The 108,670-nt window shown below is 65.8% G+C and carries 114 protein-coding genes, 1 other RNA gene and 1 riboswitch (2 of these 116 cut by a window edge); of the genes, 56 read left to right on the top strand and 59 right to left on the bottom strand.

Going from position 1 to position 108,670, the window contains the following annotated elements; all coding sequences use genetic code 11:
• The 3 genes from ATO9_RS02765 to ATO9_RS02755 all read left to right on the top strand — a co-directional run.
• Positions 1-888: the 3' portion of a threonine-phosphate decarboxylase gene (locus ATO9_RS02765; protein WP_202902090.1), read on the top strand. It extends 81 nt beyond the left edge of the window; the window shows 888 of its 969 coding nt (coding positions 82-969); its start codon lies off the left edge, out of view; its stop codon occupies positions 886-888.
• Positions 885-1,784, top strand: a complete 900-nt coding sequence (gene cbiB, locus ATO9_RS02760) for an adenosylcobinamide-phosphate synthase CbiB (protein ID WP_043744682.1) — start codon at positions 885-887, stop codon at positions 1,782-1,784. Before ATO9_RS02765 ends, cbiB begins: the two co-directional genes overlap by 4 nt.
• Before the next feature lie 64 nt (positions 1,785-1,848).
• Positions 1,849-3,042, top strand: a complete 1,194-nt coding sequence (locus ATO9_RS02755; RefSeq protein ID WP_043744680.1) for a lytic murein transglycosylase — start codon at positions 1,849-1,851, stop codon at positions 3,040-3,042.
• A gap of 328 nt (positions 3,043-3,370) precedes the next feature.
• Here ATO9_RS02755 and smc read toward each other — a convergent pair whose 3' ends face one another.
• A complete protein-coding gene (gene smc, locus ATO9_RS02750; protein WP_043744676.1) occupies positions 3,371-6,826 on the bottom strand; it encodes a chromosome segregation protein SMC in 3,456 nt (1,151 codons plus the stop codon).
• A 209-nt stretch (positions 6,827-7,035) separates the two neighbouring features.
• Positions 7,036-7,247, top strand: a riboswitch (cobalamin riboswitch).
• Positions 7,248-7,282: 35 nt separating this feature from the next.
• On the opposite strand from smc, the gene ATO9_RS23805 reads away from it, so the two are divergent.
• Genes ATO9_RS23805 through ATO9_RS02740 form a run of 3 tightly spaced genes read left to right on the top strand, consistent with a single transcriptional unit; the run spans position 7,283 to position 8,628 of the window.
• Complete coding sequence (locus tag ATO9_RS23805; RefSeq protein WP_081979418.1) at positions 7,283-7,453, top strand: CbtB domain-containing protein; 171 nt, start codon at positions 7,283-7,285, stop codon at positions 7,451-7,453.
• 21 nt (positions 7,454-7,474) lie between these two features.
• Positions 7,475-8,152 carry a CbtA family protein gene (locus tag ATO9_RS02745; RefSeq protein WP_043744674.1) on the top strand — a complete coding sequence of 226 codons (678 nt, stop codon included), beginning with the start codon at positions 7,475-7,477 and terminating at the stop codon, positions 8,150-8,152.
• Positions 8,149-8,628, top strand: coding sequence for a hypothetical protein (locus ATO9_RS02740; protein WP_043744671.1), 480 nt, complete (start codon positions 8,149-8,151; stop codon positions 8,626-8,628). Before ATO9_RS02745 ends, ATO9_RS02740 begins: the two co-directional genes overlap by 4 nt.
• Positions 8,629-8,644: 16 nt before the next feature.
• Here the strand turns inward: ATO9_RS02740 and ATO9_RS02735 are convergent, their stop codons facing one another.
• Positions 8,645-8,944, bottom strand: a complete 300-nt coding sequence (locus tag ATO9_RS02735; protein WP_052418050.1) for a DUF1636 family protein — start codon at positions 8,942-8,944, stop codon at positions 8,645-8,647.
• Between the two features lie 76 nt (positions 8,945-9,020).
• Between ATO9_RS02735 and cobW the strand changes: the two genes are divergently transcribed.
• The 4 genes from cobW (at position 9,021) to ATO9_RS02715 (ending at position 15,007) form a co-directional block, all read left to right on the top strand.
• Positions 9,021-10,091 (top strand): cobalamin biosynthesis protein CobW, encoded by a 1,071-nt coding sequence (gene cobW, locus ATO9_RS02730; protein WP_043744668.1) that lies wholly within the window; start codon positions 9,021-9,023, stop codon positions 10,089-10,091.
• 21 nt (positions 10,092-10,112) lie between these two features.
• Positions 10,113-10,589 (top strand): GNAT family N-acetyltransferase, encoded by a 477-nt coding sequence (locus ATO9_RS02725; RefSeq protein WP_043744664.1) that lies wholly within the window; start codon positions 10,113-10,115, stop codon positions 10,587-10,589.
• Between the two features lie 64 nt (positions 10,590-10,653).
• On the top strand, positions 10,654-14,460 hold the full coding sequence (gene cobN / locus ATO9_RS02720) for a cobaltochelatase subunit CobN (protein ID WP_043744661.1): 3,807 nt from the start codon (positions 10,654-10,656) through the stop codon (positions 14,458-14,460).
• A gap of 34 nt (positions 14,461-14,494) precedes the next feature.
• Positions 14,495-15,007, top strand: coding sequence for a GNAT family N-acetyltransferase (locus ATO9_RS02715; protein ID WP_043744658.1), 513 nt, complete (start codon positions 14,495-14,497; stop codon positions 15,005-15,007).
• On the opposite strand, the gene ATO9_RS02710 is transcribed toward ATO9_RS02715, so the two are convergent.
• Complete coding sequence (locus tag ATO9_RS02710) at positions 14,991-15,362, bottom strand: hypothetical protein (RefSeq protein ID WP_052418049.1); 372 nt, start codon at positions 15,360-15,362, stop codon at positions 14,991-14,993. The genes ATO9_RS02715 and ATO9_RS02710 overlap by 17 nt on opposite strands.
• Positions 15,363-15,366: 4 nt before the next feature.
• Complete coding sequence (locus tag ATO9_RS02705) at positions 15,367-15,786, bottom strand: hypothetical protein (RefSeq protein ID WP_156127750.1); 420 nt, start codon at positions 15,784-15,786, stop codon at positions 15,367-15,369.
• A 192-nt stretch (positions 15,787-15,978) separates the two neighbouring features.
• Here ATO9_RS02705 and ATO9_RS02700 point away from each other — a divergent pair, with 192 nt between their 5' ends.
• A complete protein-coding gene (locus ATO9_RS02700) occupies positions 15,979-17,190 on the top strand; it encodes a TsoY family (seleno)protein (RefSeq protein WP_043744653.1) in 1,212 nt (403 codons plus the stop codon).
• 140 nt (positions 17,191-17,330) lie between these two features.
• Here the strand turns inward: ATO9_RS02700 and ATO9_RS02695 are convergent, their stop codons facing one another.
• Entirely contained in the window at positions 17,331-17,555 is a 225-nt protein-coding gene (locus ATO9_RS02695) for a DUF2798 domain-containing protein (RefSeq protein WP_043744650.1), read from the bottom strand.
• Positions 17,556-17,968: 413 nt separating this feature from the next.
• Here ATO9_RS02695 and cobO point away from each other — a divergent pair, with 413 nt between their 5' ends.
• Positions 17,969-18,577 carry a cob(I)yrinic acid a,c-diamide adenosyltransferase gene (gene cobO / locus ATO9_RS02690; RefSeq protein WP_043744646.1) on the top strand — a complete coding sequence of 203 codons (609 nt, stop codon included), beginning with the start codon at positions 17,969-17,971 and terminating at the stop codon, positions 18,575-18,577.
• A gap of 142 nt (positions 18,578-18,719) precedes the next feature.
• Positions 18,720-19,859, top strand: a complete 1,140-nt coding sequence (locus ATO9_RS02685; RefSeq protein WP_043744643.1) for a 2OG-Fe(II) oxygenase — start codon at positions 18,720-18,722, stop codon at positions 19,857-19,859.
• A gap of 84 nt (positions 19,860-19,943) precedes the next feature.
• Here the strand turns inward: ATO9_RS02685 and ATO9_RS02680 are convergent, their stop codons facing one another.
• The 5 genes from ATO9_RS02680 to ATO9_RS02660 form a co-directional block, all read right to left on the bottom strand.
• Positions 19,944-20,501 (bottom strand): F0F1 ATP synthase subunit B, encoded by a 558-nt coding sequence (locus ATO9_RS02680; protein WP_043744641.1) that lies wholly within the window; start codon positions 20,499-20,501, stop codon positions 19,944-19,946.
• A 3-nt stretch (positions 20,502-20,504) separates the two neighbouring features.
• Complete coding sequence (locus tag ATO9_RS02675) at positions 20,505-21,062, bottom strand: F0F1 ATP synthase subunit B' (protein ID WP_043744638.1); 558 nt, start codon at positions 21,060-21,062, stop codon at positions 20,505-20,507.
• 146 nt (positions 21,063-21,208) lie between these two features.
• Entirely contained in the window at positions 21,209-21,433 is a 225-nt protein-coding gene (locus ATO9_RS02670) for a F0F1 ATP synthase subunit C (protein ID WP_043744635.1), read from the bottom strand.
• A gap of 49 nt (positions 21,434-21,482) precedes the next feature.
• Positions 21,483-22,247 carry a F0F1 ATP synthase subunit A gene (locus ATO9_RS02665; protein WP_043744633.1) on the bottom strand — a complete coding sequence of 255 codons (765 nt, stop codon included), beginning with the start codon at positions 22,245-22,247 and terminating at the stop codon, positions 21,483-21,485.
• 1 nt (position 22,248) lies between these two features.
• A complete protein-coding gene (locus ATO9_RS02660; protein WP_043744630.1) occupies positions 22,249-22,584 on the bottom strand; it encodes an AtpZ/AtpI family protein in 336 nt (111 codons plus the stop codon).
• Positions 22,585-22,855: 271 nt separating this feature from the next.
• Between ATO9_RS02660 and ATO9_RS02655 the strand changes: the two genes are divergently transcribed.
• Entirely contained in the window at positions 22,856-23,191 is a 336-nt protein-coding gene (locus tag ATO9_RS02655; protein WP_043744627.1) for an ArsR/SmtB family transcription factor, read from the top strand.
• Here the strand turns inward: ATO9_RS02655 and ATO9_RS02650 are convergent.
• The 3 genes from ATO9_RS02650 to ATO9_RS02640 form a co-directional block, all read right to left on the bottom strand.
• The gene (locus tag ATO9_RS02650) at positions 23,188-24,072 is read right to left on the bottom strand and encodes a DMT family transporter (protein ID WP_043744624.1); all 885 of its coding nucleotides are present in this window, start codon (positions 24,070-24,072) and stop codon (positions 23,188-23,190) included. The genes ATO9_RS02655 and ATO9_RS02650 overlap by 4 nt on opposite strands.
• Complete coding sequence (locus tag ATO9_RS02645; protein ID WP_043744621.1) at positions 24,069-24,956, bottom strand: LysR family transcriptional regulator; 888 nt, start codon at positions 24,954-24,956, stop codon at positions 24,069-24,071. Before ATO9_RS02645 ends, ATO9_RS02650 begins: the two co-directional genes overlap by 4 nt.
• A gap of 85 nt (positions 24,957-25,041) precedes the next feature.
• Entirely contained in the window at positions 25,042-25,491 is a 450-nt protein-coding gene (locus tag ATO9_RS02640) for an NUDIX domain-containing protein (protein ID WP_052418048.1), read from the bottom strand.
• Between the two features lie 53 nt (positions 25,492-25,544).
• Between ATO9_RS02640 and ATO9_RS02635 the strand changes: the two genes are divergently transcribed.
• Positions 25,545-26,810, top strand: a complete 1,266-nt coding sequence (locus ATO9_RS02635; RefSeq protein ID WP_043744617.1) for a DNA polymerase IV — start codon at positions 25,545-25,547, stop codon at positions 26,808-26,810.
• On the opposite strand, the gene ATO9_RS24905 is transcribed toward ATO9_RS02635, so the two are convergent.
• Positions 26,807-26,938, bottom strand: coding sequence for a hypothetical protein (locus ATO9_RS24905; RefSeq protein ID WP_272945747.1), 132 nt, complete (start codon positions 26,936-26,938; stop codon positions 26,807-26,809). The two genes, ATO9_RS02635 and ATO9_RS24905, sit on opposite strands and share 4 nt — an antisense overlap.
• A 100-nt stretch (positions 26,939-27,038) precedes the next feature.
• On the opposite strand from ATO9_RS24905, the gene ATO9_RS02630 reads away from it, so the two are divergent.
• From ATO9_RS02630 to ccoS, 5 genes are all read left to right on the top strand, one after another.
• Positions 27,039-27,923 carry a LysR family transcriptional regulator gene (locus ATO9_RS02630; protein ID WP_043744614.1) on the top strand — a complete coding sequence of 295 codons (885 nt, stop codon included), beginning with the start codon at positions 27,039-27,041 and terminating at the stop codon, positions 27,921-27,923.
• 129 nt (positions 27,924-28,052) lie between these two features.
• Positions 28,053-29,609 carry a cytochrome c oxidase accessory protein CcoG gene (gene ccoG, locus ATO9_RS02625; RefSeq protein WP_043744612.1) on the top strand — a complete coding sequence of 519 codons (1,557 nt, stop codon included), beginning with the start codon at positions 28,053-28,055 and terminating at the stop codon, positions 29,607-29,609.
• Positions 29,609-30,079 (top strand): FixH family protein, encoded by a 471-nt coding sequence (locus tag ATO9_RS02620; protein WP_043744610.1) that lies wholly within the window; start codon positions 29,609-29,611, stop codon positions 30,077-30,079. Before ccoG ends, ATO9_RS02620 begins: the two co-directional genes overlap by 1 nt.
• Before the next feature lies 1 nt (position 30,080).
• Positions 30,081-32,258, top strand: a complete 2,178-nt coding sequence (locus tag ATO9_RS02615; protein ID WP_043744608.1) for a heavy metal translocating P-type ATPase — start codon at positions 30,081-30,083, stop codon at positions 32,256-32,258.
• An 11-nt stretch (positions 32,259-32,269) separates the two neighbouring features.
• Positions 32,270-32,428, top strand: a complete 159-nt coding sequence (gene ccoS, locus ATO9_RS02610) for a cbb3-type cytochrome oxidase assembly protein CcoS (RefSeq protein WP_043744607.1) — start codon at positions 32,270-32,272, stop codon at positions 32,426-32,428.
• Between the two features lie 105 nt (positions 32,429-32,533).
• Here ccoS and ATO9_RS02605 read toward each other — a convergent pair whose 3' ends face one another.
• Positions 32,534-33,982, bottom strand: coding sequence for a D-alanyl-D-alanine carboxypeptidase family protein (locus ATO9_RS02605; protein ID WP_081979416.1), 1,449 nt, complete (start codon positions 33,980-33,982; stop codon positions 32,534-32,536).
• A 264-nt stretch (positions 33,983-34,246) separates the two neighbouring features.
• Positions 34,247-34,945 (bottom strand): HAD family hydrolase, encoded by a 699-nt coding sequence (locus tag ATO9_RS02600; protein WP_043744605.1) that lies wholly within the window; start codon positions 34,943-34,945, stop codon positions 34,247-34,249.
• 176 nt (positions 34,946-35,121) lie between these two features.
• Here ATO9_RS02600 and clpS point away from each other — a divergent pair, with 176 nt between their 5' ends.
• From clpS to hemF, 4 genes are all read left to right on the top strand, one after another.
• Entirely contained in the window at positions 35,122-35,442 is a 321-nt protein-coding gene (gene clpS, locus ATO9_RS02595; protein ID WP_043745558.1) for an ATP-dependent Clp protease adapter ClpS, read from the top strand.
• Positions 35,443-35,449: 7 nt separating this feature from the next.
• The gene (locus ATO9_RS02590) at positions 35,450-36,448 is read left to right on the top strand and encodes a class I SAM-dependent methyltransferase (RefSeq protein WP_043744603.1); all 999 of its coding nucleotides are present in this window, start codon (positions 35,450-35,452) and stop codon (positions 36,446-36,448) included.
• A gap of 32 nt (positions 36,449-36,480) precedes the next feature.
• Positions 36,481-37,281: an SDR family NAD(P)-dependent oxidoreductase gene (locus ATO9_RS02585; protein WP_043744601.1), complete on the top strand. Its 801-nt coding sequence runs from the start codon at positions 36,481-36,483 to the stop codon at positions 37,279-37,281.
• A gap of 92 nt (positions 37,282-37,373) precedes the next feature.
• The gene (gene hemF, locus ATO9_RS02580; RefSeq protein WP_156127791.1) at positions 37,374-38,255 is read left to right on the top strand and encodes an oxygen-dependent coproporphyrinogen oxidase; all 882 of its coding nucleotides are present in this window, start codon (positions 37,374-37,376) and stop codon (positions 38,253-38,255) included.
• A gap of 28 nt (positions 38,256-38,283) precedes the next feature.
• On the opposite strand, the gene ATO9_RS02575 is transcribed toward hemF, so the two are convergent.
• The 3 genes from ATO9_RS02575 to ATO9_RS02565 are packed head-to-tail and all read right to left on the bottom strand — an operon-like array spanning position 38,284 to position 40,722.
• Positions 38,284-39,960, bottom strand: a complete 1,677-nt coding sequence (locus ATO9_RS02575) for a sensor histidine kinase (RefSeq protein ID WP_052418044.1) — start codon at positions 39,958-39,960, stop codon at positions 38,284-38,286.
• Between the two features lie 55 nt (positions 39,961-40,015).
• On the bottom strand, positions 40,016-40,570 hold the full coding sequence (locus tag ATO9_RS02570; protein ID WP_043744600.1) for an RNA polymerase sigma factor: 555 nt from the start codon (positions 40,568-40,570) through the stop codon (positions 40,016-40,018).
• On the bottom strand, positions 40,567-40,722 hold the full coding sequence (locus ATO9_RS02565; RefSeq protein WP_043744598.1) for a NepR family anti-sigma factor: 156 nt from the start codon (positions 40,720-40,722) through the stop codon (positions 40,567-40,569). Before ATO9_RS02565 ends, ATO9_RS02570 begins: the two co-directional genes overlap by 4 nt.
• Positions 40,723-40,825: 103 nt before the next feature.
• Here ATO9_RS02565 and ATO9_RS02560 point away from each other — a divergent pair, with 103 nt between their 5' ends.
• The gene (locus ATO9_RS02560) at positions 40,826-41,638 is read left to right on the top strand and encodes a response regulator (protein ID WP_043744593.1); all 813 of its coding nucleotides are present in this window, start codon (positions 40,826-40,828) and stop codon (positions 41,636-41,638) included.
• Positions 41,639-41,714: 76 nt separating this feature from the next.
• Here ATO9_RS02560 and ATO9_RS23800 read toward each other — a convergent pair whose 3' ends face one another.
• A complete protein-coding gene (locus ATO9_RS23800) occupies positions 41,715-41,885 on the bottom strand; it encodes a DUF1328 domain-containing protein (RefSeq protein ID WP_043744591.1) in 171 nt (56 codons plus the stop codon).
• Positions 41,886-42,185: 300 nt separating this feature from the next.
• On the opposite strand from ATO9_RS23800, the gene ATO9_RS02550 reads away from it, so the two are divergent.
• Positions 42,186-42,377, top strand: a complete 192-nt coding sequence (locus ATO9_RS02550; protein ID WP_043744589.1) for a PLDc N-terminal domain-containing protein — start codon at positions 42,186-42,188, stop codon at positions 42,375-42,377.
• A 148-nt stretch (positions 42,378-42,525) separates the two neighbouring features.
• Positions 42,526-43,371 (top strand): YihY/virulence factor BrkB family protein, encoded by an 846-nt coding sequence (locus ATO9_RS02545; RefSeq protein ID WP_052418043.1) that lies wholly within the window; start codon positions 42,526-42,528, stop codon positions 43,369-43,371.
• A gap of 4 nt (positions 43,372-43,375) precedes the next feature.
• Here the strand turns inward: ATO9_RS02545 and hemE are convergent, their stop codons facing one another.
• Positions 43,376-44,407: a uroporphyrinogen decarboxylase gene (gene hemE, locus ATO9_RS02540; protein ID WP_043744586.1), complete on the bottom strand. Its 1,032-nt coding sequence runs from the start codon at positions 44,405-44,407 to the stop codon at positions 43,376-43,378.
• A 95-nt stretch (positions 44,408-44,502) separates the two neighbouring features.
• Between hemE and hemC the strand changes: the two genes are divergently transcribed.
• A complete protein-coding gene (gene hemC / locus ATO9_RS02535; protein ID WP_043744585.1) occupies positions 44,503-45,450 on the top strand; it encodes a hydroxymethylbilane synthase in 948 nt (315 codons plus the stop codon).
• 6 nt (positions 45,451-45,456) lie between these two features.
• On the opposite strand, the gene ATO9_RS02530 is transcribed toward hemC, so the two are convergent.
• From ATO9_RS02530 to ATO9_RS02520, 3 genes are all read right to left on the bottom strand, one after another.
• On the bottom strand, positions 45,457-45,942 hold the full coding sequence (locus ATO9_RS02530) for a hypothetical protein (protein ID WP_043744584.1): 486 nt from the start codon (positions 45,940-45,942) through the stop codon (positions 45,457-45,459).
• On the bottom strand, positions 45,939-46,421 hold the full coding sequence (locus ATO9_RS02525; protein ID WP_043744582.1) for an RNA pyrophosphohydrolase: 483 nt from the start codon (positions 46,419-46,421) through the stop codon (positions 45,939-45,941). The genes ATO9_RS02530 and ATO9_RS02525 overlap by 4 nt, the downstream gene beginning before the upstream one ends.
• Positions 46,422-46,665: 244 nt before the next feature.
• Positions 46,666-47,562: a LysR substrate-binding domain-containing protein gene (locus ATO9_RS02520; protein WP_043744580.1), complete on the bottom strand. Its 897-nt coding sequence runs from the start codon at positions 47,560-47,562 to the stop codon at positions 46,666-46,668.
• 104 nt (positions 47,563-47,666) lie between these two features.
• On the opposite strand from ATO9_RS02520, the gene ATO9_RS02515 reads away from it, so the two are divergent.
• Together ATO9_RS02515 and ATO9_RS02510 are read left to right on the top strand one after the other, a co-directional pair.
• Complete coding sequence (locus tag ATO9_RS02515) at positions 47,667-48,893, top strand: acyl-CoA dehydrogenase (RefSeq protein ID WP_043744578.1); 1,227 nt, start codon at positions 47,667-47,669, stop codon at positions 48,891-48,893.
• 110 nt (positions 48,894-49,003) lie between these two features.
• Complete coding sequence (locus tag ATO9_RS02510) at positions 49,004-49,393, top strand: VOC family protein (protein WP_043744576.1); 390 nt, start codon at positions 49,004-49,006, stop codon at positions 49,391-49,393.
• 218 nt (positions 49,394-49,611) lie between these two features.
• On the opposite strand, the gene ATO9_RS02505 is transcribed toward ATO9_RS02510, so the two are convergent.
• Genes ATO9_RS02505 through ATO9_RS02490 form a run of 4 tightly spaced genes read right to left on the bottom strand, consistent with a single transcriptional unit; the run spans position 49,612 to position 55,529 of the window.
• Entirely contained in the window at positions 49,612-51,207 is a 1,596-nt protein-coding gene (locus ATO9_RS02505; protein ID WP_052418042.1) for an ABC transporter ATP-binding protein, read from the bottom strand.
• Positions 51,204-52,430: an ABC transporter permease gene (locus ATO9_RS02500; protein ID WP_052418103.1), complete on the bottom strand. Its 1,227-nt coding sequence runs from the start codon at positions 52,428-52,430 to the stop codon at positions 51,204-51,206. Before ATO9_RS02500 ends, ATO9_RS02505 begins: the two co-directional genes overlap by 4 nt.
• A 39-nt stretch (positions 52,431-52,469) precedes the next feature.
• Positions 52,470-53,561, bottom strand: a complete 1,092-nt coding sequence (locus tag ATO9_RS02495) for a microcin C ABC transporter permease YejB (RefSeq protein ID WP_043744573.1) — start codon at positions 53,559-53,561, stop codon at positions 52,470-52,472.
• Positions 53,562-53,570: 9 nt separating this feature from the next.
• Complete coding sequence (locus ATO9_RS02490) at positions 53,571-55,529, bottom strand: extracellular solute-binding protein (protein ID WP_043744571.1); 1,959 nt, start codon at positions 55,527-55,529, stop codon at positions 53,571-53,573.
• Positions 55,530-55,667: 138 nt separating this feature from the next.
• Here ATO9_RS02490 and ATO9_RS02485 point away from each other — a divergent pair, with 138 nt between their 5' ends.
• The gene (locus ATO9_RS02485) at positions 55,668-56,927 is read left to right on the top strand and encodes an MFS transporter (RefSeq protein WP_052418102.1); all 1,260 of its coding nucleotides are present in this window, start codon (positions 55,668-55,670) and stop codon (positions 56,925-56,927) included.
• Positions 56,928-57,011: 84 nt separating this feature from the next.
• On the opposite strand, the gene ATO9_RS02480 is transcribed toward ATO9_RS02485, so the two are convergent.
• Entirely contained in the window at positions 57,012-57,527 is a 516-nt protein-coding gene (locus ATO9_RS02480; RefSeq protein ID WP_043744567.1) for a c-type cytochrome, read from the bottom strand.
• 125 nt (positions 57,528-57,652) lie between these two features.
• Here ATO9_RS02480 and ATO9_RS02475 point away from each other — a divergent pair, with 125 nt between their 5' ends.
• On the top strand, positions 57,653-58,489 hold the full coding sequence (locus ATO9_RS02475) for a prephenate dehydratase (RefSeq protein WP_043744564.1): 837 nt from the start codon (positions 57,653-57,655) through the stop codon (positions 58,487-58,489).
• 42 nt (positions 58,490-58,531) lie between these two features.
• Here ATO9_RS02475 and ATO9_RS02470 read toward each other — a convergent pair whose 3' ends face one another.
• The 3 genes from ATO9_RS02470 to nudC all read right to left on the bottom strand — a co-directional run bounded on the left by ATO9_RS02470 (position 58,532) and on the right by nudC (position 60,542).
• Positions 58,532-58,948 (bottom strand): VOC family protein, encoded by a 417-nt coding sequence (locus tag ATO9_RS02470; RefSeq protein WP_043744561.1) that lies wholly within the window; start codon positions 58,946-58,948, stop codon positions 58,532-58,534.
• A gap of 70 nt (positions 58,949-59,018) precedes the next feature.
• Positions 59,019-59,492: an SRPBCC family protein gene (locus tag ATO9_RS02465; protein WP_043744558.1), complete on the bottom strand. Its 474-nt coding sequence runs from the start codon at positions 59,490-59,492 to the stop codon at positions 59,019-59,021.
• 87 nt (positions 59,493-59,579) lie between these two features.
• Complete coding sequence (gene nudC / locus ATO9_RS02460; RefSeq protein ID WP_043744555.1) at positions 59,580-60,542, bottom strand: NAD(+) diphosphatase; 963 nt, start codon at positions 60,540-60,542, stop codon at positions 59,580-59,582.
• 216 nt (positions 60,543-60,758) lie between these two features.
• On the opposite strand from nudC, the gene ATO9_RS02455 reads away from it, so the two are divergent.
• Both ATO9_RS02455 and ATO9_RS02450 read left to right on the top strand, forming a co-directional pair.
• Positions 60,759-62,738 carry a bifunctional 2',3'-cyclic-nucleotide 2'-phosphodiesterase/3'-nucleotidase gene (locus ATO9_RS02455; protein ID WP_043744552.1) on the top strand — a complete coding sequence of 660 codons (1,980 nt, stop codon included), beginning with the start codon at positions 60,759-60,761 and terminating at the stop codon, positions 62,736-62,738.
• A 208-nt stretch (positions 62,739-62,946) separates the two neighbouring features.
• Entirely contained in the window at positions 62,947-63,387 is a 441-nt protein-coding gene (locus ATO9_RS02450; protein ID WP_043744550.1) for a YtoQ family protein, read from the top strand.
• Positions 63,388-63,439: 52 nt separating this feature from the next.
• Here the strand turns inward: ATO9_RS02450 and ATO9_RS02445 are convergent, their stop codons facing one another.
• The gene (locus ATO9_RS02445) at positions 63,440-64,135 is read right to left on the bottom strand and encodes a glutathione S-transferase family protein (protein ID WP_043744547.1); all 696 of its coding nucleotides are present in this window, start codon (positions 64,133-64,135) and stop codon (positions 63,440-63,442) included.
• Between the two features lie 133 nt (positions 64,136-64,268).
• On the opposite strand from ATO9_RS02445, the gene mscL reads away from it, so the two are divergent.
• From mscL to ATO9_RS02425, 4 genes are all read left to right on the top strand, one after another.
• Positions 64,269-64,703 (top strand): large conductance mechanosensitive channel protein MscL, encoded by a 435-nt coding sequence (gene mscL / locus ATO9_RS02440; RefSeq protein WP_043744544.1) that lies wholly within the window; start codon positions 64,269-64,271, stop codon positions 64,701-64,703.
• Positions 64,704-64,813: 110 nt separating this feature from the next.
• Entirely contained in the window at positions 64,814-65,272 is a 459-nt protein-coding gene (locus ATO9_RS02435; RefSeq protein ID WP_043744541.1) for an Lrp/AsnC family transcriptional regulator, read from the top strand.
• 87 nt (positions 65,273-65,359) lie between these two features.
• A complete protein-coding gene (locus ATO9_RS02430) occupies positions 65,360-67,006 on the top strand; it encodes a GMC family oxidoreductase (RefSeq protein WP_052418041.1) in 1,647 nt (548 codons plus the stop codon).
• A 436-nt stretch (positions 67,007-67,442) separates the two neighbouring features.
• Entirely contained in the window at positions 67,443-67,916 is a 474-nt protein-coding gene (locus ATO9_RS02425; RefSeq protein ID WP_043744539.1) for an SPOR domain-containing protein, read from the top strand.
• Between the two features lie 103 nt (positions 67,917-68,019).
• Here ATO9_RS02425 and ATO9_RS02420 read toward each other — a convergent pair whose 3' ends face one another.
• A complete protein-coding gene (locus ATO9_RS02420; protein WP_043744536.1) occupies positions 68,020-68,529 on the bottom strand; it encodes a GNAT family N-acetyltransferase in 510 nt (169 codons plus the stop codon).
• 88 nt (positions 68,530-68,617) lie between these two features.
• Positions 68,618-68,824, bottom strand: a complete 207-nt coding sequence (rpsU, locus tag ATO9_RS02415; RefSeq protein ID WP_043744533.1) for a 30S ribosomal protein S21 — start codon at positions 68,822-68,824, stop codon at positions 68,618-68,620.
• A gap of 104 nt (positions 68,825-68,928) precedes the next feature.
• Between rpsU and ATO9_RS02410 the strand changes: the two genes are divergently transcribed.
• Together ATO9_RS02410 and ATO9_RS02405 are read left to right on the top strand one after the other, a co-directional pair.
• On the top strand, positions 68,929-69,594 hold the full coding sequence (locus ATO9_RS02410; RefSeq protein WP_043744531.1) for a COQ9 family protein: 666 nt from the start codon (positions 68,929-68,931) through the stop codon (positions 69,592-69,594).
• 136 nt (positions 69,595-69,730) lie between these two features.
• Positions 69,731-70,708, top strand: a complete 978-nt coding sequence (locus ATO9_RS02405; RefSeq protein WP_043744528.1) for an NAD(P)H-quinone oxidoreductase — start codon at positions 69,731-69,733, stop codon at positions 70,706-70,708.
• A 55-nt stretch (positions 70,709-70,763) separates the two neighbouring features.
• On the opposite strand, the gene ATO9_RS02400 is transcribed toward ATO9_RS02405, so the two are convergent.
• Positions 70,764-71,900 carry an NAD(P)/FAD-dependent oxidoreductase gene (locus ATO9_RS02400; protein ID WP_043744525.1) on the bottom strand — a complete coding sequence of 379 codons (1,137 nt, stop codon included), beginning with the start codon at positions 71,898-71,900 and terminating at the stop codon, positions 70,764-70,766.
• A gap of 192 nt (positions 71,901-72,092) precedes the next feature.
• Between ATO9_RS02400 and ATO9_RS02395 the strand changes: the two genes are divergently transcribed.
• The gene (locus ATO9_RS02395; RefSeq protein WP_043744522.1) at positions 72,093-73,070 is read left to right on the top strand and encodes an NADPH:quinone oxidoreductase family protein; all 978 of its coding nucleotides are present in this window, start codon (positions 72,093-72,095) and stop codon (positions 73,068-73,070) included.
• A 101-nt stretch (positions 73,071-73,171) separates the two neighbouring features.
• On the opposite strand, the gene ATO9_RS02390 is transcribed toward ATO9_RS02395, so the two are convergent.
• Positions 73,172-73,930 (bottom strand): DUF1013 domain-containing protein, encoded by a 759-nt coding sequence (locus ATO9_RS02390; RefSeq protein WP_043744520.1) that lies wholly within the window; start codon positions 73,928-73,930, stop codon positions 73,172-73,174.
• A 146-nt stretch (positions 73,931-74,076) separates the two neighbouring features.
• Here ATO9_RS02390 and ATO9_RS02385 point away from each other — a divergent pair, with 146 nt between their 5' ends.
• A complete protein-coding gene (locus tag ATO9_RS02385) occupies positions 74,077-74,754 on the top strand; it encodes a ribonuclease T2 family protein (protein WP_238318655.1) in 678 nt (225 codons plus the stop codon).
• A 294-nt stretch (positions 74,755-75,048) separates the two neighbouring features.
• On the opposite strand, the gene recR is transcribed toward ATO9_RS02385, so the two are convergent.
• The 3 genes from recR to ATO9_RS02370 form a co-directional block, all read right to left on the bottom strand.
• Entirely contained in the window at positions 75,049-75,642 is a 594-nt protein-coding gene (gene recR / locus ATO9_RS02380) for a recombination mediator RecR (RefSeq protein WP_043744517.1), read from the bottom strand.
• 16 nt (positions 75,643-75,658) lie between these two features.
• Positions 75,659-76,003: a YbaB/EbfC family nucleoid-associated protein gene (locus ATO9_RS02375; protein ID WP_043744514.1), complete on the bottom strand. Its 345-nt coding sequence runs from the start codon at positions 76,001-76,003 to the stop codon at positions 75,659-75,661.
• 78 nt (positions 76,004-76,081) lie between these two features.
• Positions 76,082-77,830 carry a DNA polymerase III subunit gamma/tau gene (locus ATO9_RS02370; RefSeq protein ID WP_043744511.1) on the bottom strand — a complete coding sequence of 583 codons (1,749 nt, stop codon included), beginning with the start codon at positions 77,828-77,830 and terminating at the stop codon, positions 76,082-76,084.
• 421 nt (positions 77,831-78,251) lie between these two features.
• On the opposite strand from ATO9_RS02370, the gene ypfJ reads away from it, so the two are divergent.
• Both ypfJ and ATO9_RS02360 read left to right on the top strand, forming a co-directional pair.
• Positions 78,252-79,097: a KPN_02809 family neutral zinc metallopeptidase gene (ypfJ, locus tag ATO9_RS02365; RefSeq protein WP_043744508.1), complete on the top strand. Its 846-nt coding sequence runs from the start codon at positions 78,252-78,254 to the stop codon at positions 79,095-79,097.
• A gap of 16 nt (positions 79,098-79,113) precedes the next feature.
• Entirely contained in the window at positions 79,114-79,476 is a 363-nt protein-coding gene (locus ATO9_RS02360; RefSeq protein ID WP_156127746.1) for a hypothetical protein, read from the top strand.
• A 53-nt stretch (positions 79,477-79,529) separates the two neighbouring features.
• Here ATO9_RS02360 and rsgA read toward each other — a convergent pair whose 3' ends face one another.
• The 11 genes from rsgA to pyk form a co-directional block, all read right to left on the bottom strand.
• Positions 79,530-80,543 carry a ribosome small subunit-dependent GTPase A gene (gene rsgA, locus ATO9_RS02355; protein WP_043744503.1) on the bottom strand — a complete coding sequence of 338 codons (1,014 nt, stop codon included), beginning with the start codon at positions 80,541-80,543 and terminating at the stop codon, positions 79,530-79,532.
• 142 nt (positions 80,544-80,685) lie between these two features.
• Positions 80,686-80,782, bottom strand: an RNA gene (gene ffs / locus ATO9_RS23795) — signal recognition particle sRNA small type.
• Positions 80,783-80,836: 54 nt separating this feature from the next.
• Positions 80,837-81,811, bottom strand: a complete 975-nt coding sequence (locus ATO9_RS02350; RefSeq protein ID WP_043744501.1) for a hypothetical protein — start codon at positions 81,809-81,811, stop codon at positions 80,837-80,839.
• Between the two features lie 390 nt (positions 81,812-82,201).
• On the bottom strand, positions 82,202-84,601 hold the full coding sequence (pheT, locus tag ATO9_RS02345) for a phenylalanine--tRNA ligase subunit beta (RefSeq protein WP_043744497.1): 2,400 nt from the start codon (positions 84,599-84,601) through the stop codon (positions 82,202-82,204).
• A 4-nt stretch (positions 84,602-84,605) separates the two neighbouring features.
• Positions 84,606-84,887 (bottom strand): YrhK family protein, encoded by a 282-nt coding sequence (locus tag ATO9_RS02340; protein WP_043744494.1) that lies wholly within the window; start codon positions 84,885-84,887, stop codon positions 84,606-84,608.
• Positions 84,884-85,279 (bottom strand): ASCH domain-containing protein, encoded by a 396-nt coding sequence (locus ATO9_RS02335; RefSeq protein ID WP_043744489.1) that lies wholly within the window; start codon positions 85,277-85,279, stop codon positions 84,884-84,886. The genes ATO9_RS02340 and ATO9_RS02335 overlap by 4 nt, the downstream gene beginning before the upstream one ends.
• Before the next feature lie 114 nt (positions 85,280-85,393).
• A complete protein-coding gene (gene pheS, locus ATO9_RS02330; RefSeq protein WP_043744487.1) occupies positions 85,394-86,458 on the bottom strand; it encodes a phenylalanine--tRNA ligase subunit alpha in 1,065 nt (354 codons plus the stop codon).
• A gap of 119 nt (positions 86,459-86,577) precedes the next feature.
• Positions 86,578-86,940, bottom strand: a complete 363-nt coding sequence (rplT, locus tag ATO9_RS02325) for a 50S ribosomal protein L20 (RefSeq protein WP_043744484.1) — start codon at positions 86,938-86,940, stop codon at positions 86,578-86,580.
• 14 nt (positions 86,941-86,954) lie between these two features.
• Positions 86,955-87,155, bottom strand: a complete 201-nt coding sequence (gene rpmI, locus ATO9_RS02320) for a 50S ribosomal protein L35 (RefSeq protein WP_043744480.1) — start codon at positions 87,153-87,155, stop codon at positions 86,955-86,957.
• A gap of 154 nt (positions 87,156-87,309) precedes the next feature.
• The gene (locus ATO9_RS02315) at positions 87,310-87,534 is read right to left on the bottom strand and encodes a hypothetical protein (protein ID WP_043744477.1); all 225 of its coding nucleotides are present in this window, start codon (positions 87,532-87,534) and stop codon (positions 87,310-87,312) included.
• 25 nt (positions 87,535-87,559) lie between these two features.
• On the bottom strand, positions 87,560-89,005 hold the full coding sequence (gene pyk, locus ATO9_RS02310; protein WP_043744475.1) for a pyruvate kinase: 1,446 nt from the start codon (positions 89,003-89,005) through the stop codon (positions 87,560-87,562).
• Between the two features lie 212 nt (positions 89,006-89,217).
• Here pyk and ATO9_RS02305 point away from each other — a divergent pair, with 212 nt between their 5' ends.
• Complete coding sequence (locus tag ATO9_RS02305) at positions 89,218-89,532, top strand: DUF1244 domain-containing protein (RefSeq protein ID WP_043744472.1); 315 nt, start codon at positions 89,218-89,220, stop codon at positions 89,530-89,532.
• A 307-nt stretch (positions 89,533-89,839) separates the two neighbouring features.
• Here ATO9_RS02305 and ATO9_RS02300 read toward each other — a convergent pair whose 3' ends face one another.
• Both ATO9_RS02300 and ATO9_RS02295 read right to left on the bottom strand, forming a co-directional pair.
• Positions 89,840-91,177 carry an ammonium transporter gene (locus ATO9_RS02300; RefSeq protein ID WP_043744469.1) on the bottom strand — a complete coding sequence of 446 codons (1,338 nt, stop codon included), beginning with the start codon at positions 91,175-91,177 and terminating at the stop codon, positions 89,840-89,842.
• 28 nt (positions 91,178-91,205) lie between these two features.
• Positions 91,206-91,544: a P-II family nitrogen regulator gene (locus ATO9_RS02295; RefSeq protein WP_043744466.1), complete on the bottom strand. Its 339-nt coding sequence runs from the start codon at positions 91,542-91,544 to the stop codon at positions 91,206-91,208.
• 258 nt (positions 91,545-91,802) lie between these two features.
• On the opposite strand from ATO9_RS02295, the gene ATO9_RS02290 reads away from it, so the two are divergent.
• Entirely contained in the window at positions 91,803-94,028 is a 2,226-nt protein-coding gene (locus ATO9_RS02290; protein ID WP_043744463.1) for a transglycosylase domain-containing protein, read from the top strand.
• 175 nt (positions 94,029-94,203) lie between these two features.
• On the opposite strand, the gene ATO9_RS02285 is transcribed toward ATO9_RS02290, so the two are convergent.
• Both ATO9_RS02285 and ATO9_RS02280 read right to left on the bottom strand, forming a co-directional pair.
• A complete protein-coding gene (locus ATO9_RS02285) occupies positions 94,204-94,818 on the bottom strand; it encodes an MlaC/ttg2D family ABC transporter substrate-binding protein (RefSeq protein WP_043744461.1) in 615 nt (204 codons plus the stop codon).
• Complete coding sequence (locus ATO9_RS02280) at positions 94,796-95,647, bottom strand: MlaA family lipoprotein (RefSeq protein ID WP_043744458.1); 852 nt, start codon at positions 95,645-95,647, stop codon at positions 94,796-94,798. Before ATO9_RS02280 ends, ATO9_RS02285 begins: the two co-directional genes overlap by 23 nt.
• Positions 95,648-95,814: 167 nt before the next feature.
• Between ATO9_RS02280 and ATO9_RS02275 the strand changes: the two genes are divergently transcribed.
• The 7 genes from ATO9_RS02275 to ATO9_RS02245 all read left to right on the top strand — a co-directional run bounded on the left by ATO9_RS02275 (position 95,815) and on the right by ATO9_RS02245 (position 102,590).
• Positions 95,815-97,554: a type I secretion system permease/ATPase gene (locus tag ATO9_RS02275; RefSeq protein ID WP_043744456.1), complete on the top strand. Its 1,740-nt coding sequence runs from the start codon at positions 95,815-95,817 to the stop codon at positions 97,552-97,554.
• The gene (locus ATO9_RS02270; protein WP_081979415.1) at positions 97,551-98,912 is read left to right on the top strand and encodes an HlyD family type I secretion periplasmic adaptor subunit; all 1,362 of its coding nucleotides are present in this window, start codon (positions 97,551-97,553) and stop codon (positions 98,910-98,912) included. Before ATO9_RS02275 ends, ATO9_RS02270 begins: the two co-directional genes overlap by 4 nt.
• Positions 98,913-98,976: 64 nt before the next feature.
• Entirely contained in the window at positions 98,977-99,441 is a 465-nt protein-coding gene (locus tag ATO9_RS02265; RefSeq protein WP_043744454.1) for a RidA family protein, read from the top strand.
• Positions 99,442-99,444: 3 nt separating this feature from the next.
• The gene (locus ATO9_RS02260; RefSeq protein ID WP_043744452.1) at positions 99,445-100,206 is read left to right on the top strand and encodes a glycerophosphodiester phosphodiesterase family protein; all 762 of its coding nucleotides are present in this window, start codon (positions 99,445-99,447) and stop codon (positions 100,204-100,206) included.
• Positions 100,207-100,237: 31 nt separating this feature from the next.
• Positions 100,238-101,440 (top strand): GNAT family N-acetyltransferase, encoded by a 1,203-nt coding sequence (locus ATO9_RS02255; protein ID WP_043744449.1) that lies wholly within the window; start codon positions 100,238-100,240, stop codon positions 101,438-101,440.
• Positions 101,437-101,730 (top strand): 4a-hydroxytetrahydrobiopterin dehydratase, encoded by a 294-nt coding sequence (locus ATO9_RS02250; protein ID WP_043744446.1) that lies wholly within the window; start codon positions 101,437-101,439, stop codon positions 101,728-101,730. Before ATO9_RS02255 ends, ATO9_RS02250 begins: the two co-directional genes overlap by 4 nt.
• A complete protein-coding gene (locus tag ATO9_RS02245) occupies positions 101,730-102,590 on the top strand; it encodes a mechanosensitive ion channel family protein (protein ID WP_043744442.1) in 861 nt (286 codons plus the stop codon). Before ATO9_RS02250 ends, ATO9_RS02245 begins: the two co-directional genes overlap by 1 nt.
• A 3-nt stretch (positions 102,591-102,593) precedes the next feature.
• Here the strand turns inward: ATO9_RS02245 and ATO9_RS23340 are convergent, their stop codons facing one another.
• Positions 102,594-103,205, bottom strand: coding sequence for a GntR family transcriptional regulator (locus ATO9_RS23340; RefSeq protein WP_081979414.1), 612 nt, complete (start codon positions 103,203-103,205; stop codon positions 102,594-102,596).
• A gap of 212 nt (positions 103,206-103,417) precedes the next feature.
• On the opposite strand from ATO9_RS23340, the gene ATO9_RS23335 reads away from it, so the two are divergent.
• Entirely contained in the window at positions 103,418-103,894 is a 477-nt protein-coding gene (locus ATO9_RS23335) for a protein-tyrosine phosphatase family protein (RefSeq protein WP_162183051.1), read from the top strand.
• Positions 103,895-104,157: 263 nt separating this feature from the next.
• On the opposite strand, the gene ATO9_RS02230 is transcribed toward ATO9_RS23335, so the two are convergent.
• Complete coding sequence (locus ATO9_RS02230) at positions 104,158-104,646, bottom strand: peroxiredoxin (protein WP_043744439.1); 489 nt, start codon at positions 104,644-104,646, stop codon at positions 104,158-104,160.
• Between the two features lie 86 nt (positions 104,647-104,732).
• Between ATO9_RS02230 and ATO9_RS02225 the strand changes: the two genes are divergently transcribed.
• Together ATO9_RS02225 and rsmD are read left to right on the top strand one after the other, a co-directional pair.
• The gene (locus ATO9_RS02225; RefSeq protein ID WP_043744437.1) at positions 104,733-105,935 is read left to right on the top strand and encodes an NAD(P)/FAD-dependent oxidoreductase; all 1,203 of its coding nucleotides are present in this window, start codon (positions 104,733-104,735) and stop codon (positions 105,933-105,935) included.
• Entirely contained in the window at positions 105,936-106,490 is a 555-nt protein-coding gene (gene rsmD / locus ATO9_RS02220) for a 16S rRNA (guanine(966)-N(2))-methyltransferase RsmD (protein ID WP_043744434.1), read from the top strand.
• Between the two features lie 44 nt (positions 106,491-106,534).
• Here rsmD and ATO9_RS02215 read toward each other — a convergent pair whose 3' ends face one another.
• Positions 106,535-108,229 (bottom strand): Y-family DNA polymerase, encoded by a 1,695-nt coding sequence (locus ATO9_RS02215; protein ID WP_043744431.1) that lies wholly within the window; start codon positions 108,227-108,229, stop codon positions 106,535-106,537.
• A gap of 220 nt (positions 108,230-108,449) precedes the next feature.
• Positions 108,450-108,670 carry the 3' portion of an I78 family peptidase inhibitor gene (locus ATO9_RS02210; protein WP_238318653.1) on the bottom strand. Its footprint extends 67 nt past the window's final position, so the window shows 221 of its 288 coding nt (coding positions 68-288); its start codon lies off the right edge, out of view; its stop codon occupies positions 108,450-108,452.

The raw sequence follows: 108,670 nt of genomic DNA, 5'->3' as shown, positions 1-108,670 counted from the left end.
CGCGCGGACTGGATCGACCTTTCGACCGGCATCAACCCGGTGCCGTACCAGCCCGGCCCGCTGCCCGCTGACGCCTGGACCGCCCTGCCCGACCGCGCCGCCGCCGATGCGCTGTGCCTGGCCGCGCGCCGCTTCTGGTCTGTACCCGATGGCGCCGCGCTGCTGGCCATCCCCGGTGCCTCTGCCGCCATCGCGATGATCCCGACGCTGCGCCCCGCCGGCCAGGTGCATATCCCCGGCCCCACCTACAACGAACACGCCGCCGCCTTCCGCCTCGCGGGCTGGCAGGTCGAGGACGGCCCCTGCGCCGCCCCCGACGCCCGCGTCGTCGTGCATCCCAACAACCCCGACGGGCGCTGGCACGATCCGGCCGCCGCCCCTCTCACGGTGATCGACGAAAGCTTCTGCGACATCGCGCCGGAGCGCAGCCTGATCGCCCGCGCCACCGATCCCGGCACGCTGGTTCTGAAAAGCTTCGGCAAGTTCTGGGGCCTCGCCGGGCTGCGACTGGGCTTCGCCATCGGCGACCCGGCCCTGATCGCGACGCTTGCGGACCGGCTGGGCCCCTGGCCGGTTTCCGGCCCTGCGCTGTCGATCGGTTGCCAGGCGCTGTCCGATCCCGCCTGGGCCGAGGCGACGCGCACCCGGCTGCGCGACGATGCAGATCGGCTCGACCAATTGATCCTGCCCCGCGGCGCCACGCTGACCGGGGGCACACCGCTCTTCCGGCTCTATGACCACCCGCGCGCCGAGGCCCTGCATGACCACCTGGCCCGCCACCATATCTGGACCCGCCGTTTCCCCTGGTCGGCCACGGCGCTGCGGCTCGGCCTGCCCGGCCCGGAGGGCTGGACGCGCCTGGAAAACGCGTTGGAGCGCTTTGAATGACCCTCGTCCTGGCCCTTCTCCTTGATGCTGCATTCGGTGAACCCGATTGGCTCTGGTCCCGCGTCACCCACCCCGCCGTCGCCATCGGGCGCGGCATCGGTTGGGCCGACCGTCGGTTCAACCATGGCAGCTTTCGCAAGGCCAAGGGGGTGATCCTGACGCTGTGCCTGCTGCTGGGCGGGTTGCTGGCGGGGCTGGTCATCGCCCAGTTCGGCTGGGTGGTCGAAGCGGTCGTCGCCGCGATCCTGCTGGCCCAACGCTCGCTGGCCGATCACGTGTCCGACGTGGCCCGCGCCCTGCGCCTGTCGGTCGCCGCGGGCCGGGTCAGCGTGTCTCGGATCGTCGGGCGCGACACCGCCCAGATGGACGAACCCGCCATCGTGCGCGGCGCCATCGAAAGCGGTGCCGAAAACCTCTCCGACGCGGTGCTCGCGCCGGTCTTCTGGTTCCTGATCCTCGGACTGCCGGGCCTGCTGGCCTACAAGGCGATCAACACCGCCGACAGCATGATCGGCTACCTCACGCCACGTCATCGCGACTTCGGCTGGGCCGCCGCACGGCTGGACGATCTGTTGAACTGGGCGCCCGCCCGGCTGTCGGCCCTGCTGATCCCGCTGTCGCTGGGCCGCCTGCCCGACTGGCCCGCCATCGCCCGCGACGCCCGCCTGCACCGCTCGCCCAATGCCGGCTGGCCCGAAGCGGCCATGGCCCAGGCGCTCGACGTCGCGCTATCCGGCCCCCGCGCCTATGACGGAGAGATGCGGGATTTCGCCTGGGTCCACGGCTCCGGCGACAGGTTTCCCACCTTCGAGGCCGTCGACCGCTGCGCCGCGATGCTCTGGCGCAGCTGGGGGCTGCTGCTGGCGCTGGCCTGCGTGAAGGCGCTGCTCACCTGATCGCCCCATTGCCCTGACCGGCGATCCTGATAGGCTGCCTCGGATTTCATCCAAGAGGTTTGCGATGCTCCGAATTCTTCCTTCCACCAAGGTCTTGGTCACGGCTCTGGTCACTGGCCTCACCCTCGGCGCCGCACCGGCGCTGGCGCAATGCGGCGGCTCCTTCAGCAGCTTCGTCGGCGGATTGAAGGAAGAGGCCAGGCAACGCGGCCATGACGCGGCCACCGTCGACCGGTTCTTCGCCTCCGTCCGGCAGGATCAGAAAACCCTGAACGCCGACCGTCGCCAAGGCGTGTTCCAGCTGGATTTCACCACCTTCGCACGGCGCCTGATCTCCCAGAACCGGATCAATGCGGGCGTCGCCAACGGCAAGCGTTATGACAGCGTCTTTGACCGGATCGAGGCGCAATACGGCGTCGACCGCGGCGTCCTGCTGGCCTTCTGGGCCTTCGAAACCGATTACGGCGCCTTCCAGGGCGATTTCAACACGCTGAACTCGCTGGTCACGCTGTCCCACGATTGCCGCCGGCCAGAACTGTTCCGGCCGCAGGTTTTCTCCGCGCTCGAACTGTACGAGATGGGCGATTTCGACCCCGCCCGCACCACCGGTGCCTGGGCTGGCGAGATCGGCATGGTCCAGATGCTACCCGGCGACATCATCGAAAACGGCGTGGATGGCGACGGCGACGGCCATGTCAGCCTCAAGACCTCCGCCCCCGATGCGCTGATGTCCGGGGCCAAGATGCTGCAGCACCTCGGCTGGCGTGCGAACGAACCGTGGATCCAGGAAATCGACGTGCCCGCCGAAATGGACTGGTCCAAGACCGGGCTGCGCACCACCATGTCGCCGGCCGAATGGGAACGGATGGGCGTGCGCCCGCGCGCCGGCCAGTGGTTCGCCAACCTGCCCGCCTCGGTCATCATCCCGCAGGGGCGCAAGGGGCCGGCCTTCCTCGCCTACCCGAACTTCAACGTCTACTTCGAATGGAACCAGAGCTTTACCTACGTCCTGACAGCCGCCTATTTCGCCACCCGACTGCAGGGCGCCCCTGTCTTCGACGCGGGCAACCCAGACCCGGGCCTCTCGGGCGAGCAGATGAAGACCCTGCAACGCCGCCTCGTGGCGCGCGGCTATGACGTGGGCGATGTGGACGGCATCTTGGGCGCGAAATCGCGCGAGGCCGTGCAGGCCGTCCAGCAGGAACTCGGCCTGCCCGCCGATGCCTGGCCCACGGCGGCCCTGCTGAACCGGCTCTGAAGCGGCGCGGCTTTACCGGATCTTAGGGGATGTGGTACAAGCTGAGCATTCGATAGGAACGTTTCGTTCAGAACGTCACCTTCTAAAAGGCCCGGCAGAGCTGCTACTCTGCCGGGCCACTCTTTTTCAGCCTATCGGCTGATCCAGAGCCGGAGAGCCGCCAGGACCACTGTCGCGATCCCGATGGCGACCATCCATCTTCGATAGTTGCTCTCGCTCATGCTAACGATCTCCTCGCGCCGCTGTTGTTCGCAACGCGAAGAACGTAGCAGCCGCAGAGCCGAAAAGGTAAAGTAACTTCGATAGTATGTAGCGGCTCGGCCTCCGCTCACGCCACCAACTGCTCCGCCCGTTTCAGATCAACGGAGACAAGCTGCGACACGCCCTGTTCCTGCATCGTCACACCGAACAGCCGGTCCATCCGCGCCATCGTCACCGCGTGGTGGGTGATGATCAGGAACCGCGTATCGGCGCGGTTCACCATCTCGTCCAGCAGGTCGCAGAACCGGGTCACGTTGGCGTCGTCCAAAGGCGCGTCGACCTCGTCCAGCACGCAGATCGGGGCCGGGTTCACCAGGAAGACCGCAAAGATCAGCGCCAGCGCGGTCAGGGTCTGCTCCCCGCCCGACAGCAGCGACAGAACCGACAGTTTCTTGCCCGGCGGCTGGCACATGATCTCCAGCCCCGCCTCCAGCGGGTCCTCGGATTCCACCAGCACCAGGTTCGCCTCGCCGCCGCCAAAGAGGTGGCGGAACAGCATGCCGAAATTCCGGTTCACCTGGCTGAAGGCCTGCAACAGCCGGTCCCGGCCCTCGCGGTTCAGCCCGGCAATGCCGCCGCGCAGGGTGGCGATCGCCTCGGTCAGGTCGTTCTTCTCGTTGACCAGTTCGTCATGTTCGGCGGACACTTCCCTGGCGTCCTCTTCGGCCCGCAGGTTCACCGCACCAAGCGCATCGCGCTGGCGGCGCAGGCGGTTCAGGTCGTTCTCGATCTCTTCCGAGGACGGCATCTTTTCGACATCGACGTCGAGACTGTCGAGCAATTGCTTGGGCGACAGCTCCATCTCGTCGGCGATGCGTTCGGCGGCGGCGCTGACGGCCTCCTGCGCGGCGTCGGACCGGGCTTCGGCCCGGGCGCGCGCCTCGCGGGCCTCGGAGGCGGTCCGTTCCGCATCGCGTTCTCCGGCGACAGCTTCGCGCAGGGCGGCTTCGGCCTTGGACAGCGCATCGGCGGCTTCGGCCCGGCGCGCTTCGGCCTTGGCGATATCCGCGTTCAGCGCCTCGCGCTTTTCGGCCAGTTCACCGGGCTGGGCCGCGGCGGTTTCCAGCTCGGCCTCGCTTTCGGCCTTGCGGGTGTCGATCTCTCCGATCCGCTTGCCGGCGGTATCCAGTCGCAGCCGCCAGCCCGACAGCTCCTTCGTCACTTCCTGCGACCGCTTGACCCGCGCCTCGCCTTCCCGGCGCAGCTCGTCATGGGCGGCCCGGCGCGACATCATCGCCATCCGCGCGGCCTCCACGGTCATCTTCAGATCCTCGACGGCAGATCGCGCGCCATCGAGATCGGGCAATTCCCGCACGGCTTTCTCGGCGGCCTTCACCTGGGTCGAGGCCTCCAGCGCCTCTTCCTCATAACGGCTGACCGACAGGCCAAGGCTTTCCAGCTTGCTTTCGGCCATCGAATGATCCGCCTCGGCGCGGCTCAGCTTGCGCGCGGCCTGCGACACCAGACCATCGGCATCCTTGCGGGCCTGGCGGGCGGCGCGGTCGGCCTCCGTCAGGTCGGCAAGACGCTTGGACAGGCTCTCATGCGCGGCCTTGGCCCCTTCGGCCTGCGCGGTGGCGCGGGCCAGTTCCTGCTTCAGCTCTTCCAGCCGGTTCATCTGCTGCAGACGCAGCGCCGCGGCCGAGGGCGCATCCTCTGCCCAGGCGCGATATCCGTCCCACCGCCACAAATCCCCCTCGGCCGAAACCAGCCGCTGGCCCGGCAACAGAAGAGCCTGCAATTTCGGGGCTTCCTCGGCCTCGATCACCCCGATCTGGCCGATCCGGCGCAACAGGACGTCCGGCACCTCGACCACGTCCGACAACTGCTGCACCCCGGCAGGCAGGGCCGGCGCGTCGTCATATTCCGGCAGGTTCACCCAGCCCGACGGGCCATCGCCCGACACGACGGGCGCGCGCAGATCGTCCGCCAGCGCCGCGCCAAGCGCCTTTTCGAACCCCGGACGCACCCGCAGCTCGTCCATCACCTGGCCGCCCTCGGCGGTGTCGCGCTGCACCAGCCGGGCCAGCGCCGAAACCTCGGCCTGCAAGGCGTTCACCTCGCCCTCGGCCGAGGATCGCGCAGCGCGGGCATCGGCCTCGCGTGTTTGCGTATCGGCGCGGGCGGCTTCGGCCTCCACCAGGGTTTCCTCGGCCCGCTGGGCGGTGGCCTGGGCCTGGCTCAGCTCCGCCTCCGCGGCCTGCCGGTCCTCGGCGGCCTTTGCCAGCGCGGCCCGCGCCTCCGTCACGGCGGCCCGGGCCTTTTCGGCCTCGGCCTCGCTGCGGGTCAGGGTCTTGCGGCTGTCATCCAGCACGCGATGCGCGGATTGGTGGCGCGCGGCCAGGCGGGCCACGTCCTCGGTCAGTTCCGACAGGTCGCTCTCGCGCTGGCTGAGGACCGCACCGGCCTCGCGCGCGGCCTCGGCCGCCGTGGCCAACGCCGTGTCGTGTCCCTCACCGGCCTTGGTCAGTTCGCGTGCTTCCCATTCCAGCCGCTCGATCGTCTCGCCGGCATCGCGGTTCAGACCCTGTTCCCGCTCGCGGTCGCGGATCAGCTGGGCGATCCGGCCCTTCAGCCGTTCGATCAGCTCGACCGCGCGTTCCTCTTCCTCGACCATGGCGTCGCGCTGCACGCTCAGCCGTTGCAGGATAGCCCCCGCCACGGCCTCTTCCTCGCGCTTCGGCGGCAGCACGTCCTCGGCGGCGGCGCGCGCCTTTCCGGCGTCCTGCGCAGCGCGTTCGGCCTGGGCCGCACCGGTGACCTTTTCCTTCAGAGCAGCAAGCGCCGCGGCCCGCGCTTCCTCTGCCTCTTTCCAGCGGCGATACAGCAGCATCCCCTCGGCCTTGCGCAGATCGGTGCCAATGGCCCGATACCGCTGCGCCTGCCGGGCCTGCCGCTCCAGCGTGGCCAATTGCTGGGCCAGCGTCTCGATCACGTCATCGACGCGGCTCAGGTTCTGCTCCGCCCCTTTCAGCTTCAGCTCGGCCTCGTGGCGCCGCTGATAGAGGCCGGAGATCCCCGCCGCTTCCTCGAGGATCCGGCGCCGCGCCTTGGGCTTGGCGTTGATCAGTTCCGAGATCTGGCCCTGCCGCACCAGCGCCGGCGAATGCGAGCCCGTAGAGGCATCGGCGAACAGCATCTGCACGTCCCGCGCCCGCACGTCCTTGCCGTTGGCCTTGTAGGCCGATCCGACATCGCGGGTGATCCGGCGGACAATCTCGATCCCGTCCTGGTCATTGAATCCGGCCGGGGCCAGGCGTTCAGAATTGTCGATATGCAGCGACACTTCGGCAAAGTTGCGCGCCGGGCGGCTGGCAGCCCCGGCAAAGATCACGTCCTCCATCCCGCCGCCGCGCATCGCCGTGGGGCGGTTTTCGCCCATCACCCATCTCAGCGCTTCCAGCAGGTTCGACTTGCCACAGCCGTTCGGCCCCACGACACCGGTCAACCCGTCATGAATCAACAGGTCAGTCGGGTCGACGAAGCTCTTGAAGCCGGTGAGTCTGATTTTGGAAAAGCGCAAGTTGCAGGCCTGATCGTGATTCCGGTATCGCCTCAGCATGAAGGGGCCAAAGCCAACGAGTCAACGCTCACACGCTGGATATGGGGCCGTCAGACGACTTATCCCCAAGATATTGCGCCTTTCCGCCGCATACTTTCCGCCACAGCCAGCCGCAAATCGGATCCCGCGCGCCGCATTGGGCCTTGACCCTGTGGCCCTCTGCACGGCAGAACGAAACGGCATGGTTCCTCGCAAGGGCGCAAAGCGTCCGAGGATGAATTGGGAATGCGGAACGGGACGACCCATATCGGGGCCCTAGCCGCAGCCGCCCCCGCGACTGTAAGCGGAGAGCGCAGTGCCATACGCCACTGGGACACCGGGAAGGCGGCACAAGGCGCGATGACCCGCAAGCCAGGAGACCAGCCGTGCGTAACATGGTAACCAGCCGTCGGGGATGACGGCCAAGGAGATACAGATATGACGACCCAGACGCTCAGCCTTTCCGGCCTCCGTTCCGATATCCTGGCGCTCGCCGCCGTTGGCCTGATCGGCCTCGGGATCGTATTCGTGGCGGGCCACGCCCAGGCCGGCGCCCTGCACGATGCCGCACATGACGTGCGCCACGCCACCGGCTTCCCCTGCCACTGATCGTCTGACCCACACAGTCCGATGTTCCAGAAATTGCTGACCAGCGCGTTGTTCGCTGGATTTGCAGCGGGTCTGATCGCAGCCCTGCTGCAACTGGCATTCGTACAGCCCTCGCTCCTGCGGGCCGAGCTGTTCGAATCCGGCACGCTTACCCATTTCGGCTCCGGCCCCACGCCGGTCCCGGAAATCCCCTTTGCCATCGATCCGGTGCGCGATGCGCTGTCGGTGCTGTTCTCGGCACTGATCTACACCGGCTACGCGATGCTTCTTGTCGTCGCCATGTCCGTCGCCGAAAACCGCGGCGCGCGGATCGACGCCCGCACCGGCCTGATCTGGGGCGTGGCGGGCTTCGTCGCGGTCCAGCTGGCCCCGGCCTTTTCGCTGCCACCCGAATTGCCCGGCTCCGCCGCGGCAGAGGTCGGCGCGCGGCAGGTCTGGTGGTTCGTGACCATCGCCGCGACCGGTGCAGGGCTCGCCCTGATCGCCTTCGGCCGTAGCCTCTGGCCTGCACTGGCGGGCGCGGTGCTGATCCTGCTGCCTCATCTCGTCGGCGCGCCGCATCACGCCAGCTATGCCGGGCCGGTGCCGCCGGAACTCGCCGGGCTGTTCGCATCCCGCGCGCTTGGCGTCGGGCTGATGGCCTGGGCGATCCTCGGCACGATCGCCGGCTATGTCTGGTCACGGGGAGAGGCGCAATGAAGGCGAACCTCCTGCTTCTCGTGATCGGCCTCTTCTTCGGCACCGGCGCGGGGTTCCTGCTCGGCCAGACCGTCGAAGGGCCCGAAGGCCACGACCACGCAGCCCATGGCGAACCCCATGACGATGACGGGCCAATCGCGACGCATGACCATTCCGCCCTGATCGAGACCGATGCGGCCTCGGTCCGGGTCGCGGTCACGCCCGACGGGCCCGGCGCGCTGAACGTGCATATCATGCCCGACGGCATGAGCTTCGCCCCCGAGGCGGTGAATGCCACGCACGAGGATGGACAGGGCCACGCCCATGTCTACGTCAACGGCGTGAAAGAGGCGCGGGTCTACGGCCCCTGGATCCATCTCGACGGTCTGCCCTCCGGCCCCGCCACGCTGCGGGTGACGCTGAACGCCAACAGCCACGAACAGCTGGCCCATGACGGCACCCCGATCGAAACCACGACCGAGGTGACGATCCCATGACCCCGACCGCGCCCCGTCAGAGGTCCGGAATCCGCCCGATCAGGCAATGCCGCAGCACCGGCAGACCCGTCGCATCGGCGATCCGGCCCCGGGGCGCGGCACGGTACAACGACAGGAAGGCGCCGGTCTCCGCCGCCGCCTCCGTGCTGACGGGACCGAAAAGGTATGCCTCCCGTCCCGGCTCCCGCACCGCCATCACGGGGGCCTGCGCGCAGGCATTCATGCAGCCGACGCGCCGCACCTCTTCGCCGCTGGCCTCGGCCGCCCGGTCGGCCAGCTCGGCCCCGCCCTCGCAATTGGCGCAGACAAAGATCATGCCGCCGCCCCTTTTCCAGATGTTCCCACGCTGATAGGCCCTATCCAGCCGTCATCGCAACCCGTAGAGGCCCCCTATGCCCGCCAAGATCCCCGCCACCGTCGTCACCGGTTTCCTCGGCGCCGGCAAGACCACCCTGATCCGCCACATGCTGGCCAATGCCAATGGCAAGCGGATCGCGCTCATCATCAATGAATTCGGCGACCTTGGCGTCGATGGCGACATCCTGCGCGGCTGCGGCGACGAAACCTGCCGCGACGAGGACATCATGGAGCTGTCCAACGGCTGCATCTGTTGCACCGTGGCCGAGGATTTCATCCCCACCATGGAAAAGCTGCTGGACCGCGAGGATCGCCCCGACCACATCGTGATCGAAACCTCGGGCCTGGCCCTGCCGCAGCCGCTGGTCCGCGCCTTCAATTGGCCCGCGATCTCGACCCGCGTGACCGTGGATGGCGTGGTCACCGTTGTCGACGGCCCGGCGCATCACGCAGGCACCTTCGCCCATGACGTGGCCGCCGTGGATGCACAGCGCGCGCTGGACGAGAACCTCGACCACGAAACGCCCCTGTCCGAACTTTTCGAGGATCAGCTGGCCTGCGCCGACATGATCGTCGTGAACAAGTCCGACCTGATGGACAGCACCGCGCTGACCACCACCACCCAGGCGCTGACCGACGGGTCGCGCCCCGGTGTCCGCGTGGTCCAGGCCGCCATGGGCGCGCTCCCGACCGAGGTGCTGCTGGGTCTGGAAACCGCGGCCGAAGCCGACATGGAGGCCCGCCACGAGGTGCATCACCATCATCACCACGACGATGACGAGGATGACGACCATCACCACGATCACGAACATGAACACGGCCATGACGAGTTCGAAAGCTTCGTCGTGACCCGTGGCGAGATCGCCGACCCCAAGGCCTTTGCCGAACAGGTGGCCGACACGATCCGCGCCCATGGCATCCTGCGCCTCAAGGGGTTCGCCGCCGTGGAATCGAAGCCGATGCGCCTGACGCTTCAGGCCGTCGGCCCCCGGATCGACACCTATTACGACCAGCCCTTCGGCGCCGCGCCCCGTGAAACCCGCCTCGTCGTGATCGGCCAGACCGGGCTGAACCGCGCGGCCATCGAACAGGCCCTGACCGCCTGAACCCCCAGCCCTGAGCCGCCCATGCTGATCATCGCCCCCGGCAACCCGACCGAACCGCCCGCCTCCGACCTGCTGGATGCCAGCCAGGCCCTGATGCGGCGCCTCTTCAACCCCGAGGAAAACCATTTCCTCAGCCACGCGGCGCTGGCCCAGCCCGACGTCCGGTTCTTCGTGGCGCGCGACGGGGCGGAAACGCTCGGTACTGCTGCGCTGAAGATCTGCGACGGCTACGGAGAGGTCAAAAGCTTCTTCGTGACCGAGGCCGCCCGCGGTCGCGGTGTCGGCGCCGCCCTGCTGCGCCAGATCGAGGACCAGGCCCGCGCCGAGGGCCTGACCGAGCTCAAGCTGGAAACCGCGGACAAGCTCGACGCCGCCTGCCGCCTCTACGAACGCCACGGCTTCACCCGTCGCGGCCCCTTCGGCGCCTACGAGGCGAACGGGACCTCGGTCTTCATGGAAAAGACGCTGGCCGCAGAGGACAGCTCGCCCGCCGCGTGACCACCGGCCCGCCGCGATGCGGGCCGCGGGGCATCCCTGTCCCGCCCAGACCTCAAGGATCGCCATGCACCTTCTCGCCGCCACCCCCGGACGTGTCGATGACGGCCAGGAACCGGTCGATCTGAACCAGTCGCCCGCCGACCTGGTGGTGATCTCGGCCGCCGACACCGAACTGGCCGCGCTGGCCCATGCCCGCCAGGCCATGACCGACCCGCCCGCCCTGCGGCTGGCGCAGCTGTCGAACCTGCAACACCCGATGTCGGTGGACCTGCACGTCGACAACACGGCAACGAAATCGCGGCTGGTCGTGGCGCGTATCCTGGGGGGCGCGGCGTACTGGAAATACGGGTTCGAACAATATGCCGCCCGCCTGCGCGAGGCCGGGGTGCCCTTCGCCGCCCTGCCCGGCGACGACAAGCCCGATGCCGACCTGCGCCGGTTCTCCACGGTGTCCGAGGAGGATTACACCGCGCTCTGGCAGGCGCTGGTTGAGGGCGGACCAGACAATGCGCAGACCTTCCTCGCCCATGCCAAGGCAATGCTCGACGACACCGACCGCCCGGCCCCGGCGCGACCGCTGCTGAAATCGGGCCTCTACTGGCCCGGCGCGACGGACCCGGACCTCGACACGCTGCGCGGGATGTGGACCCCCGGCGCTCCGGTCGTGCCCATCGTGTTCTACCGCGCCCTGCTGCAATCGGCCGACCTCGGCCCGGTGAACCGGCTGACCCGGCAATTGCTGCGCGCCGGCCTGAACCCGATGCCCGTCTACGTGGCCTCGCTGAAGGACCCGGTCTCGGCGGCAACGCTGGATCACCTCTTCACCGAAACGGGGCCCGAGGTCATCCTGAACTTCACCGCCTTCGCCGTCGGCTCTCCGCATGGCGACGACAGCGCCGCCAACCCGCTCACCGCGTCCTCGGCCAACAACAGCCCGGTCTTCCAGGTCGTGCTCGCCGCCACCTCCGAAGAGGTGTGGGAGGAGACCCTGACCGGCCTCTCGGCCCGCGACATCGCGATGAACGTGGCCCTGCCGGAGGTCGATGGCCGCATCCTGTCCCGCGCCGTGGCGTTCAAGGGCGAAAGCTTCTACGACGAGGCGACGGAATGCCCGATCGCCGGCTGGCAGACCCGGGGCGACCGGATCGACTTCGTCACCCGCCTCGCCGCCAACTGGACCGCCCTGCGCCGCACCGCCCCCGCCGACCGCCGCGCGGCGATCATCCTGGCGAATTACCCGAACAAGGACGGACGGCTGGCCAATGGCGTCGGCCTCGACACGCCCGCCGCCACGGTGCACGCGCTGAACCTGCTCGCGCAATCGGGCTATTCGGTCGACAGGACCCCAGCCGACAGCGATGCGCTGATGACCGACATCCTGGCCGGGCCGACCAATTACCTGACCGACCGCGCCGAACGGTCCGGCGGCCAGTTCCTGCCGCTCGATACCTACCTCGAACATTTCAACGCCCTGCCCTGGGACGTGAAGCAGCAGATCAACGACCGCTGGGGCGCGCCCGAGGACGACCCGTTCCTGCACGCGCTGACAGCCGACGACCTCGCCTCCCCCAGCTTCATCTTGCAAGAAATACTCCCGCCGGAGGCATCCGAAAGCGCGCCCCCCGCGAAGGCCCCGACCGAAGGCACCAAGGGGTTCAAACTCTCCCTCCACCCCCATGGCAATGTCATGGTCGGCGTCCAGCCCGCGCGCGGCTACAATATCGACCCAGAGGAAACCTACCACGCCCCCGACCTGCCCCCGCCACACAATTACCTGGCCTTCTACATCTGGATCCGCGAGGTCTGGGGCGCCCAGGCGCTGATCCATATGGGCAAGCACGGCAACCTGGAATGGCTGCCCGGCAAGGCCATCGCCCTGTCGGAAACCTGCCTGCCCGAGGCGGTGATGGGGCCGATGCCCCATATCTACCCGTTCATCGTCAACGACCCGGGCGAAGGCACCCAGGCCAAGCGCCGGGCGCAGGCGGTGATCGTCGATCACCTGACCCCGCCGCTGACCCGCGCCGAAAGCTACGGACCGCTGCGCGACCTCGAGGCTCTGGTCGATGAATATTACGAGGCCGCCGGCGTCGATCCCCGCCGCATCGACCACCTGAGGAAGGAAATCCTGTCGCTGACCTCGGTGTCGGGCGTGGACAAGGATGCGGGCTTTACCGGCGACCAGGAAACGGACCTGGCCAAGCTCGACGCATGGCTCTGCGATCTGAAAGAGGCGCAGATCCGCGACGGGCTGCACGTCTTCGGCCAATCGCCCGAGGGGCGGCTCTACCGCGACCTGCTGATCGCCTTGACCCGCATCCCGCGCGGTGATGGCAGCGGGCGCGACGCCTCCCTGCCGCGCGCGCTGGCCGCGGATCTGGGGCTGGACTTCGACCCGCTCGATTGCGACATGTCCGCGCCCTGGACCGGGCCACAGCCCGAGGCCCTCAAGACGGTGTCCCCGGACAGGTGGCGCAGCCAGGGCGATACGGTGGAACGGCTGGAATTGCTGGCGATCGAGCTGGTCGATGCCATCCTGGCGGATGACACGCCGGAGGCGACATCCCGGATCGGCCCCGCCTCTGCCGCCGTGCTCGACGAGATCCGCGACCGGATCGCGCCGACCCTCGCAGCCTGTGGCGAGATGGAGGGCTCGGGCCTCCTCACCGCCCTTTCAGGGCATTTCGTCGCCCCGGCGCCATCCGGCGCGCCGACAAGAGGACGGCTGGACACGCTGCCCACAGGGCGCAACTTCTTCTCCGTCGACAGCCGCGCCGTGCCCACCCCGACCGCGTGGAAACTCGGCTGGAAATCCGCCAACCTGCTGATCGAACGTCACCTTCAGGATCATGGCGATTACCCCCGCACCCTGCTGGTCACCGCCTGGGGCACGGCCAACATGCGCACGGGCGGCGACGACATCGCCCAGGCGCTGGCCCTGATGGGGGTGAAGCCGCAATGGGACGCCGCCAATCGCCGCGTCACCGGGTTCGAGGTGCTGCCCGCCTCCGTCCTCGGCCGACCCCGGGTCGACGTGACGTTGCGGATCTCGGGGTTCTTCCGCGACGCCTTCCCGCAGCTCATCGCGCTCTTCGACAGCGCCGCCCGCGCGGTACAGCAGATGGACGAGGCCGAGGACCAGAACCCCGCCGCCGCGCGCACCCGCGCGGGCGAGGCCGCGCACCGCATCTACGGCTCCAAGCCCGGCGCCTATGGCGCGGGCCTGCAGGCGATGATCGACGAAAAGCTGTGGAACGACACGGCGGACCTGGCCGAGGCCTACCTGACCTGGGGCGCCTATGCCTACGGCGCCAAGACCGAGGGCGAAGCCGACCGCGCCGGACTGGAACAGCGGCTGGGCCAGGCCGAGGCGATCGTTCAGAATCAGGACAACCGCGAACACGACCTGCTGGATTCGGACGATTACTACCAGTTCGAGGGCGGCGCCTCTGCCGCGATCCAGCACCTGCAGGGCGCGGCGCGGCCGGTCTATCACAACGACCATTCCCGCCCCGAACGCCCGGTCATCCGCACCCTCGACGAAGAGATCTCGCGCGTGCTGCGCTCCCGCGTGGTGAACCCGAAATGGATCGACGGGGTGAAACGGCACGGCTACAAGGGCGCCTTCGAGATTGCCGCGACGGTGGATTACCTTTTCGCCTTCGCGGCCACGACCGGTGCGGTGAAGAACCACCATTTCGACCTTGTCGAACAGGCCTTCCTCGAGGACGAGGAAACGCGCCAGTTCATCGCCGATCACAACCCCGCCGCGCTGCGTGAGATCGCCGAACGCCTGCAGGAGGCGATCGACCGCAACATGTGGGTGCCGCGCAGCAACTCCGCCCGCGCGCGGATCGAGGGGGCGCTGTGACGCGCCGGGCCAGGCCACGGCCCGGGCACGCGGGATGACACCGCTGCGCCTCTTCCCAGGGGACGACATGGGCCCGGTCCATGCCCTGCTGACCGCGGCCTTCGCCTATATGGAGGGGCGGATCGACCCGCCTTCCTCCCTGTCGCGCATGACGCCCGACACCCTGTCGGAAGAGGCCGCACGGAAAGAGCTCTGGGTGATCCCCGACCCTGCTGCCCCGCACGCATCCCCCACCCCGCAGGCCTGCGTGATCCTGACACCGCAACCGGATCACCTCTATTTCGGCAAGCTCGCCGTGGCGGAGCAAGCGCGCGGCAAGGGGCTGGCCCGGCAGCTGATCGAACTGGCCGAAACCCGCGCCCGGACGCTTGGCCTCCCGCGTCTCAGGCTGCAGACCCGGGTGGAGTTGGTCGAGAACCACGCCACCTTCACCCGGATGGGCTTCGTCCAGACCGGATTGACGGCGCATGAGGGCTATGACCGCCCCACCAGCCTCACCTTCGACCGCATGGTCCCAGATCAGGGCGGCATCAGCAGCGGCGCGTGACGTCCAGGCGATAACCCCGCCGCCCCTTCAGCACCGCATCGACCTCGCAGGGGGGGTGGCCCGTGGCAGTGGTGGCAGGGCAGGACAGCTCTCCGACAAGGATCGCGGCATCTCCGGCCATATACTTGACCCGACAGCCCGTGACCTGCTGCATCGCCACCGCCGCGCGCCCGGCCAGCGGGCCGATCCGGGGGGCATATTGCACGTTGGTCCGCACCGATTGCGCCTGATCCCCCTTGCGGTAGATCATGAACTCCGACCCGTCGACGCTTGCCCTTGCCCCCGGCACGCCGCGAAACTCGTCCACCGGCGCGGCACAGCCGGCCAGCAGGGCGACGATGAACAGCCTCCGCATCGGCTCAGCCCTCCGCAGGGGTGTAGAGGAACCGGCTGCCATCGCCCAAGACGACGTAACAGCTCTGCCCGTTGATACTCATGCGGCGGGCGCGATCCTGACGGGCCCGGGCCTGGGCCAGGGCGGCGCGCCCGTCCGGCCCCTCGCAGACCGGGATCGCAACCTTGGAATAGCCCTTGTCGCGCAGACACAGCTCGTGATGCTTCTGGCGCAGCGTTGAATTGGTATCGACGGAATACAGCCCCACATAAGGCGCCCAGCCGACCTGCGTGTTGGTCGGCACCTTCTGGGTCGAGGTCGTGGCGCAGCCCACCACGTCCCGCTCGTACCGGTCATAGGTGACACCGGGCTTCACCATCATCTCGGTCGTGATACAGCCCCCGGTCAGCGTCAGCGCGGCCAGCGCCATGGTCCAATCTCTCATCTGTCCCCCTCCTGGTCCTTGCCCCGGACGGGCAGTCGCCCGGATGCGGGTCAAGCAGGCCATGGCCGGGTTAAGATGCCGTTAACCACGGCACAGCCCGGATCGGACCCTGCGACACCCTGTCCACTCACATTCCAGTTTTCGCATATTATATACATTCCATAATATGAATGCGAAAAGGGATACGCAGCCATGTCACTCCAAACGCGTCCGGCGGATCGCTACAACCCGCTCTACTTCCTTGCCTCTGTCGGGGCTGGCGGTCTGGCCGTCACCTTCTTCATGTACCTGTTCTTCTGGGTGCCGCATCCCGGTCAGCCCGTCCCCGTCTTCGAAGACATCATGGCCGCCTGGGCCAAGGGCAACCTGCCCCAGCAGATCGCCATCGTGATCGCCATGGCCGGCATCGCCACCTTTGCGGTCCTCAACATCAAGGCGCTGATTTGGAACCTGTCGGCCTTTGCCAAATGGTCCCGGACCGAGGCCTATACCAACCTGCGCCAGACCAATGCCGAGGCCACGCTGCTGGCCCGCCCGCTGGCGCTTGCCATGTCGGTGAACGCGATGTTCATCGTCGGCATGGTCTTCGTGCCCAACCTGTGGAGCGTGGTCGAATACCTCTTCCCCGCCGCCATGGTCGCCTTCGTTTTGGTCGCCGGCATGGCCCTGCGTGACATCGGCCGCTACCTGGGCCGGATCCTGTCGACCGGCGGCGCCTTCGACATGAGCCAGCACAACAGCTTCGGTCAGCTTCTGCCCGCCTTCGCCCTTGCCATGGCCGGTGTCGGCCTCGCCGCCCCTGCCGCGATGTCGCACACCACCACCACCGTGGGTGTCGCCATGGTCCTGTCGACCTTCCTGGGCACCGCCGCACTGGTCTATGCGGTGATCGCACTGATGACGGCCATGTCCTCGATGCTGCACCACGGCACCGCGAAAGAGGCCGCGCCGACGCTGATGATCGTGGTTCCGCTGATGACCATCCTCGGCATCCTGCTGATGCGCCAGGATCACGCCCTGCACGTCACCTTCGGCGCCCATTCCACGGATGGCGAGACCATGGTCTTCCTCGCCCGGTTCGTGTCGGTCCAGGTGCTGTTCCTGCTGCTTGGCCTGACCGTGATGATCCGCCAGGGCTATTTCCGGGACTTCGTCTTCGGCACCAAGACCTCTCCGGGATCCTATGCGCTGGTCTGCCCCGGCGTGGCCTTCCAGGTGATGATGTTCTTCTTCATCCACAAGGGTCTGGTCGCCGCCGATGTGCTGACCAAGTTCTCCCCCGCCTACTGGGCCCTGATCGCGGTCGCCCTGGCCTCCCAGGCCGCCATGATCGCGCTGGTCCTGCGGCTGAACCGTCAGCACTTCGCCCGCGCCGCTCAGGCCCCTGCGGTTCCGGCAGAATGATGTCGGGTTGAACAGGCCGGTCCCGTCCCTGGTCGGGCTGGCCCCAAGCCGGCCCGATCTCCGGCCTGAGTAACGAGTAGACCGGTATCACGGCCGGGTCCCCACCCTGGACCCGGCCGTTTTCTTTTGCGCCCCCCCGGTCAGTACCGCGCGGGCGCCAGGCGCCGCGCGATGGCAAAGGCCAGCGGGGTCGTCACCTGCGTGAACAGGAAAGCGATCGGCCAGGCGATCAGCGCCTGACGCGGCCAGGCCGCCAGCCATTGCGACGTCGGGCCCAGCACGATCAGCGACATGGTCCCGGACATGAGGGTGGCCATCATGAATGTGATGAGGACCTGCGCGAGGATGATGGATGTCTTGGTCATTTCCGTCTTCTCCGGATTGCGGTCGGACGGGGAGGTCGCACCATCCCCGGCACCGACCAGGTTTGGGTCGATGCCGTGGGTTCGCAGACAGGTGCGACTGGATCTCTGTGGGGCAGAGGGCCGGAGTAACCAACCGGCCTCGAAATCTTCTCGGCCCGTCGGGGATACGGCCGGGGACCCTTGCCCGCAAGTCCAATCCGCCGGAACGTTGCGGCGCGGGGTCGGGATCACCGCAATCACCCTGCGCGCTGCCACTTGTTGCGGCAATCGGCCCGGCCCCCGGCACCGTTTTCGCACCGACGCAAAACCGACCGGATACCGACGTAATACCGACGTGCCGTTCGGTGGGGTAACCCGGGCTTGTCATCCCCCGTCCGCTCCCCCAGAGTCGCCACCCAGAACGGAGATCCCAGATGACCCAAGACCCCGACCGCCACGCCCAGAAGATGGCCAAGAAGAAGGCCGCTCGCGACCGGATCATGGCCACCAAGACCGACCAGAAAGGCCTGGTCATCGTGCATACCGGCAAGGGCAAGGGCAAAAGCTCTGCCGCCTTCGGGATGATCTTCCGATGTATCGCCCATGACATGCAATGCGCCGTGGTCCAGTTCATCAAGGGCGGCATGTCCACCGGGGAGCGCGACCTGATTATGTCCCGCTTTTCAGACATTTGCTCGTTCCACACGATGGGCGAGGGCTTCACCTGGGAAACCCAGGACCGCACCCGCGACACCGAAATGGCCCAGGCCGCCTGGGAAAAGGCGAAAGAGCTGATCCGCGATCCCTCCAACAAGATGGTGCTTCTGGACGAGGTCAATATCGCCCTGCGCTACGACTACCTCGACATCAACGAGGTCGTGGAATTCCTGACCACCGAAAAGCCCGAGATGACCCATGTCGTCCTGACCGGTCGCAACGCCAAGGACGAGCTGATCGAGATCGCGGACCTCGTCACCGAGATGGAGCTGGTCAAGCACCCCTTCCGCTCCGGCATCAAGGCCCAGATTGGCGTGGAATTCTAGTGCGTTAACCTGTTTCGGCGCGTTCCGGACCGCGCCGAAATCCCCCCCTTCTCCGCCCCTTTGAGATAAATTTTCAGAGGGGCGGATAAATCCCGGTTCCGGCCGCGTCCACAGGGTAGTCCATCTGCAAGGAACGCCCTCGATGCCCGACCCCCAGCCCGCCAAGTCCCGGCTTCTGCCGGGGGACGAAGCCCCCCTGTTCAGCCAGGCGACCCTCAACACCAAGCGCTATGCCTTCGGGTCTGCCGCCGGGCGCTACCTGGTCCTCTGCTTCTACGGCTCCGCCGCAGACCCGCATTCCGTCGCGGCCCTACAAGAGGTCATGCGTCGGTCGGATCTGTTCGACGATGCCTTCGCCAGCTTCTTCGGCGTGACCCAGGACACCGCGGACGCGGACAACCCCGAGGTCGTGACCCGCATTCCAGGCATCCGCAACGTGCTCGATTTCGACTATAGCGTCGCGCAACTCTACGGGGTTCTCGACGGGAAGCCACGGGTCGGAATCGACAAACTTACCATGCTGCGTCAATGGGTTGTCATCGACCCGAGCCTGCGGATCATCCGTGTCATCCCCTTTGCAAAGGACCGGTCGGACATCGCGCAGGTGATGGCCTGCCTCGACGCACTGCCCGCACCCGACATGCATACGGGCATCGCCCTTCAGGCGCCGATCCTTTACCTGCCAAACGTGTTCGAACCGACCCTCTGCCAGCACCTGATCGACCTCTACGAGGCCGATGGCGGCGAGGAGAGCGGCTTCATGCGAGAGGTCAATGGCCGCACAGTCGGCGTGAGCGACCATAGCTTCAAGAGCCGCCGGGACTTCAACCTCGAAGACAAGGCGCTGATCAACCTGATCCACAATCGCATCCGTCGCCGGGTCATCCCCCAGGTTCACAAGGCCCACCAATTCACCGTCACCCGGATGGAGCGCAACATCGTCGCCTGCTATTCCGCCGCCGATGGCGGCCACTTCGCGCCGCACCGCGACAACACGACCAAGGGCACCGCGCATCGCCGCTTTGCCGTGTCGATCAACCTGAACGACGATTTCGAAGGCGGCGAGGTCAGCTTTCCCGAATACGGCACGCGCGGCTACAAGGCGCCCCAGGGCGGCGCCGTGGTCTTCTCGTGCTCGATGCTCCACAAGGTCAGCCGCGTCACGCAGGGCAAGCGCTATGCCTTCCTGCCGTTCCTCTACGACGAGGCCGCGGCGCGTATTCGCGATGCGAACCGGGGGTTTATCGACGAAGGTGTGAGCCGGGAACCGCAGGCCGGATGACCCGCAAGCCGCGCTGAAAATGAAAAGGACCCGGAGGCTATCCTCCGGGTCCATCTTGTTCGTCCGTCCGGTGTCTTGACCGGATCAGTGAAGCTTGGCTTCGACCGTGTCGATCGAGTCGTCGATCATCTTGTTGGCATCCGCGGCCTTGATCTGGCTGGTGATGACGTCACGGGCAGCGGCCACGGCAACGGCCACGGCGCGGTCCTTGACCTGCTTGACCGCCGATGCTTCGGCAGAGGCGATCTGATCTTCGGCGGCGGCCAGGCGGCGCTTGATCGACAGGTCCAGGTCCTTCTTGGCCTGTTCGGCCGCGTCGGCGGCTTCGGCCTTGGCGGTGGCGACGATACGGTCGGCCTGTTCCTGAACGTCTTTCTGCTTGCGCTCGTAGGAGGCCAGCAACGCCTGTGCTTCTTCACGCAGGGACTTGGCTTCGTCCAGTTCGGACTTGATGCCTTCGGCCCGCTTGTCCAGCATTCCGCCGATCATGCCCGGAACCTTGAAGTAGAACAGGACCGCGATGAACAGCAGGAAGGCCAGCAGGACGATGAAGTCCGTGTTGCCGAGCGAGAAGAACGGGCCCGATGCGGCAAAGGCCGGCTGGGCTGCGACGATGGCGGCGAGGGTGGCGAGGTAACGCATGGGTCAGCCTTTCATCCGGTCTGCAACGGCCTTGTCGACATCCTTGGCATCGGCAGAAAAGCCCAGCCCGGCAACGACGGCAGCTGCGGTGTCCTTGGCGACGGCTTCGACGCTTTCCATCGCGTTGGCGCGAATTTCAGCGATGGCCTTTTCGCCCTCGGCGGTCTTGGCGGCGATCTCGGCATCCGCCTTGGCGGTGGCCTCGTCAAGTTCGGCCTGAATTTCGGCGCGGGTCTTGGCGATGATCTCGTTGGCCTCGACACGAGCGTCGGCCAGCGCCTTTTCATAGGCGGCCTCGGCCTCGACGGCCTTCTGTTTCAGATCTTCGGCGGCGGCGATATCATTGGTGATGGTGCCGGCACGTTCAGCCAGAACCGCCCCGATACGCGGCAGGGCCACGCGGGACAGGATGAAGTAGATCACCACCAGGGTGACGATCAGCCAGAAGATCTGATTGCCCCAGTGATCGAAGTTCAGCTGCGGCATGCCGGGTGCAGAGCCCGCGGCGTGCTCGGCGACGCCGGTTGCGTCCGCAAGACCGTCTCCGTGTTCCGTAGCCATGGCATTGTCCTCCGTAGGAGCGTTCGAATATCGGTCGGTCTTTCCCGATGGTCAGGGCCTTTCGGCCCGGTGGCACCTTGGGTGCCTCGCAACGGGCGGAACCGTGAACGGCCCCGCCCCTGCGTAAGGATAATGTCGTCCGTGACTTAGACGGCGAACATCAGCAGCAGAGCCACGAGGAAGGCGAAGATGCCCAGGGCTTCTGCGAATGCGATGCCGATGAAGAGGGTCGCGGTCTGGCCGGCTGCTGCCGACGGGTTGCGCAGTGCGCCGGACAGGAAGTTGCCTGCCACGTTGCCCACACCGATTGCGGCTGCGCCGGAACCGATTGCTGCGAGGCCTGCGCCGATGTGTGCGAGATCGCCTTCCATGATGTGTCTCCTTACGATGATATTGGAAGTTTCGATGAAAGTCCGAACCTTAGTGGCCGGGATGCAGGGCATCCTTGAGGTACACGCAGGTCAGAATGGTGAACACGTAAGCCTGGATGAAGGCCACGAGAACTTCGAGCCCGTACATCGCGGTGATCGCGACAACGGAAACCGGGGAAATCACGGCGATGGCGGCAAAGCCCGCGAACACCTTGATCACCGCGTGGCCCGCCATGACGTTGCCGGCCAGACGAATGGAGTGGCTGACAGGGCGGACGAAGTAGGAAATCAGCTCGATCACGGCGAGGATCGGGCGCAGCGGCAGCGGCGCCGAGGACACCCAGAAGAGGCCCAGGAACTTGGCGCCGTTCTTCATGAAGCCGTAGATCGTCACCGTCAGGAAGACCGCCAGGGCCAGCACCACGGTCACCGCGAAGTGGGACGTCGTGGTAAAGGACATCGGGATCAGGCCAAGGAAGTTGGCGAAGACGATGAACATGAAGAGGGTCATGACATAGGGGAAGAAGCCGACGGCATCCTTGCCCGCCACGTCTTCGACCATCTTGTAGACGAAGCCGTAGGCCATTTCCGCGATGGACTGGCCCTTGGAGGGAATCGTTGCGCGACGCGAGGTCATCAGGACCATCAGAATCGTCATGGCGACAACCGCCAGGAACATCCAGAGCGTCGCGTTGGTGATCGTGTACCAGTGCACTTCGCCATCGCCGAAAAGCGGCTTGACGATGAACTGGTCCATCGGGTGGAAAACCAGCCCGCCTTCTTCGCCGTGTGCTTCCGCTGCTTCGGTCGCCATGTCAGTCCCTCTCGTCCTGCCCGGCCGGATCGCTCTCGGCCGTCTTGTCCCCCTGGAACTCCGCCGCGGTGCGCATCATCGTCTTGATGCCGGCCGCGAGGCCCAGAAATGTAAATATCACCATCAGGAACGGCAGAGTGCCGAACAGTGCGTCCAGCCCGTACCCGATGCCAAAGCCGATCCCCAGACCGGCCACGAGTTCGATCACCATCCTCCAGGCGAGGTTCGCCGCGGAATAATGTTCGTCCCCGCGGGGTTTCGGTGCCTGCGCGCCCTTGGCCGCTGCAATCCGTTCCTCAAGCGCGGCCAACTGCCGGGATTGGTCGGGATCGGACACTTTTGCCCCCTTGGTAAAGTTGCTGCTTTGCTATGGCGGGAGGGGGCATGAGTCAAGCGGCCTCAGGCCCGCAATGCGGACGCGGCAAGCCCTTGTTATTAATACGTTTTCAATCGCATTGCGGCAGGTGGGTCAGCACGCCGCGCCGCCCTGCGGCCGGAAATCCGCGCCCGGGGCATATTCAACTGCAAGGTTGAGAATGGAAAATCACGCCATTTCAAAAGCTCAACCCGGTGGTTGACCATCGGGGCCGTCCGGGGGCAGATGGATCATGTCCGATCCGCTCGACACCGTATTCGCCGCCCTGGCCGACCCGACCCGCCGCCGCATCCTGTCGATGCTGCTGGAGGACGACATGGCCGTGACCGACGTGGCCGATCCGTTCGACATGTCGCTGGCCGCGATCTCGAAGCACCTGGGCATTCTGACCCGCGCCGGCTTGATCTCTCAGGAGAAGCGGGGCCGGGTCAAGTGGTGCAAGCTGGAGCCCGACGCCCTGCGAGAGGCCAGCGTCTGGATGCAGGGCTTCGGCCAGTTCGAGCCGGTGAACCTGGACGCCTTCGAACGGTTCCTGGAAACGGAATTGCGCAGCGAGCCCGACGACTAGGCCTGCTCGTTCTTCAGCAGCATCAGCAGCGACACCATCGTCAGCGCGACACCGCCCAGGATCGCCAGCGGCGGCAGGTCGCCATGCATCGCGATCTCCCACAGGATGACCCAGGAGGGCACGAGGTAGGTGTAGGCCATGACCTTGGCCGAGGGCAGACGAAGGGAGGCATATTGCATCAGCACGAAGGTCACCGCCGAGGCAAAGACCGCGACATAGAGGATCGTGACCCAGACGATCGGCGGAAGCGCGGCCCAATCCGTCGCCACGATGTCGTTGAAGCCGTAGATCGTCACCGTCAGGCAGGCCGCGCAAAGCATCCCGAAGGAAAACACCACCGCCGGTTCGCCCCGGTTCAGGCGCGGCACCATCGGGGTATAGAGCGCATGGGCCACGCAGCCCCAGAAATAGACCCATTCGCCGCGCCCGATCTCGAACCGCAGCAGGGCGGCAAGATCGGCCCGGAAGATCACCCAGACCGCGCCGACCGCACCGATGGACAGGGCCAGCGCCATCCGCCGGGTCGTGATCTGGCGCAGCAGCAGCCAGCCAAACCCCGCCGACATGACAGGAACGAGGGTAAAGACCGCCGCCGCCGACACCGGATGCGCGGTCTTGAGCCCTTCGAACATCAGGACGAAATAGCTGGCAAAGACGCCGCCCATCAGCAGGTAGCGCCACGGCGCGCGGAAGGCAGAGCGGGGAATGCCGGTCGTCGCCCAGGCGGCAGCCCCGACCATCAGCGCCGCCAGGAAGAACCGCAGCGCGTTCAGCGCGGCCGGCGCGATATGCGGGGCGGCCAGAACGCCCAGCGAAAACGACCCCGCCACCAGCGACGAGAAACACAGCATCGCCAGGTGGCCGCGCAGGCTGTCGCTCATTCCTCGTCGGTCCGCATGTGGGCGGTGTGTTTCTTGAGGTATTTCAGGAAGGTCTGCACCTTGTTCGTCCGGTGCAGATCCATGTGGGTGACCAACCACAGCCGGCTTTCCCATTCATCCAGCGGCGGATGCACCTCGATCAGGTCATCGTTCTGCTCGCACTCGAAGGTGCGCAGGAACCCAAGACCGACGCCCTGCAGCACGGCCTGCCGGGTCGCCACGTCATCGCCCGAGCGGAAGACGATCTGCCGTTCGGGGATATTCTCGCGCATCCACCGCGCAAAGGGTGCGCGGCTGGACGGGTCGTCGGCCCCGACAAAGCGGTGGCCATCCATGTTGCCCGGAATCTCGGGCATGCCGAACCGGTCGATATAGTCGCGCGAGCCGTAGATGCCGAAGCGCAGCTTGAGCAACGGCTGCACCACGTTGTCGGGCTGGCTGGGCGGGCTGCCGGCGCGGATGGCCACATGCGCCTCGCCATATTCCAGGCGGAACAGACGCGCGGAGGTCAGGTAACGCAGGATCACGTCGGGATAATCGCTCTGGAACCGCGACAGGACGGGAACCAGGAAATCCGACAACCCCGTCAGCGTCGTCACGACCAACTCGCCCGACACGTCGTTGCCCCGCCCCTTGATCCGGCCCGAGAGCTGGCTGAACTGATCGTCGGTGGCCTGGGCCACGCGCAGCAGGTCCTGCCCCGCCTCTGTCGGGGTGTAGCCGCGGGCATGGCGCTGGAACAGCTTAACCCCCAACCGCCCTTCAAGCGCGTCGATATGGCGGATCACGGTGGCATGGTGCACGCCCAGAACGTCGGCCGCCCCCGATACCGTGCCGAGGCGCGCCACCTGGTAAGCCGTGCGGATTTCATCCCAATTGTCCATGGTGGGGTCTTTTCTGTGCGATCAGGAACTAACGCACGCAACAAACCGTGTTTTGTGCGCAGAAGCAAGGGGAGCCCGCGCGCGATCACGCTGCGCTATCGAGGAAATCCTGCAAGCGATCCGCGAAATGCGGGATGGCGGAGGGGTGGTCGCGATAGGCGTGCGGTGGCATCAGGAACCAGCCCTGCCCCTCGTCGCCAAAGACGATGTCATCGGCGCGATGTTCCTCGAGGCGGGCGGCGAAATACCAGACAGGGCCATGCGGACGCTCCGCCCACATGCGCCAGGCGACGTCGTCGCGGACCAGATGCAGGCCGATCTCTTCCTCGGTTTCGCGCAGGGCGCAATCCAGCGGGGTTTCCGCGCCCTCGCGACCGCCGCCGGGGAAATCCAGCCTGCCGGGCCAGGGGATGGCCGGGTCATTGTCGCGGCGGATCACCAGAAGGTGGGGACCGATCAGCAGGATCAGCTTTGCCCCCGCAAAGTCCCGCTCGGCCCGCTGCTCTCCGGCATCTGTGCTGTGGTGCGCCTGCATGATGCGTCTTATATAGGGTGATATTCCCCGTTCAACGAGGTTGGCCCCCGCCGATGGACGCACTTTGCCGCGACTGCCTTGAGATGTTCACCGCCCAAGCGAGCGGATTCCTGCGCTGTCCGGCCTGCCGCAGCCCGCGGGTCATCGCCCATGCGGAGCTCAACACCCTGTCCATCGCGCACATGGATTGCGACGCCTTCTACGCCTCGGTCGAGAAACGGGACAATCCCGCGCTGGCCTCCAAACCCGTGATCATCGGCGGCGGGCGGCGCGGCGTCGTGTCGACGGCCTGCTATGTCGCACGCATCCGGGGCGTGCGGTCGGCCATGCCGATGTTCCAGGCGCTGAAGCTCTGCCCCGACGCCGTCATCATCAAGCCGCGCATGCAGGCCTATGTGGAGGTCTCGCGCGAGATCCGCGCGATGATGGAGGAAATGACGCCCTCAATCGAACCGCTGTCGCTGGACGAAGCGTTCATCGACCTGACCGGCACTGCCCGGCTGCACGGACACCCGCCCGCCTACATGCTGGCCCGGCTGATCAAGCGGATGCGGGACGAGCTGGGGCTGACCGGCTCCATCGGGCTGTCGCATAACAAGTTTTTGGCCAAGGTCGCCTCCGACCTCGACAAGCCGCACGGCTTTTCCGTGATCGGAGAGGCGGAGACCGCGGATTTCCTGCGCGACAAACCGGTGCGGATGATCTGGGGGGTTGGCGCGGCGGCGCAGGCGTCTTTGGAGAAATCCGGCATCCGCACCTTCACCGACCTGCTGAGATGGGAGCGTGAAGACCTGATCGCACGCTTCGGGTCGATGGGCGACCGGCTGTGGCACCTGGCGCGCGGCCAGGACAAGCGGCGCGTTTCGGCCCATGCCCCGATGAAGTCGATCTCGAACGAAACGACCTTTCACGAGGATACCGGCGATCCCGACCTGCTGGACGGTCACCTGTGGCGGATGGCGGAAAAGGTCGCGGACCGGGCCAAGGCCAAGGGGCTGGCGGGCCGCGTGGTCACGCTGAAACTGAAACGGGCGGATCATTCCAGCCTCTCGCGCCGGGTGTCGCTGCGCGAACCGGCGCAGCTGGCCGATACGATCTATCGCACCGCAAGGGGGCTGTTCGACGGCGTGGGGCCCGAAGGCCCCTATCGCCTGATCGGGGTTGGCATCGCAGACCTCTCGGCCGAGGACAACGGGGGCGCCTCGGGCGACCTGCTCGATCCGGATGCCAGGCGCCGGGGGGAAGCCGAACGCGCCACGGATGCGATCCGCAAACGCTTCGGCCCCGACGCGATCCTGAAAGGGCGTGCCCTTCGTTAGAATTCCTTCGGCGGATCGATCCAGTGGCCGGCCGGGCTCCACCGGCGGGGCTTTTTCTCGATCGGGCGCACTTTGGTGTCGTTGATCCGCGTCGCGGTCATGAAAGAATTTGCGTAGATACCAAGCATCGAAACCTCCTGCCTTGGCGTTTCCTGATGCGTCATAGATGGACCTATTCCCAATAAAACGCTAATCAGGAATAGAAGGCATATGTAAGCTGAGGTTACATTGGACTGGACCGCCCTGCCCCCGTTGACCGCGCTGCGTGCGCTGGCCGCCTATGCCGATACCGGCTCCATGGCCGAGGCCGGGGCGCGGCTGAACGTGAGCCATGCGGCGATCAGCCAGCAAATCCGGGCGCTTGAGGAGAACCTGGGCGTTGCGCTGCTGGACCGCCAGGCCCGCAGCGGCGCCCTGACCCCAGAGGGCCGCGCCCTGGCCGAGGCCGCCCTGACGGGCTTTGCGGACATGGCCAGCCTTGCGGCCGAATTGTCCGGCCGGGACGAGGAACGGCCGATCCAGATTTCCACCACGCCCAGCTTTGCCTCCTACTGGCTGATGCCGCGCCTGGCCGAGTTCCGCGAAAAGAACCCCGGTTATTCGCTGATGATCGACCCCTCGCCTGATTTGCGGGCTTTGCAACCCGGCGGCCTGGACATGGCCGTCCGCTACGGCAGCGGCACCTGGCCGGGGCTGGACGCCGAACTGCTGATCCATACCCCAATCGCCATCGTTGCCGCCCCCGCCCTGGTCGGCGATCGCGACTTCGCCAATCCGACCGAACTGACGCAGTTTCACTGGCTGCAGGAGCTGGGAACCAACGAAGCCTCTGATTACCTGGAATATTTCGGCACCGTGCTGGACAAGAGCCGGGGCCTGACCTCGCTGCCCGGCAACCTGATGGTCGAGGCCGCCCGCGCCGGACAGGGTGTCGCGGTCACGGCCCGCGCCTTCATCGAACCGGATCTCGCCGCAGGTCGGCTGAGGCTGCTCTTCGAGGATTCGCGCAAGAAGGGGTACTACCTGGTAAGCCGTCCCGGCGTCATGCGCCCTTCGGCCCGGGCGCTCTATCGCTGGATTCGAAGCCAGGCGAAGATGGACACGCCAACGTGATCGCCTGACTGGCCTGCAGGTCGGAAAATGATAGACCAAAAATGTCTCATTTGATGCAGGTCAATGTTGACCCTTGCCGCCCCTGCGAGAAGCATTCCGAAAAGCAGATGCAATCGGAGTGAGTCCCTCGTGTCCGTCACAGATCCGCAAACCCCAGAAAAGCTCTATGCCGCGCGCGAACCGATCTTTCCGCGCCGCGTCTCGGGTACGTTCCGCAACCTCAAATGGGTGATCATGGCGGTCACCCTGGGCATTTACTACCTGACCCCCTGGATTCGCTGGGACCGGGGGCCGAACCTGCCCGACCAGGCGGTGCTGATCGACCTGGCGAACCGGCGGTTCTTCTTTTTCTGGATCGAGATCTGGCCGCATGAATTCTACTTCATCGCAGGCCTTCTGGTGATGGCGGGGCTGGGGCTGTTCCTGTTCACCTCGGCGCTTGGCCGGGTCTGGTGCGGCTATACCTGCCCGCAGACCGTCTGGACCGACCTCTTCATCCTTGTAGAACGCTGGATCGAGGGCGACCGCAACGCCCGTATCCGCCTGCATCGCCAGAAGAAATGGGATGTCCGCAAGGCCCGGCTGCGGATCACCAAATGGGTCGCATGGTTCGGCATCGGGCTGGCCACCGGCGGCGCATGGGTCTTCTACTTTGCCGATGCACCGACCCTGCTGCGGGATCTGGTCACGCTGAACGCGCATCCGGTCGCCTATACGACAATGCTGATCCTGACGATGACCACCTTCATCTTCGGCGGCTTTGCACGGGAACAGATCTGCATCTATGCCTGCCCATGGCCGCGTATCCAGGCCGCGATGATGGACGAGGACACGATCACCGTCGCCTATCGTGAATGGCGGGGCGAACCGCGCGGCAAGGGCAAACGCCGCAACAAGACCGTCGAGGCCGCCGTGGAGGCGCCGGAAAAGGTCACCTATGCTGCGGGCGAGAAACATGGCGGGACCTCTCCGTTGATCCCGATGCCGGGGATGCCGTCCGGCGTGGGTCAGCCGCCGGTTCAGGAACTTGGCGACTGCATCGACTGCAACGCCTGCGTCAACGTCTGCCCGATGGGGATCGACATCCGCGACGGTCAGCAGATGGCCTGTATCACCTGCGCGCTCTGTATCGATGCCTGCGACGACGTGATGGCCAAGATCGGCAAGCCACGCGGCCTGATCGACTATATCGCGCTGACCGACGAACAGGCCGAACGCGCCGGTGCGCAGCCGCGCTCCATCTGGAAGCACATCCTGCGGCCGCGCACCCTGATGTACACTGGCCTGTGGTCGCTGGTGGGTGTGGGCCTGATCGTCGCGCTGTTCATCCGGCCGGATATCGACATGACCGTCGCGCCGATCCGCAACCCGACCTTCGTCACCATGTCCGACGGGTCGATCCGCAACGCCTATGACGTCCGCCTGCGCAACAAGCACGGAGAGGACCGCCCCTTCCGCATGTCGGTCAAGGGCGACCCGGCCCTTCGTGTCCAGCTGGAGGGCACACCCTACGAAACCGTGACGGTCCCCGCCGACACTGCTAAGTTGCAGCGAGTCTACGTGGTGGCCCCCGCGGACAGCGCCCCGGCCGAAGCCGAGCGGACCGAGTTCCGCTTCTGGGTCGAGGATATCACCAACGGCGACCGCGCCTTCACGGACTCGGTCTTTAACGGGAGGTCGAATTGATGACTGACGCAGATACGGGTTTCCGCCTCAAGGGATGGCATGTCCTGACGGGCTTTGTCGGGGCCTTCGGGATCATCGTCACCGTGAACCTTGTCATGGCCACGCAGGCAATCCGGACCTTCCCGGGGCTGGAGACCAAGAATTCCTACGTGGCCAGCCAGGAATTCGACGACCGCCGCGCCGAGCAGGAAGCCTTGGGCTGGACGATCTTCGCCGACTGGCAGGACGGCATGGTGCATCTGTCGATCACCGACAAGGCGGGCGATCCCGTCCGCGTCACCGACCTGCATGCCGTTGTCGGCCGCGCCACCCATGTCGCCGACGACGTGGAGCCGGTCTTTGCCTTCGACGGCACCCGCTACGAAGCCCCGCTGGAGCTGGGCGCAGGCAACTGGAACATCCGCATGACCGCCATCGCCGAAGACGGGACGGAATTCCGCCAACGCGTGATCCTGCATGTGAAACGGTAAGATGAGCACCGCCACCCTGTCTGCCTGTCCCGCCTGCTCGGCCGCCCCCGCGGCCGAGGACATCGCGGCCCGTGCCGCGCTCAAGGACGTCAAGCTGACGCTGTCACTGCCGACGATCCATTGTTCGGCCTGCATATCGACGGTGGAGCGGGAACTGAACGCCTATCCCGGCGTGCACGAGGCGCGGGTCAACCTGACCCTGAAGCGCGCCCAGGTGGATGCCGATGCCGCCGTATCGGCGCAGGAGCTGATCCACGTTCTGGATCAGGCAGGCTACGAAGCACACGAACTCGACCCCTCCAGCGCCGCGGTCACAGCGACCGACCGGGCCGGGCGCGACCTGCTGATGCGGCTGGCCGTGGCCGGGTTCGCGTCGATGAACGTGATGCTGCTGTCGGTGTCGGTCTGGTCCGGCGCCGTGGATGCAACGCGCGACCTGTTCCACTGGATCAGTGCGTTCATCACCCTGCCGACCATCGCCTTTTCCGGCCAGCCATTTTTCCGCAATGCCTGGGCCGCGCTGAAGGTCCGGCGGCTGAACATGGACGTGCCGATCACCCTGGCGATCCTGCTGGCGCTGGCCACGTCGCTCTGGGAAACCACGCTGTCGGGCGAACACGCCTATTTCGACGCGGCGCTGGCGCTGACCTTCTTCCTGCTGGCGGGCCGTTACCTGGATCACCGGACCCGCGCCATCGCGCGCTCCGCCGCCGAGGAACTGACCGCGCTGGAAGTGCCCCGCGCCTGGCTGATCCGGGACCGCGAGGAAACCCAGGTTCCCGTGTCGGAGCTTGCCATCGGCGACCTGATCCGCGTCCGCCCCGGCGCCCGCATGCCGGTCGACGGAGAGATCGTGGACGGCACTTCGGAACTGGACCGGTCGCTGCTGACCGGGGAAACCCTGCCCGTCCCCGCCGGACCCGGCACCGGCGTCAGCGCGGGCGAGGTCAACCTGACCGGTCCGCTGACCCTGCGCGCCACGGCCGTGGGTCAGGATACGTCCCTGCACCGGATGGCCGACCTTGTCGCCATCGCGGAAAGCGGGCGGTCGCGCTACACCTCTCTCGCCGATCAGGCGGCCAAGCTTTATGCGCCGGGCGTACATATCCTGTCGGCACTCGCCTTCGTGGGCTGGTACATCTATTCCTGGGACATGCGCACGGCGCTGAACATCGCCGCCGCCGTCCTCATCATCACCTGCCCCTGCGCCCTTGGCCTTGCCGTGCCAGCGGTGACGACCGCGGCCTCCGGCCGGCTGTTCCGCAAGGGCATGCTGGTGAAGCATGAAACCGCGCTGGAACGCCTGGCCAAGGTCGACACTGTCGTGTTCGACAAGACCGGCACGCTGACCGCCGGGACCCCGGTGCCCACCAACCTCGACCAGCACGGACGCACCGCGCAATCCGTCGCCCTGGCGCTGGCCGAAGGGTCCTCGCACCCCCTGTCGCGGGCGCTGACGGTGGCCCTGCGCGATCGCGGGGTCGAACCTGCTGCGCTGGCCGACCTGACCGAACAGCCAGGCTATGGCACCGAGGCGCAGTGGAACGGCCAGCGCGTGCGCCTGGGCCGTCCCGGATGGGCCGGGGATGCGCAGGCCGATGGCACCGCCGCCTGGCTGTCCATCGGGGGCGAGGCACCCGTGGCCTTCACCTTTGCCGACCGCCTGCGGGACGGAGCCGAAGAAGCGGTCAGCGGCCTGATCGGGGCCGGGCTTCGGGTCATCCTGATCTCGGGCGATGCCGAGCGCGCAGTCTCCGACCTGGCCGACCGTCTGGGCATCACCGACTGGACCGCCGGCGCCCTGCCGGGCGACAAGGCCGCCCGCGTGGCCGCGTTGCAGGCCGAAGGGGCGTCGGTCCTCATGGTCGGGGACGGGCTGAACGACACCGCCGCGCTCAGCACTGCGGATGTGTCGATCTCTCCGGCTTCGGCGCTGGATGCGGCGCGGGTTGCCTCGGACATCGTGCTGCTGGGCGGCGACCTGTCGCCCCTGCCCTCTGCGCTGATCACCGCGCGCCAGGCCACGAAACGCATCCGCGAGAATTTCCGCATCGCGACCATCTACAACATCATTGCCGTGCCGCTGGCCATTGCCGGCCTGGCCACCCCGCTGATCGCCGCGCTGGCCATGTCGGCCTCTTCGATCACGGTGTCGCTGAACGCGCTGCGGCTGAGATAAGGAGCTGACACATGGACGTTCTCACCTGGCTTATCCCGATCTCTCTGATCCTTGGCGGCGTCGGGCTTCTGGGGTTCCTCTACACGGTGCGCAGCAACCAGTATGACGACCCCGAAGGCGACAGCCGCCGGATCCTGTCCAGCGATTGGGACGATCACCCGAAGCCCTGACATCGACGGACCCGACCATGCGAAAACCGCCGCCCGGATGATCCTGGCGGCGGTTTTGCGTGTCTGTGAGTGGGTCTTCGTGTTGGTTCTTGTGTGGGTCGGGCCCTAGCTTGGCCCGATCATGAAACAGGTCACGTTGCGCGCCTGCAAACGCTGGCAGGCCAGGTCAGCGCGATCCCTTTCCATCCCAAGGAAGTTCGCGTCATAGCCGGTCGGGCGGCGCACGACCTTGCGCAGCGCGCCATCCAGCGTGTCCATTTCCTTGAGCGCAGTCTTGATCAGCTGACGCTCTGCCGCGTGGTGCGAATTGTAGCGGCCGATATTGATGCCCCAGTGACGCCCGCCGGAGGTCGAGACGCGGGTCACGACGCGCGGTTCGTCGTCCCGCGCGAGGGCGCGGTTGAACAGGCCCGCAGGACGGGCGACCGGGTTGATTGCCCCACCGATCGCGGCAGAAGCCGAAGCCACCTGTGTCACGTCACCGGCGACCGCGCTGTCGTTCTGCATCGCTTCCGCGACGGCCTGGTCGATCACGTCATCCATGGCGACCATCACCGGTTCATTGGTGCTGCCCGGACGCGCCTTGGGGCGCAGGCTCTTGGTCACGGCGGTTTTCACGCGGATGACCTTGCCCGCGGTGCGCAGCGCGCCATCCGCGACGGGCACGGTGGTGACTGCGGCATAGACCGGCGCGGCCGGTGCGTTGCGCGGCGCGTTGGACGGTGCACGCTTGAACCCGAGGTCCAGCAGTTCCGCCACCTTGGCGTTGCGCGAGGCCGAGGAGCGGCCACCAAAGACGGTGGCGATGATACGCTCGTTGCCGCGCTCGGCCGATGCAACCAGGTTGAACCCGGCGGCGCGGGTGTAGCCGGTCTTGATCCCATCGGCGCCCTTGTAGGCGGCCAGCAGGCGGCGGTTGGTGTTGTTCACCGTCTTGATCCCGGCATAGGTCTCGGTCCGGGAAAAGAGGTTGTAGTATTCGGGGTAGTCGAACAGGATGTGGCGCCCCAGGGCAGTCATGTCCCGCGCGGTGGACAGGTGACCGCTTTCGGTCAGGCCATGGGCGTTCTTGAACGTGGTTCGCGTCATGCCAAGCGCCTTGGCCGTGCGGGTCATGCGGCGGGCAAAGGCGGCTTCGCTGCCTTCGATCGCCTCGCCGATGGCGGTGGCGGCGTCATTGGCCGATTTCACGGCCGCGGCGCGGATCAGGTAACGGAACTTGATCGTCTGCCCCGCCGACAGGCCGAGCTTGGAGGGAGGCTCGGCCGCGGCGTTGCGAGAAATCTTGACGTTGGTATCGAGGGTGATTTCGCCGTTCTTCACCGCTTCGAATGCGATGTAGAGCGTCATCATCTTGGTCAGGGAGGCAGGGTGCAGCCGGGCGTCGGCATTGCGGGAATGCAGGACCTCACCGGTCCGGGCATCCACCACCATCGCGGCATAAGGGGCGGCCTGCACGGAGGGAGGCGCCGCTATCTGGACCAGAAGCCCAAGAACACACACGAATAGGAATCGGACTGCCCGGATACGGGTCGGCTGCCTGTGCCGCGCCATTTTGCCTCTCACTATCACTGCTCTGCCGCTGGTTTTCCAGCTGACACGTTATCATTGACATCAAGCTAACACAGGCAGGCGTGTTCGAGAAACTCTTAATCTTAAAGTATTTTCCGGTGATCCGCTGTATACAACCTATGCATGTTGTGGTCGCAGCATTCGACCTACACAACAGAAGCAAATGCGGCAGGAATGGGGCAAAAAGGCGGCCAAATTGGACACAGAAACAACCTGTTAGGGTGATTCGTTTTTCGGCCCCGCCGGTTACTCAATCTGACCGAGAATTGCCGGCAGTTCGGCCAGCGTGACGATGTGGTGGTATCGGTCGCTTTCCGGAGCATCCGCCCGTTCCAGTTCCCAGGTCAGGGTGGCCGGCACGTAAATGCCCCAGCCGCCCGCCTGCACCATCGGCACGACATCGGATTTCATCGAATTGCCGATCATCATTCCGCGGTCCGGGCCGTTCCCATGGCGGGCAAAGATCTCCTCGTAGACCGGTTTGGTCTTGTCCGAGACGATCTCGACCCCGTGGAACAACTCTCCCAGACCCGATTGCGCCAGCTTGCGTTCCTGGTCCAGCAGGTCCCCCTTGGTGATCAGCAGCACGCGATGCGTGTCGGCCACGGCCTCGACCGCGTCCCGGGCATGGGGCATCAGCTCGATCGGATGGCTCAGCATCTCCTGGCCGGCGGCGATCAGGTCGGCGATGACCTCTCCGGGCACACGGTTCTCGGTCACTTCCAGCGCGGTTTCGATCATCGACAGGACGAACCCCTTGATGCCGAACCCGTAATGCCCAAGATTGCGTCGCTCTGCCGCCAGCAGCCGTTCGGCCAGGTGGTCCGGATCGGCGTGATCGGCCAGCAATTCCGCGAAACGGTCCTGCGTCAGCTTGAAGAACCGCTCGTTATGCCAGAGCGTATCGTCCGCATCAAAGCCGATTGTGGTCAGAAAACGTGCCATGCTATGCTCTCAATTGACGGGTGCGGTCCGGCACCCCCTTCCCTGTTTCGATCTGAACGTTATATAGAAGCCCCAAACGCCGAAACCCCCAGTCGGCCCTCGGGCCCAACGGATATCTGATGACCCAGACGCCAACGAAATTGCGTCCTCTTGAGCCGCTCCTCGCGCCGCTCGTCATGGCCAATGACGATGACGACGATGATGGCGGAACCTCGGTCGTGGTCGAAACCCGGCCCAAGACCAAGCGCCCGCCGCTCTACAAGGTTCTGCTGCTCAACGACGATTACACGCCGATGGAATTCGTCGTGGCCGTTCTCGAACGGTTCTTTGGCATGAACCATGCCCAAGCCTTTGAAATCATGCTGACCGTGCACAAGAAGGGTGTCGCGGTCGTGGGCGTGTTCAGCCACGAGATCGCGGAGACGAAGGTCGCGCAGGTGATGGATTTCGCCCGCCAGCACCAGCACCCGCTGCAATGCACCATGGAAAAGGAATAACCGGGTCTTGAGCCTGCATCCCCGGCTTGGCCTCGCGCTCGCCCCCGGCGGGCTGACCCTGCCCGAGGGCAGGATCGCCGTGTTCGCGCCGCGCGCCGGACAGGGGCTGGACCCCCTGCCCCGCGATCACCTGCACCTGATCACCGGGCTCTACCCCGACCACGCTGCCTTTGACGCCGCCGGATACGCGGTCGGTACCGCGCCAGAGGGACGTTACGCAGCGGCGCTGGTCATCCTGCCCCGTGCCAAGGCCCTGGCCCGTGACCTGATCGCCCGCGCCCGCGAGGTGACGGACGGCCCGATCCTTGTGGACGGCGCCAAGGATGACGGGATCGAGTCGATCCTCAGGGCCTGCCGCAAGGTTGCCGAGGTCGGTGGCCCGATCAACAAGGCGCATGGCAAGCTGTTCTGGATCACCGGCGGCAGTTTCGCTGATTGGCGCAGCGGAGACGACACTCTGGCCGAGGGCTATGTCACGGCACCGGGCGTCTTTTCCGCCGACGGAATCGACCCGGCCTCGGCCCTGCTGGCCGAAAGCCTGCCCGAAAAGCTGGGCCCCCATGTGATCGATATGGGCGCGGGCTGGGGCTACCTGTCCGCCCGTGCGCTGGAACGGCCCGCAATCACGCGGATCGACCTGGTAGAGGCCGACCATACCGCGCTGGCCTGCGCCCGGCAGAACGTCACCGATCCGCGTGCCAGGTTCCACTGGGCTGATGCCACGCAATGGCGCCCCGACGACCCCGCCGACACGATCATCATGAACCCGCCCTTCCACACCGCGCGCAAGGCCGACCCAGAACTGGGCCGGGCCTTCCTGCGCAGCGCCGCGGCCTGCCTGAAACCCAAGGGGCAGCTGTGGCTGGTGGCCAACCGGCACCTGCCCTACGAGCCGCTGATCGCAGAGCTTTTCGCGGAAAGCGCCGAGGTCGACGGCAACAATCGTTTCAAAGTGATCCGTGCGGCATCCCCGTCTCGCCTTGGCCGGCGGGATCGTCTAGGCTGATCGCCACCCCGACGGGTCAGAAGGAGAGCCTCATGTCCTTTTCCATCGCCGGCAAGACGGCCATCGTCACCGGCTCCGCCAACGGGATCGGGCTTGCCATCGGCAAGCATTTCGTGGACCGCGGCGCGAATGTCATGTTCGCCGATGTCGACGAAGCCGCGCTGGAGCGGGAATTCGGCGCCTCGCCGGACAACGACCAGATCCGGTATTTCGCCGGCGACCTCCGCGAGAAACTGACCATCGCCAACCTGCTGTCCGCGACGCTCGACAATTTCGAACGGGTGGACATCCTGATCAACGCCTCGCGCCAGGTGATCGCCTCGGATCCGCTGAACCCGGATGACGAGGCGGTGGAGACCATGCTGGATCAGAACCTCATGACCTCCCTGCGCCTGAGCCAGACCGTGGCCAAGCGGATGATCAAGCAGGCCGAGGGGCAGACCGAAGGGTCGGCCGGGGCGATCGTGAACCTTTCGTCCATTGCCGCCCGGCGCACCCATCCCGACCTGATGGCGTTTTCCGTGTCGACCGCCGCGTTGGACCAGATGACCCGGTCGCTGGCCGTGGCACTGGCCCCGCACCGGATCCGGGTGAACGCCGTGGCGTTCGGATCGGTCATGAGCGCGAGCCTGAAATCGACCCTGAAGGACAACCGCGAATTCCGCACGGATATCGAGGATCACACGCCCCTGAACCGTATCGCCTCGGCCGGGGAGCTGGCGGAGGCCGCGCAATACCTCGCCTGTGACGCGTCCAGCTTCATGACCGGCCAGATCGTGACCGTGGATGGCGGACGAACGTTGCTTGACCCGGTGGCCGCACCGGCGCACTGACCCGGCCAGCGATGGCGCGGCCCGACGGTCAGGACGCCTCCGGCGGGAGTATTTTTGGCAAGATGAAGGGGGAACGTGGCGTGAGCGATCCGATGGAGCAGCAGAAAACCCGGGCCGCGGACTGGTTCCGCGCTCTGAGGGACGAGATCGTCGCGGCCTTCGAGGGCCTCGAAGATCGCCAGTCGACCGGGCCGCTGTCAGATCAGGCACAGGGCCGGTTCGAGGTGACGCAGACCAGCCGCACCGCCCCCGATGGCGGCGATGCCGGCGGCGGGCTGATGAGCGTGATGCGCGGCGGTCGGGTCTTCGAAAAGGTGGGCGTGAATATCTCGACCGTCTACGGCACGCTGGGCGAAAGGGCGCAGGCCGCGATGGCCGCGCGCAAGGGCCTGCCGGGGATGAAGGACGATCCGCGGTTCTGGGCCAGCGGCATTTCCCTTGTCGCCCACATGCAGAACCCGCATTGCCCCGCCGTTCACATGAACACCCGGATGTTCTGGACCCCCCATGGCTGGTGGTTCGGCGGCGGGTCGGATCTGAACCCCTGCCTCGAATACGACGAGGACACCGCGCATTTCCATGCCGTTCAGAAAGAGCATTGCGACCGCCACGGCGAGGCGCATTACCCGCGACTGAAGGCCTGGGCGGACGAGTATTTCTACATTCCGCATCGTGGCCGCGCCCGGGGCGTGGGCGGCATTTTCGTGGATGATTACTGCACCGGGGACTGGGAGGCGGATTTCGCCTTCATCCAGGATATCGGGCGCGCCTTCCTGCCCGCCTTCGTGCCGTTGATCGACACCCGGCGCGGGATGGCATGGGGAGAGACCGAGAAGGACGCACAACTGGTGCATCGCGGGCTCTATGCCGAATACAACCTCGTCTATGACCGGGGCACGAAGTTCGGGCTGGAAACCGGCCACGATGCGAATGCCGTGCTGATGAGCCTGCCGCCCATGGCCAAGTGGGTCTGAGCGTCCGGAATTTCTGAAACCGCGCCGCTCAGCCGTTGCGGGCGCGGCTCAGTTGCACCTCGATCGACAATTCATAGCTGGTCTCGTCCTCGGTCACTTCGGGACGGGTGCCCAGTTGCGAGGCGAAGGCCTCGATCAATTGCTGGCCGAGGCCGGAACCGGTGGGTTCGTCCTCGTCCCGGCTGGAGATGCGTTCACCCTTGGAATTGGCGACGGCGAAACGGCAGCTTCCTTCGCCGGTATTGATCAGGCGGATTTGGATCCACGGCTTGTTGCGCCCCTCGGGGCGACCGAAATACTTGATCGCGTTGGTGACCGTTTCCGTCGCCAGCAGGGACAGCGGCACGGCCTGGTCGGGGGACAGGATGACCTCTTCGATCTCGATCTCGATATCGGCCTCGCTGCGGTTGGGCAGCGCGCTTTTCAGCACCTGGTCGAGGATGTCCTCAAGCAGTCCGTCGGCGCGCAGATTGGCCAGCCGCGCCGTGTGGTAGAGGTTCGAATGCACGGTGGCGAGGCCCAGAACCCGGTCTTGCACCCGACGCAGGGTGCCGCGGGTTTCGGGTGCCTTGGATTTGCGAATCTCCATGTTGATGATGGAGGCAATAAGCTGGAGGTTGTTCTTGACCCTGTGGTGGACCTCTTTCAGCAGCACGTTCTTTTCGTGCAGGTTGTTTTCCAGCTCTGCGGTGTCGCGGGTGATCCGTTCGACCATCCGGTCGAAGGTTTCTTCCATCTGCACCAGTTCCATCGGCGCGCGCCCCGCGTTGAGGATCCCCGGTTCCTGATGGCTGTAGGTCGCACCGAAGCGGCGCATCTTCTGGCGCAACAGGCGGATATGCCGGATCACAAGGCGATGCACGGCGAAATAGGCCACGATCAGGCTGACCATCCACATCAGCAGCGGGAACGCCATGGCGGAGCGGCTGATCAGGCCATCTTCGCTGGTCGTCACGTCGATGGGCCAGACCGACACGGCAAAGACCACGCCCGGCACGATGGGCGTGACCGAGTAGATCCGCGGCTCTCCGGTCTTGTCGACGGCACGGAAGGAATTGAACTGGCGATAGAGCTGGGAATTCAGGTCACGGAAGGCGGGCAGTCGGTCAGCGGCTGTGGTCAGATCGCCCATCGAGGTCAGGACATGGCCCCGATCGTTGATTGTCACCAGGTCGGTGGGCTGGGTCAGGCCGGAGAATTCGGGCTCGAACCGCGCATTGGCACGCGGCAGCGACAGCGTCACGAAGCCCAGGTAGCGGCCGCCTTCGAACACCGGCTGGCCGATGATCATGATGGATTGCAACGTGACCCGGCCCCGATCCGTGGCGTTCATCAGCGGGCGCGGGTCGTCCTGGAAGTCCTTGAACGTGTCGGAGGCGCGCAGGTCGATGGGCACATCGCGCGAATTGCATCGCGAAATGCCGCTCGGTTCGGTGAAGGTGGCAAGGGTAAAGGCGGGATGCGACCGGATGAAACCACGCATCAGGGCAGAACAGGCCGTGATATCCTCGCGCACGGGAATCAGCGCCCCGCCCAGCACGCGGGCGGAGGCAAAACCTTCGTGGATGAGATCGCTCTGCCGTTCCGTGGCCGTCACGGTCTGACCCAGATAGGCGGAGCGCGTCAGCGCCTCCGCCTTTTCGACCACGGACCGCGTTTGATACAGGGAAATAAGACCAATCGGCAGAAGCGCGATGGACAACATTGCCACGACGCGAACGCCGAGCCTGTCAATGAACCGAAGCCCCACCTGACACCTTTTACATGGATTTCTGCTGCGTGGCCGACATCACCGCCATGGTGGACTGATCCGTCAGCTCCATCGCACCATCCTCGTCGATATTCAACATCTCCGCCAGCCTTGCACGGCCACGATTTGCACGGCTCTTGATCGTGCCTACGGCGCAGCCACACATCTCGGCCGCCTCCTCGTAGGAAAAGCCTGAGGCACCCACCAGCAGCAACGCTTCCCGCTGTTCGTCGGGCAGGGTGATGAAGGCCTTTTCGAAATCCTTCAGGGCAAGGCGACCGTCGTGATCGGGCTTGGTCGCGAGGTTCGCCGAAAAGACGCCGTCAACATCCGCGACTTCACGCCCGGACCGGCGGCGCGCGGAATAGAACGTGTTGCGCAGGATGGTGAACAGCCAGGCCCGCAGGTTCGTGCCAACCTTGAATTTGTCCATGTTCGTCCAGGCCTTGACGATGGTGTCCTGAACGAGGTCATCGGCTTGCGCGGAATTTCGACAGAGGCTCATGGCGAAGGCGCGGAGCGAGGGCAGATGCTCCACAAGCTCCTCACGTGGGTCAGCGCTCATTGAGGGTTATCCCCGCTATCCTGCTGCTTGAGTTGTTCAATCAGCATCTTGAAGCGGTCAGGCAGATCTTCTTCGACCTTTTCCTGAAAGACGCGTTTCAGGTTCTCGTCGATTTGCCGTCTCACGTTGTCATTCTCGCTATCGTGCGCCATCAGCCCTACTACAATTCGTCAGTGTTTTTTTTCGCGTTGCTGGAACCTAACGCGGTTCCGGGTCGTTGGGTTCCCAGAAAGTCGAAAAAAGGTAAGAGAAAAAATGAACCAAACGGTGGGGTCTGAAGACTTTGCAATGAACGTGGCGACAGAGCTGCCGTATCTGCGCCGTTATGCCCGTGCCTTGACCGGTAGTCAGACGTCCGGGGACAATTATGCTGCAGCAACGCTCGAGGCGATGCTGGAGGACCCCGAGCTGGTGGATCGCAATAAATCGACCCGCGTCAGCCTGTTCGGTGCGTTCCACGCGATCTGGACCTCCTCCGGCGCCCCCGTCGCCGTCGAGGAGACCGGTATCGCCGCCAAGGCGCAGGATCACCTTGCCCGCCTCACGCCAAACACGCGCGAGGCGCTGCTGCTGTCGACGATCGAGGAATTCAATTTCGACCAGATCGGCGAGATCATGAAGATCGGCGCGCCCGAGGCCGAAGAGCTGGTCCATATCGCGCAGCGCGAACTGGCCGAAAGCGTCACTGGTCGCGTCATGGTGATCGAGGACGAGGCGATCATCGCCATGGACCTCCAGAGCATCGTGACCGAGATGGGCCACAATGTCACCGGCGTTGCCCGCACCCGGACCGAAGCCGTCGCGCTTGGCAAAGCCGAGAAGCCGGACCTGATTTTCGCCGACATCCAGCTGGCCGACAATTCGTCCGGCATCGACGCGGTGAACGATCTGCTGGAAATCCTGGGCGACGTGCCGGTGATCTTCATCACCGCCTTCCCCGAGCGTCTGCTGACCGGCGAGAAGTCCGAACCGGCCTTCCTGATCACCAAGCCCTACACCGAGGAACAGGTGCGGCTGGCCGCCAGCCAGGCGATGTTCTTCTCCTCGACCGAGACGCTTCAGCACTGATTTCGTCTTTCTCGATGCACAAAGAAACGGGCGGTCCCTCGGGACCGCCCGTATTCGTTTCGTCCTTCAGCATCCGTCACGGAGTGCGGCCGCGCAGCGCGCGAGCGATCATTGCGACGACGAACAGAACCAGGAAGACAACGAACAGGATCTGTGCGACCCCGGCCGACGCGCTGGCGATGCCACCAAAGCCGAACACGGCGGCGATGATCGCGATGATGAAGAAAGTAAGTGCCCAGTAAAGCATTGCTTTTCCTTTCTTATTTCCAAATTACGCTTGGTCATGCGTTCTGGAATATCAACACGCCAGTCGCGAAAACGGTTCCCATGAAAAAAGTTTGAAACCCGTGGAACCAAACCCCGTTTACCGGCGTTGGCTTGGCAGGTGCACCCCAAGCATCTGTCCCTCAAAGATTGGCGGGGGAACCACCGATTTACCTCTTCCCCCGCCGATCTTCCCCCCATCCTCACATGATACACCTGACAGGTCCGACGGAACCTTTCGCCGGCTTCGGCGTTTTCAATCAAACAGATACAGGAGTTTATCATGTTGGAGATTTCTGGCCTCGGCGGCCTTCTGATCCTGGCCCTGGACATCTGGGCGATCGTGTCGATCATCGGTTCCGCCGCTTCCACTGGCAAGAAGGTGCTTTGGGTGCTGCTGGTCCTGATCCTGCCGATCCTGGGCTTCATCATCTGGCTTATTGGCGGCCCGCGCAGTTCAAAAGCGATGGCCTGACACCAGACTTGAACGAGACATCAGGGGCCGCGTCCGCCGGGACGCGGCCTTTTCTTTGTGTTCGCCTTTGCCCTCGGCGTCGATCCGCCTACACTTTTGGGTAAGACCAGCCCGAACGGGCGGATAACGGATCGAAGGTACAAGACACGTGTTCCAGACCGCACGCCATTTCGTGACAGGGGTAGGCTCCGCCATCGCAGAGAAGAACCTCACCCTGATTGCCGCAGGCGTAGCGTTCTACGGCATGCTGGCGCTGTTTCCGGGCCTCGCCGCCGTCATCGCCATCTGGGGCCTGCTGTCTGACCCCCATATCCTGCTGGAACAGCTGCAACTGGTCGATTCCATCCTCCCGGCCGAGGTCACGCGCCTGGTGGAAAGCCAGCTGAACGCGCTGATGAACACCAGCGGGGACAAGCTGGGCTGGGCCGGGATCATCTCGACCATGGTGGCGATATGGTCGGCGCGGTCCGGGGTGGCGGCGCTGATGCTGGGCCTCAACGCGATCCATGGCCGCGACAACCGATCCAGCCTGCGTCACTACCTGACCGCACTGGCGCTGACCATGGCGTTGCTTGGCGTGTCGGTCGTGACCCTATCGGCGGTGGTGATCGTGCCCATCGTGCTGGCCATCGTGCCCCTGGGGCCGATGACCTCGCTGCTGATCGAAGGCTTCCGCTGGGCGGCGGCGATCTTCGTGCTACTCGCCGGGTTGGCGGTGGTCTATCGCTTCGGGCCCAACAATCGCGGCGAGCGGATGAAATGGGTGACGCCGGGCGCCGGCATGGCCGTCATCCTGTGGGCCGTCGCGTCCTACGGGTTCTCGTTCTACCTGAGCAATTTTGCCAATTACAACGAGGTCTACGGATCGATCGGTGCGGCCATCGCGATGCTGATGTGGCTCTTCATCAGCGCGTTCCTGATCCTGCTGGGCGCGGTCGTGAACCTGCAGCTGTCATCACGCCACAGCCTCAACCGCGCGCTCACACAGGGCTGAACGGTCAGCCCCCGCGCACCGTGTCGATCATCAGCTGGACGTTTTCGGGGTCCGCATCCGGCGTGATCCCGTGGCCCAGGTTGAAGATATGCGGGCCGTTGCGGAACGCCTCGACGATCCTGCGGGTCTCGGAGACCAGCGCGTCGCCCCCGGTGACCATGTGCGACGACGCCAGGTTGCCCTGCACGCAGCCATCGACCTGGACATGTTCGGCGGCCCATTCGGGCGCCATGGAGTTGTCCAGCGCGACGCAATCGGCGCCGGTCGCCTTGCCGAACCCGACATAGCGCTCGCCCGCCTCGCGCGGGAAGGCAATGACGGGAATACCCGGGTGGCGGGCCTTGAGCTCCGCGATGATCCGTTTGGCCGGTTCCAGCGCGAAATCGTCGAAATCCTGGCCCTTCAGCGACCCGGCCCAGCTGTCGAACAGCTTGACCACTTCGGCCCCGGCCTCGATCTGGCGCGACAGGTATTCGATCGTGCCGTCCGTCAGCCGGTCGATCAACGCGGAAAAGAGCGCCCGGTTCTCGGCCTTCAGCGCGTGGGCCGGGCCCTGATCCGGGGTGCCGCGCCCGGCGACCATGTAGGTGGCCACGGTCCAGGGCGCGCCGGCGAAACCGATCAGCGTGACTTCTGGCGGCAGTTCCCGCGACAGGATCGATACGGTTTCATAGATCGGCGACAGGACCTCGTGCACATCCGTGGCGGGCTTGAGCGCGTCGAATTCCGCCTGCGTCGTCAGGGTCGACAGACGCGGGCCTTCGCCGGTGACGAACCACAGATCGGCGCCAAGGGCCTGGGGCAGAAGCAGAATATCGGCAAACAGGATCGCCGCGTCGAACCCGTAGCGCCGGATCGGTTGCAACGTCACCTCGGCGGCGAGGTCGGGATTGTAGCACAGCGACAGGAAATCCCCGGCCTCTGCCCGCGTCGCCTTGTATTCCGGCAGATAGCGCCCGGCCTGCCGCATCATCCAGATCGGCGGCACGTCCTGCTTTTCTCCGCGCAGGGCTTTCAGGATCGTCTTGTCGGTCATCTTGGTCCTCCGTCGCCCCCCTCGTCGCCGGGGGGACGTGCGAAGTCAAGTCGGGCCATCTTGTCAGGACAGAAAGCCGCGACTAGACGGGGGGCATGACACTCGACCTGCCCTCCCCCGCCGCGCCGCTGAAGATCGGTACCCGTGGTTCCCCCCTGGCCCTGGCCCAGGCACATGAGACGCGTAACCGCCTGGCCGCGGCCTTCGATCTGCCGCCCGAAGCCTTCGAGGTCACCGTGATCCAGACCACCGGCGACCGCGTGATCGACCGGCCGCTGAAGGAGATCGGCGGCAAGGGGCTGTTCACCCGCGAGATCGAGACCGCGATGCTGCAGGGCGAAATCGACATCGCCGTGCATTCCATGAAGGACATGCCGGTGCTGCAGCCCGAGGGGCTGGTGCTGGATTGCTACCTCCCCCGTGAGGACGAGCGCGACGCTTTCGTGTCCAACGATTTCAAGACGCTGGCAGATGTGCCCGCGGGCTCCAAGGTCGGCACGTCGTCGCTGCGCCGCCGCGCCCAGGTGCTGGTGCGGCGCCCCGATCTGGAAGTCGTCGAATTCCGCGGCAACGTGCAGACACGGCTGAGGAAATTGTCCGATGGCGTGGCCGTTGCGACCTTCCTCGCCATGGCGGGCCTGAACCGCCTGGGCCGCCCCGAGATCGCGCAATCCGCCCTGTCGCCCGACGACATGTTGCCCGCCATCGCGCAGGGCGCCATCGGAATCGAACGGCGCGCCGATGACAGCCGAGTCGCCGAGATGCTGGAGGCAATCCACGACAAGGTCACGGCCGACCGGCTGGCCGCCGAACGCGCCTTCCTGGCCGCGCTGGACGGGTCCTGTGAAACACCGATTGCGGGCCTCGCCGAACTGGATGGCGGAACCCTGCGGCTGCGCGGTGAAATCCTGCGCCCCGACGGGTCGGAACACCTGACCGACGACCGCACCGCGCCGATCGAGGACGGGGCCGCCCTGGGGCGCGAAATGGCCATGGACCTGCTGTCCAAGGTCGAGCCGGGCTTTTTTGATTTCCGCAGCTGAGGCGGCTCAGGTCGCCTCTTCGCAGCGTTCACCCTTGTGGCAGGCCACCACCCGCAGAACGTCGTCGCGGGTCGGGGTGACGAAGAGGTTCGTGGTGCAGGGCTGCGCGTCGATGAAGAAGTCGCCCTCATCGGTCTGGCGGACATAGGCCAGCACCTCTTCTCCAGCAGGCGGGAGGGTCGCGCACCAGGCCGACACGCAGTTCAGAACCACCGTGACGCGTTGCGCGAAGGGTTCGATGAAACCCTCCTGGTTCAGGTAGTTACCGCTGAGATCGGCCTCGAACTCGATCGGCGGATCGCCGTCCTTCCGGCCCAGCGTCACCGCGCCGACCTTGTGGTCGAGCACACCGTTCACCACGACATAGCTTTCCTCGGCCTCGGCCGCGCGCTGGTAGCTGCGCACCGTGTCGGGGACCATGCAGGACAGGGCCTGGGCCTGGGTGGAGAGGGTCGCCAGAAGGGTCAGGGCGAGCGGAATGGTGCGGATCATATCTTTCCTCCCAGCTCCGCCAGCACGGCGCGGTAGACGTCGCGCTTGAACGGAACGATGTTGTCGACCAGCTGATCCGGCGCAAGCCATTGCCATTGCGAGAATTCCGGGTGGTCGGTGGCGATGTTGACGTCGCCGTCACTGCCTTGGAAACGCATGAGGAACCATTTCTGTTCCTGCCCGCGAAACCGCCCCTTCCACAGCTTGGGCACAAGGTCATGCGGCAGGTCATAGGGAACCCAACCCTCTGTTTCCGCGACGATTTCCACCTTGTCTGCGGTCACGCCGGTTTCTTCCCACAACTCGCGGAGCGCGGCCTCGCGGGGGGCTTCGCCCGGATCGACACCGCCCTGGGGCATCTGCCAGGCGGGTCCGGGATTGTCGATGCGCTGGCCGACGAAGACGTGGCCGTCCTGGTTGGCAAGCATGACGCCGACACAGGGGCGATAGGGCAGTTTGGCGATCTCTTCGGGGGTCATCTGGGCTCCTTCCGGTTAGCCTAGATTTGCCCGTGCAAAGCGCAAATCACAAGGTCGGTACGACGTCGGTATCACGTCGGTATTACGTCGGTGCGGGGACGGTATATTTGGCGATACCGGACGATCCCCCTTGAGGGGACACACCTGACACGCGCTGTCCCGCAAGTCGCGAAGGGCAGCGAACGACCCGAGCGGGCGCGCAAAAGTGCAGACCGGAGAGACGGCCGAAACGCCCCCCTCTCCCTCACGCCCAGATCCCCTCGATCTCGGCACGGAGCCAGTCGCGGAAGCGGGCGAAATGGGGCAGTTCGGCGCTGCGTTCGGGGTAGATCAGCGTGTAGGCCTGACCCGTGCGCACATCCCCCGGTGCGGCGAGGGTCAGGTCGCCGCGGGCCAGCGCGGGGCGGGCCAGGATCTCGGGAACGAGCGCAACGCCCAGCCCCCCGATGGCCGCGTCCAGCACCATGTCGAAATGATCGAACCGGGCCCCGCGCAGCGCGCCCCGCGGGTCCAGACCCATGGCGCGGCACCAATCGGGCCAGAGCGTTGGGCGGGTCGATTGCTGCAGGAGCGGCAGGCGCAGCACCTCGTCACGGGATAGGGGTGCGCGGCCGATCAGGGACGGGGCGGCGACGATGGCCAGTTCCTCGTCCAGAAGATGCAGGTGATGCGCGCCGGAGGCCCGGTGATGGGTGCGCTGGATCGCCAGGTCGAAGGGCTCTGCCTCGAAATCCACGGGCGACAGGCGCGCGGCCATGTCGATCGACAGCCCCGGCATCGTCGCCTGGAAGGCCCGCAACCGGGGAATTAGCCAGAGCCGCGCAAAGGTCGGCAGGACGGCCATGCGCAGAACCTGGGCCTGACCGCCGAAGGCCATGACCGACATCGCCGCGTCGTTGAGCCTGTCCAGCAGCGCCTCGGCCTCGCGCAGGAAGGTGCGCCCGGCATCCGACAGGGTCATCCGCTGCCGCGCCCGCACGAAGAGCGCGACCCCCAACCGCGCCTCGAGCCCGGTGATCGACCGGCTGACCGCGCTTTGCGTCAGGCCAAGGCTGCGGGCGGCCTGAATGGTGGTGCCGGCGCGGGCGGTGGCGCAGAAGGCCTCAAGCTCGGCAACGGTTGGGGTATAGCTGTGCCGCATCGGGCGCCCTATGCAAAGAACTCATCAACTTCGGATGATTACTCGTTATCATGGGGCGCATCAATCGGGTAAGGTCGCGTCAAACTCATCAACGGAGACGTATCATGGATGCAGAGAACCGCCCGATCCTGAAGGACAAGGATCGCCCGAACATGTCCAGCTTTAGCTGGGAAGACCCCTTCCTGCTGAACGAACAGCTGGAAGAAGACGAGCGCATGATCGGCGAGTCGGCCCGCGCCTTCTGTGAAGAGCGCCTCGCCCCCCGCGTCGAGAAGATGTACCTCGAAGAAGGTGTCGAGCCCGAGATCTTCGCCGAGATGGGCGAAGCCGGCATGCTGGGCGTCACCGTTCCCGAACAATATGGCGGCCTGGGTTCCGGCTACGTGTCCTACGGGCTGGTCGCCCGCGAGGTCGAGCGCATTGATTCCGGCTTCCGCTCCATGTGCTCGGTGCAGTCGTCGCTGGTGATGTACCCGATCTATGCCTATGGCAGCGAAGAGCAGCGCCAGAAATACCTGCCGAAACTCGCCTCTGGCGAATGGATCGGCTGTTTCGGCCTGACCGAACCCGATGCAGGGTCGGACCCGGCCGGCATGAAGACCCGCGCCAAGAAGACCGAGGGCGGCTACGTCCTGAACGGGTCGAAGATGTGGATTTCGAACTCACCGATCGCCGATGTCTTCGTCGTCTGGGCCAAGTCCGAAGCACATGACGGCGCGATCCGCGGCTTTGTTCTGGAAAAGGGCATGAAGGGCCTGTCCGCGCCGAAGATTGGCGGCAAGCTGTCCCTGCGCGCCTCGATCACCGGGGAAATCGTGCTGGACAACGTGGAAGTCGGCGAAGATGCCCTGCTGCCCCACGTGTCGGGCCTGAAAGGTCCGTTCGGCTGTCTGAACCGTGCCCGCTATGGCATTGCCTGGGGCGTGATGGGCGCCGCCGAGGATTGCTGGACCCAGGCGCGTCAATACGGCCTGGACCGCACCCAGTTCGGCAAGCCGATCGCCGGCACGCAGCTGTACCAGAAGAAACTGGCCGACATGCAGACCGAGATCACGCTGGGCCTGCAGGCCGCACTGCGCGTGGGTCGCCTGTTCGACGAAGCCAAGGCCGCGCCGGAGATGGTGTCGCTGATCAAGCGCAACAATTGCGGCAAGGCGCTGGATATCGCCCGCATCGCGCGCGACATGCATGGCGGCAACGGCATCCAGATCGAGTACAAGGTGATGCGCCATGCCGCCAACCTTGAAACCGTGAACACCTATGAAGGCACCCATGACGTGCACGCCCTGATCCTGGGCCGTGCGCAGACCGGCCTGCAGGCGTTCTTCTGAGACAGCGGTGAATTGCCGGCGGGGGTGGTGTGACCCCTCTGCCGCTCTTATCTAATGCGATGAACGAAGGGGGCGCGTTTCGTGCCCCCTTTGCATGCGAGGAGGACCCCATGTTTTCACACGCAACCGTGGCGGTCGAAAATTTCGACCGGGCCGTGGGTTTCTACGGCAAGCTGCTGCCCGAGATCGGGCTGATGCGGAGCTTTTACGACCCCGAGAACAGCATGGCGAGCTTCCGCAAACCGGACCAGCCGCGACCGTTGTTCTTCGTCACCCTGCCCTTTGAGGGCGAGGCGCTGCCGGGGAACGGGCCGATGATCGCCTTCCTCTGCGATGACCGACCGATGGTCGACGCGGTCCATGCCAAGGCGCTGGAACTGGGCGGCACGGATGAGGGCGAACCGGGCGAGCGGCCCGATTACCACCCGCATTTCTACGGCTGCTATGTGCGCGATACCGAGGGCAACAAGATCTGCTTTGTCTGCCACGACCCGGTCTGAGGGAAACCGCTGCTGGTGCCGCTTCGATGCGCCTGATCCTGACGAAAGTTGCTCAATCCTCCTGCCGGTCTGGCTAAGCGCCTGGGAGGAAGTTTTCGGCAAGGGCAGCGCCGCCCTTGGGGGGCGGGTCGGCGCTGCCCGGCGTGCCGCCGGGCGGGACGCCCAAATATAGGCGCGGGGGCCAGCATCAAATCTAGTTGGCTGGCCGACCGCCGCCCTCAGGCCGTCATCGTCGCGGCGGCGAGGAGCTGTTGGGTATAGGGGTGGCTGGGGGCGTCGAAGATCTGTTCGGCGGTGCCGACCTCGACCACGTCGCCCTGTTTCATCACCATGACCCGGTGCGACATCGCTCGGACCACGTTCAGGTCGTGCGAGATGAAGAGATAGGCCAGCCCGTATTTCTGCTGAAGATCGCGCAGCAATTCGACGATCTGCACCTGCACCGTCATGTCCAGCGCCGAGGTCGGTTCGTCCAGCACAAGCAGCTTGGGCCGCAGGATCATCGCGCGGGCGATGGCGATGCGCTGGCGCTGGCCGCCGGAGAATTCGTGCGGGTAGCGGTCCATCGTCTCGGGGTTCAGTCCGACCTCGACCATCACCTCGGCCACGAGGTCGCGGGTGGGTTTGGAGGTGGGCAGCTTGTGGACCGTCAGCCCCTCCGCGATGATCTGGGCGCAGGTCATCCGGGGCGAGAGGGACCCGAAGGGATCCTGGAAGACGATCTGCATCTCGGACCGCTTGTTGCGCAGCTGCCGGGTGGACCAGGCATGCACGTCTTCGCCATCGAAACGGACTATGCCCTTGGACTGGATCAGCCGCATGATGGCCAGCGCCAGCGTCGTCTTGCCGGAGCCGGATTCCCCCACGATACCAAGGGTTTCGCCCGCATGGACGCGGATCGTCGCCTCGTTCACGGCCTTGACGTGGCCCACCGTGCGCTTGAAGAGACCACGCTGGATCGGGAACCAGATGCGCAGCTGATCGGTCTCGGCCACGATGGGGGCGTCCTCGGACGCGGCAAGCGGCGCGCCGGTGGCGTGGGCCGCCAGAAGTTTCTGCGTATAGGGGTGCCGGGGGTTGGCAAAGATCTCGGCCGTGGGGCCGGTTTCCACGATCTCGCCATCCTTCATCACGCAGACCCGGTCGGCGATCTTGCGCACGATATTCAGGTCATGGGTGATGAAGAGCATCCCCATCCCCTCTTCGGCCTTCAGCTCGGCCAGCAGTTCGAGGATCTGGGCCTGGATCGTCACGTCGAGCGCGGTGGTTGGTTCGTCGGCAATCAGCAGCTCCGGCCGGTTGGCCAGCGCCATGGCGATCATCACGCGCTGCCGCTGCCCGCCGGACAATTGGTGCGGATAGGAGGTCAGACGGCTTTCCGCGTCGCGGATGCCGACCTTTTCCAGCAATTCGACGATGCGGGCGCGGACGGCTTCGCCGCGCAGGCCCTGGTGCAGTTCGATGGATTCCGCCAGCTGCTTTTCCAGCGTGTGCAGCGGGTTGAGCGATGTCATCGGCTCCTGGAAAATGAAGGAGATGTCGTTGCCGCGCACCTGCATCAGCTTGGCCCGCGACACGCCGATCATCTCTTCGCCCTTGAAGGTGACGGAGCCCTCGACATGGGCATTGTCGCCCAGCAACTGCACGGTCGACAGGGCGGACACGGATTTGCCGGACCCGGATTCGCCCACCAGCGCGACGGTTTCGCCCTTGTCGACATGGAAGGACACGCCCCGGACCGCGGGGATCAACTGGCCGTCCTGCTTGAAGGACACCTTGAGGTTCTTGACGTCGAGCATCACGGATCCGGTCATTGGAACGTCTTTCTCGGGTCGAAGGCATCGCGGACACCTTCGAAGATGAAGACGAGCAGCGACAGCATGATGGCGAAGACGAAGAAGGCGGTGAAGCCCAGCCACGGCGCCTGCAGGTTCTGTTTCGCCTGAAGGGTCATTTCCCCCAGCGACGGCGACGATGACGGCAGGCCGTAGCCCAGGAAGTCGAGCGAGGCGAGCGAGCCGATCGTGCCGGTCACGATGAAGGGCAGCATGGTCAGCGTGGCGACCATGGCGTTGGGCAGCATGTGGCGGAACATGATGGTCATGTTGGACACGCCGAGCGCCCGGGCCGCGCGGACATATTCCAGGTTGCGGGCGCGCAGGAATTCCGCGCGCACCACGCCCACCAGCGCGGTCCAGCCGAAGGCCACCATCAGGAAGACAAGCAACCAGAAGCCGCGCCCGAGGATCGCGAAGAGGATGATGATGACATAAAGCTGCGGCACGCCCTGCCATATCTCGATCACCCGCTGGAAGATCAGGTCGAGCCGCCCTCCGAAGAAGCCCTGGATGGCCCCGGCAAAGACCCCGATCAGCGACGCACAGGTGGTTACGATGATGGTAAAGACGATGGATAGCCGGAAACCGTAGATCGCACGCGCCAGCACGTCGCGCTTGGTGTCGTCGGTGCCCAGCAGGTTGGCGCCGCGCTGATCCGGGGGCAGCAGGCCCCAGCGATCCTCGCCCGCGTCATCGGTATAGGAGCCGATCACGTTCGGCGGCAGCGGGGCCGCGCCCGACCGTTCGACCGGCGTGTCGTAGGCATAGGGAATGATCGGCCAGAGCGCCCAGCCCTTTTCGATCGGCTCGCCCTCGATCATGCCGTCCTGAGCGTCTTCGATATAGCCCTCGGGGTCGTCAAAGCAGAGGTCCAGCCCGCCGGTTTCGATCAGGCAGCGGACCTCGGGGTCGCGATAGATCGCCTCGGTCCGGAAATCGCCCCCGAAGGTCGTCTCGGGGTAGAACTGGAAGGTGGGGAAGTAGAACTCGCCCCGGTACTGGACCAGGAAGGGTTTGTCGTTGGCGATGAATTCGGCGAACAGCGACAGGCCGAAGAGGATCGTGAAGATGATCAGCGACCAGAAGGCCCGGCCGTTGCGGCGGAAATTGCGCCAGCGACGCTTGTTCAGCGGCGACAATTCCCAGCGTGAGGTCTTGGCCGACGGGGCGACGGGCGGCGGGGCGTCCTGGCCTGGCATCCGTTCGGGCATCGGATCGGTGGCGGAATGGGTCATGGCTCAGCCCTCCCGCTTTTCGAAGTCGATCCGGGGGTCGACGAAGACATACATCAGGTCCGACAGGATCCCCACGACCAGCCCGATCAGGCCGAAGACGAAGAGCGATCCGAAGATGATCGGGTAATCCCGCGCCACCGCGGCCTCGTAGCCCAGCCGTCCCAGCCCCTCGAGCGAGAAGAGCGTTTCGATGATGATCGAGCCGCCGAAGAAGACCCCGATGAACACCGCCGGGAAGCCTGCGATCACGATCAGCATCGCGTTGCGGAAGACGTGGCCATAGAGCACCCGGCGTTCGCTGAGGCCCTTGGCCCGCGCGGTCATCACGTAGTGTTTCTTGATCTCGTCCAGGAAGGAGTTCTTGGTCAGCAGCGTCAGTGTCGCGAAGCTGGAAATCGTCGAGGCGATGACCGGCAGCGTGATGTGCCAGGCATAGTCCACGATCTGCCCCCAGAGCGTCAGTTGGTCGAAATTGTCCGAGGTCAGGCCGCGTAGCGGGAAGATGCGGTAGTAGGAGCCACCGGCAAACAGCACCAGCAGCAGGATCGCGAAAAGGAAGCCGGGGATCGCGTAGGCCGCGATGATCAGGCCCGAGGTCCAGGTGTCGAACCGCGACCCGTCGCGCACCGCCTTGCGGATGCCCAGCGGGATCGAGATCAGGTAGGCGATCAGCGTGGACCACAGGCCCAGCGAAATGGAGACCGGCAGACGTTCGATCACCAGGTCGATCACGTCGGCCTTGCGGAAGTAGCTTTCGCCGAAATCGAGGCGCAGGTAATTGCCCATCATGGTCAGGAACCGTTCGACGGGCGGCTTGTCGAAGCCGAATTCCCGCTCGAGCTGGGCGATGAATTCGGGCGGCAGGCCACGCGCCCCGGCGTAATCCCCCTGGACGGAGGCGCCGGTGTCTTCCAGCCCCAGTTCGGAACCGGAGCCGGCAAAGCTGCCGAACACGTCGCCCTGCCCCTGCTGCTGGGCGATGATCTGTTCGATCGGCCCGCCGGGGACAAACTGCACGAGGGCAAAGTTGATCACCATGATCCCCAACAGGGTCGGGATGACCAGCAGAAGTCTTCTCAGGATATATGCGCCCATGAAGGGGGGTTACCTCAACGCGCCGGCGGCTTTCAACTCTTCGGCCTTATCGGGGTTCACCCACCAGAAGTCCATCTCTCCGACGGCGAAGGGCGGCATGTCCACGGGGTGTTCGTACATGTCGAAATAGGCGAGCCAGTTGTCCGACTTGTAATAGGCCGGGACGATGAAGAATTCGTACCGCAGCGCCCGGTCGAGCGCCTTGAGCGCGGTGGTTTCCTCGTCCTTGGTTTCGGCAAAGAGTGCGGTCTCGATCAGCGTGTCGATCAGCGGGCTTGCGATGCCTGCGGGGTTGAAGACGGACACCGCCGCCTGTTCGGAGCCATAAAGCTGCATCAGGCCGGTGCCCGCGCCCAGGAAGGTGCGGTAGCCGTCGAAGACGATGTCGTAATCGCGGTCCCGGCGGCGCAGGGTGTACTGGCTGGGGTCGACCTTCTGCACCTCGGCGTTCACGCCCATCTGCTGAAGGTTCTGCACGTAGGTGCCGATCAGGCTTTCCATGGTCGGCGACCCGGAGGAGTTGATCGGGATGACGATGTCCAGCGTCTCGCCGGCGTCGTTGCGGCGCATGCCGCTGTCATCGACGGTCCAGCCGGCCTCGTCCAGCAGGCGCATGGCCTGGCGCAGGTTGCCACGGTCCACCACGCGCGTCGCGGAGGAGGTATGCGAGGTGCGCACGGGTTCGGTCAGCATCTCCTCGGGGACGAGGTCGCCCAGGGATTGCAGCAGCTCGAGCTCGGCCCCTTCGGGCAGGTCGCGGGCATGTTGCACGGTGTCCTGGAAGAACGACTCGCGCTGGCTGAACAGGCCGTATTGAAGCGACTCGTTGGACCATTCGAAGTTGTAGCCAAGCGCCAGCGCTTCGCGGATGCGCTTGTCGGCGAATTTCTCGCGGTCGAGGTTGAAGACGAAGCCCACATTGGTCGGCGGGTTGCCGTCGGGGATTTCCTCTTTCACGACATAGCCGTTTTCCATGGCCGGGAAGTCGTAGCCCGTGGACCATTGCTTGGAATTGGTTTCGTTGCGGAAGGTGTATTCGCCGGCCTTGAACGCCTCGAAGGCGGCGGTTTCATCGGCGAAATATTCCACCCGGATCGTATCGAAGTTGTGCCGCCCGACATTGATGGGCAGGTCCTTGCCCCAGTAATCGGGGTTGCGCTTGTAGACGATGCGCCGGTTGATGTCGTAGCTGTCGACCATGTAGGGGCCCGAGCCCGGAGAGGTCTCCATCCGTGGTTCGTCCAGCCGGGCGCCGGTTTCCTCGAACCAATCCTTTGAAAACACGTCGACCGCGCCGACCTGCGAGATCAGCGACCGGCGCGAGATATCGGGCGCGAAGGTGAATTTGACCGTGTGCTCGTCGATCACCTCGGCCCCGGTCACGCGCTGCTTGACCGCGTTGGCATAGGAGGGAAGCCCCTGTTCCAGGAACAGGTTGTGAGAGAACACCACGTCTTCGGCGGTGACCGGCGTGCCATCGGAAAACCGGGCTTCGGGACGCAGGTGGAAGATCACCCAGGTCTTGCCCTCGTCATATTCCAGCGTCTCGCAAAGCAGGCAGTAGGAGGCCGCGTATTCATCCGCCGGGGCGTTCCCGTCCAGCAGGGTCTCATACATCATCGAGGCCAGCGCGCCGGCCCGGCCCTTGCGGGAATAGGGGTTCATGCTGTCGAAGGTGCCGGACGCGTCGATCGCGAACTCGCCGCCCTTGGGCGCGTCGGGATTGACGTAGTTGAAATGCTCGAAATCCGCCGGGTATTCCAGTTCGCCGTAGAAATTGTAGCCATGCGAGGTGATGACGTTTTCGCCATCCATCGCAGCATCGGTCGCACCGGCCTCTGCGTGGCTTTCGGCCTTGAGCGCCGTGCCCATGGCCAGGGCGGTCAGAACGCCAAGGGCCAGCATGGCGGCGCGGCGTCCGGTCTGCGGACGGTGGCGGGCGATGCTTCGTGTGCGGGCTGCGGGCATTCGGGAAATCCTCCGGGGTTTCGGGTAGGTCGCTACCTGTCAGGTAAGGTAAAAGCGGCGCGCGACCACATTCAAGTTGAGAATGCGTGAGAACCACGTGAAGGCGGGCGGCGACCCGCCGGTGCCCCGCGAATGCAGATGAAACTTGCGCTTGGCCCGGCCCTGCGGCAGGTCTGGCGCGTGAAGAGCCCTCGTTTTCTCCTCGACAATCTGCCGTTCCTCGCCGCGGGCGGGCTGCTGACCTTTCTGTCGAGCTTTGGCCAGACCTTCTTCATCTCGATCTTTTCCGGCGAAATCCGCAGCGCCTTTGGCCTGAGCCACGGCGAATGGGGCGGCATCTACATGATCGGCACCGGGGCCTCGGCGGTGATCATGGTCTGGGCGGGCGGCCTGACCGACCTGTTCCGGGTACGCCGGATCGGGCCGGTGGTGATCCTTGGGCTGGGGGTGGCCTGCCTGTGCATGGCGTTCAACCCCTGGGCGGCCGCGCTGCCGCTGGTGATCCTGATGCTGCGGTTCTTCGGCCAGGGGATGGCCAGCCACCTGGCCGTGGTGGCGATGACCCGCTGGTTCGTCGCCGCACGGGGGCGGGCGCTGTCGCTTGCGGCGCTTGGCTTCTCGCTGGGCGAGGCGGTGTTCCCGATCCTCTTCGCGTCATTGCTGACGACGCTGGACTGGCGGCTGCTATGGGTGGCGGGGGCGGTGATGTGTCTTCTGGGCGCGGCGGTGCTGGCCGCGCTGCTGGCGCAGGAACGGACCCCGCAATCCCACGCCGCGCAGGATCACGGGCTGGGCATGGGCGCGCGTCATTGGCGCCGGGCCGAGGCGCTGCGCGATCCGCTGTTCTGGCTGATGGTGCCGGCGATGCTGGGGCCGGGCGCCTTTGCGACGGCCTTCTTTTTTCACCAGGTGCACCTGGCCGACATCAAGGGCTGGAGCCACGTGGAGCTGGTGGCGCTGTTCCCGCTCTTCACCCTGGCCACGATCGCCGCGATGCTGGTGATCGGCTGGGCGCAGGACCGGCTGGGCACGGTGCGGCTGATGCCGTTCTACCAGGTGCCGATCCTGCTGGCCTTCCTGGTCTTCGCAGGCGCGGGCAGCCTGTGGACCATGGCCGCTGGGGTGATCCTGCTGGCGATGACGACCGGCGCCAACGCGACCCTGCCCAACGCCTTCTGGGCCGAGGTCTATGGCACCGCGCATATCGGGTCGATCAAGGCCGCCGTCGCCGCCGTCATGGTGCTGGGATCGGCCATCGGCCCCGGCGTGACCGGCGCGCTGATCGACGCAGGGCTGGGGCTGGAGCGGCAGTTCGTGCTGATCGCGGGGTATTTCGCGCTGACGATCGGGATGATCACCCTGGCCGCCTGGCGGGCGGCGGCGGGGCTGCGCGGCTAGGCAGTGCCGGGCCCGAACGCAAAAACGGGGACCCGAGGGCCCCCGCTTCGCTAACTTGTCTATCAGTCGGAGTGTCCGGCCGAATTACTCGGTGATCGACTGCAGGTAGGCGATCACGTCGGCGCGATCCTCAACCTTGCGCAGGCCCGAGAAGGTCATCTTGGTGCCGTTGGCAAAGCCACGCGGGTTTTCCAGGAAGCCGTTCAGGTTTTCCGGGGTCCAGGTTTCCGCAACCGCCGCCATGGCGCCGGAATAGGCGAAACCGTCGACAGAGCCCACGGCGCGGTTCACGACACCGTCGAGGTGCGGGCCGGTCGCGTTGGAGCCGTCGATCTTGTGGCAGGCCTTGCACTTGCCGAAGACGCGTGCACCGCTTTCGACATCGGCAGAGGCCAGCACGGTTGCGAAATCGGGGCCTTCTTCTTCTGCGGCGCCCGAATCGTCCTCACCGGTTTCGATGACATAGGCCTGTGCGTGTTCGCCGCCGTGGCCACCGCCGGTGGAATAGAGTTCCTCGGCAACCCAGTTGCCCAGAAGGAAGACCAGCAGAGAGCCGCAGAAGGCGCCGCCGATCTTGGTCAGTGTCATGGTATCAAACATGTCGAATGCCGCGTCCCTGATGTTTCGTCAGTCGTTCGGCGCGTATCTATATGCTTCCCCTCCCCCGACGCAAGGTGTAGTTACCGCGACCAATCGCCCGATGCCCCGGTGCCGAAGGAAAGACAATGACCAGACCACGTATCGCATTCCAGGGTGAGCTTGGCGCTTACTCTCACGAAGCCTGCGCCGCAGCGCGCCCCGATCACGAGGCCCTGCCCTGCGGAACCTTCGAGGATGCGATCAACGCGGTGCGCTCGGGCGAGGCCGACCTGGCGATGCTGCCGGTGGAAAATTCGACCTATGGGCGGGTCGCGGACATCCATTCGTTGCTGCCGAATTCCGGCCTGCACATCATCGAGGAACACTTCGTCCGCGTGCGGATCAGCCTTATGGCCATGCCCGGCGTGGCGCTGGAGGACATCACGAAGGTCCGCGCCCACCTGGTGCTGCTGCCGCAGGCGCGCAGCTTTCTCAAGGCGAACGGCATCGCGGCGGAAACTGCCGCCGACAGCGCCGGGGCCGCGGCCGACCTGGCGGCCAGCGGGGACCTGACCCAGGGCGTGCTGGCCAGCGAGATGTGCGCCGAGATCTACGGGCTGAACATCCTGGCCAGCGACATCGAGGATCACGGGCACAACACGACCCGCTTCCTGCTGATGTCACGCGAACCTGATTTCACCCGTCGCGGGGATCACGGCATGTTGACCACCTTCGTCTTCGAGGTCCGCAACATCCCCGCCGCGCTTTACAAGGCCATGGGCGGGTTTGCGACGAACGGCGTGAACATGACCAAGCTGGAAAGCTACATGGTCGGCGGGTCCTTCACCGCGACGCAGTTCTATTCGGATATCGAGGGGCATCCCGACGATCCGAACGTGAAGCTGGCGCTGGACGAGTTGGGCTACTTCACCCAGATGACCGAGATCCTGGGCGTCTACCCGGCGGATGCGCAGCGCCGCTGATCGCGGCACGGCCCCCCGTGGCCCGGTGTGACCTGACGTGGCCTAGCCGTCGCGGCCCGGTTCGGTCGGATCGCTGGAAAACAGCGCGATCTTGTTGCCCTGCGGATCCCGCAGGTAGCCGACATAGAAATGCGGGCCATAGGCATCGCGAAAACCCGGCGGGCCTTCATCGCTCCCTCCCGCAGCAAGCGCCGCGGCGTGCAGATCGCGCACCTGGGCCTGGTTGCGGGCCTCGAAGGCGACCATGGCGCCGTTCCCGGCGCTGGCCGGGCGACCGTCGAAGGTCGGTTTGACGTAGTAATCGGGCAGGACCGGCGCCTGCCCCGGCGCGACGGGCAGGACGTAGCTGAGCCCCTCCGCCCCTTCCGTCACCGCATAGCCGAGGGCGGGCAGGACCGCGTCGTAGAAGCGCCTGGCGGCTGCGATATCGTCGGCCCCGACCGTAACATAGGCGATCATCAGACACCTCCGCTGGAATGCAAAAGACCGGCCAGAGGGCCGGTCCGTCCCTGGCGTCCGGTCCTGGAAATCAGGCCGTCTTGCCCATGGAATAGCGCGCGCCCAGTTCCGAGGCGTAATCGGCCACGCGCAGCTGGAATTTCTTGTCGACATTGCCCTTGGCCAGTTTCAGCGACTGTACCAGCAGGCGGGCCGACAGGGTCTGGGGCTTGAGCTCGATCGCGACACGCATACGGGTCTTCTTGGGCGACAGGGCCAGCAATTCGACTTCGCCAACCCCGATCAGGCCCGAGGACTTGCCCTCGAAACACATCTTCTCTTCCGGCTCGTATTCCATCAGCTCCAGGCGGACATCGCGCGGCTTGCCACGAAACCCGAAGGATACCTCCCAGGCCAGGCCGGGCGCGATCTTGCCACTGGTGTCCATGCGGAGGACTTCCGCCCCGCGGCGCATGGCCGAGCGCTCGAAGGCGGTGAAGTTGGACACTTGCCCAAAGACGTAATCAATCGGTGCGGCGATGTCTTCGCGCGTACTGAATTTCATGCAAAGCCCCTTGCGTGCGTATTCATTTCCCAGTCAACGGATCGTCGTCTAGGTGCCAATTCGGGCGATAATGAGGAGATTTTCGCGCTATTCCAGCGTATCGGCAACCCAATTCCGCAAGATGAATTCCGCGATGGCGCCGAAACGCGGCTGTTTGAGCGTCGGATGGGTGCCTGCCAGCGCATCGGCGATTTCCTCGCGCGAGAACCAGGCGGCATCCTCAAGCTCGACCGGGTCGATGGTGATGTCGCGGCCCGTCGCCTCGCCCCGGCAGCCGATCATCAGCGAGTTCGGGAAGGCCCAGGGCTGGCAGGCCAGGTAATCGACCTGGCCCACGGGCACGCGGCTTTCCTCCATCACCTCGCGGCGCACCGCGGCCTCGATGGTTTCGCCGGGTTCGACGAAACCGGCCAGCAGCGACCACATGCCCTCGGGCCAGCCGGGGGACCGGCCCAGCAACACGTCGTTGCCGTGCAGGATCAGCATGATGACGACCGGATCAGTGCGCGGGAAATGCTTGCCGCCGCAGGCCTCGCAATCGCGTTGCCAGCCGGCCATGGTCACGGTGCTGGGACGGCCGCAGCGGGAACAGAACCCGTGGGTGGAATGCCAGTTGTACAAGGCCCGCGCGGTTGTCAGAAGCTCTGCATCGCGGGGCGACAGGCGGCCCATGATGGCGCGCAGGTCAGCGAAATCCAGACCATCCTCGATTTCCGGGTGATGCGGCAGCGGGGCCTGCTGGGCGCGGCCCGGCCCCATATCCTGCGGCGCATCCGGGGGCGACCATTCCGAGATATCCTGGGCAAAGACCAGGCCCTGTTCCTCGCGGCCCAGCAGGATCGGGGTGCGGTCGCGGCCTTGCAGGACGGGGTGATCCATCGGCAGGCGGGCCATGGCGTTGCCGGCCATCAGGGGGAAGCCGCGCCATATCAGCACGCATTGCGAGGTGGGGGCCAGGCGCGCGGCCTGCAGCACCTCGTCCTGGGGACGCAGCTCTGCCGCGCGGTCCAGCCCCGATCCACCGAATGTCACCGTTTCCGCATGCCGCATCTGCACGTCCCTCCCGCGTCGTTCATGTCGCGCGCACCCTGCCCCGGCCCGCGCGCCAGCGCAATGGTGCCGAAGGCCCTGCGGGACTGCATAAACTCTGTGCAAAACCGGTATCGCACGGCAGGCTGATCCCAGCCGGAGGCTGACGCGGCCCCTGTCGCCGAAGTGTCATGTCACGATGACATTTTCCGGGCTCATGGAATCAGGAGTAACCCCATGTCATTTCGTAACCGTACTGCCCTGTCCCGCCGCAGCTTTCTGGCCGGCACCGTTGCAGGTGCATCCTTGATCTCGCTTCACCCGTTTTCGGCCCGCGCCTCCGGGTCCCAGGCGCATCTGCGGATCATGGAAACCACCGACCTGCACGTGCATGTCTTTCCCTACAATTACTATTCCGACCGCGAGGACGACACGGTCGGCCTGGCCCGCACCGCGGCGCATATCGCCGATATCCGCGCCGAGGCGACGAACACGATGCTGGTCGATAACGGCGACTTCCTGCAGGGCAACCCGATGGGCGATTACATCGCCTACGAGCGCGGCATGAAAGACGGCGACATGCACCCGGTCATCCAGGCGATGAACACGCTGGGCTACGATGCCTCGACCCTGGGCAACCACGAATTCAACTACGGGCTGGATTTCCTGATGAAGGCGCTGGCGGGGGCCGAGTTCCCGGTCGTCTCCGCGAACATCGCCAAGACGATGGGCGCCGATCCGACCAAGGACGAAACCCTGCTGCCGCCCTACGTGATCCTGGACCGAATGGTGACCGACGGAAACGGCGACGAGCACGCGATCAAGGTGGGCCTGATCGGCTTCGTGCCGCCGCAGGTGATGAACTGGGACCGCAAGCACCTGGAGGGCAACGTGCAGGCCCGCGACATCGTCGCCACCGCCAGGGCCTGGGTGCCGCAGATGAAGGAAGAGGGCGCGGATATCATCATCGCCCTGTCGCATTCCGGGATCGGGTCCGCCGATCACACCGACGGGATGGAAAACGCCTCGGTCCCGCTTGCCGAGGTCGACGGCATCGACGCGCTGATGACCGGCCATTCCCACCTTGTCTTCCCCTCTGCCAAGTATGACGGCTTTGCCGCAGTGGACGCGGAAAAGGGCCTGATCCACGGCAAGCCGGCCGTGATGGGCGGGTTCTGGGGCTCCGACCTGGGGGTGATCGACCTGATGCTGGAAAAGGACGGCAGCGAATGGCGCGTCCTGATGACCGAAACCTCGACCCGGCCGATCTCCAAGCGGAACGAGGACCGGTCGATCACCGCGCTGGTCGAAAGCCAGGAGCCGGTTCTGGCCGCCGTCGAACAGGAACACCAGGAGACGCTGGATTACGTGCGCCGCGCCGTGGGCGAAACCGACACGCCGCTGCATTCCTACTTTGCCTTGGTGGCCGATGATCCATCGGTGCAGGTCGTGACCAATGCCCAGACCTGGTACATTGAACAGATGATGGTCGGCACGGAATGGGAGGCGCTGCCGATCCTGTCGGCCGGCGCGCCCTTCAAGGCCGGGGGCCGGGGCGGTGCGGATTACTATACCGACGTGCCGGTCGGGCCGGTGGCGATCAAGAACGTCGCCGACCTCTACCTCTATCCCAACACGATCCGCGCGGTGAAGATCAACGGCGCGCAGCTGCGCGGCTGGCTGGACCGGTCGGCAGGCATGTTCAACCAGATCGAGCCCGGATCGACCGACCAGCCGCTGCTGAACCCGTCTTTCCCGTCGTACAATTTCGACGTGATGGACGGCGTGACCTACAAGATCGACCTGAGCCAGCCGTCCCGCTTCGACACCGACGGGACCGAGATCAACCCGGGCGCGACCCGCATCGTCGACCTGATGTTCGACGGCGCGCCGGTGACGGACGACATGGAGTTTGTCGTGGCCACCAACAATTACCGCGCCTCCGGCGGCGGGTCCTTCCCCGGGGCCAAGGGCGACACGGTGATCTTCGAAGGCCCGGACACCAACCGCGACATCATCGTTCGCTACATCGTCGAAAAGGGCACGATCAGCCCGCAGGCCGACGGCAACTGGACCTTCGCGCCGATGGACGGCACGACGGTTCTGTTCGAAACCGGCCCGGCGGGCGAGAAATACGCCAGCGACGTGCCGGGCGTGACGATCGAACCGGCGGGCGAAGGCGAGAACGGGTTCAAGCTGTATCGCATCACTTTGTGACCGCCGCGCGGGCGGTTGCGTTGCTTTCGCCTTCGGCGAGAGTATTTCTGGCAAGATGAAGCAGGGGGGGACGCGCGTCGTTCCCCCTGTTTGGTTTTTGGGCCCTGTTTCGTTTCGGGGGCGCAGGTTGCCTCCGCTCGGGCGGGCCGTATATGTCACCGCACGGACAGGGGGGCGCGGCCCCCGGATCACAGCGAGGGAGTTCAGGATGCAGGTTTACCTGTCAGGCGAGATTCACACCGATTGGCGCGCCGAGGTCGAGGCCGCCTGTGCCGGGCTGGACGTCACCTTTACCGCGCCGGTCACCGATCACGCGGCCAGCGACGATTGCGGCGTGGCGATCCTGGGGGCGGAGCCGGACAAGTTCTGGCACGACCACAAGGGCGCCAAGCTGAACGCAATCCGCACGCGGAACGCCATCGAGGCGGCGGACGTGGTCGTCGTGCGGTTCGGCGACAAGTACAAGCAGTGGAACGCAGCCTTCGATGCGGGCCAGGCGGCCGCGCTTGGCAAGGCGTTGATCGTGATGCACGGCCCGGACCATCAGCATGCGCTGAAAGAAGTCGATGCCGCCGCATTGGCGGTCACCGAAACGCCGCAGCAGGTGGCCTATATCCTGCGCTACGTCCTGACCGGCAAGCTGCCCTGAGCCGCCGGGGCGCGCGCCGCCCGGTCGGGGCGGCGCGGCAAGTTATGGCGCATCAGGGGCGCGGCGGGATGTTCGATCCCTTTTCGACCGCGGGGCGCGCGTTGAACCGGTCGACCCAGGCGATCAGGTTCTTGTGGTCGTCCCAGCCGACCACCTCTTTCGCGCCGTAGAAATCCAGCGCCTTGATCCAGGGCACCAGCGCGATATCGGCGATGGAGAATTCGTCGGCGATCCAGTCGCGGCCTTCCATCTGACCTTCGAGAACGCCCAGCAGGCGCTTGGTTTCGTTGATGTAACGCTCCTTCGGGCGCGGGTCTTCGATATCGGCGCCGGCGAACTTGTAGAAGAAGCCCAACTGGCCCAGCATCGGGCCGACACCGCCCATCTGGAACATCACCCACTGGATGATCCGGGCCCGGTCCGAGGCGGTGGAGCCGATGAACTTGCCCGACTTTTCCGCCAGGTAGATCAGGATCGCGCCGCTTTCGAACAGGCCCAGCGGCTTGCCGTCCGGCCCGTTCGGATCGACGATAGCGGGGATCTTGTTGTTGGGGTTGAGAGACAGGAATTCGGGGCTTTTCACGTCCTTGTCGGCCAGCGTCACCAGGTGCGGTTCATACGGCAGGCCGGTTTCCTCCAACATGATGGAGGCCTTCACGCCGTTGGGCGTGGGGAAGGAATAGAGCTGGATGACCGAAGGGGCCTTGGCCGGCCAGCGGTTGGAAATCGGGAAATCGTCTGGAAACATGCGAACCTCTCTGTGCGTCTGGGTCCAACATAGGCAGTCGAACCCCGCAGAACAGTCATTCAAATGTGCGTTTACATGTTAATCTGTGTGTACCGGCGCGCAGAGATGCCGGACAGCGAACGGAGACAGATATATGCTGAATGAATTCAAGGCCTTCATTGCCAAGGGCAACGTGATGGACATGGCCGTCGGGATCATCGTCGGGGCCGCGTTCACGGCCATCGTCAAATCCATGGTTGACGACCTTCTGAACCCGATCATCGGGCTGTTCACCGGTGGCGTCGATTTCACCAACAATTTCTGGGTGCTGTCGGGCGAAAACACCTTTGACAGTCTGGAGGCCGCCCGCGAGGCCGGGGCCGCCGTCTTTGCCTATGGCGCCTTCATCATGGCGGTGTTCAACTTCCTCATCATCGCCTTCGTGGTCTTCATGCTGGTGCGTTTCGTCAACCGGGCCAAGGACTCGCTGAAAAACGAAGAGCCCGCCCCGGCAGAGGAAAAGCCCGCCGGTCCGACGCAACTGGACGTCCTGCTGGAGATCCGGGATTCGCTGAAATCCCGCGCCTGATGCGGAAAAGGGTCGGCATCCTCTCGCCAAACCCTGCTTTCGTCGAATATCCTGCGGCCTGAATACTCGGGCCGGGATACCCTCCGGCCCGGCACAGGGCCGGAGATCACATGCAACTCGACCATCTCGACCGATCCATCCTGCGGGTTCTGCAAAAGCAGGGGCGGATTTCCAATGCCGACCTGTCGGACAAGGTGGGGCTGTCGCCCTCGGCCTGTCACAGGCGGGTCCAGCGGCTGGAGGCCGAGGGGATCGTGCGCGATTACGTGGCGCTGCTGGATGCGCGCAAGATCAACCTGGCCTCGACCATCTTCGTCGAGATCAAGTTGCAGGGCCAGGCGGACGAGATCCTCGACGCGTTCGAGGCCGAGGTGAAGCGCGTGCCGGAAGTGCTGGAATGCCACCTGATGGCGGGCACGGCGGACTATATCCTCAAGGTCGTCGCCGACAGCACCGAAGATTTCGCCCGCATCCACCGCCAGCACCTGTCGCGCCTGCCGGGCGTCATGCAGATGCAATCCTCCTTCGCGCTGCGCACGGTGTTCAAGACCACGGCCCTGCCGGTCTAAGGGGCGCGCCACCGCTTGGCCAAGCGGGCAAAACCGGCTAGGCCCAATGCAGGGGACGCCCGGTGCCGGGCAAGGGGAGGAGCAACCATGGACAGCACCCAGCAATGGGATTTCATCATCGCCGGGGCGGGCAGCGCGGGCTGCGTGCTGGCCAAGCGGCTGTCCCAGGCGGGCTACAGGACCCTGATCCTGGAGGCCGGCGGCCAGGACAATTACCACTGGGTCCATATCCCCATGGGCTACCTCTACTGCATCGGCAATCCGCGCACCGACTGGATGTACAAGACCGCCGAGGAGAAGGGGTTGAACGGCCGCTCGGTCCTCTATCCGCGGGGCAAGGTGCTGGGCGGGTGTTCGTCGATCAACGGCATGCTCTACCTGCGCGGCCAGGCGGCGGATTACGACGGCTGGCGGCAGATGGGCCTTGCGGGCTGGGGTTGGGACGACGTCCTGCCCTATTTCATGAAATCCGAGGATTACGTCGAAGGCCCGTCCGAGATGCACGGCGCGGGCGGCGAATGGCGGGTCGAGAACCAGCGCCTGCACTGGGATCTGCTGGATGACTGGATCAAGGCCGCCGTCGCGGCGGGCATCCCCGAGACCAGCGATTTCAACACCGGCGACAACGAGGGCGTCGGCTATTTCCGGGTCAACCAGCGCGGCGGCTGGCGGATGAACACCGCCAAGGCGTTCCTGCGCACCGCCCCCGGCCCCAACCTGCGGGTCGAGACGCATGCCCATATCACCCGCCTGCTGACCGAGGGGCGGCGCGTCACCGGGGTCGAATACCGACGCAACGGACAGCTGCACCAGGAACATGCGGGGCGCGAGGTGATCCTGTCGGCGGGGGCCGTGAACTCGCCCCAGATCCTGCAATTGTCGGGGATCGGTCCGGCGGATCACCTGCGCGGGCTGGGGATCGAGGTGATCCACGACCAGCCCGAGATCGGCGGCAACCTTCAGGATCATTTGCAACTGCGCTGCTCCTGGCGGCTGACGGGGGCGAAGACGCTGAACACCATGGCCAGCACTCTATGGGGCAAGATGGGGATCGGGCTGGACTACGCGCTGCGTCGGCGCGGGCCGATGACCATGGCACCGTCGCAACTGGGCGCCTTCACCCGCTCGCGCGAGGGCGTGGCGACGCCCGACCTGGAATATCATGTGCAACCGCTGTCGCTGGATGCGTTCGGGCAGCCGTTGCACGATTACCCGGCGATCACCGCCTCGGTCTGCAACCTGCGGCCCGAAAGCCGGGGGCGGGTCGATATCGCCTCGGCCGATCCCGCGGAGGCACCGCGCATCGCCCCGAATTACCTGTCGACCGAGGGCGACCGGCGCGTGGCCATCGACGCGATCCGCCTGACCCGCCGGATCATGGCGCAGGATCCGCTGGCCCGGTACGCGCCCCAAGAGGTCAAGCCGGGGGCGGATCACGACAGCGACGAAGACCTCGCCCGCGCCGCCGGAGAGGTCGGGACCACGATCTTCCACCCCACCGGCACGGTCCGGATGGGTGCCGACGAGGCCGCGCCGCTGGACCCCGCCCTGCGACTGCGCGGGATGGAGGGGCTGCGGGTGGTCGATGCGTCGGTCATGCCGCGGATCACCAGCGGCAACACCAACGCGCCGACGATCATGATCGCCGAGAAGGCCGCCGACATGATCCTTGAGGATGCGCGGGGTAATCGGGTGGGGGCTGATGCGGTGAAGCGAAGCCCCGTCAGACCCTGAACCCGAGACCCGACCTCAGTAACAACGTCCCGCCCGGCGGCAACGCCGGGCAGCGCTTTCGCGCCACACTCAGGTCGGCCGCTGCCCTCATTACTTTGGGGTACGCGTTTCGTGACGAAGAAAGCCGGAAGTTGGCACTGCAGTCCTGTAGGCAGCCCCCGCCACCTCCACCAAACCACCGCAAAGACCGCCCCGAACCCTGCCGATAAGGCCCGAAAGACGCCGAAGGTCCGGTTTTCCGGACCTCCCAAGCCTTTCATGACAGGTTAGTTCATTCGTCATAAAGGCGGCCATTCGCTAAATTCATTTCAGACGACGACCAACGACAGATTGCCAGAGCAGCCGGACGCAAGGTTGACCCCCTCGGGACCGGACAGGATACCTCTACGCCGCGACACGCGGCCCCATGCAGACAGATCGACAAAGGAATTACGCCATGAAACTCTTCTCCTTCCGCCGCACCATCGCCGCCCTCGCCGCCGCCGTGACCCTCTCCGCCACGTTGCTCGGCTCCCAGGCCCAGGCGACCTCGTACCACCACGGGGCAAAGTACCTGCAGGTCTTCTCCATGTCCTACGTGGACGATGCCCGCGCCAAGGCCCGCCACCTGCGCAACAAGGGGTTCGAGGACGCGACCGTCTTCAAATCCTCCAACGGCTTCTACGCCGTGGTCGCCGGCAAGGTGCCCTATGGCTCTGAACACGTGGTCCACAAGCTGAAGAAATGGGGCAAGATCCCGCATGACAGCTTCCTGACGACCGGCAAGCATTACGTGAAGCAGATCGCGATCTACGGCCACAACAAGCATTACGGCAATCACGGCGTGTCCGGCTACGAGCCCGCCCACAAGCCGGTGCACAAGCCCGCCCGCAAGCGCCACTACAACGGCCACGTCGTCTATTACTACTGATCCCGTCGAGGCCGCCCCGCCACGGGGCGCCATCGAGCAGCAGGCCGGAGCGCTGTCCCCGCTCCGGCCTTTTTCGTGCCTTGGCCGTGGTTTGGTTCTTGGTTCAGCCCGTAGCCTGACCGGTGGCAGGCGCGGCCTCTGTCTCCAGCCGGAACTTCAGGAAGGTCGCGCCGTCGATCTGCACCTCCCCCTGCTGCTCCGCCCCCATGCGCCGCAGGGCGCCCAGGCGCCGCCGCGATGGCGGCAGCAGGAAGGTGATGTAGGGAATACGCGGATCGGCCCGGGCAAATTCCAGCGCCTGGGCGGTCACCGGCAGGCCCAGCCCGAACATGTCGGGGCGCAGCACCAGCCCGTAATCCCAATCCTCGCCCTCGCGCTGGAACCCGCCCCAGCCGATATAGCGGTCGCCTTCGAAGATCGCCCAATGGCCCAACCCGTCACGGGCCCAGCAGGCCTCCTTCGCGGCGACGAAATCGGCGCAGACCTCTTCGGTCCAGGCCATGCCCGCCAGCGGCATATGGGCGATCGTCACCGGATCGGACATGTGGTCGATGATCTGCTGCGGGGAAACCTCGGTCAGCCGGCCGAACCGGAACCTGGATGTGCGGGACATGCGATCCTCCCTGACCTGGAGCGCTCACAAAAACAAACCCCCGAGGCAAGGCCACGGGGGTCGCTTGAACTTTCGTTCGGTAAAAGTCTCAGAGAAGACCTTCGCGTTGCGCTTTTTTGCGCGCCAGCTTGCGGGCACGGCGAATCGCTTCGGCTTTCTCGCGCGCTTTCTTGACGCTGGGTTTTTCGAAATGCTGACGCAATTTCATTTCCCGGAACACGCCTTCGCGCTGGAGCTTTTTCTTCAGGGCACGGAGCGCCTGATCGACATTGTTGTCGCGAACAGAAACCTGCATGTGGTGTCACCACCTTCCTAAGTTAGAGTTGCAAAGTTTGCAGGAGGTGGCCGTATAACCTCATTTGCCCTACATGTCCAGTATCCGACCAAACGGAGGACGCCATGACCGATACGACCGACCCGCTGATCGATGCCATGCTGATGCATGTACCCTTCGACGGCTGGACCGACACCGCCTTTCGCGCCGCGCTGGCCGACACCGGCACCGATCCGGTTGTCGCGCGCGGCCTGTTTCCCCGCGGAGCCCGCGACTTGGCCCGCGCCTGGCACGACCGCGGCGATGCCCGGATGGTCGCCGCGCTGAACCAGGCCGACCTGTCGGACATGCGGTTCCGCGACCGCGTCGCCCACGCCGTCCGCCTGCGGGTCGAGGCCGTGGACGACAAGGAGGCGCTGCGCCGCGCCATGGTCCAGAACGTGCTGCCGCTGAACGCGCCAGATGGCGCACGGATGCTGTGGTCCACCGCCGATCACATCTGGACCGCGCTCGGCGACACGTCCGAGGATTACAACTGGTACACCAAGCGGATGACCCTGTCGGGAGTGATCGGCTCCACCCTGCTCTACTGGCTGGGCGATGACAGTGCCGACAGCCAGGCGACCTGGGACTTCCTCGACCGCCGCATCGACGACGTGATGCAGTTCGAAAAGGTCAAGGCGCGCGTCACGGACAGCCCGCTGGGCAAGGCGCTCTCGGCCCCCGGTTCACTGCTGGCACGGCTGCGCCCGCTGCGTCCGCGCACCGACGTGCCCGGCGGCCGGGGCTGAGCGCTCCACACTCACCAATGTCCTAATCGCCGGCGTCTCGGCGCGCTAGACGGCGCCCGGCCCCTTGAACGATCCTGGGCCCATGGACAATCCCGCCCCCCGGGCGGATAGTCCCCGCAACACGAGGAGGACCCAAATGACCGACATGCGCGCCATCGAAATCTCCACCCCCGGCGGGCCGGACGTGCTGAAACCCGTGACCCGCCCGCGTCCCGAACCGGCGGCGGGCCAGGTGGTCATCAAGGTGGCCTATGCCGGGGTCAACCGCCCCGACGCGCTGCAACGCGCAGGCAATTACGCGCCGCCGCCCGATGCCTCGGACCTGCCCGGGCTGGAAGCCTCGGGCGAGGTCGTGGCGGTCGGTCAGGGCGTCTCCTGGCCCGCGATCGGCGACCAGGTCTGCGCGCTCCTGCCCGGCGGCGGCTACGCGGAATACGTAGCGACGCCCGCGGCCCATTGCCTGCCCCTGCCCAAGGGCCTCGGCCTGAAAGAGGCCGCCTGCCTGCCCGAAACCTATTTCACCGTCTGGACCAACGTCTTCATGCGCGGCGGCCTGAAGGCGGGCGAACGGTTCCTCGTCCATGGCGGGTCGTCGGGCATCGGCACGACGGCGATCCAACTGGCGAAGATGTTCGGCGCCCGGGTCTTCGCCACGGCCGGCTCGGCCGAGAAATGCGCCAAATGCGAAGAGCTTGGCGCCGACCGTGCGATCAACTACCGCGAAGAGGATTTCGTGAAGATCCTCAAGGCGGAAGGCGGCGCCGACCTGATCCTCGACATGGTGGGCGGCGATTACATCCCGCGCAACGTCTCCTGCATGGCGATGGAGGGACGGCTTGTGCAGATCGCCTTCCTCGGCGGCCCCAAGGCCGAGCTGAACTTTGCCCAGGTCATGGTGAAACGGCTGACGATCACCGGCTCCACCCTGCGCCCGCAATCCGACGCCGCCAAGGCCGAGATCGCCCGCGGCCTGCGCGAACATGTCTGGCCCCTGCTCGATGCCGGCCGCATTGCGCCGGTCATGGACAGCGAATTCGCCCTCGAAGACGCCGCCCAGGCCCATGCCCGCATGGAAAGCTCCGATCATATCGGCAAGATCGTCCTGAAGGTCTGATCATACGGCAGAGGCGCTCCGCGCCTCTGCCCTGTATCCTGCAACCGAAGGCGCCTCAGGCCGCGTCCTGCGCCCAGTCCGGCAGGGCTTCACCCGTCAAGATCAACGCGCCCAGGCGGCCGAGCTCGTCGGAATTCTTGGCCGCGCGGCCGCAGCCGCCGATTGCGGTGAAAACCCTATCCGACAGGGATTTCAGATGTGGCAATTCGTTGGGCGTGTAGGTGGTGACGCAGGACATGGTCGACACGGCCTCGATCTGCAACTCGGGCATGCGGTCGCGGATCAGCGCCTCGATCGCGGCGCCGACACCCGGGGTGCCGGGAGATTGGAACCATTCGGTCAGCTCGGCCCGGCCGCGCAGCACGACATCCTCGGGATCGCCGCCCATCTTGAGGTACATCTTGCCATCCGGGTAACGGATCGGCGGCAGCAGGTAGGGGTTTTCCCCGCTCGGGTGCAGGTAGATGAGAGAGGGCATGCGGTGCAGGCGCTCTGCCTCGGCCTCGGATATCTCGAACAGGGCGACGGTGCGGGCATAGACCTCCAGCGGCAGCTGGTCGCCGATCAGCAGCTGGGAAAACCCGCCAGTGGCCAGCAGGACGCGGTCGAAGGCCAGCGCCTCGGTTTCGGTCCGCAGGGTGACGCCGTGGGCCGTTTCCTCCAGTCCGATCACCTCCTGCGCCACATGTTTGGCGCCGGCGCGCGTGGCTGCCAAGGTCTGCGCCTGGGCCAGCCGGCGCGGCGAGATATGGCCTGCGCCCGTTGCCTCGTGCAGGGCCACGGTGCCGTCGGGAAAGGTGAAGTAGGGGAAGCGTTCGGCCAGTTCGACGCCCTCGTATCCTTCGCAGGGGATCGCGTCGCGGGTGGCGACGGCGGACATGTTGGCGAATTGGCTGCCATCCGCGGGCCCGGCCATCAGGCAGCCGACCTCGGAGTAGAAACCGATGCCCGAGGCGGCCTCGATCTCGGCATAGCGCGAAATCGCGGCGCGGGAGGCACGGGACCAGAAGGGCGACGGGTCCAGCCCGCGGGTGATCCGCCCCTCGTCGTAATGCGAGGCGAAGACGCCGGTATGGGTGGTCTTGTCGACCGGTTCGCCCGGCCCGATCAGGGTGACATCGTGGCCATCCCTGGCCAGGTGGCGGGCAGCGGCAGAGCCGATCAGGCCCGCGCCGATCACGGCAAATTTCATGGCATGTCCCAGGTGGAAAAGGTTCTGGCCGGACCATGCCGCAGAACCGCGCCGGGGCCAAGAGCCTGCGCATTTGACGGGCAGAGCCGCGCCCGTCCCGCCGGAAGCACGGCTTTGCGGCGCTGCGGGGTGGTGATCCGGGGGCTTTCGCGGAAAGATGGCGGGGACGGAAACAGCCGAAGGAGGGCAGGCGTGAAAGCTGTGATGTGCACCGCATTCGAGGGACCAGAGGCGCTGGAAATCGGCGTCCTGCCCGATCCCGACCCCGCACCGGACGAGGTGCTGGTCGCGGTAGAGGCGGCCTCGGTCAGTTTCATGGACCTGCTGATGATCTCGGGTGGCTACCAGATGCGGCCCGATCTTCCCTATGTCCCCGGCACCGATGCGGCGGGCGTGGCTGTTGCCGTGGGCGCGGAGGTCGACCATATCGCGCCCGGCGACCGGGTGATCGGCACCGGCTGGCATGGCGCTTACGCCGAACGGATGGCGGTGAAGGGCTGGCGCTGCAACGTGTTGCCCGAGGGTGTCGACATGGTCGCCGGATCGACGGTTGCCCATACCTATGCCACCGCGCATTACGCGCTGAAGCTGCGGGCCGCGCTGCAACCGGGGGAATGGTGCCTGGTCACCGGCGCCTCGGGCGGGGTGGGCCTGGCCGCGGTGGATTACGCGCGGATGCTGGGGGCGCGGGTCATCGCCTGCGTCAGCAGTCGCGACAAGGCGGCTGTGGTCCGCGATTACGGGGCGGAAGCGGTGATCGTTCTGGACGAGGACGACCTGCGCGGCCGCGTGAAAGAGATCACGGGCGGCCACGGCATCGACGTCTGTTTCGAGATGGTCGGCGGCGAGACCTTTCTGACCCTCGCACGGGTCATGGCCTGGAACGGGCGGATCATGCCCATCGGCTTCGCGGGCGGAGAGATCCCGAAACTGCCGATGAACCTGCCGCTGCTGAAGAACTACTCGGTCGTCGGGGTCTTTATCGGGGCCTGGAACGATCACGACCCGGACCCGGCGCGGCGCGCCGTGGACGAGGTGCTGACCCATGTTGCCACCGGCGATCTGACCCCCAAGGTCGACCGCGTATTGCCGATGGGACAGGCGCAGGATGCCATGGCCTTGCTGCAGGATCGCAGCGTGCAGGGCCGCGTGGTGCTGGAAGTCGGCTGATCTTGTGCCCGTGAAGGCAAAGAAAAACCCGGCCGCTGGGGCCGGGTTTTGCATGTCTGGACGAGCGGCCCGATAGGCGCCGCGCGGACGGAGCCCTGCGATCAGGGCTGTTCGTCTTCGTCCTCATCGCTGCTTTTCGGCAGGTTGAAGAAGCTGTCGGCATCGACCAGGTTGTCGTTCTTGTCGTCATCCTCGTCGTCGCTGTCATCGCCCAGCGAGAAGGTTTCCAGGCCCTCGATCGCGGTCGGGATGCGCGGCTCTGCCTCCATTTCCAGCGATTGCTCGGTGGACAGCAGCTTGCGGCGCTCGTCATCCGACATCGCCTCGCCCTCGGCGGCGCGCTTGGCGGCGGCCTTCTGCACGGCGGCGTCCAGTTCGGACTGCTTGCACAGGCCAAGCGCGACCGGGTCGATCGGCTGCATGTTGGCGATGTTCCAGTGGGTGCGTTCGCGGATCGACTGGATCGTCGGCTTGGTGGTGCCCACCAGTTTCGAGATCTGGCCGTCGCTCAGTTCCGGGTGGAACTTGACCAGCCACAGGATCGAGTTCGGACGGTCCTGGCGCTTGGATAGCGGGGTGTAGCGCGGGCCGCGGCGCTTTTCCTCGCCGACGGCGGCGGGGTTGAACTTCAGCTTCAGCTTGTGCAGCGGATCGGCTTCGGCCTTGTCGATGTCGTCCTGGGTCAGCTGGTTGTTGGCGACCGGGTCGAAGCCCTTGACGCCGGCGGCGACGTCGCCATCCGCGATGCCCTGAACCTCCAGCTCGTGCATGCCGGTGAAATCCGCGATCTGCTTGAAGGTGATGGTCGTGTTGTCCACCAGCCAGACGGCGGTGGCCTTGGCCATGATCGGTTTGCCCATCTTGTCTCTCCTTCCGAATGGGTGGGGCCCGAATACGTCTTTCCCGGCGCCTGCCGGGACAGGCTGCACCTTGTCGGGGTGCGGGTTTCCGTTGTCGGGGAACTTGGCGGCTATATAGTGCGGGAAAACGCATTATGGAAGAGTGAATGATGCCTGCCAGCCTTGCCGCAAATCTCTGCCGTCTTCTCGCCGGACCGGTTCTCGCGGTCGTGCTGGGGCTGGCGCCCGCGCTGGTGCGGGCCAACGGAGAGAGGGCCGGCGACTTCGATTACTTCGTCCTGTCGCTCAGCTGGTCGCCCACCTGGTGTGCGCTGGAAGGGGATGCGCGGAACTCTCCGCAATGCACGGAGGACAAGGATTTCGGCTGGGTGCTGCACGGGCTCTGGCCGCAATACGAGGAGGGCTACCCGGCCTATTGCCCCTCGTCCAAGCGCCCGCCGTCGCGGTCCATGACCGGCGAGATGGCCGATATCATGGGCGCGCCCGGCGTGGCCTGGCACCAGTGGAAGAAGCACGGCACCTGCGTCGGTGTCGAGGCGCGGGACTATTACGGGCTGATGCGGCTGGCTTATGGCAAGATCAACCGCCCGCAGGTGCTGCGCGACCTGGGCCGCGATGTGCGCCTGCCCGCCAGCGTGGTCGAGGAGGCGTTTCTCGAAGCAAATCCGGGTCTGAAACGCGACCAGATCACCATCACCTGCCGGTCGGGCCGGATCCAGGAGGCACGGATTTGCCTGGACATGGAGCTGAAACCGCGCCGCTGCGGCGACGACGTGATCCGCGATTGCCGCGCCAAGGACGCGCTGCTGGACCGCATCCGCTGATCCGCGCCCCTGACCCAAAGGCGCGCCTGCGGCGCACACGATTTGATTTTGCTCAGGCCGCAAGGGCCCTCAAGGGCGCTGCCCTTGAGAATCCCGGAGTATTTCCGGCAAGGTGAACGGCTACGTTCCCATTGGTTGACGATGACGTCATCTGAAATGGCAGCTGACCGTGATTACGTGCCTATCGCGGCAAGTGCGCTGCTGCTGGACAGCCGCCCCCCTTTCATCTGGCCGACAAATATCCCGGGAGGTCCGGAGGGCTGGCCCTCCGGCGGGTGGCCGCGCGTGGCGCGGTCACAATTCCTTGCGGGCGCGCAGGGCGGCGGTGATGGTGCCGTCGTCGAGGTAGTCGAGCTCTCCGCCGATCGGCACGCCCTGGGCCAGCGAGGTGAGGCGCACCTGTCCTTCCAGCTGGTCGGCAATGTAATGGGCGGTGGTCTGGCCATCCACAGTGGCGTTGAGGGCGAGGATCACCTCGGTGATGCCCTCCTCCGTTACCCGTTCGACGAGGCGGGGGATGCGCAACTCCTCGGGCCCGACCGCGTCGAGCGCGGACAGCGTGCCGCCCAGCACGTGGTAGCGGCCCTTGAAGACGGCACTGCGTTCCATCGCCCAGAGATCGGCGACGTCTTCGACCACGCAGATTTCCCCGGTGGCGCGTTTCTCGCTCTGGCAGATGTCGCACAGGTCGGCGCTGCCGATATTGCCGCAATTGGCGCATTCCCGGACCGAGGCGGCGACATGGTGCATGAGATCCGCAAGAGGGGTGAGCAGCAGCTCTTTCTTGCGGATCATGTGCAGCACCGCGCGCCGGGCGGAGCGCGGCCCGAGGCCCGGCAGGCGGGCCATCATGTCGATCAGGCTATCGATATCGCGGCTGGCGCTCATCGCGGCTGGGGTCGGATCAGAACGGCATCTTGAAATCGGCCGGCAGGCCCAGGCCCTCGGTGATCTTGGCCATTTCCGCCTGGCTCTTTTCCTGCGCCTTCTGCTGCGCATCCTTGATCGCGGCCAGGATGAGGTCCTCGACGACTTCCTTTTCGTCAGGGTTGAAGATCGACGGGTCGATATCCAGCGCCTTCAGCTCGCCCTTGGCGGTGGCGGTGGCCTTGACGAGGCCGGCCCCGGATTCGCCCTCGACGGTCATCACGTTCAGCTCTTCCTGCAGCGCGGTGACCTTCTGCTGAAGCTCCTGGGCGGACTTCATCATCTTCGCCATGTCGCCCATCTGGCCCAAGCCCTTGAACATATCCTGTCTCCTGTAACTCTGTGTCTGTGGCGCCCTATCCGGGCGGGTCATCATGTGGCTGAACCGATCGGTCCAGTGTCAGTCTTCCTCGAAGGGATCCCATTCATCCTCGACCTCGGCCAGGGCTTCGGTCTCGGCCTCTGCGGCGATGTCTTCGGGGGTGCGGATCTGGGTGATCTTCGCCTTGGGAAAGGCGCTGAGCACGGCCTGGACCAGCGGATGGCTTTCGGCCTCCTCGCGCAGGGCGCGGGCCTTGGCGTCCTTGACCTCGGCGATGGTTTCGGCGCCGCCCTCGTTGACCACGCTGACCGCCCAGCGGTTGCCGGTCCAGCCCTGCAGGCGGGCGGCGAGGCGCGGGGCCAGGTCGCGGGGGGCGTCTTCGGTCGGGACGAACTCGATCCGGCCGGGCTGGTAGGCGGCCAGGCGCAGGCAGGTCTCGATCTCGACCAGCAGCTTCACGTCGCGGTTCACGCGGATCAGCTCGATCACATGGTCGAAGGTGGGGAACCGCGCCAGCGCCTGGTCGGCATCGACGGCCAGCTGCGCCACGGGACCGCGCGCGGGGCCGTGCATCCGCCCGCCGGGCTGCCCCTGGGCCGAGGTCGCGCCACCGGCCGGGCCATGCGCCATGCCGCCGCCGCCACCGGGCGGTCCGGGGGGCTGCGGATGGTCCTTCAGCCGGCGCACCAACTCCTCGGGCGAGGGCAGTTCGGCCACGTGGGTCAGGCGGATCACCGCCATCTCGGCGGCCATCATGGCGTTCGGCGCGGCGGCCACTTCCTCGAGCGCCTTCAGCAGCATCTGCCACATCCGGGTCATCGCCCGCATCGGCAAACGGCCCGCCAGGTCGATGCCGCGGGCGCGCTCATCGGGGGAGATCGTCGGATCCTCGGCCGCGTCCGGCGTGATCTTCACCACCGAGATCCAGTGCGTGATCTCGGCCAGGTCGCGCAGCACCGCCATCGGGTCGGCCCCGTCGGCATATTGCGCCGACAATTCGGACAGGGCACCGGCGGCATCGCCGGCCATGATCATCTCGTAGAGGTCCAGAACCCGCCCGCGATCGGCCAGGCCCAGCATGGCGCGGACCTGGTCGGCGGTGGTTTCACCTGCCCCATGGGAAATCGCCTGGTCGAGCAGAGACGTCGCGTCGCGCGCGGAGCCTTCGGCGGCGCGGGTGATCAGCGCCAGCGCGTCATCGGCAATTTCCGCCGTCTCGGCGGTGGCGATCTTGCGCAGCAGGGCGATCATCACCTCGGGCTCGATCCGGCGCAGGTCGAAGCGCTGGCAACGCGACAGCACGGTCACCGGCACCTTGCGGATCTCGGTCGTGGCGAAGATGAACTTCACGTGTTCGGGGGGTTCCTCCAGCGTCTTGAGCAGCGCGTTGAACGCGCTGGTCGACAGCATGTGAACCTCGTCGATGATGTAGATTTTGTACCGGGCCGAGGCCGCGCGGTAATGCACCGAATCGATGATCTCGCGGATGTCGTTGACCGAGGTGTTGGACGCCGCGTCCATCTCCATGACGTCGACATGGCGGCCTTCCATGATCGCCTTGCAATGTTCGCATTCACCGCAGGGATCGGTGGTGGGACCGCCCTCTCCATCGGGGCCGATGCAGTTCATGCCCTTGGCGATGATCCGGGCGGTGGTGGTCTTCCCGGTGCCGCGGATGCCGGTCATGATGAAGGCCTGCGCGATGCGGTCCGCCTTGAAGGCGTTGCGCAGGGTGCGCACCATCGCCTCCTGGCCGACGAGGTCGGCGAAGGTTTCGGGCCGGTATTTCCGGGCCAGCACCTGGTAGGCGGGTTTTGCGTCGCTCATCTGGGCCTCATCCTGTCCGGCTCAACTTAGTCATGCCGAGGGCCGAGGTCCAGCGGATCGCGGGCAAAGTCGCCCTGCAGGCCCCGGTCTTTTCGGGGGTGATCCCCGGCTGAGCAGGCGGGGGCTTGAGGTCGGATTGTGTGGACCGCTTCTTTTCTGGCCCCGGTCGCGTCGCCGTTGGCGTGGCCGCGGGGTGAGGCCGGGGAAAGGGGCGCTGCCCCTTGCCGCCAAAGCTGCGCTTTGACGGCTACCCCGGAGTATTTTTGGCAAGATGAAGCAGGGGGGCGGCGCGGGGCGTTCTTACCTGCGATTAAGGGTTCCGTTGCGGCATCAACCGCCCTAATACTATCCGAAAGAATAGGTCCTGAGCCCAAGGGGTCCGGCCAGAAAAAGAGGGTTACGGGGTGGAAAAGGGGCGATCATGCGTCTGAGAGGGGTGCGCCGCAGCGCAAATATCGAGGATCGTCGACGGTCTGGCCGACGCGGCGGGGCCGTGGGCGGGCTGGGCATCGGCGGCGTGCTGATCGTGCTGGCCATCGGCTATTTCACCGGGGTCGACGTGACGCCCCTGCTGAATGGCGGGCAGCCGGGGGCGAGCGCAACCGCCCCGAGGGAGCTGAGCGAAGCGGAACAAAGGGCGGCGGATTTCTCCTCCCGCGTGCTGGCCACGACGGAAGACGTCTGGGTTGAGCTGTTCCCGGCCCAGGCGGGGCTGGATTACACGCCGCCGGTGCTGGTTCTGTTTTCGGGCCAGACGTCGAGCCCCTGCGGCGGGGCCTCGGGTGCGACGGGGCCGTTCTACTGCCCGGCGGATCGCAAGGCCTACCTGGACACGCAGTTCTTTGCCACGCTGGCCGAGCGGCTGGGCGCGCGGGGCGATTTCGCCGCCGCCTACGTGATCGCTCACGAGGTCGCACATCACGTGCAGAACCAGCTGGGCATCCTCAACGCGGTGCATGAGCGGCGGCAGGCGGCCTCTCAGGCGGATGCCAATGCGCTGACCGTGCGGCTGGAATTGCAGGCGGATTGCCTGTCCGGCGTCTGGGCCGCGCATGTGGACGGCCTGCTGGAGCCCGGCGATATCGAGGAGGCTCTGAACGCCGCGCGGATGATCGGCGACGACCACCTGCAGGAACAGGCAGGCCGGGTGCCGCAGCCACATACCTTCACCCATGGCACGTCGGATCAGCGCGAGCGCTGGTTCGCCCGCGGATACGAGGCCGGCGACATGTCGGTCTGCGATACTTTCGCCGCGCGGCGCCTGTAAGGTCGCGGGGGCGCGCATGGTCATGACGGCTCGCACGACATTGTGGATCGTTCTGGCGCTCTGGGCCGTGCTCTGGCTGGGGTCCTTTGTCTATCCGGTGACGCTTCCGGCGGTCGGCGACGGGTTCCTGCGCGGCGGCAACCGGATCATGGCCTTCCTCGCCCTGCAGGCGGGTGCCATGGTGCCGGCCCTGGCCGCCCTGCCCCTGCGCCCGCAAGCCGGGGTGATGCGGTGGCTGGCGCTGGTGCCGGTGCTGTGCGGCACCGGGCTGATCGCGCTGATCGCCATCACAGTGTTGCGCGCCTTCATGACCGATCCGGTGATCCCGTCGGGACCGGCCGGGCCCGTGACCCAGCCGGCCCCCAAGGGCATCGAGTGATCCGGCCCGGGATCGGTACGAGATCGACCCGGACCTGACCCGTTCAGGCCCGATTACTCCAGACCAGAGCGTTTCGCGCGCCCCTGCGCAGCTCCGGTCTTGTAGAGCTTCTGCCGCGATTTGTGCCGCGCCCGCCCCTCCGCAATGGTTTCGGAGTTGATCTGGTCCTCGCGCTGCAACTTGCGCCAGCGATCCAGCCGGTCGGGGTCCAGCTGACCCTCCTCCACCGCCGCGGTCACGGCGCAGCCCGGTTCGCCGTCATGGGCGCAGTCGCGGAACCGGCAGGACGGGGCGAGGTCGGTGATGTCCGAAAACACCTCCGCGATGCCCTCGGCCACGTCGGTCAGGCCCAGTTCGCGCATGCCCGGAGTGTCGATCAGCCAGCCGCCCGCCAGGGTCCGGCGCATCATCCGGTTGGTCGTGGTGTGGCGACCGCGCGCGTCATCCTCGCGGATGCCGGCGGTGGCGGCCTCTTCGCCGGTCAGGGCGTTCTGCAGGGTGGTCTTGCCGACCCCCGACATGCCGACCAGGGCCAGGGTCTGGCCGTTCCGGCACCAGGGATCGAGGCTGCGCGCCTCTTCCGGGTCGCGTGCATTCAGCGTCATCGCCGTCACCAGCGGAGAGATCCGCTCTGCCTGCTGGCGAAAGCCACGTGGATCGTCGCAGAGATCGGCCTTGGTCAGGATGACCAGCGGCAGGCAATCGCCCTGCAACGCCATGGCCACGTAGCGTTCGATCCGCGCCACGTTGAAATCCGCGTTACACGAGCTGACGATGCCAAGCGTGTCGACATTGGCGGCGATCGGCTGGGCCGCGCGCCCCTCGCCTGCGGCGCGGCGGGCGAGGAAGGACTTGCGCGGGACCAAAGCGGTGATGCGGCCTTCGGTCACGAAGACCCAGTCGCCCACGGCCAGCGGTTCGGCAAAGACCGGCGCGCGCGTCGGCCCGTCCGTGCCCAGCAAGTCGACCTGCGACCGGTGCACCGCCGTGACCCGCATCGCGGCGGCGCCGTCGGGGATCGCGGTGGTGTCCGACCAGCCCAGGTCGGAAAGTTCAGAATGTGTCATTGGGAATATCCCGATATCTCAACGTCAGAAGACCCGCGCTCTGGCCGAGCACGGGGACAGTCGAAACGGGCGCAGGCGGTCGTTAGACCCGCCCCGCCCGGAGATGGCGCACAAGCTCCATGAAATCTCCGTCGGGTACATGGGTGAGAGGCTGGACAACGACCCAAGCGGGGCTCGTTACGGCTGCTTCCTTCCGGACCTGACCGGGTTGGCGAGGCGCTCGCCCGCGCCAACCTCTCACCGCACTATCTAGGGGGCAAAGCCGATTCCCGCAAGGGGGGCAGCCGGACCGATTACAGGTCCAGCCGCCAGAAGATCGGTCGCCTGCGATGATCCGGCCCGACCCGCAGCTTGCGCAGCAGGCGACGGCGCGGGCGGGCCAGGAAATGCGGCGCCTCGCCCGTGGGATCGAAGCCGAAGGCCCGCGGCAGATCGCGGTAGATCGACACCGGCCCGTTGCAGGATTTCAGCAGGTTGCCGGTCCAGGGCTGGTGTATCCAGACCTCGCGGCAGCGCAGATGCGCCAGCACCTCGAGCACCGCCAGCATCATCGCTCGCGGCCAGACCCGACCATACAGCACGCGCAGGTCGGCCTCGTAGGCGCGCAGGCCCTTCAGGTGACGGCTGCGCGGTTCCTGTTCGGCCACATGGGCAACCTGGCGGGCGGCAAAGCGCAGCCAATCGGACTGGATTTCCTCGATCAGGGCCACGCCACGGGCCGGGTCGATATCCAGCCGCGCCCAGGCCAGCGTCGGGCGTCCGTCGCGCCGGACCGGGTGCAGCTGGTATTCGAACTTGTGGCGCGGCATCTCCGGCAGGTAGCGGCGCATCAGCGCGGCGTGATCGGTCGGAAAGGCCAGCTGCACCACCAGGTTGCCACCGTCGCGGCTCATCTGGTGCCAGCCGCGATCCTGGCCCACGCCCCAATCGGCAAAGCTCAGCTCGAAATCCATCCAGCGCAGGTCGAAGGCCGCGCCAAGCGCCTCCCAGCCGGCCCGGCTCAGGTCGTCGGTATCGGCCAGCGATTGCGCCTCGGCCAGGGCGGCGACATCGGCGCGCCGCAGCACCCCGCCGCAGCCCGCCACCAGCGGGCGCAGCAGCGGCCGGTCCAGGAACCGCGCTTCGGGCCCGGACCGTAGATCGGCGATCCGGGCATCGCCGCGCATCCGCCGCGCCAGCAGCCAGGCGCTGTCGCGATCGTCGTAATACGGCATGGCCATCCGCAGGGGCAGGCGCGCCCGTGCGGCTTCAATTTCATCGTGGAACATCTGTCCGCTCCGGCAAGGCAAAGGGGCCCGCCGGTCGGATGGCGGGCTGTCAGGTCAGGGTCAGGCGGCTGGCGCCAAAGGGTCTGCGGTGCATGGTGGCTCCGATCATGTGACAGTCGTGGCGTGGATATAGAGGCAGGCGGGCGGTTCTCAAAATGACATTTGCCGTCAGGTTGCGAAGTGGGGTGCTTCGGTCACAGTCGGGGCGGACGGCAATCGCCCAAGCATTCCGGGTGACCGGGCCATTCCGAATCGCTCGCGCACCGACGCAATACCGACGTCGCACCGACGTGATACCGACGTTGCCGAAAGCGCCCAAAAAGACCGGCCCGCCCCTCGATCAGAGGGACGGGCCGGGCCAAAAATCATGCCGATGCAACGGGTCGCGGATCAGCCGCGCAACACCCCGCCGGTGGCCTTGGTGACCTTCTCGACCACCTTGGTGGCGATCGCTTCGATCTCCTCGTCCTTGAGGGTCTTGTCCTGCGGCTGGATGCGCACGGTCAGGGCGATCGACTTCTTGCCCTCGCCCAGGGCGCCGCCGATGAATTCGTCGAAGATGCGGACCTCTTCGATCATCGCCTTGTCAGCCCCGGCAGCCGCATTGACCAGCGTCAGCGCCTCCACGTCGGCATCGACGACAAAGGCAAAGTCACGCTCGACCACCTGCAGGTCGTTCAGCACCACGGCCCCGCGCGATGCGCCGGCCTTGCGCGGCTCGGGCACCTCTTCGGGCCACAGGACGAAGCCGACGACCGGGCCTTTCACGTCCAGTTCGGCCAGCACCTTGGGGTGCAGTTCGCCGAACACACCAAGGGTTTTCTTGGGGCCAAGGCAGATGCGGCCATGGCGACCCGGATGCCACCAGCCATCCCCGCCGCGCAGGACCTGCACCTTGGCGGGCGCGCCGATCGCCGACAGCAGCGCCTCGGCATCGGCTTTGGCGTCGAACAGGTCGACGGACCGCGCCGCGCCATGCACATCCTTCGGCCCCGTGCGACCGACGAGGATACCGGCGACCTGCACCTTCTGCTCGCCGGGTTCGCCGCCATGCCAGGTCGCGCCGATCTCGAACAGGGCGAGGTCGGATTGCCCCCGCGCCTGGTTCCGCGCCGCCGCCTGCAACAGGCCGGGCAACAGGTCCGGGCGCATGTGGCTCATGTCCTGGCTGATCGGGTTGGCGACCATCGTGGCATCATCGCCACCGCCGAACAGGCTGGCCGCCGTACGGTCGATGAAGGAATAGGTCACGCACTCGTTGTATCCCAACGCCGCTGCCGTCCTGCGCGCCATCTGCTCGCGCTTCTGCATCACCGTCAGGATCGGGTCGGGCACGCCGGCGCTGGTGCGGGCCAGCGGCTTCGCCTCAAGCTTGGTCAGCGACGCCATCCGCGCGACCTCTTCGACCAGGTCGGCCTCGCCCAGGACGTCGGGCCGCCAGGACGGTACATGGGCCATGTCGCCTTCCATGACGAAGCCCAGGCGCTCCAGCGTGGCGCGCTGCTCCTCGGCGGGGATATCCATGCCGACCAGCGACGAACACCGCGCGGTGTCGAGCTTGTAAGCCCTTGAAACGTCGGGCACTTCGCCCGCGACCACGGTGTCGGTGACCTCACCGCCGCACAGCTCGACGATCAGCGCACAGGCGCGGTCCAGCGCTTCCATGTTGAAACCCGGGTCGATGCCGCGTTCGTTGCGATAGCGCGCGTCCGAATTGATCTTCAGCGCCCGCCCGCCATGCGCGATCGAGACGTAATCCCAGAACGCCGCCTCGACGAAGACATCCGTGGTTTCCTCGGTGCAGCCGGTGGACAGGCCGCCCATGATGCCGCCGACGCTTTCAACGCCGTTGCCATCCGAGATGACGAGCGTGCCGGCGGGGATCACGTATTCCTTTTCGTCGAGCCCGGTGAAGGCCTCTCCGCCCGCCGCGCGGGAGATCGTCATCGGCCCGGAAACCTTCGCCGCATCAAAGACATGGAGCGGCCGGTTCAGATCGTGGGTGAACAGGTTGGTGACATCCACCAGGGCCGAGATCGGGCGCAGCCCGATGCTGCGCAGCTTCTTCTGCAGCCAATCGGGGGACGGGCCGTTCTTGACGCCGCGGATCAGGCGCCCGGCGAAGACGTGGCAGCCATCCTTGGCGTTCTCGGCGATCTCGACCTGCACGGGGCAATCGCCGCCGGTCACCTTGAGATCGTAATCTGGCATCGGCTTCAGCGTGCCCAGCCCCCGCGCCGCAAGGTCGCGGGCCACGCCGCGCACGCCCAGGGCGTCGGGGCGGTTCGGGGTGATCGCGATCTCGATCACCGGATCGACGGCGGCGGGGCGGTTCGCGGCCAGCCAGTCGGCAAAATCCTGACCCACCTCGCCCGAGGGCAGTTCGATGATGCCGTCATGTTCGTCGCTCAGTTCCAGCTCGCGTTCCGACGCCATCATGCCATGGCTTTCGACGCCGCGGATCTTGCCGACCGAGATGGTGATATCGAGGCCCGGAATATACATCCCCGGTTTGGCCAGAACGACGGTGATCCCCTCGCGGGCATTGGGCGCACCGCAGACGATCTGCTTCTCGCCCTCGTCGGTGTCTACCCGACAGACCTTCAGCTTGTCCGCATCGGGATGCTTTTCCGCCGCCGCGACCTTGGCGATGGTGAAGCCCTTCAGCTTTTCGGCAGGGTTTTCAACGCCTTCAACCTCAAGACCCAGGTCGGTCAGGGTTTCCAGGATCTCGTCAAGCGAGGCGTCGGTTTCCAGGTGATCCTTCAGCCAGGACAGGGTGAATTTCATCGTCTTACTCCTCGTACCGTTCGGCGAGATCTTTCATGTCGCCCATTCGGTAAAGCTTGAACTCGCGCCACAGGCGCAGTGTCGGTTTCGCCGCGAAGGCGATCGACCCGATGACGAAGAACCACGTCGCCGTCTCTTGCAGGTCGTTGTAGAAAAACAGGATCGAGCCGACCAGGAAGGCCAGGGCGGCGCCGAAATCGATGCAGGTATAGGCCAGCTCGGCCCGCGCATAGAGCGCCTGCGCCTCTTCCGAGCGGTCCGGCGCGTCGTGACGGAACAGCTTCATCTGTCATCCTCCGCGAAATCCCTGATCAGCCGGAACCGTTCGACCATCAGCATCATGTCGGGCGACCATTTCCCCCGCATCTCGAAATAGGTGCGGTACTGGTCGCGGAAATCCTCAAGATCCCGGAATTCGGCCATGTCCGCCGCCAGCTCCTCGGTCACGTCGCCGAAGGGCATGGTCAGCACCTCCAGCGTTTCCATCTGCACCGCAGGGGAGCCATCCCATTCCAGCGCGATGTCCTGCCGTCCGACCTCGGGCATGGGGTCCTTGCCCGGCCCGAAATCCGTCAGCGCCGCGCAGGTCACGGTCTTCTTGCCCGACCGCACCAGCGCCAGGACCTCGTTACAGAGCTCCTCGTAATCGCCGAAGGTGAAGGTGACGGGCTCGGTCATGTGGCCCCCTGCATCTTGCGAAGGTCACGCCCTGCGCCCTTCCCGCGGCCTGAACCAGGCCTCGGGTCGGAGAGACGGGCGTGACACCCGGAAGAAAGGCGCAGGGGCACGGGATCACACCCCGCCGCGAATGGTCGGGACCTGCAGCGCCGGGAAGCCGTAATGGCGCAGCCAGCGCAGGTCCGAATCGAAGAAGGCGCGCAGGTCGGGGATGCCGTATTTCAGCATCGCGATCCGGTCGATCCCCATGCCGAAGGCAAAGCCCTGCCATTCCGCCGGGTCCACGCCCGCCGCCGACAACACCTTGGGATGCACCATGCCGGACCCCAGCACTTCCAGCCAGTCGTCGCCCTCGCCCACCTTCACGGTGCCGCCTTCCCAAGAACACTGGATGTCGACCTCGGCCGAGGGTTCGGTGAAGGGGAAGTGGGAGGCGCGGAAGCGGGTCTTCACGGAGGTGCCGAAATAGGCCGAGAAGAATTCCTCGAGCACCCATTTCAGGTTCGCCATGGAGATATCGCGGTCGATCGCCAGGCCTTCGACCTGGTGGAACATCGGCGTATGCGTCTGGTCGTAATCGGCGCGGTACACGCGACCCGGGGAAATCGTGCGGATCGGCGCGCCCTGCGCCTCCATCGACCGGATCTGCACCGGCGAGGTATGGGTGCGCAGCACGTGGGGCGGGCGGTCATCGCCTTCGGCCCGGTGCATGTAGAACGTGTCCATCTCGGCCCGGGCGGGGTGATGGCTGGGAATGTTCAGCGCGTCGAAATTGTACCAGTCGGTTTCGATCTGCGGCCCTTCGGCCACGGCAAAGCCCATATCGGCAAAGATCGCCGTGACCTCTTCCCAGACCTGCGACACGGGGTGCACGGTGCCGGTCCGGCGGTCACGCCCGGGCAGGGTCACGTCCAGCCATTCGGTCTTCAGCCGTTCATCCAGCGCGGCATCGGCCAGTGCGGTCTTCTTGGCCGCCAGCGCGGTGTTGATCTCGTCCTTGAGCGCGTTCAGCGCCGGGCCGGCCACCTGGCGCTCTTCGGGCGTCATCTTGCCCAGTTCGCGCATTTTGAGGCTGATTTCGCCCTTCTTGCCAACGGCCTGAACCCGCAGATCCTCAAGGCTGGCTTCATCCGCCGCCTCGCCGATCGCGCCCAGCCATTTTGCCTTCAGATCGTCCATCCCCGATCCTCCTGATGCTTTTGGCTTCTGCTACAAAGCAAAGCCCTGAAAGACAAGAAGCCGCGAGACCCCGAAAGGTCCGCGGCTTCCCTGAAACTTGTCCCCGGAGGGGGAGGTGCTTACGCGAGCGCGGCCTTCGCCTTATCGACGATGGCACCGAAAGCAGCCGGTTCGTGCACGGCGAGATCGGCCAGAACCTTGCGGTCCACCTCGATCCCGGCCTTGCCGAGGCCGTTGATGAAACGCGAATAGGTCAGCGCTTCGTCATGGGCACGCACGGCGGCGTTGATACGCTGGATCCACAGCGCACGGAAGTTGCGCTTGCGCGCCTTCCGGTCACGGGTGGCGTACTGGTTCGCCTTGTCGACAGCCTGGGTCGCCACCTTGAAGGTGGTCGAACGGCGGCCGTAATAGCCTTTGGCCGACTTCAGGATTTTCTTGTGACGGGCGTGGGTAACGGTACCGCTTTTAACGCGAGACATGGTTCATCCTCCTCTTAGCGGTGGTACGGCATCATCGACTTGATGATGCGTGCATCGGGCTCGGACATGGTGGTCGTGCCGCGTGCGTTACGGATGAACTTGTTGGTGCGCTTGATCATGCCATGGCGCTTGCCGGCCTGGGCGGTCAGGACCTTACCCTTGGCCGAAATCTTGAACCGCTTTTTGCAGCTCGATTTCGTCTTCATCTTGGGCATTTCCGTCTCCTTGGTCTTGAACGGGTATTGACGCGACTCGGTATGCCACTCCGACCGGCCGCGCGGGTGAGCGCGCCGTATAGGCCGGGATTCCCTGCAAAGCAAGAGCGAATTGACGGTTTCGCCACCCCGGACGCCCCTCGGGGCCACCCCGCTAGGGGATCACCCGCGCCACGACCCGGATGATCGCATGCGGCACGTCCTCCAGCGTGTAGCCCCCGGGATTGTTCACCCAGGCCCAGCCGACGACGGCACCGCCCAGGATGATGACCAGCAACGCCACCCAGGGCGCCCGCCCGTCGGCAAAGGCCGACAGGGCCGAGGGGATCGACAGCATCAGGATGACGATGCCGACGACCAGGATCAGGTCGCTGTCCATGTGATGATACCTCCGCCTGCCGACCCTATTCGGGATCGGAGGCGAAAATCAAACGTTCCTCGCAAGGCGCGACGCGCAGGATGTTGGTCGATCCCGGCACGTTGAACGGCACCCCCGCGGTGACGACGATCTGGTCGGCTTCCGTGGCATAGCCATGGGTTCGCGCGGCGCGGGCGGCATTGACCACCGCCTGCTTGAACCGGTGCAATTCGCCCGTCATCACGCAGTTCACCCCCCAGCTCAGCGCCAGCTTGCGCCCGGTCCCGCGCAGCGGCGTCAGCGCCAGGATCGGCACATGCGGACGTTCGCGCGCGGTCAGCAGGGCGGTCTTGCCGCCATGGGTGAAACAGCAGATCGCCTTGATATCCGTCGTCTCCGCGATTTCCCGCGCCGCCACGACGATCCCGTCGGCCACCGACCCGCGCACCGTCTTGCGCGAGGCCTCGATGATCTCGCGGTAGGTTGGATCGCTCTCCACCTCCTGGGCCACCTTGTCCATCGTCTGCACCGCCTCGACCGGGTATTGCCCGGCGGCACTTTCCGCCGACAGCATCACCGCATCGGTGCCCTCGTAGATCGCGGCGGCCACGTCGGACACTTCGGCCCGGGTGGGCATCGGGCTCTCGATCATGCTTTCCAGCATCTGGGTCGCCACGATCACCGGCTTGGCCGCGGCCCGGCACCTGCGCACCAGCTGCTTCTGGATCGGCGGCACGTTCTGCACCGGCAATTCCACGCCCAGGTCGCCCCGCGCCACCATGATGCCGTCCGACACTTCCAGGATCGCCTCGAAGCTCTTCACCGCCGCCGGTTTCTCGATCTTCGACAGGATCGAGGCCCGGCCACCGGCCAGGTCCCGCGCCTCGGTCACATCCTCGGGCCGCTGGACAAAGCTCAGCGCCAGCCAGTCCACGCCCAGTTGGCAGACAAACTCCAGGTCGCTCCGGTCCTTCTCGGACAAGGCGGCCAGCGGCAGCACCACATCGGGCACGTTCACGCCCTTGCGGTTGGAGATCGTGCCGCCCGCGATCACCTCGGTCTCGGCGAAATCGGCACCGCAATCGACAACCTTCAGGCGGATCTTCCCGTCATTGACCAGCAGCTGCGCACCGACTTCCAGCACCTGGAAAATCTCCGGATGCGGCAGGGTCACACGGGTCGCGTCGCCCTCTTTGTCCTCCAGGTCCAGCCGGAAAGAAGCGCCCTCGGCCAGCTCTTCCTCGCCATTGGCAAAGACACCGACGCGCAGCTTCGGACCCTGCAGGTCGGCCAGGATGCCGATCGTGCTGTCCAGGTCACGCTCCACCTCGCGGATGATGCGGTGACGCTCGCGGATCTCGTCATGGCTGCCGTGGCTCATGTTCAGCCGGAAGACATCGGCACCGGTCTCGTGCAGCTTGCGGATCATCTCGTAATCCGAGGAGGACGGGCCCAAAGTGGCGACGATCTTGGTATTGCGCTGGCGTCTCATGCGGTCCTTCCCTGCTGCGATGGCCCCGGGCTTGCGCGGGGCCGTTCCTGTTATCGTTACCAGATGACCACAGATTTGCCACCTGAAGTGACAGGGGAGTGACACTTCGCCATGATTTCCCCGCCCGCCCCGCGACATTGCAGCCGGATTGACCAGCGCCCCGCTTTCCTGCCAGCCTGCCGCGCAATCCAAGCCCGCGAAAGGACATCGCCATGGACACCAAGACACAGCTCGAAATCGAAGCCGCCGCCTTCCGCACCCTGCGCAACCACCTGATGGAAGCCCGCCCCGACGTGCAGAACATCGACATGATGAACCTCGCCGGGTTCTGCCGGAACTGCCTGTCCCGCTGGATGCAGGAGGCCGCCGCCGATCGCGGCATCGAGATGACCAAGGACCAGGCGCGCGAGATCTTCTACGGCATGCCCTACGAGGAGTGGAAAGCGCAGAACCAGACCGAAGCCACAGACGACCAGCAGGCCGCCTTCAAACAGGCCTTCGCCGAAAACGTCACCTCCAGGGACTGACCCCGGCGCATCCTCGCGCAAACTTCACACCTTGCGCGCGCCCGAGCTTCACCTTGCCCAAATACTCCCGCCGGAGGCACCGCGATCACCCCGCCAGGGATGATCGCAAAACATCGCCCCCTCAAAAAAACGGGCGACCGGCCCATCCCCTGCCCCGACATCGCCAGACGCGCCCCCCGCGATCATCCCCCGGATGATCGCCTCAGGTCGCATGCGCCGCAGGCGCTCCTTTTGACGGACATGCGAACAACAAAAAACCCGGGCGCGAACGCCCGGGTGAGTGTCTCAGACTGATGGGAGGAGATTATCAGCCCTTCGAGAATTCCGGATAGGCTTCCATGCCCAGCTCCGCCATGTCGAGACCGGTGATCTCGTCTTCTTCGGAGACCCGGATGCCCATGATCATCTTCAGCAGGAACCAGACCACGGCCGAGGAGACCAGGGTGAAGATACCCACCACGATGATGCCATAGAGCTGGGTGCCCAGGTTGGCGTCGGAGTTGGTGAAGACCACGGCGATGGTGCCCCAGATACCTGCGATCAGGTGAACCGGGATGGCGCCCACGACGTCGTCGATCTTCAGCTTGTCCAGCATCGGCACGGCGAAGACAACGATCACGCCGCCGATGGCACCGATGATGGTGGCCGAGCCGAGGGTCGGGGTCAGCGGTTCCGCGGTGATCGACACCAGGCCCGCCAGCGCGCCGTTCAGAACCATGGTCAGGTCGGGCTTCTTGTAGAGGATCTGCGTCAGGATCAGCGCAGCGATCGCACCACCGGCAGCCGCCGTGTTGGTGTTGGAGAAGATGCGCGACACGTCGGCAACGTCACCAACCGAGCCCATGGCCAGCTGCGAACCACCGTTGAAGCCGAACCAGCCGAGCCACAGGATGAACGTACCCAGGGTGGCGAGGGTCAGGTTGGAACCCGGCATCGGGATGGTCTTGCCGTCCTTGTACTTGCCGATACGCGGCCCGAGGATGATGGCACCGGCCAGAGCGGCCCAGCCACCCACGGAGTGCACGACCGTGGAGCCCGCGAAGTCGAGGAAGCCGGCTTCGTCCAGGAAACCACCGCCCCACTTCCAGGATGCGGACAGCGGATAGATCACGGCGGTCAGGATGATCGTGAAGATCAGGAAGGGCCACAGCTTGATGCGCTCGGCGACCGTACCGGACACGATGGACGCGGTGGCGGCACAGAACATCAGCTGGAAGAAGAAGTCCGAACCGGTGGAGGCATAGCCGTAATCGTCGGCCGCATCCGCGGTCACGCCGACAGCTTCCAGGACGCCCGGGCCCCAGACGCCGGACAGGACGCCGTCAACCGACCAGGTGCCCAGCGGGTACATCAGGTTGTAGCCGATCAGGTAGTAGAAGATCGTGGCCAGACCGAAGAGACCCATGTTCTTGGTCAGCTGCATGGTCACGTTCTTGCCGCGCACCAGGCCCGCTTCGAGCATGGCAAAGCCGCAGGCCATGAAGAAGACCAGGAAGCCGCCGACCAGGAACAGCAGCGAGTTCAGGATAAAGACCGTATCGGTCGAGGGGTTCACACCTGCGGCAGGACCTTCATCCTGCGCAAGACCGAGGCTCGGCAGCGCGATCAGCGCGGCGGCAAGGCCCAGTTTGGTAATGGTTTTCATTCGTCTTTCCTTTCCCTGTCGGCGAGGCTTACAGCGCGTCCGCGTTGGTTTCCCCGGTCCGCACGCGAACCGCCTGCTGGATGTCCAGCACGAAGATTTTACCGTCGCCGATCTTGCCGGTCTTGGCAGTGTTGGTAATGGTTTCGACCACTTGGTCGGCCATTTCGGCAGACACCGCGATCTCAAGCTTGATCTTCGGAACGAAGTTCACGGCGTATTCTGCACCGCGGTAGATCTCGGTGTGGCCCGACTGGGAGCCGAAGCCCTTGATTTCGGTCACCATCATGCCGCGTACGCCGATTTCGGTCAGCGCCTCGCGGACCTCCTCGAGCTTGAACGGCTTGATTGTCGCAATGATGAGTTTCACTGGTTTTCCCTTCCGTATCTCGGGGTGCGAGCCCCGCCTTTGGCACGGCCACCTAAAACTTGGGCATGCCCGTACCGGAAGGCGGTGCCCCGGAATCCACCGATTATTTCCCGCGCATTTGCATAATTTTTGCGCAGTGCAAAATTGAAGCTGAAAATTTAGGCGAAATTGAAACGTGCCAAAAACGTCAAACCACTCAACATTAGCGGCCAAAACACCTATACCGGTGACAAAACAACAGGTGCCGGGCAGGACCAGATGAGTGATTCAGGACGACGCAAGAAGCCACTCGTGGCCGATCGCCGCTATGCCAAGCCTTCGGGCGGCAAGCCGGCGGGCAAGAAGGCTGCGGCCGGTCGCTCCGGCCGGGGCTCCGGGTCCGGCAATGGCGGCGGACGCAAGACCCCCAACAAGACCGCCCGCAGCCGCAAGGCCGCCCCGAAACGCACGCGGCGCGGCCCCATCGGGTTCGTCCGCTCGGTGATCGGCTGGGTGGTCCGCCTCGTCTGGGGTCTCAGCTGGCGCCTCGGCGCCGTGGCGGTGCTCATCATCGCGGGCGCCGTCGGTCTCGTCGCCCTGTCCCTGCCCCCGCTCGAGGACCAGCTCGATGGCCGCGCCCGCGGCTCCGTCACCATGCTCGATCACGAGGGCCAGGTCTTTGCCTGGCGCGGCGACCAGTTCGGCGGCGTCATCACCGCCGAAACCGTGTCACCGCACCTCAAGAACGCCATCGTCGCCACCGAGGACAAGCGCTTCTACCGCCATTTCGGCGTCTCGCCCCGCGGTATCGCCTCGGCCATCCGGATCAACCTGCGCGAAGGGCGTGGCCCGCTGTCCGGCCATGGCGGGTCGACCATCACCCAGCAGACGGCCAAGCTCCTCTGCCTCGGCGATCCCTATGACCCCGAGGTCTGGGAAAATGAAACCGCCTACGAGGCCGATTGCCGCGAATCCACGCTGTGGCGCAAGATCCGCGAGGCGATCTACGCCATGGGGATGGAAGCGCGCTACACCAAGGATGACATCCTCACCATCTACATGAACCGCGCCTTCCTCGGCGCCGGCGCCCGTGGGTTCGAAGCCGCCAGCCAGCGCTATTTCGGCAAGTCCGCCTCCGAGGTCACACCGGCGGAATCCGCCATGCTTGCCGGGCTGCTGGTCGCGCCCACCCGCTACGCGCCCACCAACAACCTGACCCGGTCGCAGAACCGCGCCACCGTCATCGTCGACCTGATGGAGGAACAGGGCTACCTGTCCGCGACCGCCGCCCAGCAGGCGCGCAACAACCCCGCCGGCCTTTCGCAGGCGGCCGAAGATCGCGCCGGCGGCTATTTCGCCGATTGGGTCATGTCCTCCGGCCCCGAATTCCTGACCCGCAAGACGACCGAGGACGTGGTGATCCGCACCACCCTCGACCGCCGCATCCAGCGCGCCGCCGAAGAAGGGCTGAAGCACATCTTCGACACCAAGGTGAAGGAAGGCTCCGAAGCCCAGGCCGCCATCGTGGTGATGAGCGCGGATGGCGCCGTGCGCGCCATGGTGGGCGGCCGCCGCACCAAGGTGTCCGGCGCCTTCAACCGCGCCACCCAGGCGCTGCGCCAGACCGGATCGGCCTTCAAACCCTTCGTCTATGCGACCGCGCTGGAACTCGGCTATCGCTGGGATGACGTGGTGGTGGACGAACCGATCACGCTGAACATCCCCGGCTCCGGCCCCTGGTCGCCCGAGAATTACGACCACAAGTTCCGCGGCCCCGTCACCCTGACCCAGGCGTTGCAGCATTCGCTGAACATTCCGGCGGTGAAGGTCGCCGACTCCGTGGGCCTCGACCTGGTGCGCCGGATCGCGGGCGATTTCGGCATCGAATCCGACCTGGCCCAAGGCCCGGCCCTGGCGCTCGGCGCCTCCGAATCCACGCTGGTCGAGATGACCGGCGCCTATGCGGGCATCCTGAATGGCGGCTCGTCGGTCACGCCCTACGGGCTGATCGAACTGCGCCTGCAGGGCCAGTCCGAACCGCTGATGGATGCCGACGGCGGCATCGGCGAACGGGTGATCCGCGAAAGCGCCGCCCGCGAGCTGATCTGGATGATGAACCAGGTGGTCACCAACGGCACCGGCGGCCGCGCCGCCCTGCCCGACCGCCAGGTCGCGGGCAAGACCGGCACCACCTCCGCGGCCCGCGACGCGTGGTTCCTGGGCTTCACCGCCGATTACGTGGCGGGGGTCTGGATGGGCTATGACGACAACACGCCGCTGACCGGGGTGACCGGCTCCGGCCTGCCGGCCGAGATCTGGCACGAGGCGATGCTGCGCATCCACGAAGGCGTGCCGGTCCGCCCCCTGCCCATGTCCGTGCCCGAACGCAGCCAGCCCGAGGCGGTGGCCGACAGCAACAACGTCGCGCCCCAGCAACAACGCGCCCCGGCCCAGCAGGACCCGATCGAACGGCTGCTGCGCAACATCTTCGGCATCCGCAACTGATACCCGGCCCAAAGGCTGCTAAAGGCCCGGAAACGACCAGAGGGCGCCCCGCGAGGCGCCCCCTGCTTCATCTTGCCAAAAACACTCCCGCCGGAGGCATCCCGGATCGGCCACACGCTCCGCCGCCCGACATGACACGCCACAGCGCATCACGGGGCGCCATGGCGCGACAGGCTCAGCCCGCGCGCTTCAGATCCGCGATCAGCGCGTCGATATCGCCGCGGCGCTGATCCAGCATCGCGCCGATCTCGGTCCGTTCCGACAGCCGCATCGAGATCCCCTCGATCACCATGTCGAAGAACAGGTCCTTGCCCGACCGGTCCGAGACCAGGAACTTCACCTCGAACGGTGCCTCGCCGCGCAGATACGCGGTCGAGATCACCTCGTGCCAGGTCTTCACCTGCCGCACGCTGTTCACCTCGATCTTGCCGCCGACGAATTCCTGGAACCGCTTGCCGTATTTGCGGGCGATGTAGCCCCGGAAGGCCTCGGTATAGGCGCGCAGCTGCGCCGGGCTGGCGCGGCGCACATCCGGGCCAAGCGTCGATTGCGCGATGATGTTCACATCGGCGTAGCGGGTGAAGATCTTCTCGAAATCCCGGATCATGCCGGGCAGCGATCCGCCCTTCGCGATCACCCGGTTGATCTCTCCGACCAGCGCGTCGACCAGCGCCTTGGCCTTGGCATCCGTCAGCGCCAATGCGGGCGCCGCCGCCGATATGGCCAGGCCCGACAGGGCAGAGCCCAGAAAGGCGCGGCGGGTGAACTTATTGCAGATATGGGTCGTCATAGGGGTCACCGGTGCTTTGATAGGGGTCGGCATTCGGGTCCGCGTAAGGATCGTCGTAAGGATCGGCCGCGGTGTCGTAGGGGTCGCCGTAAGGGTCGTCATAGGGATCGCCGCTGGCCGCCGGCGTCCCGCCCAGTTCGTAACGACGGCTTTGCAGGTAGGTCAGGCGGGCCTGGGCATAGCTGTCGGCGCTGTCATGCAGCACGCTGTCCACGGTCTGCCCAAAGCGGCCCCGGTCGCCCACCCGTTTCGCCACGTTGGCGACGGGGCCGACATAGCGTTCGGGGCTGTCCAGCGCATAGCTCAGCGGATTGGTGAACAGGTCCACGACCCGCCCCACCGTGTCCCGCTCGGTCGAGGGGCCGAAGACCGGCAATTCCACGTAATTGCCCTCCGGCACGCCCCAGACATGAAGTGTCTCACCGAAATCGGTGTCGTATTCCGGGATCCCCATGGCCGAGGCCACGTCGAAAATCCCGACAATGCCGATGGTCGAATTGATCGCGAACCGCCAGAAATTGCCGAAGGTCGCCTCGGGCCGGACCTGCAGCGCGGAATTCACCATCATCGCGGGCGTGCTGAGGTTGTCGGCCACGTTGCCGATCCCGGTCACGATGGGTTTGGGAAGCGATGAGACATAACCATTGCCCGCCGGGCTCAGCAAATTGCGGTCGACCTTCTTGTTGAATTCATGCGTCGCACGGTTCGACGCCTCGTAAGGGTCGCTGATCCCGGTCGCCATCGGCGCCGGACCACAGGCCGCCATCAGGGCCAGCGCCGCCAGTGTTAGTGCCTGCCACAGATACCGTCGCACGGAATACCAGATCATTCGCAAATTGCTTTTCCTAAAGGAACGTCCGTTATATAGGCGTTTGTTAAAGATATTTCACCCGATCCACTGCGCTTCAAGGGCAAGTGTGGTACCCGAGGAACAATTGGCGTGCGACAGCGACGGACCGCCGATGAGTAACGGGATAAATTATTAGGCGAGGCACCATGACCACTGCACATAAAAGCCAGCTTCAGGGCGCACCCAAGGGTGCGGAACTGCGCAGGGCCTGGTGGTCCAATGGCGGTCTTTTCCTGTTTGTCGGCCTATTCAGTATTTTCACCAACCTCCTGTTGCTGACCGGACCTCTTTACATGCTCCAGGTCTATGACCGCGTCCTGTCGTCGCGGTCAGTCGAAACCCTGGTCGCGCTGACGCTGTTGGTCGCGTTTCTGTTCGGGGTGATGGGTGTCCTCGACATGGTGCGCGCAAGGGTGATGTCCCGCGCCGCCGCCCGGTTCCAGTCCAAGCTTGACCGCCGGGTCTTTGATGCCGTGATCCAGAAATCCGCGATTGTGCCGGGTGGTGCCTCGGGCGCGAAGGAACTGCACGACCTCAGCGCAATTCAGCGGGCAATGACCTCTCCTGCGGCGCTGGCATTCTTCGACATTCCGTGGACGCCCATCTTCCTCGCCGGCATCGCGCTTTTCCATCCGTGGCTCGGCATCCTGGCCCTTGCTGGCGGTGGTATCCTGATCGTCGTCACCCTGCTGAACCAGTGGCTGACCCGCCTGCCGCAACAAAGCGCCGCGGCCACCTCAATGCGGGCCGACAACATTGCCAGCCAGATCCAGTCCGAAGGCGAGCTGATCGGCGCCATGGGCATGCGCGACGCAGCGTTCCAGCGCTGGCGTAAATACCGCGCCGAAGCCCTTGAACATTCCGTGGCCGGCACCGACCGTTCGGGGGCCTTCACTTCGGCCAGCAAGACGTTCCGCCTGTTCCTGCAATCGGCGATGCTGGGCCTCGGTGCCTACCTCGTTCTGCTCAACGAATTGTCCCCAGGCGCGATGATTGCCGGTTCGATCCTGCTGGGCCGCGCCTTGGCCCCCATCGAATTGTTGATCGGGAACTGGGCGTTGATTCAACGTGCTATGACCGGCTGGCGCGGCCTGGCGGACCTGTTGGACGCGATCCCGCCCGAAGGCTCCCGTACTGCCCTGCCGGTGCCCCGCGGCCTGATCGACGTGCAGCAGATCAGCGTCGTGCCCCCGGGCCTGACCTCGCCGGTCGTGCGCGGTCTCAGCTTCACGGTGCAGCCCGGACAGGCGGTCGGCGTGATCGGCCCTTCCGGCGCCGGGAAATCGACGCTCGCCCGCGCCCTGACCGGCGCCTGGCCCGCCGCGCTTGGCAAGATCCGCCTCGACGGGGCGGCGCTGGACCAGTACGACCCCGCCACTCTGGGCCGCCATATCGGCTACCTGCCACAGCGGGTGCAGATGTTCGAAGGCACGGTCGCGGAAAACATCGCGCGCCTGGCGGAAAAACCCGATGACGCCGCCGTGGTCGCCGCCGCCAAGAAGGCCGCCGCGCACGAGATGATCCTCAGCTTCCCCGACGGCTACGACACGCAGCTTTCGGCCCATGGCGGGCGACTGTCGGGCGGGCAGATGCAGCGCATCGCGCTGGCCCGCGCGCTCTATGGCAACCCGGTGGTGCTGGTGCTGGATGAACCGAACTCCAACCTCGACCACGAGGGCGGCGAGGCATTGAACCAGGCGATCCGCTCCATGAAGCAGGAGGGCAAGTCGGCCCTCATCATGGCGCACCGCCCGGCCGCGATCCAGGAATGCGACATGCTGCTGATGATGGACGACGGACAGCGGGTCGCGTACGGCCCCCGAGACGAGGTGCTCAAGAAAGTCACCCAGAACCACACCCAGCTGATCCAGGGGGGTAAGCAATGAAGAAGCCTTCGAAAAAGGACACCGGTCGCACCCCGCGCAAGGATCTCCGCAAAGACTCCGCCGCCAAGACCTGGTCCGCCTCTACCCCGCTGTGGATCGGCAGCATGACCTTGGCACTTCTTCTGGGCGGCTTCGGGGCGTGGTCCGTCTTCACCCAGATCACCGGCGCAGTCATTGCGCCCGGCCGGATCGAGGTGGACCGCAACCGCCAGGTCGTTCAGCACCCGGATGGCGGCGTGGTTACAGAGATCAACGTGAACGAGGGTGACCTTGTAGAAACCGGGGAGGTGTTGATCCGCTTGGATGATACGGCCCTGCGCTCGCAACTCGCCATCGTCGAAAGCCAGCTGCACGAACTCATGGCCCGCCGCGGCCGGCTTGAGGCCGAGCGTGACGATCGCGAAACGCCTGTATTCGACAAGATGCTGATCGAAGCGGCTGCAACAAGTCCGGATGCGCTCGAACTGATGCAAGGCCAGAAACGCCTGGCCGAGGCGCGCGCGACCTCGCTGTCGCAGGAAATCGAACAACTGTCCAAGCGCCGTAGCCAGATCGAGAATCAAATCGAAGGTATCGATGCGCAGCGCGATGCCTTGGGCGAACAGTTGGAATTGATCGAAGGGGAGCTGACAGACCAGCAATCGCTGCTGGACCGTGGCCTGGCCCAGGCCTCTCGCGTGCTGGCCCTGCGCCGCGAAGACGCCCGCCTGCGCGGCACGCTGGGTGAACTGACCGCACAGCGCGCTCAGTCCGAAGGCCGCAGCACCGAGATCGACCTCGAGATCATCAAGCTCCGTGCCCGCCGTCGCGAAGAGGCGATCACCCGCCTGCGCGACCTGCGCTACCGTGAACTGGAACTGGCGGAAGAACGCCGCGCCCTGATCGAACGGCTGGCCCGCCTTGATGTCACAGCACCGGTATCTGGCCGGGTTTATGGGCTTCAGGTCTTCGCGGAACGCGCCGTGCTACGCCCCGCCGATCCCGTGCTCTATCTCGTGCCGCAGGATCGTCCGCTGGTGATCGCCGCGCGGGTGCAGCCCATCGACATCGACCTCATCACCCTGGACCAGCCGGTGCGCCTGCGCTTTTCGGCCTTCGACCAGCGCGACGGGCCGGAATTGCTGGGCCATATCCGCCAGATCTCGGCCGACGCCTTCACCGACGAAGCCTCGGGCATGTCCTATTACATGACCGAAATCGTTCTAGAGACCGGTGAAATCACCAAGCTGCCGGAAGGTGCCGAACTCGTCCCCGGCATGCCGGTCGAGGCGTTCATCACCACCGGTGACCGCACGCCGCTTGCCTACCTTCTGGACCCGGTCCTGGAATATACAAACCGCGCCTTCCGGGAAAACTAGGCGTCTTTCGCTTGCATTCGCGCTGCCGCAGGGTAGCGTGCGCGCAAACCGAAAGGAGCCTGACATGACCCATCCCATCGACGCCCGCCTGGCTGAACTTGGCCTGACCCTGCCCGACAGCCCCGCACCGGCGGCGAATTACGTGCCCTACGTGCAGGTGGGCAACCTGATCTTCGTCTCGGGCCAGATCTCGATGGATGCCAATGGCATGATCAAGGGCGTTCTGGGTGACAACATGAGTGTCGAGGACGGCGCCGCCGCCGCGCGCCTGTGCGGCCTGTCGCTGCTGGCCCAGGTCAAGGCGGCCTGCGGCGGCGATTTCTCCCGCTTCAAGCGCGCGGTCAAGCTGACCGGCTTCGTGAACTCCACCAAGGAATTCGGCGACCAGCCCAAGGTCGTGAACGGCTGCTCCGACCTGCTGGTCGAGGTGCTGGGCGAAGCCGGCCGCCATTCCCGCTCCGCCGTCTCCGCGGGCGCCCTGCCCTTCGGCGTCGCGGTCGAGATCGAAGGCATCTTCGAAATCGAATAAGCCATGCTGCCCCCGTCCTTCCTGGCCGCGCCGATCGCCCATCGGGCGCTTCATGACCGCGCGGCCGGGCGTCCGGAAAACTCGGTAGAGGCGATCGAGGCCGCCATCGTCGCGGGCTACGGGATCGAGATCGATCTTCAGCTGTCGGCCGATGGTCGAGCCATGGTGTTCCACGATTACGACCTTGCCCGGCTGACCGGCGAAAAGGGTGCGATCCAACGCCGAAGCGCCTCTGAACTGGGCGCGAGCCGCCTGCTGGGGGGCGCGACCGGCATCCCCACCCTGCCCCAGGTCCTGGACCTGGTCGCAGGCCGGGTGCCCCTGCTGATCGAGCTGAAGGACCAGGACGGCGCGCTTGGCGCCGCCGTCGGCCGGCTGGAGGAGGCAACGGCCCAAGCCCTCTCCGCCTATGACGGGCCGGCCGCCGTGATGTCCTTCAACCCAAATTCCGTGCGGATCATGGCCGGCCTCGCCCCCGATCTGCCGCGCGGGCTGACCACCTGTTCCTTCCGCCCCGAGGATTGGATGCTGATCCCCGGCGGCACCCGTGACCGCCTGCGCGACATCCCCGACTACGACGATGTCCATGCGCATTTCATCTCGCACGAGGCGCAGGATCTGGACCGGCCCCGGGTCGCACAGCTGAAATCACAGGGCGTTCCGGTGCTGTGCTGGACCATCCGCTCGCCCGAGCAGGAGGCACAGGCCCGTCGCATCGCCGACAATGTGACCTTTGAAGGCTACGCTGCGGAAATCCCGTCTTGATCGGCCCGCAAGCCGCATCACATAGAACCCCATGGATGGTACGGAATCAGACGAAACGGTGATCGAGGTCCGCGCGAGCGAGAGCCTCTCACAAGTGCCCCAGGAAGACTGGGATGCCTGTGCCTGCCCGGAATCCGCCGATGGCGGACCGCCCAACGATCCCTTCACCACCTACCGGTTCCTCAAGGCGCTGGAAGACAGCGGATCGGTCGGGCGCGGCACCGGGTGGCAGCCGCGCTACCTGACCGCCTACAAGGGCGACCGGATCATCGCCGCAGCGCCGCTTTATGCGAAATCCCACAGCCAGGGCGAATACATCTTCGATTTCAACTGGGCCCATGCCTATGAGAACGCGGGCGGCGACTATTACCCCAAGCTGCAGATCGCCGTGCCCTTCACCCCCGCCACGGGCCGCCGGTTCCTGACCCGCCCGGGCGAAGAGGCGACGGGCCAGGCCGCGCTTGTCCAGGCTGCGGTGCAACTGGCCTCCGACCACGGTCTGTCCTCCGTCCACATCACCTTTTGTGCCGATGAAGAGGTCGAACCGGGCAAGGCGCTTGGCCTCATGCACCGCTCCAGCCAGCAGTTCCACTGGGTCAATCGCGGCTATGACACGTTCGACGATTTCCTCGCCACGCTGTCCTCTCGCAAGCGCAAGAACATCCGCAAGGAACGCCGCCAGGCCCAGGAGTTCGGCGGAGAGATCGTGTCGCTCACCGGCGACGACATCCAGCCCGAACATTGGGACCATTTCTGGCGCTTCTACCAGGATACCGGCGCGCGCAAATGGGGCACGCCCTACCTGACCCGCGAATTCTTCGACATCGTGCAGGACCAGATGCGCGACGACGTGCTGCTGGTTCTGGCGCAACGCGATGGTTTCCCCATTGCCGGGGCGCTCAACTTCATCGGACGGGACACGATGTATGGCCGCTACTGGGGCTGCATCGAACACCACCCCTGCCTGCATTTCGAACTGTGCTATTATCAAGCCATCGACGCCGCCATCGCGCGCGGCCAGTCCACGGTCGAGGCCGGGGCGCAGGGCGAACACAAGCTGGCCCGCGGCTACCTGCCGACCCAGACCCATTCGCTGCATTGGGTCGCGGATCCGGGCTTTGCCCGCGCGATCCAGCAATATCTCAACGCCGAGGCCGCCGCCGTCGAAGAGGAAATCGAGGTGCTGACGGCCTACGGCCCATTCCGACGCGATCAACAGGAGGAACAGGATTGACCGAAAAGCTCTCCGATACCGCCCGCGAAACCTTGCTGCCGCCGCTGACGGCCAATGGCTGGACCGTCAGTGAAGACGGCAAGAAACTGTCCAAGTCCTTCAAGTTCGAAGACTTCCCCGAAGCGTTCGGCTTCATGACCCGGGCCGCGATCTACGCGGAAAAGTGGAACCACCACCCGGAATGGAGCAACGTCTACAACACGGTCGATGTCGACCTGACCACCCATGATGTCGGCGGCCTCTCGGCGCTGGATGCGAAACTGGCCCGAAAGATGGACCAGCTGATCTGATGGACTTCCAGAACCTGCTCTCGACCGAGATCATCGACGGCAAGACGCTGTCCGATTTCCTGACCCTGGACTTCCTGGCCAGCGTGGTCGGATCCGTCCTGGCCGCCATCGCGATCCTGGTCGTGGGCTTCTTCCTGGCCGGCTGGGCCAAGCGGCGCATCACCCGTATGGCCGACAACCACGCCCGGCTCGATCCGACATTGATGAGCTTCCTGGCCTCGGTGGTGCGCTACGCGATCCTGGCCTTCACCTTCCTCTTCGTGCTCAACACGTTCGGGGTGCAGACAACCAGCATCGTCGCGGTCATCGGTGCCGCCGGCCTCGCGGTCGGCCTGGCCCTGCAAGGCACGTTGTCGAATATCGCGGCGGGGGTGATGATCATCTTCTTCCGCCCCATCAAGACCGGCGATTTCGTCGAAATCGGCGGCCATATGGGCACGGTTCAGGACATCTCGCTGAATTTCACCGAATTGGCGAACATGGGCAACGTGCAGATCATCATCCCCAATTCCGAGGTCTGGGGAAACACGATCACCAATTACTCGATCTATCCGACCCGGCGGGCGCAATTCACCTTCGGGGTCAGCTATGACGCCGATCTGAAACGCGCGGAAGAGGTCATTCGCGAAACGATCATGTCCGATTCCCGGTCCCACAGCGATCCGGAGCCGTTCCTCCAGGTGAACAATCTCGGCGATTATTCCGTCGATTTCCTGATGCGGGTCTGGTGCGACGCCGATGTCTACTTCCAGTACCAGGCGGACATGAAACGCAAGGTGAAGGACGCGCTGGACGCGGCCGGGATCGACATCCCCTTCCCGACCCGCACCATCCTGTCGGACAAGACCGAGGCGGATTAAGCCCTACAGCCCGGCCTGCGCCAGCACGCGCAGCACACCGGCCGCGTCGCCCGTTTCGGCACAGGCGACGCTGGCCTTCAGCGCGTCATGCAGGCGGGCAAAGCAATCGGGTTCATCCCAGGCCGCCTCGGTCATCCGCCAGCGGATCTGGCGCCAATGCGCGGCGCGGATCGCATCCGCCAGGATCGCGTCGGCCGTGATATCGGCGCTGATCTCCAGCAGATCGGTGCGGTGTTCCAGGTAGGCCGCTGCATTGCCGCCCGTTGCATCGATCAGGCGGTACCGGGTCTGCAACCGCTCGAACACCGTGTCCGGCATGTCGTCGGGCCCGGCGCAATCGGCCGCAGCGCGGAATAGCGCCTCCAGCACGTTCTGGTCCAGCTGCCGTTCCTCGGGGTCCAGCCGCGCCACGATCGTGCCGACGCCCGACCTGGTTTCCACCAGCCGCTCATAGGCCAGTTTCTGCAGGACCTGCCGGATGGGGGTCCGCGACACACCGAACTCGGCCGCCAGCGTGCCCTCGTGCAGCGTGATGTCCTCTGTCACCGATTGCGTCATGCAAATGCGGTGCCTGAGTACCGCGGCTATTGCCGATCCTTCTTTCCGTGGCTGCATTCTCGTCCCGCTTGGTCTTTCTTCTCGTTCAGTATAGATCAACGATAAGGCGAGTGGATGTAAATATCCCGAGGGTGCGCTGACGCATCAAAATGCATATGATGCAAATAATTCGTATCTTTTCCTCTCAGGGACCCAAAGGATAAGGCGTGACGGAAAATAATTCTTCTTTTCGGGCTGTTATCGAAATGACCCGCGGCGGCCACTGCGTGATGACGGGCTTTCCGGGACTTCAAACCGGCATCGACGGGGACCCCTATCTTGATCCCGACAATCTTTCGGACACGCTCGCAGACGTGAAAAAAGCCGGTGCGGGTCTGTTGATCGTGCTCGCGGAAGAGGCGGAATTGCCCGACGGGGCCTTCGCCTTCCTGCATGATGGGGCCGACGCGGCAGGCATCGACCTCGCCTTCCTGCCGATCCCGGATTACGAAACCCCGGATGCCGCCATGCTGGATCGGTTGCACGATCTGGAAACCCGCCGCCCCGACATGCCCAATAGCGGCGGCACCGTGGCCTTCGCCTGCCAATACGGCGCCGGGCGGTCCGGCACGATGGTCGCCTACCTGCTGCTCCGCGAAGGCTATGACCTGGACGCGGCGATCAAAAGGGTCCGCGCCGGGTTCGGCGAAGCCATCGAAAGCGAGGCACAACTGACCTGGCTGGCCGAATGCTGCACAAGCGCCTGATGCGTCCGTTGCGTCACTCCGGAACAGATAGCATTTTTTGCAATTGACACCCAGAGAAGTATACAGGTAGACATAGGTTACACCGGGCACGCAAGCACCGGAAAGCAAAGAGGTTTTCGGACACCCCGCCATGCAAGCTAAGCGGTGGCCGATATGACCAGGGTAGAAACGCCGGTATCCCGGCATGGAAAACCCGCCGACAGTCCGTCGGCGGGTTCTGCATTTTCCGGGACCCGTGACAGGCCCTCAGGACGCGCTGTGGCTCAGATCGCTTCCAGCATCGCTTCGCCGCCTGACAGGTCGCACTGGCCGGGATTCGCATCTTCCTGGAACACCGCGACCGTACCGTCCTGCACATACATCGCGTAGCGCTTGGACCGGTCGACCAGCCCGACGGGCGGGGCCGAGAAATCCATGCCGACCGCCTTGGTGAATTCCGCTGCCGGATCGCCCAGCATGGTGATGCCGGCCTTGCCCGCGCCGGTCTGTTCGTCCCAGGCGCCCATCACGAAGGGGTCGTTGACCGACAGGCAGATGATCTCGTCCACGCCCTTGGCCTTGAATTGCTCTGCCGTGCGCATGAAGCTCGGCACATGCGCCGTGGTGCAGGTGCCGGTAAAGGCGCCGGGCAGGGCAAAGATCACGACGTTGCGGCCCTTCAGCCGCTCGGACAGCGAAACCTGCTTGGGTCCCTCGCCCGTCAGTTCGACCAGGGTCGCGTCGGGCAGCGTGTCGCCTTTGGAAATTGCCATTGTGTCTCCCTCTCGGTATCTCGACATGAGTGGGTCGTAGGATAGACCGTCCTGCCGCGCCTGCCAGTGGAAAACGGAGGTTTCACATGTCTCATATCGTCGTGGTCGGCGCAGGCCAGGCCGGGTCCTCTCTTGTCGTCAAGCTGAGAGAGACGGGATTCGACGGACAGATTACCCTGATCGGAGACGAAGCCGCCCCGCCCTACCAGCGCCCCCCGCTCTCCAAGGCCTACCTGTTGGGAGAGATGCCGCGCGAACGGCTCTTCCTCCGGCCCGAGGCGTTCTACGCCGAACGGGACATCACCCTGCGCACCGGCGCGGCGGTCACCGCCATCGACCCGGCCGCAAAGACGCTGGACCTGGGCGGCGAAAGCCTGTCCTTCGACCAGCTGGCGCTGACCACCGGCTCCCTGCCCCGCCGCCTTCCCGATGCGATCGGCGGGTCGCTCGACGGGCTCTACTATGTCCGTACGCTGGCGGATGTGGATGCCATGGCCACCGAGTTTTCCGAAGGGCGCCGCCTGCTGATCGTCGGCGGCGGCTATATCGGGCTGGAAGCCGCAGCGGTCGCCGCCAAGCAGGGCCTGAAGGTGACGCTGGTGGAAATGGCCGACCGCATCCTGCAACGGGTCGCCGCGCCCGAAACCTCGGATTACTTCCGCGCCCTGCACAAGGGCCACGGTGTCGATATCCGCGAGGGCATCGGCCTGACCCGTCTGACCGGCGACGGCCCCGTGACCGGCGCCGAGCTGACCGATGGCACGGTGATCGAAGCCGATTTCGTCATCGCAGGCACCGGCATCCTGCCCGACACACGCCTGGCCGAAGCCGCGGGCCTGACCTGCGACAACGGCATCGCCGTGGATGAACAGGGTCGCACCTCCGCCGATGGCATCTGGGCCGCGGGCGATTGCGCCAGCTTCCCGCACGGGGGCGCGCGACTGCGTCTGGAAAGCGTGCCGAACGCCATCGACATGGCCGAATGCGTGGCCCAGAACATGTGCGGCGCGGGCAAGACCTACGTGCCCGAACCGTGGTTCTGGTCCGACCAGTACGACATCAAGCTGCAGATCGCCGGGCTGAACGTCGGCTATGACCGCGTCGTCGTCCGCGATGGCGGCGAGGCCCGGTCGCATTGGTATTATGCCGGTGACACGCTGCTGGCCGTCGATGCGATGAACGATCCGCGCGGCTTCATGGTGGGCAAACGGCTGCTGTCGATGGGCAAGTCCCCCGACCCCGCCGCGCTGGCCGATCCCGCGACCGAGCTCAAGACCCTGATGCGCTGAATGCGGATCGTCGGGGGCGAATTCCGGGGCCGTCGCCTGGCCGCTGTCGGCAAGGGCGATGCGGGCGCGCATCTGCGCCCGACCACGGATCGTGTCCGCGAAAGCCTGTTCAACCTGCTGCTGGGCGGCCGCTTCGGAGACCCGGTCGAGGACGCGCATGTGCTCGACCTCTTTGCCGGGACCGGAGCGCTCGGACTCGAGGCGCTGTCGCGCGGCGCGGCCCATGTCACGCTGGTCGATGACGGGCGCGTGGCGCAGAAATTGCTGGCCGAGAACATCGCGCTGCTGGGTGTCGCCGACCGCACCCGCGTGCTGCGCAGCAAAGCCGTCCGACTGCCCGCCGCCACCACGCCCTGCGACCTCGTCTTCCTGGACCCGCCCTATGGCAAATCCCTCGGCCCCGCCGCGCTGGCCGCCGCGCAGGCCCAGGGATGGATCGCGCCCGACGCCTTGATCGTGTGGGAGGAAAAAGGCCCGCAAACCGCGCCCGACGGGTTCGACCTGCTGGAACACAAGGGGTACGGCGACACGACCGTCACCCTGCTGCGGGCCTGAGCGTCTGCGGTTCAGACGCACCAATCACCGGACCTTCCCAAACGTCAGGCGAATTGCCCGTGGCAGAACCAGCCGGGCGACATTGCCCCGCCATGGGCAAAGAACAGCCACAGGGTTTCGCCGCCCTCCACCCGGACGCGCCAGTAATCGCGGGTGCCGGAGCGCCAGTTGGGATCGTCCAGCCACCATTCCGGGGCAATCCGTTCCGGACCCGTGGCCTCGGCCAGGACGAGGTCGCGGCGGCGCCAGCGAAAGCGCTGCGGCACCTGCGGCACGTCGGGGGCATGGACCGGTTCCGGGCGCCACAGTAGCAGCGGGCGGGGCACCGGCGGTTCCGGCCAGGCCTCCACCGGGTCGGACCAGGCGGCGGCCAGGACCTGGGCGGTCTTTTCCGGGATATGCGACGAGGCCGGGTGCCAGCGGGTCACCGCCTCCATCCCGATCCGGGCGCCGACCCGGGCGATCAGGTCATCCTCGGCGGTGCTGGCGGCCAGGCGATTGGCGATGACCTCTCCGGCGGCGAGGTGCCCGACGGGTTCGCGGGCCGACACCGGTTCGGTCTGCACCGCTTCCAGCCGCAGCATGTCGATGCCGTGGCCGGCGTCGATCTCGCCCACCTTCATGGCCAGCAGGGGGCGGATGCGCTCCGGATCGGCGGTGGCGCGGGCCAGACCGGCCGCCACCCATTGCATGCTGTGATCGGTGCGATAGGCCTGCAACCGCATCAGCCGCGCGCCCCGCCCGGCCGCGGCCAGCGTCTCGCAGAGGCGCGGCAGCAGGCGGTCCAGCCCGGCCAGCATGTCCTCCTCCAGGCCGATCGGGTCGGGCAGGGTCATCCGCACCGCAAAGGGCCGCGCCTCCGCCACCGGAGAGACGGGTTCCGGCACATGCCCCAGCGCCTGGTCGATGCGCAGCGTCAGCCGCGGGCCGAACCGGCGGGTCAGCGGCGCACGGGGCTGGTCCACCAGGTCCGACACCCGGCGCAGACCCAGACGCGACAGCTGTGCCAACGTGTCGGGCTCCAGCCGCAGGGCCGCCAGCGGCAGGGGCGCGAGGGCGCTGCGCACCTGGCCGGGCGGGGCGATGCGCCGGGCGATGATCCCGGCCGTGGGCGTGTCGGGGGGCGTGTCGGGGGCCGCGCCGCCGCGTTCCCAGTGCCGCCGCTTGACCGCGCGGGACCGGGTCGCTCGCGCCTCCTGGTCGACGGCATCGCCGCTGCGGTGATGCGCGGCCCCCTGGCCCGCGTAATGGGCCAGCGCCCAGGCCCCGCCCACCGTGTCGGCGATACCGGCCCGCACGGTCAGGCCAAAGCCCGCGCAATCACCGTCGATGGCCGCCAGCAGCCCTTCCTCTCCGCCGAAGAGATGGGCGCAGCCGGTGATGTCGAGGCTCAGCGCCTCTTCGCCCGCGACGCCGACCCAGGGGGAATATTTCCCCGCCCAGCGGCGCAGGCTGGCCAGGAAGGCGGCCTCGATCTGCGGGTTGCGCAGGCGGGTGACGAGGGTCGGGCACATGGCCAGCGCATCGCGCAGCGGCTGGTCCCGGCGCAGCCCCGCCGCCTCTGCCCCGGCGGATAGCGAATGCAGCATCTGGGCCGGACCCTGGGTGGCCACGACCGCAAAGGGCAGCGCGGGATCGCCCCGGTCCTGGCGCAGGGCCCGTTCGGCCCCCAGGCGGGGAAACCACAGCGACAGGAACCGGCGCGTCGACCGGGGGGCGGGGGCAGAAGGGGCGGACATCGGGCAGTACTTTGTTCGCTATTTGTTCACCCTACTGCACCGCCCCGGGCGGAGTCGAGTCCCCACCCTTGCCGCGGTCCGGCTTGCGCCGGCCCGATTGCGCGGCGGGATGCGCCGCACGACATGATTGGAAAGGGGCTCTGCCCCTTGTCACCGGGGCTGCGCCCCGGCGCCTACCCCGGAGTATTTCCGGCAAGATGAAGGATCAGGGGCGCGGGTGTCAGCCGCAATAGATCCGGACGACCCGGTCCGCCGCGTCGAGCTCGACATTCACGCGGTCCTCGCGGAAATCCATGGTCAGCGCGGCACCGGGGCCGAAGATGCGGGTCTTGCGGTCGGGGGTCAGCCCGGCCTCGGTCACCGCGGCCCGGTCCTGGCCGACGAGGGATTGAAGGGCAGCGGCCCCGCAGGCATCCGCGGTGTCGGCGGGGGGCGGGGTGT

The organism is Pseudooceanicola atlanticus, assembly GCF_000768315.1.
Classification (GTDB): domain Bacteria; phylum Pseudomonadota; class Alphaproteobacteria; order Rhodobacterales; family Rhodobacteraceae; genus Pseudooceanicola; species Pseudooceanicola atlanticus.
Note: the sequence above shows the minus strand (reverse complement) of the source record. Positions and strands in the feature narration are given on the sequence as shown.

What these genes read in the sequence shown, in the direction of transcription:
- cbiB (WP_043744682.1), top strand. Translation starts at nt 885, where the DNA reads ATGACCCTCGTCCTGGCCCTTCTCCTTGATGCTGCATTCGGTGAACCC.
- ATO9_RS02755 (WP_043744680.1), top strand. Translation starts at nt 1,849, where the DNA reads ATGCTCCGAATTCTTCCTTCCACCAAGGTCTTGGTCACGGCTCTGGTC.
- ATO9_RS23805 (WP_081979418.1), top strand. Translation starts at nt 7,283, where the DNA reads ATGACGACCCAGACGCTCAGCCTTTCCGGCCTCCGTTCCGATATCCTG.
- ATO9_RS02745 (WP_043744674.1), top strand. Translation starts at nt 7,475, where the DNA reads ATGTTCCAGAAATTGCTGACCAGCGCGTTGTTCGCTGGATTTGCAGCG.
- ATO9_RS02740 (WP_043744671.1), top strand. Translation starts at nt 8,149, where the DNA reads ATGAAGGCGAACCTCCTGCTTCTCGTGATCGGCCTCTTCTTCGGCACC.
- ATO9_RS02735 (WP_052418050.1), bottom strand. Translation starts at nt 8,944, where the DNA reads ATGATCTTTGTCTGCGCCAATTGCGAGGGCGGGGCCGAGCTGGCCGAC.
- cobW (WP_043744668.1), top strand. Translation starts at nt 9,021, where the DNA reads ATGCCCGCCAAGATCCCCGCCACCGTCGTCACCGGTTTCCTCGGCGCC.
- ATO9_RS02725 (WP_043744664.1), top strand. Translation starts at nt 10,113, where the DNA reads ATGCTGATCATCGCCCCCGGCAACCCGACCGAACCGCCCGCCTCCGAC.
- cobN (WP_043744661.1), top strand. Translation starts at nt 10,654, where the DNA reads ATGCACCTTCTCGCCGCCACCCCCGGACGTGTCGATGACGGCCAGGAA.
- ATO9_RS02715 (WP_043744658.1), top strand. Translation starts at nt 14,495, where the DNA reads ATGACACCGCTGCGCCTCTTCCCAGGGGACGACATGGGCCCGGTCCAT.
- ATO9_RS02710 (WP_052418049.1), bottom strand. Translation starts at nt 15,362, where the DNA reads ATGCGGAGGCTGTTCATCGTCGCCCTGCTGGCCGGCTGTGCCGCGCCG.
- ATO9_RS02705 (WP_156127750.1), bottom strand. Translation starts at nt 15,786, where the DNA reads ATGAGAGATTGGACCATGGCGCTGGCCGCGCTGACGCTGACCGGGGGC.
- ATO9_RS02700 (WP_043744653.1), top strand. Translation starts at nt 15,979, where the DNA reads ATGTCACTCCAAACGCGTCCGGCGGATCGCTACAACCCGCTCTACTTC.
- ATO9_RS02695 (WP_043744650.1), bottom strand. Translation starts at nt 17,555, where the DNA reads ATGACCAAGACATCCATCATCCTCGCGCAGGTCCTCATCACATTCATG.
- cobO (WP_043744646.1), top strand. Translation starts at nt 17,969, where the DNA reads ATGACCCAAGACCCCGACCGCCACGCCCAGAAGATGGCCAAGAAGAAG.
- ATO9_RS02685 (WP_043744643.1), top strand. Translation starts at nt 18,720, where the DNA reads ATGCCCGACCCCCAGCCCGCCAAGTCCCGGCTTCTGCCGGGGGACGAA.
- ATO9_RS02680 (WP_043744641.1), bottom strand. Translation starts at nt 20,501, where the DNA reads ATGCGTTACCTCGCCACCCTCGCCGCCATCGTCGCAGCCCAGCCGGCC.
- ATO9_RS02675 (WP_043744638.1), bottom strand. Translation starts at nt 21,062, where the DNA reads ATGGCTACGGAACACGGAGACGGTCTTGCGGACGCAACCGGCGTCGCC.
- ATO9_RS02670 (WP_043744635.1), bottom strand. Translation starts at nt 21,433, where the DNA reads ATGGAAGGCGATCTCGCACACATCGGCGCAGGCCTCGCAGCAATCGGT.
- ATO9_RS02665 (WP_043744633.1), bottom strand. Translation starts at nt 22,247, where the DNA reads ATGGCGACCGAAGCAGCGGAAGCACACGGCGAAGAAGGCGGGCTGGTT.
- ATO9_RS02655 (WP_043744627.1), top strand. Translation starts at nt 22,856, where the DNA reads ATGTCCGATCCGCTCGACACCGTATTCGCCGCCCTGGCCGACCCGACC.
- ATO9_RS02650 (WP_043744624.1), bottom strand. Translation starts at nt 24,072, where the DNA reads ATGAGCGACAGCCTGCGCGGCCACCTGGCGATGCTGTGTTTCTCGTCG.
- ATO9_RS02645 (WP_043744621.1), bottom strand. Translation starts at nt 24,956, where the DNA reads ATGGACAATTGGGATGAAATCCGCACGGCTTACCAGGTGGCGCGCCTC.
- ATO9_RS02640 (WP_052418048.1), bottom strand. Translation starts at nt 25,491, where the DNA reads ATGCAGGCGCACCACAGCACAGATGCCGGAGAGCAGCGGGCCGAGCGG.
- ATO9_RS02635 (WP_043744617.1), top strand. Translation starts at nt 25,545, where the DNA reads ATGGACGCACTTTGCCGCGACTGCCTTGAGATGTTCACCGCCCAAGCG.
- ATO9_RS24905 (WP_272945747.1), bottom strand. Translation starts at nt 26,938, where the DNA reads ATGCTTGGTATCTACGCAAATTCTTTCATGACCGCGACGCGGATCAAC.
- ATO9_RS02620 (WP_043744610.1), top strand. Translation starts at nt 29,609, where the DNA reads ATGACTGACGCAGATACGGGTTTCCGCCTCAAGGGATGGCATGTCCTG.
- ATO9_RS02615 (WP_043744608.1), top strand. Translation starts at nt 30,081, where the DNA reads ATGAGCACCGCCACCCTGTCTGCCTGTCCCGCCTGCTCGGCCGCCCCC.
- ccoS (WP_043744607.1), top strand. Translation starts at nt 32,270, where the DNA reads ATGGACGTTCTCACCTGGCTTATCCCGATCTCTCTGATCCTTGGCGGC.
- ATO9_RS02605 (WP_081979416.1), bottom strand. Translation starts at nt 33,982, where the DNA reads ATGGCGCGGCACAGGCAGCCGACCCGTATCCGGGCAGTCCGATTCCTA.
- ATO9_RS02600 (WP_043744605.1), bottom strand. Translation starts at nt 34,945, where the DNA reads ATGGCACGTTTTCTGACCACAATCGGCTTTGATGCGGACGATACGCTC.
- clpS (WP_043745558.1), top strand. Translation starts at nt 35,122, where the DNA reads ATGGCCAATGACGATGACGACGATGATGGCGGAACCTCGGTCGTGGTC.
- ATO9_RS02585 (WP_043744601.1), top strand. Translation starts at nt 36,481, where the DNA reads ATGTCCTTTTCCATCGCCGGCAAGACGGCCATCGTCACCGGCTCCGCC.
- hemF (WP_156127791.1), top strand. Translation starts at nt 37,374, where the DNA reads ATGGAGCAGCAGAAAACCCGGGCCGCGGACTGGTTCCGCGCTCTGAGG.
- ATO9_RS02575 (WP_052418044.1), bottom strand. Translation starts at nt 39,960, where the DNA reads ATGTTGTCCATCGCGCTTCTGCCGATTGGTCTTATTTCCCTGTATCAA.
- ATO9_RS02570 (WP_043744600.1), bottom strand. Translation starts at nt 40,570, where the DNA reads ATGAGCGCTGACCCACGTGAGGAGCTTGTGGAGCATCTGCCCTCGCTC.
- ATO9_RS02565 (WP_043744598.1), bottom strand. Translation starts at nt 40,722, where the DNA reads ATGGCGCACGATAGCGAGAATGACAACGTGAGACGGCAAATCGACGAG.
- ATO9_RS02560 (WP_043744593.1), top strand. Translation starts at nt 40,826, where the DNA reads ATGAACCAAACGGTGGGGTCTGAAGACTTTGCAATGAACGTGGCGACA.
- ATO9_RS23800 (WP_043744591.1), bottom strand. Translation starts at nt 41,885, where the DNA reads ATGCTTTACTGGGCACTTACTTTCTTCATCATCGCGATCATCGCCGCC.
- ATO9_RS02550 (WP_043744589.1), top strand. Translation starts at nt 42,186, where the DNA reads ATGTTGGAGATTTCTGGCCTCGGCGGCCTTCTGATCCTGGCCCTGGAC.
- hemE (WP_043744586.1), bottom strand. Translation starts at nt 44,407, where the DNA reads ATGACCGACAAGACGATCCTGAAAGCCCTGCGCGGAGAAAAGCAGGAC.
- hemC (WP_043744585.1), top strand. Translation starts at nt 44,503, where the DNA reads ATGACACTCGACCTGCCCTCCCCCGCCGCGCCGCTGAAGATCGGTACC.
- ATO9_RS02530 (WP_043744584.1), bottom strand. Translation starts at nt 45,942, where the DNA reads ATGATCCGCACCATTCCGCTCGCCCTGACCCTTCTGGCGACCCTCTCC.
- ATO9_RS02525 (WP_043744582.1), bottom strand. Translation starts at nt 46,421, where the DNA reads ATGACCCCCGAAGAGATCGCCAAACTGCCCTATCGCCCCTGTGTCGGC.
- ATO9_RS02520 (WP_043744580.1), bottom strand. Translation starts at nt 47,562, where the DNA reads ATGCGGCACAGCTATACCCCAACCGTTGCCGAGCTTGAGGCCTTCTGC.
- ATO9_RS02515 (WP_043744578.1), top strand. Translation starts at nt 47,667, where the DNA reads ATGGATGCAGAGAACCGCCCGATCCTGAAGGACAAGGATCGCCCGAAC.
- ATO9_RS02510 (WP_043744576.1), top strand. Translation starts at nt 49,004, where the DNA reads ATGTTTTCACACGCAACCGTGGCGGTCGAAAATTTCGACCGGGCCGTG.
- ATO9_RS02505 (WP_052418042.1), bottom strand. Translation starts at nt 51,207, where the DNA reads ATGACCGGATCCGTGATGCTCGACGTCAAGAACCTCAAGGTGTCCTTC.
- ATO9_RS02500 (WP_052418103.1), bottom strand. Translation starts at nt 52,430, where the DNA reads ATGCCAGGCCAGGACGCCCCGCCGCCCGTCGCCCCGTCGGCCAAGACC.
- ATO9_RS02495 (WP_043744573.1), bottom strand. Translation starts at nt 53,561, where the DNA reads ATGGGCGCATATATCCTGAGAAGACTTCTGCTGGTCATCCCGACCCTG.
- ATO9_RS02490 (WP_043744571.1), bottom strand. Translation starts at nt 55,529, where the DNA reads ATGCCCGCAGCCCGCACACGAAGCATCGCCCGCCACCGTCCGCAGACC.
- ATO9_RS02485 (WP_052418102.1), top strand. Translation starts at nt 55,668, where the DNA reads ATGAAACTTGCGCTTGGCCCGGCCCTGCGGCAGGTCTGGCGCGTGAAG.
- ATO9_RS02480 (WP_043744567.1), bottom strand. Translation starts at nt 57,527, where the DNA reads ATGTTTGATACCATGACACTGACCAAGATCGGCGGCGCCTTCTGCGGC.
- ATO9_RS02475 (WP_043744564.1), top strand. Translation starts at nt 57,653, where the DNA reads ATGACCAGACCACGTATCGCATTCCAGGGTGAGCTTGGCGCTTACTCT.
- ATO9_RS02470 (WP_043744561.1), bottom strand. Translation starts at nt 58,948, where the DNA reads ATGATCGCCTATGTTACGGTCGGGGCCGACGATATCGCAGCCGCCAGG.
- ATO9_RS02465 (WP_043744558.1), bottom strand. Translation starts at nt 59,492, where the DNA reads ATGAAATTCAGTACGCGCGAAGACATCGCCGCACCGATTGATTACGTC.
- nudC (WP_043744555.1), bottom strand. Translation starts at nt 60,542, where the DNA reads ATGCGGCATGCGGAAACGGTGACATTCGGTGGATCGGGGCTGGACCGC.
- ATO9_RS02455 (WP_043744552.1), top strand. Translation starts at nt 60,759, where the DNA reads ATGTCATTTCGTAACCGTACTGCCCTGTCCCGCCGCAGCTTTCTGGCC.
- ATO9_RS02450 (WP_043744550.1), top strand. Translation starts at nt 62,947, where the DNA reads ATGCAGGTTTACCTGTCAGGCGAGATTCACACCGATTGGCGCGCCGAG.
- ATO9_RS02445 (WP_043744547.1), bottom strand. Translation starts at nt 64,135, where the DNA reads ATGTTTCCAGACGATTTCCCGATTTCCAACCGCTGGCCGGCCAAGGCC.
- mscL (WP_043744544.1), top strand. Translation starts at nt 64,269, where the DNA reads ATGCTGAATGAATTCAAGGCCTTCATTGCCAAGGGCAACGTGATGGAC.
- ATO9_RS02435 (WP_043744541.1), top strand. Translation starts at nt 64,814, where the DNA reads ATGCAACTCGACCATCTCGACCGATCCATCCTGCGGGTTCTGCAAAAG.
- ATO9_RS02430 (WP_052418041.1), top strand. Translation starts at nt 65,360, where the DNA reads ATGGACAGCACCCAGCAATGGGATTTCATCATCGCCGGGGCGGGCAGC.
- ATO9_RS02425 (WP_043744539.1), top strand. Translation starts at nt 67,443, where the DNA reads ATGAAACTCTTCTCCTTCCGCCGCACCATCGCCGCCCTCGCCGCCGCC.
- ATO9_RS02420 (WP_043744536.1), bottom strand. Translation starts at nt 68,529, where the DNA reads ATGTCCCGCACATCCAGGTTCCGGTTCGGCCGGCTGACCGAGGTTTCC.
- rpsU (WP_043744533.1), bottom strand. Translation starts at nt 68,824, where the DNA reads ATGCAGGTTTCTGTTCGCGACAACAATGTCGATCAGGCGCTCCGTGCC.
- ATO9_RS02410 (WP_043744531.1), top strand. Translation starts at nt 68,929, where the DNA reads ATGACCGATACGACCGACCCGCTGATCGATGCCATGCTGATGCATGTA.
- ATO9_RS02405 (WP_043744528.1), top strand. Translation starts at nt 69,731, where the DNA reads ATGACCGACATGCGCGCCATCGAAATCTCCACCCCCGGCGGGCCGGAC.
- ATO9_RS02400 (WP_043744525.1), bottom strand. Translation starts at nt 71,900, where the DNA reads ATGAAATTTGCCGTGATCGGCGCGGGCCTGATCGGCTCTGCCGCTGCC.
- ATO9_RS02390 (WP_043744520.1), bottom strand. Translation starts at nt 73,930, where the DNA reads ATGGGCAAACCGATCATGGCCAAGGCCACCGCCGTCTGGCTGGTGGAC.
- ATO9_RS02385 (WP_238318655.1), top strand. Translation starts at nt 74,077, where the DNA reads ATGATGCCTGCCAGCCTTGCCGCAAATCTCTGCCGTCTTCTCGCCGGA.
- recR (WP_043744517.1), bottom strand. Translation starts at nt 75,642, where the DNA reads ATGAGCGCCAGCCGCGATATCGATAGCCTGATCGACATGATGGCCCGC.
- ATO9_RS02375 (WP_043744514.1), bottom strand. Translation starts at nt 76,003, where the DNA reads ATGTTCAAGGGCTTGGGCCAGATGGGCGACATGGCGAAGATGATGAAG.
- ATO9_RS02370 (WP_043744511.1), bottom strand. Translation starts at nt 77,830, where the DNA reads ATGAGCGACGCAAAACCCGCCTACCAGGTGCTGGCCCGGAAATACCGG.
- ypfJ (WP_043744508.1), top strand. Translation starts at nt 78,252, where the DNA reads ATGCGTCTGAGAGGGGTGCGCCGCAGCGCAAATATCGAGGATCGTCGA.
- ATO9_RS02360 (WP_156127746.1), top strand. Translation starts at nt 79,114, where the DNA reads ATGGTCATGACGGCTCGCACGACATTGTGGATCGTTCTGGCGCTCTGG.
- rsgA (WP_043744503.1), bottom strand. Translation starts at nt 80,543, where the DNA reads ATGACACATTCTGAACTTTCCGACCTGGGCTGGTCGGACACCACCGCG.
- ATO9_RS02350 (WP_043744501.1), bottom strand. Translation starts at nt 81,811, where the DNA reads ATGTTCCACGATGAAATTGAAGCCGCACGGGCGCGCCTGCCCCTGCGG.
- pheT (WP_043744497.1), bottom strand. Translation starts at nt 84,601, where the DNA reads ATGAAATTCACCCTGTCCTGGCTGAAGGATCACCTGGAAACCGACGCC.
- ATO9_RS02340 (WP_043744494.1), bottom strand. Translation starts at nt 84,887, where the DNA reads ATGAAGCTGTTCCGTCACGACGCGCCGGACCGCTCGGAAGAGGCGCAG.
- ATO9_RS02335 (WP_043744489.1), bottom strand. Translation starts at nt 85,279, where the DNA reads ATGACCGAGCCCGTCACCTTCACCTTCGGCGATTACGAGGAGCTCTGT.
- pheS (WP_043744487.1), bottom strand. Translation starts at nt 86,458, where the DNA reads ATGGACGATCTGAAGGCAAAATGGCTGGGCGCGATCGGCGAGGCGGCG.
- rplT (WP_043744484.1), bottom strand. Translation starts at nt 86,940, where the DNA reads ATGTCTCGCGTTAAAAGCGGTACCGTTACCCACGCCCGTCACAAGAAA.
- rpmI (WP_043744480.1), bottom strand. Translation starts at nt 87,155, where the DNA reads ATGCCCAAGATGAAGACGAAATCGAGCTGCAAAAAGCGGTTCAAGATT.
- ATO9_RS02315 (WP_043744477.1), bottom strand. Translation starts at nt 87,534, where the DNA reads ATGGACAGCGACCTGATCCTGGTCGTCGGCATCGTCATCCTGATGCTG.
- pyk (WP_043744475.1), bottom strand. Translation starts at nt 89,005, where the DNA reads ATGAGACGCCAGCGCAATACCAAGATCGTCGCCACTTTGGGCCCGTCC.
- ATO9_RS02305 (WP_043744472.1), top strand. Translation starts at nt 89,218, where the DNA reads ATGGACACCAAGACACAGCTCGAAATCGAAGCCGCCGCCTTCCGCACC.
- ATO9_RS02300 (WP_043744469.1), bottom strand. Translation starts at nt 91,177, where the DNA reads ATGAAAACCATTACCAAACTGGGCCTTGCCGCCGCGCTGATCGCGCTG.
- ATO9_RS02290 (WP_043744463.1), top strand. Translation starts at nt 91,803, where the DNA reads ATGAGTGATTCAGGACGACGCAAGAAGCCACTCGTGGCCGATCGCCGC.
- ATO9_RS02285 (WP_043744461.1), bottom strand. Translation starts at nt 94,818, where the DNA reads ATGACGACCCATATCTGCAATAAGTTCACCCGCCGCGCCTTTCTGGGC.
- ATO9_RS02280 (WP_043744458.1), bottom strand. Translation starts at nt 95,647, where the DNA reads ATGATCTGGTATTCCGTGCGACGGTATCTGTGGCAGGCACTAACACTG.
- ATO9_RS02275 (WP_043744456.1), top strand. Translation starts at nt 95,815, where the DNA reads ATGACCACTGCACATAAAAGCCAGCTTCAGGGCGCACCCAAGGGTGCG.
- ATO9_RS02270 (WP_081979415.1), top strand. Translation starts at nt 97,551, where the DNA reads ATGAAGAAGCCTTCGAAAAAGGACACCGGTCGCACCCCGCGCAAGGAT.
- ATO9_RS02265 (WP_043744454.1), top strand. Translation starts at nt 98,977, where the DNA reads ATGACCCATCCCATCGACGCCCGCCTGGCTGAACTTGGCCTGACCCTG.
- ATO9_RS02260 (WP_043744452.1), top strand. Translation starts at nt 99,445, where the DNA reads ATGCTGCCCCCGTCCTTCCTGGCCGCGCCGATCGCCCATCGGGCGCTT.
- ATO9_RS02255 (WP_043744449.1), top strand. Translation starts at nt 100,238, where the DNA reads ATGGATGGTACGGAATCAGACGAAACGGTGATCGAGGTCCGCGCGAGC.
- ATO9_RS02245 (WP_043744442.1), top strand. Translation starts at nt 101,730, where the DNA reads ATGGACTTCCAGAACCTGCTCTCGACCGAGATCATCGACGGCAAGACG.
- ATO9_RS23340 (WP_081979414.1), bottom strand. Translation starts at nt 103,205, where the DNA reads ATGCAGCCACGGAAAGAAGGATCGGCAATAGCCGCGGTACTCAGGCAC.
- ATO9_RS23335 (WP_162183051.1), top strand. Translation starts at nt 103,418, where the DNA reads ATGACGGGCTTTCCGGGACTTCAAACCGGCATCGACGGGGACCCCTAT.
- ATO9_RS02230 (WP_043744439.1), bottom strand. Translation starts at nt 104,646, where the DNA reads ATGGCAATTTCCAAAGGCGACACGCTGCCCGACGCGACCCTGGTCGAA.
- ATO9_RS02225 (WP_043744437.1), top strand. Translation starts at nt 104,733, where the DNA reads ATGTCTCATATCGTCGTGGTCGGCGCAGGCCAGGCCGGGTCCTCTCTT.
- rsmD (WP_043744434.1), top strand. Translation starts at nt 105,936, where the DNA reads ATGCGGATCGTCGGGGGCGAATTCCGGGGCCGTCGCCTGGCCGCTGTC.
- ATO9_RS02215 (WP_043744431.1), bottom strand. Translation starts at nt 108,229, where the DNA reads ATGTCCGCCCCTTCTGCCCCCGCCCCCCGGTCGACGCGCCGGTTCCTG.